We start from the raw sequence: 115,343 nt of genomic DNA, 5'->3' as shown, positions 1-115,343 counted from the left end.
CCAAAATGCCCCATCAGCTGAGTGGTGGTGAACAGCAGCGTGTGGTAATCGCCCGTGCGCTGATCAATGAGCCCCAGATCCTATTTGCTGATGAGCCCACAGGAAATCTCGACCCAGAGGTCTCTGACGGCATCATGAAGCTCTTCCTCGAGATCAACAAAAGCGGCACCTCAGTGGTGATGGCCACGCACAACCATCACCTTCTTCAAAAATTTCCTGCGCGTGTGATTAAATGTGAGGGTGGCAAAATCAAAGACTCTACCAAAGAGAACTTCGAGCTCACAGGCCTGTTCTGAGGAATCACCTGAGCCGCAGGTCCCCATAGCTCGACTTCACAATGATCTTTTTATTAGGATCACCCCCACCTATTCTCGCTTTGTATTCACTTCTGTGATCTTCTTTTACCCTGTAATAGGTTTCCATGTTTGAAATACTGGAATTCATATTGGAAAAGCTAAACTCAGCCTCCAGGTCAGCTTTCAATCCTTCTTCCAGACGGATGTTGATCGTACTAAACTTTCCAAAAAAAGACACTTTTGTGAAATCCTTACTCAGACTCTTGATTTCGAACTCCGACACGTAGTTGGCTTCCATATACAGACTCTTGAGCAATCGTTCTATTTTGAATCCGGAGAACTGCACATCAGAGTCCACTACCCCTACAGTGCCCAGGGTCACAGCGCCATACTTACTCTCAATCTCCAATTCATCTACATCACCGATCTCCACATCCGAAAACTGTTGTTCCATCTCTATGCTAGTGGCGTTCCCCATATCCAGCTCAGAATATTTCACCTCGATGTGAGACTTGCCCGTGTTACCAAGAAATCCCTTCCCAAACGAGAGCTCAAGTTCCAGATACCCCTGAATGTCTTCCGCCTTCAGGTTTCCATAGCTCAGGTCCAGGTCGACATCACCAGTCCGGTTACCCAGATAGATATCTCCAAATTTGTTGGTCACAGCCACTTTATTGCCAGCCGGGAGGTTTACAGTGTAGTCTATCCTGAATGACTCATCTCCTTTTGCATTCATATTGCCATCCATGGCTGTGACAAATGAGATGAGACTTCCCTTGGTCACAATCTGAATACTGATCCTGTCCAGCATCTTCTGTGCACGTTCCTCACTTTTCCCATTGGCAGTGATCTCCACCACCACTTTGAGTTTCTTCTGGTCCCAGGTGTTTACATGCACATCTCCGAATTGATTGGTCGCTTCAAAAGCGGTCTTTTCGGTGACGTCATATGACTTCTCTATCACTTGCTTCTTCTCCTCCAGCACACCTGAATACCCGTAATAGGTGCACAGTAACAACAACGCCATTAGCTCAAATTTCAATTTGGGATACATTCTCATTTTCTTGGTCTTTTAGTTCTTTCAAAATTCTTAGTTGCTGATCCAGAATATCTATTCTCAGCTTCAGGTTGTTAATCATGGCATCTGACAGCATCACACTGGCATTCTGAGCGGTATAGGTTTCTTTTAGCTCAGCATACCGATCATCCAACCGCTGTATTTCCAGAAGGAAATTTCTACGCAGTTCGGAATCGGATAATTCAGCGAGCTGGGATTTTCGCTGGGCAATCATGGAGGTATAATAGTCCTCCACCAAGGCAAATTCCGCAAGCTCATCCCCAGGCTCAAGTATAGCACCTCCATCAGACTGATGCCGGTCTACAATCAGGTAAACTGTGGAAATAAGAAAGCAGATCGCTGCCACCTTCCACCATCCCACCCAGATACCAGGGCGCCGTTGTTTTCTGGAAATTTCGCTCCACACCTGGGGTGAGGGTTCCTCCTGATCAAAAGCGGCCCTATTTTCTGAAATGAATCTTTCTAACTGATCATCCATGGCTTACCTCCTTTTCTAATAGTGATCTCAATTTATCTTTCGCTCTTTTATATTGGGTTTTGGATGTAGACTCGGAAATCCCCAATATCTCACTAATCTCCTTGTGGTCGTACCCTTCGAATAAATAGAGCGACAACACACTTCTGAATCCTGTGGGCAGCTCCATCACTGCCATTCTTACCCGATCCACGTCGATGGTCGCGGGTGTATCGTTGTTCTGAACTTCATACTGGTGCTCATCCACTACCTCCTCCATCATCAGGGCCTCTCTGGCGTTTTTCTTCAGGGCCGAGAGGGCCTTGTTCACCACTATTCTCTTCAGCCAGGCTCCGAATGAAGCTTCGGCTCTGTAAGAAGCAATGTGTTTAAATGCACTCAAAAAGGACTCCTGCAGCACATCCTCCGCTTCCTCTCTGGCCCCACATATTCTAAATGCAGTATTAAACATCGCCTTTGAGTAGAGCCTGTACAGTTCATACTGCGCAGCCTCATCTCCATGACGGCATCTCTCTATGATCTCAAAATGTAGGTTGACGGTTGAAGCTTCCAATCCCATTAAACAATTTTCGTACAAAGGACTTGAGTAAATTAATAAGGTTGCATCGCTACAAAAAAATATTCAAAAAGGTAAGTTTACGGTACGCTAAGCCGCCAGCTTCATAGTATATGCGAATAGTCTTTATCATCCTCCTTACATGTACCATGGCCAGGCTATTTGCCCAGGAAAGAAGTCTGGACACCCTGAATACTGCGGACACTGCCGTATACCATGATCAGGCACTTTATCAATATGGCCTTTATTTGGAACCGCTGATAGAAGTTACCCCGGGGCCCGAAGGCCCGTACGCCTGTGATCAAATCGGATTTGGGCTCTCCTATCGCAGGGTTTCTGGAGGTGTATTCCTCAGTACTTTCAAAGGGCACTATGAAAAGACTCTGGTTTTTCCCAACAGCTTTAAACTTGAATATATGTTTGGCGGAGGCTATCTAGGCATGCAGGTTTTACGTATAAATCAGTTCGAACTTGATATAAGACTCAACTATGGACATGGAGACATGATCTGGGAACGTACAGACTCCCGGGCAGATTTTTCCAGAGATGAGTTTGATTTGATCAAACCCGAAATCCAGATAAGTGGGGTACCTTTCAGGTATCTCAAACTTTTTATAACTTCTGGCTATCGGAAAATCTACAATCTTTCTCTGACTGGCACAGACTCAGGGGAATTTTCGGGGTTCACCGCTGGTTTCGGTTTAAAGGCAGGATACTTCAAATGAATAAATTCTACGTCTTAGGTATTTTTCTTGCACTTTCTGGATGCTATCTGGGAGATGACCTACCTAAGGATCAAAACATCTGGAAGTATAGCCAGCCGGCTGAGGTAGGCCTTGATGCTGATGCCTTGTATGCCCTCAATGAAGCATTGATAGCAGGAGACCATAACCTGGTCACCGGGCTAATCATCCTCAAAAATGATCAACTGGTTTTTGAAAATTACTACAACTTCTCTGCCCGTAATCAACTCAAGCCAATAGGTAAGTCTGCGTTCTCAATCATCGTATTGCTTTTGGATCAAATCCTTAAAGACGGATATATTCAAAGTCTGGATGATCCGATCTACTCATACCTGCCAGAATATGAAACGATCTTCTCTAACAGTCCCAAGAAGCGCGAAATCACCATCAGACACCTCCTGACACATAAGTCAGGCATCAGCTGGAATGAGCCTCATGTCAACATCCAAAGAGGCGATAGTGATTTTCAAAAAATGCGTAGTACAAGTGACTGGCCCGCATACATTCTTGGTAAATCACTGGAGGCAGACCCTGGTCTGAGATTTGTTATCAACACGGGCATGGGACTGGTCATTGCTAGAATTATTCAAAATGTACTGCCCACCGGCCAACTGGAAGAGTACATTAATACCCATCTGTTAGAGCCACTTAATATCACCGGCTACCAGTGGGAAACCTCCCCTGACGGCACCCTCAACTGCGCCAACGGACTCAAAATGACCACTCTGGATTTTGCGAAGATCGGTTACCTGGTCCTACAGGAGGGGCGCTGGGTGAATAAGCAGCGGCTGATAGATCGTGATTGGATACTAGAGGTCACCACCACCAAAGTCCAAACCTCATTGGACTACAGTGTGGGATATGGCTGGTGGATATTTACAGAAGACTTCCTTAACAGATACCTGTCTCAGGTGCGAAATACCTACTTTCTCTCTGGCGAAGCAGGCCAAAACCTGTACATCATACCCGACCAGCAAATGGTGGTCTGCGTGATGGCCGAAAATTATTATTACGGGTCGATATTTAATCCATCCCTTATTGTTTTACTCAAGTCCCTGGAGGCTGCCCAACACTCCTCTATCAACTAAATGAGCACTGAACCAAACGATCATCAGCTGTTTCTGGAAATAAAGGGCGGTAACCTCAAATCATACGAGGTAATCTTCAGGAGGTATTATGCCCCATTGGCGAGATTTGCAACCAGCATGGTCAGAAACGCTGACATTGGTGAAGAAATGGCTCAGGAGGTCTTTATGTACATCTGGGAAAAGCGCCAACAAATAGAGCTCAGAGGGGAGTTAAAATCTTACCTGTTCTCATCGGTCAAGAACAAGTGTTTGAATTACATCAAACTGGAGCTCCCAAGACAACAATCGATGACAGATCTGTCGGGAATTTCCGCAGCGAGTGAGTCAGTAATGTTTGTGGACGACACCCGACTTCTGAAAAAGAAAATCCAGTATGCGATAGATCAACTTCCTGAGAAATGCAGAAACATATTTGTGCTGAGTCGGTATGGCGGACTCACCTATCCTGAAATAGCCGAAGACCTGGAGATTTCAGTAAAGACCGTGGAAAATCAAATGAGCATAGCACTAAAAAAATTAAAGGAAACACTGAGTGACGAATTGAAAAATCACCGAATAAAATAAATATATTTCGCAACCTTAGGGGTGTACCCCCTATTCATTGCCTTACAACCAAATGTCCAACTGGATCCAAAAATATAATCAGGGAACCCCTTCCAAAGCTCAGAATTTGGAAGAGCAGGATGATTTCGATTTGTTCATGGAAATGAGTGAGTTTGATCAACCTGTGGATGTGGATGCGGCATGGAACAAGCTTCATACCCAACTCGTACCCAAAAGGTCCGTTACCCCATTGCTGTTGAGAATCGCCGCGGTTCTTGTGGTGCTGTTCGGATTGGGCTATGCAGTTACTCAAAATATTGACACCAAGGCCCCGGCAACTCTCTCGGAGGTAATTTCCTCGGACCAACTACAAGAAGTAGTGCTCCCTGACGGATCGGTTATCACATTGGCCAAAAACAGTCAAATTCAATATGACGAGACCAGCTTTCCTGAAAAAAGAGCTGTAAACCTTAAAGGTGAAGCCTATTTTGAAGTCACCAAAGGAAGCGTTCCTTTTATCATCACCTCTGCATCCGGCAAAGTGACCGTACTGGGCACTTCATTTAACCTGAACACTCGAAAAGGTCTGCAACTACTGGTGACCTCCGGCACCGTGAGAGTAGAAACCGAGCAAGACAAGAGAATGGTGTACAAAGGTCAGCAGGCCAGCGCTACCAATCAGGGAAGTATACGAGTGGCTACTGCCCCCAACATGAACCTCTTAGGCTGGAAAACCGGGCAGTTCAAGTTTGAAAACGAGCCGCTTGACCAGGTGCTCCCGCTACTCGAACGCTACTATCAGGTGAAAATAAGTACCAACAAATCCATCAGACAATGCAGAATAACTGCCGAGTTTGATGAAACTCCCCTTGAAAATGTGGTGGACATCATTTCCACCATCCTCAACGCTAAAAGTCACATCTCCGGAGATAACATCAAATTTTCCGGTAAGGGTTGTAATTAAGCTTTATTTTTGCGGCATTAAAGTCAATCGATCTTCGTAAAGATTCGTTTCAGAAATTAATGCCAAAATTTCTCCTAGCCTTTTTCGTTTTGATTTTTTCCCTGTTTTGCACGACGGGCACGGCTCAGGAAATCCTGAAGAGGCCCATTACATTGGCGACCTACAGCTACACCCTGGATTCTGCACTGCAAACCGCCAAAGCCCAGGGTTTTCCCATTGCCTATAGTAGTAGCAAGCTCCCAAATGCTCGATGCAATTTCAAAAGCAGCCAACTTCTTTATGAAGACTTCCTGAAAGCACTGAAAACTCAAACAGGAATTAATTATACCGTCAATGGCAATATTGTGGCTATTAGCTACGAAAAGCCAACAGTGGAACTTCAAACCATACGAGGAACCGTACGTGACCTGGAAAGCGGCGAGGCACTAATAGGCGCTGCTGTATACGAACCCGGCAGCCTGAACGGTGTGATTACCAATAGCTACGGCTACTTCTCACTTTCACTTTCCGCAGGTGAGCATGTGGTGAGAGTCAGCTTTATTGGATACGAAGACATTCTGGACACCATTGATCTGAGTAAAGGGCACATCCGAAATTTCATGCTGGCTCAAAAGGTGAATGAGCTCAATGAAATAACCATTTCTGCAATTGAGCCGGATTTTAACGTATCCAGCCTGATCCCGGGTATCAATACCCTCAACCTGAGTACAGAAGGGCAAATCCCCTACTTCCTGGGCGAAGTAGACGTGCTGCAGGGCGCCACACTGCTCCCCGGCATCAAAACGCTGGGGGAAGATGCCAACGGCCTGAACATACGTGGGGGCAGTACGGATCAAAACCTCATCCTTCTGGATGAAGCCACTGTATACAACCCAAACCACCTTTATGGGTTGATCTCGGTCTTCAATCCGGAAGCTGTGAATAATGTGGAGATCATGAAAGGGTTCATCCCGCCAAGCTATGGAGGCCGGGCGTCATCGGTGATCTCAGTTCATCAAAAAGAAGGAGACGATCAAAATTATCACTTCACTGGAGGTATCGGCTTAGTATCTGCCCGCTTCATCGCTGAGGGGCCCATCAAGAAAAAGCAAAGCTCATTTATCCTTTCGGGCAGGCAATCCATTTTCGATTTATCCCTGGATAATAATACAAGCACCAGCTTTCAGGATCTGAATGCCAAGATCAATCTCAAGTACAACAAAAAGAATACCTTCTACTTTTCGGGGTATTTCGGCAATGACCGGAATACCAACACTTTTGAGACGGTGAGAAACTGGGGCAACCGCAATTTCTCTCTCAGGTGGAATCATCTCTTTGGCCGTAGGGTATTTGCGAATTTTTCGGCCATTCTGAGTGAATACAATTACAAAATCACCCAGCCAAGAGAAGCTGCCAGTTTTATAGGAAAGTCCAGGATCATTGACTACACGGCTAAGTCCGATTGGGGGTATGTGATTACCCCAAAGCATGAACTCAAATTTGGTGGCAGCACCATATTTCACAGACTCAAACCCGGGGACCGAATTCCCTTTGATGAGCAAACCTCTTCATCCAATCCCCTTTATCTGGATTCAGAACATGGCGTGGAAAGTGCTATCTACCTGAGTCATGAAGCCACATTGGGGAAAAAGTTTTCTGCACTCTATGGTTTCAGGATTTCCTCCCTCCATTATTTAGGTGCTGGCACCATCTACCAATACGACCCGGAGCTTCCCAGAAGCAATGAGAGCATTACGGATACACTGACCTTCGGCGCTCTGGAAATCATGAAGTCCTACTACGGATGGGAGCCGCGGGCGTCAGTATCTTATCGCCTCAGTGAGCAAGCCAGCATCAAGGCCAGCTACACCAAATCTCTGCAATACCTCCACCTGATCTCCAGCACCATCACTCCCGCCCCAACGGATATCTGGAAACTAAGCGACTCTCACATCGCACCTACCACTTCCCATCACTATTCTCTAGGTATCTATCAGAACTTTAAAGACAATAAGTGGGAAACCTATGTGGATGGCTATTTCAAGCGGCTGGTCAATATGGTGCAATACAAGGATGGAGCAGACCTCCTCTTCAATCCCAATCCTGAAACCGAGCTGCTTACCGGAATGGGTAGAGCATATGGTATGGAATTTTTCCTTAAAAAGAATGAGGGCAAATTTACCGGATGGCTGAGCTACACCCTCTCCCGAAGTGAAATCAAAGTGGCTGGGCAATTTGATGAGGAAACCATCAACAACGGTCGATACTTTCCATCCAACTATGATAAAAAACACGATATCTCGCTGGTAGGTATCTATAAGTTTCTCCCCAGGCTCAGCGGATCTTTCAGCTTCAAATACAATTCTGGTAGACCTTTTACCCTGCCATTAGGCAAATACATTTATGAAGGCAACCTGATTCCTCATTTCGGTAATCGAAACCAGAGTCGTCTACCAGACTATCACCGACTGGACTTATCTGTAAAATGGCAGGGAAAACAATTCAAAGCAGACGGTACCCCAAAACGTTTCGAAGATTACTGGACCCTGGTGGTTTACAATGCTTATGGCAGGAACAATGTGTACTCCTATTTCTTCAAGGAAGATAAACAGTCGGGGGTGACCACCATTGAGCCTTACACCATTTTCGATTCGGTAATCCCGGCCATCACTTACAACTTTAAGTTTTGAAACACATTCTCACCATATCGCTCGCAATTATTCTACTGGCATGTGGCACAGATGACCTCCCTACCGCCTCGTCTTCTTTTCTGGTGGTGGAGGGCTGGCTGACAGACCAGGATACTCAACAATATGTCAGGCTTTCCAGGTCCCAGGAATTCCTCAGCAGTGAAGCCAATCGTTTTGTTTCGGATGCAGAAATACAGGTCAGAAGCAGCCGAAACGAACAGTTTACCTTTTCCCATCAATCGAATGGGCTATACCTCTCTGATATCCCGTTTGCAGGGCAGCCCTATAACTCCTATTGGATACGGATCAGTATGCCCAATGGCAGCATCGTTGAGTCAAATATGGAGATGATTCAGCCTGCCTCAGAGATCGACAGTCTCGCTTTCGACTTTTACCTGCGGCCGTCTGAAGAAGACCCTCAAATAGATGAAAAAGTGTACTATCCTATTGCGTTTGCGAAGGATGAAGGAAGCGCGAGAAATTATTACCGATGGAAATTGTACAAAAATGACACGCTTTTCTCCGATCCCGAATATTTAGTCCTCCTCAGTGACCGATTTTTTGATGGTAATGCTTACCAAAATGACTTCACTAATTTTGAATATCAGCTGGGTGATAAAATCACGGTGGAAAAACTGGAAATATCACAAAAAGCTTACGAATACCTGAGTCTTCTCAAGTCACAGACCACCACGTTGGGCACAGTATCCTCAGTGTCTCCAGCTCCCGTGAAGGGCAATCTGCACTATCTGAGTAGCACCACTCAGGTACTTGGCTACTATGGTGTAGCCTCGGTGAGACAGGACTCCTTAAGAATTAATTAATTTTTTTACACATTCTTTAGGGGTGGTCTATCAAATCATTGCCTTTCCTGTAATATGTTCAACAAATTGATCATTTTCTGTGCTACGCTAATACTCATGATAATGGGCATTACGCTTGTCAACAAGGCCAAAGAAGCCTCCAATGACCAATTTATTTATTACTGAGAAACCATGGGTGATAGAAAAAATAAAATTTCCAGAGGATTAAACAAGCTTCTTAATAGCAAAAAAACCAATGAGTTTTTTCAAAATGATGATGTATTCGTAGGGAATCCAAGCATGCGAAACAGTTATTTTGACTCATTTTATCAGGCACAACTTACCGAAATCGCTTATTCAGGCCAGTCTTCAAACTGAAGACTAGCCTTTAATAGCTTCTGAAGGCTTTACTCCAAATTTTTTCTCATACTGCTTGCCAAAGGCGGTTACGTTCTTCAGTCCAATGCTTCTCGCTGCTTCGGAGGCATTCTTCACTTTTCCCTTCCTGATCAAATATTCAGCGTATTTAAGCCTTACCTCTGAGACATATTCGAAAGGCGTAAGACCTGTAATCTTCTTCACCAGTCGGTACACCTGACGCTCACTTGCAGCCATGGCATCTGCCAGGTCGTAGACCGATAGGTTCTCGTCATCAATTTTCTCCATTACGATCTGCTCCAGCCGAGACAGGATATCTTTTTCTACAGTGTCCAGGTTTTGCTTGTCGGCCAGTCTGCCAAAAACATCCCCTTCTGAGTCCTCATAATTCTTCTTCTGTTGCAACAGATTACCAATTCTGAGCATTAACTCCTTCTTTTGAAAAGGTTTCTGCAGGTAATCATTAATGCCCTGATAGAGCACCTTCTCCTGATCGGAGTCCGAAATACGCGCAGAGACTACCAGAATGGGTATTTTGCTTAGCTCAGGGTTGGATTTAATGGACTCTATCAACTCAAAGCCATCCATCCAGGGCATCATCAGGTCTGAGATCATCAGATCCACTTCATTATGTTTGAGCAGTTCAAGTGCCTCTATACCATGGGCTGCCTCTATGATGTGGTAATCGTCTTCAAGAATTTGCCTGATGTGGTACCTGATTTCCGGGTGGTCATCCACAATAAGTATGGTTTCCATTTCCTCGGTCTTGGGCACACTGGCTCCGGCTCGTTCTTCTCTATCCAGATCGTCATAGAGGTGCTTGCGCTCAGACACGTAAGTAAATGTATGTGGAACCGTAAGGTGCTCAGACTCTGATACCACTTTGGGGAAACTCAACTTGAAGGACGTACCCAGCCCAAGGGTGCTCTCCACAGTGATTTTACCATTATGTAACTCTACCAGCTCTTTCACAAGTGCGAGACCTATCCCCAGCCCTTCCCTACTCCTGTATTCGTTATTTTTTGACTGATAAAACCGATCAAAAACATAAGGCAAACTCTCCTGAGCGATCCCCTCACCGGTATCGGTGATGTGAAGCAGGATGTTGTCCTGCTCCATAAAGGTCTCAATGGTAATCTTATCTCCACGTGAAGTATGTCTCACTGCATTGGAGACCAGGTTATAAAATATTTTCTCGAACTGTCGTGGGTCAATGAAGACTGTTTCTTCCTTTCGAATATTGTTCTTACAGGTGAGCTTTACGCCTTTGTACTCGGCTGTCCCCACAAACATTTCCGCCAACATCTCCAGGTAGGAGCCAAACCGAACCACTTCTTTTTTCAGGTTGATTTTACCCTCCTCCAGCTTGGTCAGGTCATTGATCTCATCGGTGAGGTAGAGAAGTCTCTTACAGTTTTTATAGCCTGTTTCAAGATTTTTGATGGCTCTGGAGCTGAGTACGACATCCTCGTCTTCACGCAGCATCTCCAGGTTGCCAATGATCAAACTCAATGGTGAGCGTAAGTCATGGGATACGTTCGCGAAAAATCGTGACTTAGCCTTGTCCAGTTCCATTAGTTTATCTGATTGCTGCTGTATGAGCTCCTTGTCACGGCTAATCTCGTCCCGCTGCTTACTGATTTCGTTGGATAGTTTCTTTTTCACCAGGTATCCCCTTACGGAAATGATGGTCATGGTGAGAAATAAGAGTATACCGATCACCGAAACAGTGATCATGATGCGCTGGGTACGGATCACCTGTTCGTTGAGTTCGCTTTGTTTTCGTAAAAACTCATTTTCTACCTCCTGCTGCTCCATTTCATACTGTCCCTTGAGTTGTTCGATCTTTCGAATATTCTCTTCACTGAACAGCTGCTGATTGAGCTCAGCATATTTCACATGACTTTCAAAGGCTCTTTCAAAATTATCCCCATTGGCATAAATCTTACTGAGGTTCTCCCAAACATTCTTCTCTTCAAACCTGGAGTTGATATCTCGTGTACTCTCAATAGCTTTGTAAGCATACCCTTCTGCTTTTTTTAATTCATTTCTCGAGAGATAAATCTTGGCAATGTTATTATAGACCACTGCTAGCATCCGTGGATTGTCCATTTCCTCCAGTCGCTGGATGAGGCTCAGATGATACTGCTCAGACTTGCGCAGGTCGCCTTGCAGCAAATAAACCTCAGCCAAGTCTATCTCTGACGCCAGTTGTCCATAAAGGTCTCCCTGCTCCTTTCTGATTTCAATGGCCTGCTTAAAATAGAGCTCAGCCTGTCCATACTCCGCTATCCCTTTATAAGACCTGCCGAGATTCAGAAAACAATAAGCCACCATACGCTTATCTGCCAGACTCTGAGCCTGGTCAAGTGCCTGAATGAAGTACTTAATGGCTCCATGAAAGTTGGTTTGATACAGGTAAAGATTACCCAAATTAATCAGTGAATAGCCCCGCTGCTCGCCATTCCCGGCCTCTTCCGACAGTTTGAGCGCCTCCAGGTATTTCTCAAAGGCCTTTGAAAAGTTACTTAAGTTTCGGTACGCCACGCCCACGTAGTTGATGGACTGTATCTCCTGATCCACATACCCATTTCTTCGAGCCAGCTTCAGTGCACTGTTGGCATGATAGAGTGCTGAATCCGGCCTGATATCTCTGTAACTCCAGGCCAGGGCATTATGAGCTTCTATTAGTTTCTCTGGTTCGGTTTCGTCTAGTTGATGGAGCAGGTGCCTCAGACTATCCTGCTCTCTTTCCTGAGAAAAGGTGCTTGTAAGTGTCAAAAAAGACAGCAGCAAAAAGCATAAATAATAACGGTATTTCATCATCTGGCTGGAGATTTACACCAAAATAAGTAAACTAGGTGACAGCTTCCTTATCTCCAGGACATTTTCGATGTAAGGACCCTTGCGACCCCAATAGGTGCGTGCTGAATCAGACCGGAACTTGCTTTGCGTAAGTCACAAAGAAATCCAATGATTCCGGGTTGCGCATGGCCCCAAGGTTGGCCGCCTTCTCCACCGGTTTACCCATAAGTATCTTCTTGACTGGTGCCTCCATTTTTTTACCACTGATGGTATACGGCAGGTCTCGCACCAAAACCACTGTGTCAGGAATGTGTCTGGGTGAGAAATCCGTTTTTAGTTGATGGCCGATCTGTTTGATCAATTGATCATCCAGCGCTTGTCCCTCTTTCAGCACCACAAACAAGGGCATGAAATGCCTGCCTCCATCCAACTCCAGATTGACAACCAGGCTATCCACGATTGTTTCAATCTTGCTCACTGACTGATAAATCTCTGCGGTACCAATACGTACGCCGTGCCTGTTGAGTGTGGCATCGGATCTTCCGTGAATTACCAGGGTATTGCGCTCTGTGATAGACAGCCAATCCCCATGTCGCCAAATACCAGGAAACATTTCGAAGTAGCTTTCGCGATAGCGCACCTTGTCTGGATCATTCCAGAAGTAAATAGGCATAGAAGGCATGGGGCTGGTAACTACCATTTCGCCAACCTCTCCCACCAAGGGCTTGCCTTCGTCATCAAAAGCATACATCGCGCATCCCAATGCCCGACGCTGTATCTCACCTTCGTACACAGGCTCAAGCGGACACCCTCCCACAAAAGCAGAGCAAACATCCGTGCCTCCGCTCATCGAACAGAGCCACAAATCCTTCTTTACCGCTTCGTAGACCCAATCGAAACCCTCGGGAGGCAGTGGAGATCCCGTGCTGCTAATTGAGCGAAGGGTTTTCAGGTCAAAATCCCTCCCCGGAGCAAGACCAGCTTTCATACAGGCCACAATATAGGGTGCGCTGGTACCAAAATGCTGAATCTGATGATCTTGCGCCATCTGCCACAACACACCAAGATCAGGGAATCCCGGACTTCCATCGTAAATTACGATGGTGGCCCCTACAAGCAGCGTAGCCTGCACAAAATTCCACATCATCCAACCTGTGGTGGTAAACCAGAAATAACGCTCACCAGGCTTCACATCATTGTGAAAACTCACATACTTCAGGTGCTCCAGCAAGGTGCCCCCATGAGAATGAGTAATCGCCTTGGGCTGGCCAGTGGTTCCCGAGGAATAAAGCACCCAAATAGGATCAGAAAAGTCCACAGGAGTGAAATCAAGTCCTTCAAACGGCGTGCGCACCACCTCAGCCCAGGAGACAGACTTTGTTAATAATTTTTCATTTTGCAGGTACGGAATCTCAACAATGGTTTCGAGGGTGGGTAACCTGTCTACAATTTCGCGGACCACGGCGCTCTTATCAAACTCCTTCCCGCCATACCGGTAGCCGTCCACGGTAATCAGTACTTTCGGAGTAATCTGCTGAAACCGATCCACCACGCTGCTAGGACCAAAGTCCGGTGAACAGCTGGACCAAATTACCCCCAGGGAACAAGCCGCTAAAAAGCCAACTGTTGCCTCCGGGCAATTAGGCAAAAAAGCCACTACCCGATCACCTTTCTCCACGCCCCTTGCCTTAAGGAATGAAGCCATTGCTGCCACCTGATCACGCAGTTCTCTCCATGAAATCTCCACCGTATTCCGACCCTCGGCTCTGAAAATGATGGCCGGATGCTGCTCATTTTGATTTCTAAAAATATGCTCGGCATAGTTCAAGGTGGCTCCATCAAACCATCGGGTATCTGGCATGAGGTCATCCGAGTGTACCGCTGTGTAAGGATGGTGACTGATCACCTTAAAATACTCATAGATCGATTGCCAAAACGCGCGTGTATCCGACACTGACCACTCCCAAAGTGCATCGTAGTTTGAAAAGGTTAATCCACGCTCATCATGTAGCCAGCTCATATAAGCAGCCAGATTACTATCAGCTTTTAAGCTATCGGATGGACTCCAGAGGATTTTGGGGTGTTTTGGGGTCATAATTGGGGTTATTTGGGGTTTTCTGAAGTCTCAAATTTACCTTTTAAAAAAGGTCTTGCCCAATTTATATAGGGTTAACCTATGGTTGCTTTATGAAATTTTCCTATTGGATTTAGTCTGTGAAAAAAGAATTCCAATTGATCGCGGATTAGGTTTTCTGATCCTGATCATCGGCATATATTTGCAGCCCTATTTAAAAAATAACCTCAAAAGAAATGAAGATCTGGTATTCGTGTAAAGTGAAACACAATAAGGAATTGGATGATGGAATGCTCAAGCAGGTAACTGATGCTTATCTGATGGATGCAGTTTCCTATACTGATGCCGAAAGTCGTATGTACGAAATATGCGAACGGGATATTTCAGGAGAATTCACAGTGACACAAATCACGAAAACCAACATAGCCGAAGTGATTCATCATGAGGACTCTGAAAAATGGTTCAAAAGCAAAGTAGTCTATGCCACTGTAGATGGAGATAGCGACAAAGAGGTGAAAATCAACACCTACCTGCTGGTGAGCGCAGATCATGTGAAGCAAGCGTATGAGCGTATTGAAGATCACCTAAACTCAATGCTGGTCCCCTATGACATTCCTTCTATCACCTTAACAAACATATTGGAAGTATACCCATACGATCCGGACGAAGAGAAGATCCCTTCCAACCTGAAGCCATTGTCTGAGGTGGAGTCTGACGAAGACTAACGTGATCTGAATTTTCTTTCCCAAAACTGAGCTTCTTGCTGATCGCTGATCTGCTTTTTGGTATCTGCTTTTTTCAGCAAGTCGCTCACTGTTCCTTTGGAGGTAAAGTGCCAATATCCACAATCATCGCATTGATATACGTCTATTGGCCCGCTCCCTTCTCTAAAAACGAATCTGCCGCGCGTTTCTATCAGTGCTTCTTCAGCCTGACTTTGGGTGTCGTATTGTCTTTTTCCTGTGACACACCCCATGGCTCTATGATTTATTCTTCTTCAAAATGATGGCGTGTGAAAACGTTGCTTGGGGTAATCCTGTACTCTGTGGAACCGCGATCTGTATAATGGATGATGCTCATGTCATCATGACCAAAAATATAAATATTCATCTCCACGCTGAGTTCCAGGTTATGGGTGAGCAGTCTTTTGAAAAGACCCCATGATTTCATAATTTTTTCCCGTTCCTCTTTGTCTAGTTCGTGCGTATTGAGCAGAATGCTATTGGTAGAGATATAGCTTTCATGAAGTTTCACTTCCACCTCTGCACTGGACTGCTTTCGCTCTGCCATCACCTGCTCATACATATGTTTGGTTAGCAGGTCATGATTTTCTGTAGCTAACAAACTGGCTTTTACGGAATCATCGGATATATCGTGGTAATAGTACTTCTCTTTGAGCCAGGTATCGCTCACTTCCAATACAGAAAATAGCAAGGTATCATAAATCATCAATGGATAAATATCCACAGGCACCATGAGCATAGTGAAATTCTGATGATCAGAAAAGTGCTTCACAAAGACATCAATGTCATGCCCGATACTGATATCCTTACGCCGAAGCTTTACCGAATCAGAATTGATGTGATGCCCTTGCTCGAGCAAATACTTCAAAAAGACCCTTGATTCAGTGAACTTATGGACAATATCTTCAATGTCATCTACATGGTTTTCCTTGATGTATTCCTCCATAGACTCGCCTACTTCTATTACATCCTGAGACTGACCAAACCGCTGGGCCATGGAGCTTACAGAGAAGAAAAGACCTATAGTTATCAGGCAAAGCCGAAACTTCATCATATTGTATCTGTTTGTCTGGAAATCAGCCTTGAAGTTAATTAAATAAGTTTAATTCTATAAAATCTTATAAAAGTTAAACTTCTAGCAATCAATAAGTTAACCCAATACCCTTTTTTAGGGTGATCGAAAAGAAATTTCCGCATGACTGATACAGGCTGCCTGTCCCAAGCTATTGGGAAACAGGAAAACCTGCTTGCTGCCAGCCCCTGTAGCCACCTTTTAGGTCATATATTTTTTGAAACCCCGATTCCTTGAGTTTCATACTGGCTTTGGCGCTTCTGCCACCTGCCGCACAATAGACCGCTACGGGCCTGGTCCTATCCAGTTGGCTTAGTTTGTTGTCAAACTCAGGATCGTAGATATCAATATGGCCTGCACCAGCAATCACTCCCTGAGCAACCTCCTCTGGCGTACGCACATCCAAAAGCTGTACACTCTCATCTTTTAGCAGTGTCACAAGTTCTTCATTGGTTACTGTCCGATACTCAGGGCTTTGAGCAGAGCTCTGACAGGAGCTTAGTAAGGCGATCAATAACAGGGTGGTGCCCAAATAAAACGCCAATTTGATGTTTCCCGGGGCTGTTAGGGTTATCGTTAAATTTTTCATTGTTGTATGGTTATTTTAAAAAAAGGTAATGTGTTAATAAGGATTAAACGCAGCCCATCGATCATTTTTCTTTAAAAAAGGAGAAATCATCTCACCGTCACTCATTCCTCCAGAATAAATACAGATTCTGTCCCCAAGTTTGGATCTCGAATCTTGAATCATCTGGCACGAACATTTTAAGCGGTGTTCTGCCAAGTGAAGGATGGTTATCAATCAAGTTTTCCTCCTCAATAAGGGCCGAAAGTATTTCTTTCGGCTCTTTATTTCATTAGTGAGGCAACTTATTTCTCACCAAACCATACGTGTAAGTGCCCAGAAGCGCAGAAGCGATGACCACCAGAATGACGCCTACTCCATTGCCCAACAGAATAAACATAGGCCCGGGGCAGGCTCCTGTCATGGCCCAACCCAACCCAAATATGATGCCCCCAAAAAGATATCGGGAAACACTCATCTGCTTGGGGTTGATTACTATGGGCAATCCATCAATGGTTTTGATGTTGAACCGCTTCATCATCTGGACAGAGATAATTCCTAAAATAACCGCTGAGCCAATCACTCCATACATGTGAAATGACTGGAATTTAAACATCTCATAAATCCTGTACCAGGAGATTACCTCTGATTTGGCCAGGGTGATCCCAAAGACGATGCCTACTATGATGTATCTGAATATTTTCATTTTCTACGATTATAAAGTGAATAGATAAGGGAGAACCAGGTAGGTCATAAAAAGCCCTCCGATGAAAAACCCTACCACAGCGATCAAAGACGGAAGTTGCAGATCGCTGAGGCCGCTAATGGCATGCCCCGAAGTACAGCCACCTGCATACCTGGTACCAAAGCCGATCAGGAATCCACCAACCACCAGAATAATAAAACCCCTCACTGTAGCCAGCGACTCCCAGCTAAAAATACTCAAGGGCACCAGTTGATCGCGGGGTGCCTCTATACCCAGCTCAGCCAGGTCAGCAAGTGTGGCAGCGGAGAGGGTAACCTCATCCGGAGTAGTGAGATACTGATGTGTGATCAGCCCGCCAAGCACCAACCCAAAAGCAAAAACCAAATTCCACAACTGACTTTTCCAGTTAAAGTCGAAAAATTCGCAGTTCTTCCCTGCACCCACAATGGAGCAAACTGTTCTCAGGTTGGCTGAAATCCCAAAGTTGTTTCCGAAAATGATCAACGTAAACATAACCAGCGCTATCAGAGGACCGGCCACATACCAGGGCCAGGGTTGACTAACGAAATCCAATATTTCTTTCATAAAATTCTATTTTCAATCACTCAAATTCCCACAAAACTATCTTAACCAGCTGCCCCCAAGGGTAACATTTGTTACATAGGCACCGAGATTTACCCTCATGGTAAACACATTGACCTCCTCAATATTTCAAGGTCTTTCCATAGAGGTTTATCTCGCTGGTCGCTACCTTTGAATCAAAAAAATGGATGTAGAAATTCTCTCCCGCATTCAGTTTGCGCTTACCATTTCCTTTCACTACATCTACCCCCCGGTGAGCATCGGGCTCGGGCTGATCATGGTCATCATGGAAGGCCTCTACCTCCGCACTAAGGATCCCGCTTATGAACAACTGGCCAGGTTTTGGACCAAGATCTTCGCACTTACCTTTGGCATTGGAGTAGCCACAGGTATCGTCATGGAGTTTGAGTTTGGCACTAACTGGGCTACCTACTCACGCTATGTGGGCGATATTTTTGGCAGCGCACTGGCCGCTGAAGGCATCTTTGCTTTTGCGCTCGAAAGCGGATTTCTCGGTATTCTCTTGTTCGGATGGAACAGGGTAAGTCCAGTCGTTCACTTCACAGCCACACTTGGCGTATGGCTTGGGTCAATGTTTTCGGCAGTATGGATCGTGGTGGCCAACTCGTGGCAGCAGACGCCGGGAGGGTACCACATCGTAGGCGAAGGCATGGAAGCCAGAGCTGAGATCACCGATTTTTGGGCCATGGTCTTCAATCCATCCAGTGTAGACCGGCTATCTCACGTATGGATCGGTTCATTTTTGGCTGGGGCATTTCTGGTCATGAGCGTACATGCCTACTATCTTCTAAAAAACAGACACATAGAAGTGTCCAAAAAAGCGTTCAAAATTGCACTTGTAGTGGGGGTTGTCGCCTCCTTGTCACAGCTTTTCACCGGGCACAGGTCTGCAGATGGAGTGGCCGTGAATCAACCTGTGAAATTGGCCGCCATGGAGGGCCACTTTGATAGTCTGGCTGCCGCGGATATGTACCTCCTCGGGTGGGTGGATAAGGAGAAACAGGAGGTTTCGGGAATCAAAATCCCCAATGGCCTTTCATTTTTGATTCACCAGGATTTCAATGCCAAAGTAAAGGGGATAAATGCTTTTCCTGAAGATGAAAGACCTGGACAAATCAATGCCGTGTTTCAGTTTTATCACCTGATGGTGGGGATCGGAATGGCGCTCATCGGGCTTTCCCTGCTGGGTTGCTTTCTTTGGTGGCGTGGAAAATTATTCGATCACCGATGGGTGCTCAAAGCCTTTGTGGTGGCCGTGCTCCTGCCTCAAATAGCCAATCAGGCGGGCTGGTTTGCTGCTGAGATGGGACGTCAACCGTGGGTAGTCTATGGTCTGCTTCGTACATCCGATGCGCTCTCGAAGGTGGTCACGGCTAACCAGGTGATCTTTTCACTGGTGCTGTTCTCATTGGTCTATTCACTGCTCTTTGCGCTTTTCATCTACCTGCTCAATAAAAAGATTCAACATGGCCCTCAGGATGGAGAAATGATCGATCAGCGGCCGCATCAGCGCGAAATTGTAGATGCGATTCAATCTTAAAATCACACATTATGGCAACTTTCATAGGCATAGAATATACAACGTGGTGGTTTCTGGTAGTAGGAGCTGTTTTCTCAGGATATGCCATTCTGGATGGCTTTGACCTGGGCGCCGGTGCCTGGCATCTCTTTTTTAAGGATGACAAGAGCCGAAGAACAGCGCTCAATGCCATCGGCCCGGTATGGGATGGCAACGAAGTGTGGCTGGTGATTGGTGGAGGTGCCTTGTTTGCCGGATTCCCGATCGTTTATGCCACCCTGCTTTCTGCCATGTACATTCCATTTATGCTCTTTTTGGTACTGATTATTTTCAGGGCCATTTCCATAGAGTTTCGAAGCAAAGAGCCCATGAAATGGTGGCAAAATATGTGGGACGGTGCTTACAGTTTTTCCAGCATCATGCTGGCCGTGCTCCTGGGTGTGGTATTGGGCAATGTGCTTCAGGGAATGCCAATAGGTCCCGATCTGGAATTTGATGGCGACTGGATTGCTTTTTTTAACCCTTACGCAGTAATGGTGGGCATCTGCACCCTGGCCCTCTTCATGATGCATGGAGCGATCTACCTCATCATGAAGACGGAAGGCAAACAATTTATCAAAATGACCCTGCATGTAAAGCAGGCTATTATTTTCTTTCTGGTGAGCTTCGGTATCACTACTCTCTATACCCTCATCTACTTTCCCCATCTTTCCGATCGGTTCAAAGGCGAACCAGTACTATTCATCGTGCCCTTGATTGCCTTCCTGAGTATTGCCAATATTCCGAGACTGATTAGCAAAAAACGCTACGGCAATGCATTCGCCTTTTCCTGCATCTCCATTGCTACACTGCTCATTGTGGTAGCCATTGAGCTATTTCCTGTGATTATTCTTTCCAATGAGAATCCTGCCAACAGTCTGACCATTCATAATGCCAGTGCTTCCGAAAAATCACTGGGAACCCTTCTGATCATAGCGGCCATAGGCACACCTTTGGTGGTGGCCTACACGACCTTCGTTTTTTGGACCTTCCGGGGAAAAGTAAAAATGGATGAGCTGAGTTATTAGTCTATTATTTTAAGTTCGGGAGTTGTCTCCTCTGATGAACTGTTGGCTTTCTCTTAAACCCTTCTTCATAGAAAAACAAAAAGGTGCTGACTTTAACAATCAGCACCTCTTCAATCAAACTATCTATTAGAACAATCAATCACTTCAAAGTAGAAGGACATACATAATTGGTAGTAGGTATATCCGTTTCGGAGATGGCCTTGAAGCCTCCGGCCACATCCACAATATTGTCAAATCCCCGGGATTTCAATATCGAAGCTGCAATCATAGATCGATAACCTCCCGCACAATGAATGTGGTATTGCTTCTTCTTGTCCACCTGATCCATGTTTTCACTGATAAAATCCAGTGGCAAGTTCATCGCATCTTCCACATGCTCAGCTTCAAATTCTGATGGCTTTCGCACATCCATGACATTCAGGCCACCTTCCTTATAAGCACTTGCGAATTGATGTGCAGGGATAGTAGTGACCTGCTCGGTATCTTTTCCAGCAGCTTTCCATGCTGCCATTCCTCCGCTCAGATAGCCCAGGGTATTATCATACCCAACTCTGGAAAGTCGTGTTACGATCTCCTCCTCACGGCCTTCAGGCGCTATGAATACAATGGGTTGTTCCAAATCAGGGATCAACGCTCCTACCCACGGCGCAAAACTGCCATCAATACCAATAAAGATGGAGTTGGGTACATGGTCAGCAGCAAACTCTCCGGGAGAGCGGGTATCCAAAACCAAAGCTCCTTCGTGATTAGCTACTGCCTCAAACGTCTCTACATCCAATGGCACATTTCCTTTTTCAAGGATCTCATCCATTCCTTTGGCACCAGATTTATTCATGGCCACGTTTTGCGCAAAGTACTGTGGTGGCGGCAGCAAACCATCTGTCACTTCTTTGATAAATTCCTCTTTGGTCATATCCGCCCTGAGTGCATAATTGGTTTTCTTCTGGTTGCCCAGCAGGTCGGTGGTTTCCTTGCTCATGTTTTTGCCACAGGCCGAGCCTGCTCCATGTGCCGGGTACACAATCACCTCATCGGGTAAGGTCATGATCTTGGTTCGTAGGCTATCATATAAATAACCAGCCAGGTCATCTTGAGTGAGTGTGCCTTTCTGAGCCAGATCGGGCCGTCCCACATCGCCAATGAAAAGTGTATCTCCACTGAAAATAGCATGTTCCTTCCCGGCCTCATCTATCAGTAGATAGGTGGTGCTCTCCATGGTATGTCCTGGAGTGTGCAATACTTTTATCTTGATTTTTCCAATCCGAAACAGCTCACCGTCAGTTGCTTCGTGAATGTCATACTCCGTTTTGGCATTGGGACCATATACAATAGTGGCACCGGTCTTAGCAGCCAGATCCACATGTCCCGACACAAAGTCAGCATGAAAGTGGGTCTCAAAAATATATTTGATCTTAGCTCCTTCCTTCTCGGCTTTCAGGATATAAGGCTCTGACTCTCTCAACGGATCGATGATCGCCGCTTCTCCATTACTTTCAATATAATAAGCTCCCTGAGCAAGGCATCCTGTATAAATCTGTTCTACCTTCATTGTTATTTTTAGGTTTTAATGCGAATTCTTTTACAAACTTACGAACTACCCCACGATCCTGATGTAACAATGGTTACACACCCAAAGTAGCTCTGTATACAACTCAATCCTGATGATATTGATTCATCATCTTTTTCCTGAAATAGAAATAGTTCCAAACTCCCAGAATCAAGACAATCAGGCTAATCCCTACAAGGATAAAGCCCAAAAAGCGGATTTTGTCCAAAAAATCAACCTTGATCACGGCAATCCCCGATACCACCAGATAAAGACTGGTCCTAACGAAAGCCAATAACGTCCGTTGATTGGCCAGCTTGGTTCGATCCAGGACCAGGTGATCTCTGAGTATCATTTCCCGTTCCTTCATGTCTTAGTCTTTTAAGTCCGACTGCAGCGCATAATCTTTGTAGTCCCCCTGCTTGTGGGTAGTGGCAAATTTCACTGCCTCGTTCAGATCAAAAAACACATTTTCCTTATGTAGAACCTCATTCAAGCCTGTCCTTTTCATAGTATCCCTCACTGGGCCAATCAGGTCACAAATCAGAAACTCTATCTTTTTTTCATGCAAAAAGTCCAACAAATCCTTCAGCCCGCTGGTGGCCGTGGCGTCCAGATAGCTGAGCGGGCCAGCATCTAATATAAGCGTTTCTATCCGACCCTGGGCATCGTCTACGGCATTCTCAATATACTCCTTAAAATACTGAATATTGATGAAAGTAAGCGGCGCATCCAGGCGCAAAATGAGGACGTGCTCCCACTGCTCCAGGTCCTTGAATCGTTTGATATTTCTAAACTCGTGATGTCCCCGCACCCTGCCCAGTCTGGCGATATGCGGATATGCCGACCTGTACAAAAGCACCAGGATAGACAATACGATACCGCTGACGATGCCAGGCACCATACTAAAATTGAGGGTGATCAAAAAGGTAGCAATCAGGAGGGCAAATTCTACCCGACTGTCTTTCCACAGTCGCCGGGCATAGGTCCAATCGATCAATCCGGCTACCGCCACCATAATCACCGAAGCAAGAATGGCTTTGGGCAGGAAATAAAACAGTGGCGTGAGAAAGATGAGGGTGAGCGAAACCACTACTGCACTGATCACAGACGAAAGTGGTGTATGTGCCCCGGACTGGTAGTTGACTGCCGATCGGGAAAAACCACCAGTCACCGGAAAAGACTGAAACAGCGACCCTATTAAGTTAGCCGCCCCCAGCGCCACCAGTTCCTGATTGGGCTGTACTTTGTAATTTCGTTTTTTGGCTTCTATGGCTTTGGCCACAGAAAAGGCCTCCATAAAGGCTACCACGGAGATGGTGAGTGCCAGCGGAATGAGTTCACCCAGCTGACCCAAAGAGAGGTCTGGTAGTTTGAAGGAGGGCAAACCATCGGGTATGGTTTTTACTATGCTCACACCGGCAGACTCCAGCTGCATAAAATAGACCAAGGCCGTACCGAATATCACCGCAATCAAGGCTCCGGGAATACTGGAATGAATCCGCTTCACTCCTTTGATGATGACAATCCCCACAATCCCTATGGCCAGCGTCATCAAATGTGTCTGGTTGATACTTTGCACAGCATCCCAGAGGATTTCATGTACCTTATTACTTTTCACCAGATCTACCCCCATGAGGTATTTCAACTGATTGAGGCCGATGATGAGCGCCGCAGCGGAGGTAAACCCACTGATCACTGGCTTTGAAAGAAGGTTGGTGATGAATCCCAGGCGCAGTACACCCAGCAATAACTGGAAGGCCCCCATAAAAAACGCCAAAAGAATGGCAAACCCAATGTAGGCATCAGTACCCTCCGTGGCCAGCACTGATACCCCGGCCGCTACCAGCAGTGAGTCCATGGCCACAGGAGCCACGGAAAGCTGCCGCGAAGTACCAAATAGAGCATAGATGAGCTGAGGAACGATGGAGGCATACAAGCCATAAACAGGGGGCAGTCCCGCAATCAGCGCATAAGCCATCCCCTGAGGAATCAGCATAATCCCAACCGTGAGACCGGCAAACAAGTCGCCATTCAGCTGAGTCTTTTTATACTGAGGCAGCCAGCTCGTGATGGGCAGTATCTGGTGTATCAATTTCATTGCTTACCTTTTTGAAGCCCCAAAAGTATCAAACTCCCTAACCCTCCGGTGTAACAATTGTCACACTCCAAGTTACATGATTTCTATACGGTTCCGGTATTGCTCTATCTTCCCTTCACGCTCCAGCTGCTTCAGGAGCCGCGAGACCACCACCCGGGAAGTATTCAGTTCATTGGCGATTTGCTCATGGGTCTTGTTGATCACAAAGGTTCCTGAAGCCTGTTTCTTGTCAAGTAGGTATTTATAAAGTCTTTGATCCATTTTCAGAAAGACCACACTGTCGATGGTGTTCAGCATCTCATCGAAACGGGTTTGATATGCATCGAAGACAAACTTCCTGAATGACTTGTACTTCACCACCCAGCTGTCTATGTACGTCATAGGGATCATCCAAAGCACAGAATCCTCCTCTGCCACCACATGAAAGGCCTTCTTTTTGCCTTCTATACAGCAGGTAATGGACATGGCGCAGGTCTCCCCACCCTCCAGGAAGTAGAGAAAAACTTCGCCTCCCGTCTGGTCCTGACGCATTACCTTCAGCAAACCTTCCAGTACGATGGGCATTTCATTGCCTGTACTATCAGGGCCTATGACCACCCCACCTGCCTTCACTTTCTTCAATCGTCCTATCGATAAAATCTCTTCGGCCAATTGAGGCTCTATCTCTGATCTGCCAAGAATCTGATGTACCAGATCTTCTGTCTCGTTGCTCATTGTGATTTCACTTATTTATTCTCGAGGGCTTTCAACCGCTTTTCTATTTCCATCAGCTTGTGTATGATGATGATATGGGTCTTTTTAGCATCTATACCCACCACGCTCTCAGCACTGGTGATCATTTGCTCTATTTCGGCGTAGGCCTCCTTCGGAATCAGTTCGTTTTCCATTGTCTTTAGTGTTTCCCTAAAGGTAAAAAATCTGCCGGGGATCAGTCAGGCTTTTTATCGCCCGGACTGGTCACTTTACCAGAAAACCCATGGGTATTTTGCCCTATAAAGTCGGCAGGAAACTCCTCCACACCAGGAAAGCCCAGCTGGATATCGCGCCCATCGTGGGGAATGTAGTCGGTACCAAAGAGATAATCCCAAACACTCAGCGTCAATCCAAAATTAACGCCTAATCGACGTTCTGCAGGCAGGTGGTAAGCATGGTGCCAGATGTGCATCTGTGGATTATTGAAAATATACTTCAAAGGTCCGAGGTTCAGTTTGAAATTGGAATGGTTGAAATGACCTACGGCCAGGGTGAAAATGTGGATGATAAAAAAATCGCGTAAACCAATCCCGATAAGTGCCAACGGGATGTACTCAATGGTGCGATACACCACGTTTTCCATCCAGTGATATCGCAGGTGGGCAGCAAAACCCATCTCAGCCACACTATGGTGCACCTTGTGAAACTCCCACAGCCTTGGGCTCGCATGCAGCAAACGGTGGATCCACCACTGCACAAAATCGCGTACCACAAAGCCGAGCAACAGATGGGCCCATATCGGCCAACTCATCACTTCAAAAGCCACCAGATTGGTAATACCCAGCAGTCCCAGCAGGTCATTGAAGAGGTGTACCACCACATTGGAGGCGGCATTGTAGATGATGAGGGAAAACAGAAAGAAATTGAAAAACATGTAGAAGAAGTCCAACCAGAAATCCTTCCGAAACTTTGCCTGATCTACACGCCAGGGCTTCAAGAGTTCCAGTGCAAAGAAAAATGCAGACACTCCCAGCAACCAGTAGAAGTAATTGTGCCAGGTGGGGTGTGTGATTTCTTGCCAAAGGTAGCCGGCATAACCCGCATAGCCGTTTCGTATTTCTGTAATAATTGATTCCATTGATGCTTATGACTTCTTTGACTGATCGATAAAGATACGCAAACCCACCACCCGAGGATGGTAACAAAAGTTACAAAAGAAAGGTCTACCCTCTTTGGGGTATTTTTCGCAAATCCGGAATGGCTGATGATAAAATCAGTTGTTTCGGAGGAACTGTTGCTTTGTCAGCCTGAGCTCCGTCGAAGGGTAAGACAAAGCAGATGAGATCACACTACCCAGGAATGGCGGCTCAAGATCCCGGTAATCATTTTCGAAATGAGATTCATAAGACTGACCGATTTCTGAGAAAAGACCCATCTCAGAAATGAACCTATTGCTAATTCACTCAGGTTAATCTAAATTCATCACATGAGGCAATTTCATCTGTATCAGCTTTGGTTTCTGGTGCCGGGTCTGGGACTAGTCTGGTTGGGCTACTACCTACCCGCCAGCTATATTTATCAACAGCTTTATTGGGTGGAGACAGAAGCGGTCATCACTGGATACCGGCTGGATACCACCGCCACGCCCATTAATTATTACCTCATGGACTATACCGACTCGCTAGGCACTGTCTACCATGTAGAAGTGGATGTGGAAAACACGATCACCGAAGGCCGCGATGCAGACCATGCCCGCCTCTACTACGACCCTGCCGATCCGGCTAACTTTGCGCTCGTCAATCATGCTCGTTACCTGGTGGTCCTTTTTTTACCGCTTGGCTTACTGAGCCTCTATTTTGGGTGGCCCAAGCGGGAGTAGTTGGGCTGTTGTGGGTGCAGAAGAGAAAAGTTCATAAACCCAAACCTCTGGCTGGATGACGCCATCAAAAGAACTGATAACCCTACCTACAAATATCTTCACAGGAAATTTCAATGAAGTTTGACTTCTATGTTTATTCCCCTATTTTGGGGATTATCTTGGCGCCTACTTGTATCAGGAGCCAAATCCAGAAAAACCTAGAGAGGTTATCTCAAAACTTGCACGAAAAAATGAATTCAAAAACACCCATATTCCTGACATTAGCGGCCACATTTTTGTCCTTCACAACCAGCTTTGGTCAAAAGAACTCACAGTCGGGAGAATTCAATCCAAAAAATGACCTGCTTTTAGTTCAATTTGATTGTAAAACGGATGTAGATGACCTCCACACGGTGGCGGCCCTTGCCACTTTACTGACAGACAGCAATTACTCCACCTTAAATTATCATGCCATTGCTGGCACATATGGTATTCAGGAGGGGTTGTATGTCCCACCAAATGACTTATTTCAGCTGGCTTTTGGAAACAATTGGACAGACGCGCACAATAAAAGTGAAGCTGCAGTAGAAAAAGTGAAGCTCATCGTGCAAGCAACACTCAATCGGCAGGGCGATATATGGATTGCAGAGGCAGGTCAATCGGATTTCACCGCGCTACTTATCAAAGCCATTCAAAAGGATTTACCTCAAATAAAGACAGCACAGCGTATCCATGTGGTTCAGCATAGCGATTGGAATGAAAACTCCACCAGTCCAGAGCGTCTTCAATTTGTCAAGGAAAACGCTCATTATCAGAAAATACCAGATGGTAATGCTGTAGGTAATGGCACACCCGGATTTCGTGATCCTGAGTTTACCAGCTGGAAGGAAGAAATCAAAGATCCTAACCTGTTTAAAATATGGCAGCTTTCCACAGACTTGTCAAATCAATACAACGGAAAGGATGGGAGATACAATAATGAGGCAGTTGCTGCTGGTGGATTGGACTTCTCTGACCTCTCTGAGGTCTGTTGGATTTTGGGGCTGCAAGACATCAGGGATACAGAACACTTCTTCAGGTTGTATGCCGATTAGGTTTGATCGATGCTAACACTTAGTAATGATGCTGGAATAGCTCTCCTGTCGTACCATCTTCGAAACACCTGCCAGACCTTTATCACTCTTCATTTGATCAAGGTTTTATAACTTTCCATTTCAGATAAACAACCTGGAAGAAATATGAAACAAGTATCCCGATTTTTAGTCGTTGCCTTGGTGATCAGCCTATTCGGCTGTGGACCCCAAAAACAAGCGCAAAGCACCGACGAAGCACCCAATGAAATCATGAAAGCTAAACTAGAGGACTATAAGAAAGTCCGGCTCACGGCTGACCTCACAGCGCTGAGCGAAAAGGAAAAAAAGATGATCCCCAAGCTGATAGAAGCGGCCCAGATCATGGATGGCCTCTTTTGGTATGAAGCCTATGGTCAGAAGGATTCTCTCCTCAGCACCATTGAGGATGAAGCCACTAGAGCTTATGTAAAGATCAACTACGGCCCCTGGGATCGACTGGACAACAACAAGCCATTCATCGACGGGGTGGGCACCAAACCTCCGGGAGCCAACTTCTACCCTACTGACATGACCAAAGAGGAGTTTGAAGCCGCAGACCTGGAAGGCAAAGCCAGCCTTTACACCTTTATCAGAAGAGATGAAAACGGGCAACTCATTGCCATTCCGTACTACGAAATGTTTAGCGAGGAAGTACAGCGAGTGTCTGCTCTGCTGCTGGAATGTGCTGACCTGGCAGAGGATTCCGGCCTTAAGGCCTACCTCAAACACCGGGCAGAAGCGTTGCTTACTGATGACTATCAGCCGTCTGATATGGCCTGGATGGACATGAAAACAAACGGCATTGACATAGTGATTGGCCCCATCGAAAACTATGAGGATGCCCTGTACAATTATAAAGCTGCACACGAGGCTTACGTACTCATCAAAGACAGGACATGGAGCGACCGACTCTCAAAATATGCGGCTTTTCTGCCGGAGCTTCAGCGCGGACTTCCGGTACCGGATGCATACAAAGCTGAAGAACCAGGTAGTGATGCCGACCTCAACGCCTATGATGTGGTCTACTACGCCGGTGACTGTAACTCCGGCTCTAAGACCATCGCTATCAACCTCCCCAACGATGAGCAGGTACAACTAGCCAAAGGCTCCAGAAGACTCCAACTCAAAAACGCCATGCGTGCCAAATTCGACGAGATCCTGCTACCCATTTCTAAAGTGTTGATCACACCAGACCAGCAGCAATACATCACGTTCGATGCCTTCTTTGCCAACACCATGTTTCATGAAGTGGCACACGGGCTGGGCATCAAAAACACCATCAATGGAAAAGGTACAGTGCGCGCTGCCTTGCAGGAGCACGGATCAGCACTGGAAGAGGGTAAAGCAGATATACTCGGCCTTTACATGATCACCCAACTTCACGAGAAAGGCGAGTTGGAAGGACAGATAGAAGATTACTACACCACTTTCATGGCCGGGATTTTCCGTTCGGTGAGATTTGGAGCGGCCAGTGCTCATGGCAAAGCCAACATGATCCGTTTCAATTTTTTCAATGAATATGGTGCATTCGCTCAAAATGAAGACGGCACCTATCGTGTGGATTTCGCCAAAATGAAAGAAGCCATGGACGCACTCTCTGAGCTTATTCTTACCCTGCAGGGTAATGGAGACTATGCAGGAGTAGATGCCCTTGTGAAAGAAAAAGGAACCATCGGTGCTGCGTTGCAGGCCGACCTTTCCAAACTGGAAGCTCAGGACATTCCCGTGGACATTGTTTTTGAACAGGGTGTAGAGGTATTAGGACTCTAAAAATTCAGTAAAAAAAAAGAGGGGTTGAAAAATGAGGTAATCCTCCATTTTTCAACCCCTTTTTATTTGGTAATAGTAAAGATTGCTACTTCATAAATTTTTGTTTCATCCAAAAGCCATTCGACTTCAGCTCCAAAAGATATATGCCCCCCGATAGCTGACTTATATCTATCGAATGCTCAAAAGAAGCCTGATGAATCAATTGGCGCCCGGCCATATCGGTGATGGTAGCCGACACCAACCCCTCGAAAAATGTGAGCTTGTTTATTAAAATTTTATCACCACATCAATACTACATCACCACATCAATCGGGTAGGAAATAAACTTCACATTCATCATCACAATCTGGGTCAGGGTCGCTTAGATGCCATTTCATATACATCAGTCACCCACTGTGAAACAACCAATGGAAATGCAGCCAAACAGGAGTCTGTTAATACCATTTAATTGCTTTATCTTCGTCGAATAATTAAATAATACATCATTTTGAAATTTTCAGAATTAAATCTGGATCCAAAACTCCTCGAAGGAATTGAGGCCATTGGATTTGAAAACACCACTCCTGTTCAGGAGGCTACCATCCCCAAAATATTAGAAGGAAAAGACCTCATTGCCGCGGCGCAGACCGGGACCGGAAAAACCGCTGCCTTCCTCCTGCCCATCATTCACAAGATCCTTACAGAGGCCAAAGACGATGGGCACATCAAAGCACTCGTGATCGTTCCTACGCGTGAGCTTGCCGTGCAGATAGATCAGCAACTGGAAGGACTCTCCTACTACACTTCTGTGAGTTCACTCGCTGTGTATGGTGGTGGTGACGGTCAGTCTTTTGATCGGGAAAAGAAAGCACTTTCGGAGGGTGCCGATATCATCATTGGTACACCGGGAAGGCTGATTGCGCACCTGAACATGAACTATGTGAAGGTATCACAGCTGGACTACCTCATCCTGGATGAGGCCGACCGGATGCTGGATATGGGGTTCAACGAGGACATCACCAAGATCATTGGTTACCTGCCTAAAGAAAGGCAGACCCTGCTGTTTTCTGCTACCATGCCTACGAAGATCAGACAGCTGGCCAAAAATATCCTCAAAGACCCTGAAGAAATAAGCATTGCCATCTCGAAGCCCAATGAGAAGATTGTGCAGGCGGCATTCATCGTGTACGATGGTCAGAAAATAGAATTGGTCAAGCATATCTTAAAACCAGACTGGCTCAGAAGTGTAATCGTATTTTGCTCTACCAAAGACAACACCAAGAGACTCACCAAAGAACTCAAAAAAGCCAACCTTTCAGTGGAGGAAATCCACTCGGACCTGGAGCAGAAATCCCGTGAGCAGGTACTCAACCAGTTCAAAAGCCGAAAACTCAAAATACTGGTCGCCACGGACATCCTTTCAAGGGGTATCGATGTAGAGGACATAGACATAGTGATCAACTATGACGTGCCCAACGACGGTGAGGACTACATCCACCGCATAGGACGGACAGCCAGGGCTGCATCCACGGGTGCAGCATTCACTTTTGTGAATGAAAAAGAGCAGTCCAAATTCCAATCCATCGAACAGCTATTGGGCAAACCTGTGCCTAAGGCCAAAATCCCGCCGCACATTGGCGAAGGACCATCCTATAGCCCAAAACCTTACCGGGGCGGTGGTGGACGTGGAGGCGGCGGCCGAAAAGGGGGCGGGAAAAAGAGATAATTCCAACTTCACTTTATGGAGGATTCTAACGGAGCTTTGTTATTTTTAATTGGAAATTCCATTGAACTTAACAGCGCTCCGAAATGATCTTTAATACGTCCATGCCCACGCCGTTGAGGCCCTATTTTGCCGCGGAACTCGAGGCTTATCGCCAGCAACACCAGATGAATAACCTTCAGAGTGCCTGGAGACACCTCGAAAGGGCTCATGTCATTGGGCAGGCCTATCCCTATGCACATAGTCTGGTTCACTGGAAAATGCTGTTATTTGGTATCCAGATCAAAAGCACCAAAGAGGTCATCGGGCAGATTCCACGCCTGCTGATAGGTGGAGTCAAATCTTTTGTTGGTAAAATCCCCGTAGGCAACACGGGTGGATCAAATATCCCTCCGCTTCGCTCCCTTCCTATTGAGCCGGAAATTCAGGATATCTTCGCTCAGTGTGGCCTTCCTACCCCCTCCTGATGAAAGACCTTTTTTCATCCGGTTCAGATCGCTATGCGATGTTTCGTCCGACTTATCCTGATAGTCTGTATGAATTCATCAGCACTCAGGCGACACATCATAACTGTGCATGGGATTGTGCAACCGGCAATGGTCAGGTGGCCCGACACCTGACGGGGCACTTTAAGGAAGTACAAGCTACCGACATCAGCGCTGCTCAGCTGTCCGAAGCATACCCGCACCCAAATATTCACTACTCCGTCCAGCCTGCAGAGCAAACGACCTTTCCCGATCAGCATTTTGACCTGATCACCATAGGCCAGGCCATTCACTGGTTTGACTTTGATCGTTTCTATCTGGAGGCGAACAGGACTTTAAAAACCAACGGTATCATTGCCGTAATTGGGTATGGCTTACACTCCGTTTCTCCGGATATTGACCCGATCATTCGCCAGTTCTACTATGAAGTGATTGGACCTTACTGGGATCCGGAGCGGAAATACCTCGACGAAAAGTACCAGACCATTCCATTTCCATTCAAAGAAATAGCCACACCAGCCTTCGAGTGTGTATTCACCTGGTCAAGAGCCCATTTTCTGGGCTACCTCAGAACCTGGTCTGCAGTGAAAAAATTCATTGATCAAAATGGATCTGATCCGGTAGATGATCTGGACAAGGCCATTGAGCCTCTCTGGGGAACAGAGCAAAAGATCACCTTCCCTATATTCCTGCGGTTGGGTCGGAAGATGATTTGACCCTCAATAAAGCGCTTCCCCGAAGAGATCCATCCTTCAGGGAAAGCACTTGATGTCATCACTGCACGTAGGCATCGATGGTCTGGATGGTACCATCTTCATTGTAAGTAAGCTCGGTCATTTTGATGCTTCTCAGGAAAGTACGGCCCCCTGAAAGGCTACTGTCATGATAAAAAAGGTACCACTTACCCTGAAACTCCACGATAGAATGGTGGTTAGTCCAGCCCAGCACAGGCTTGAGCACCAAACCCTGATAGGTGAACGGCCCATAGGGATTATCTCCAATGGCATATGCAATATTGTGGGTATCTCCGGTGGAGTAGGAAAAGTAATACTTACCGTTATACTTGTGTACCCAGGCAGCTTCAAAAAACCTTTGCTCATTATTGCCTTCTAAAAACAGATTTCCCTCTGCATCCAGAATTTGCACATCCCGTGGGGCTTCCGCAAAGCTCTTCATATCATCAGCCAGCCTGGCAATCTTTGGCAATAGCGCAGGCTCATCCTTGCCGGGAAGTTCCCCCTCAGGATCGTAAGTGCCTGTGCGCCATTTTTGAAGCTGACCACCCCAGATTCCTCCAAAGTACATGTAAAAGGTCCCATCTTCATCCTGAAATACCGCAGGATCTATGCTAAAGCTACCCTCAATTGGAGCAGGCTCTGCCTGAAATGGCCCTGTAGGAGTATCGCTCACAGCAACACCAATCGCGAATACATCATTCTTATCTTTCACGGGAAAGTACAGATAATACTTACCATCCTTAGAGGCAGCATCCGGCGCCCACATTTGCCTGCCAGCCCAGGGCACATCCTTGATATCCAGCGCTACACCATTATCTATTACAGGGCCATCCACAGACTCCATGGAGTACACATGATAATCTTTCATATCAAAATGGCTTCCCAAGTCGTCTTCCGGAATTCCGGATTCGATATCGTGCGATGGGTAAATGTAGATTTTGCCATCAAATACATGCGCCGAAGGGTCAGCGGTATAAAGGTCGGTAACCAATGGCTCAGAAATACCTACTGGCAAAGCAGTTGTGTCGGAAAGCGCAGCATCACTGGTGGTATTCTTTTCCTTTACCGGCTGACAGCCCATCACCAAAAGGGTTCCTCCGAGGATATAAATGGCAGAATTCAAAGTACTGTTCAACATGATTTTTTAATTACTCGTTAACGTTGACGGTAAGTTTAGGTAATCAACCCGATACCTGTTATCATCGCCCGTCATTCATAGCCAAAAGGGCCCCTATCCTGAACAAAACGTACCCCTTCAGCATGGTTGTAGATGAATTAAACGTTATCTTAGAGCAATTTTAAGCGACTGCATTATGACTCGTGTATCGTCGATTTTTCAAAGGCATCAATTGCCCGTACTGCTCTTTTTTACTGCACTTTGTTTTCCCTGGTGGGTAACGGCCCAGAAAAAAGAACCTACACCAAGATCACTTGCTGTGGTCAGAACCGATGGAAAGCAGCAACGACTGGTATTGATCCCAAAGTCAATGAAAATAGGCCTCTCTTCCGGAAAAAAGTATCGGGAGGTTTCCCCAGTTATTCTCAGCGACAGCACTCTGATCATAGAAAAGGATACGATATTAATTCATGAAATACTTTTCATTACCGCCTCGGTGAAAAGGCCCTGGCCTGTGAAAGCCGCGGGTATACTCATATCAGGCGCTGGAGCCCTACCTGCTACCGCCGGATTAATCTACCTTCCTTTTGCCGTCACTTATCAAGAATACCTTTCCCCATCCTCAGCCTACGCCATGATGGCTGTGGGCATGGGCATGGGTGTGACAGGATACCTGGTGGGTGGTCTCAAAAGAAAATTTTCTTTGCAAAAAAAATGGACACTGGAGGTTATCAATGAATGAAAAGGGAAGCGATCGTTTTTTGTCACGAGCAAATTTTCCGAACTTCGTCCCGGGTTAACCAGTTCATTCAATATGCCAAAAGAAAGAATCGTCAATATTGGGCTCGTACAAAACGCCTGTAGCGGAGATCGGGATCAAAATCTCCAAAAAGCCATCAAGGGAATAGAAGATGCGGCTGCCAAAGGAGCACAGATCGTGTGCCTGCAGGAGCTGTTCGGGTCACTCTATTTCTGCGATGTGGAAGACTATGACAACTTCAACCTGGCAGAAGCCATACCTGGCCCCACCACGGATATCTTTTGTGCCCTCGCCAAGCGCCTGGGGGTGGTCATTGTAGCCTCTCTTTTTGAGAAAAGAGCACAAGGCCTTTATCACAACACAGCTGCCGTCATAGACGCAGATGGCACTTATCTGGGCAAATACAGGAAAATGCACATTCCCGATGATCCGGGTTATTTTGAAAAATTCTATTTCACCCCCGGCGACCTGGGGTTCAAGGTGTTTGAAACCAAATTTGCTAAAATAGGCGTACTGATCTGCTGGGACCAGTGGTACCCGGAAGCCGCCCGAATCACGGCGCTCATGGGTGCCGAGATGCTCTTCTACCCTACGGCTATCGGCTGGCATAACAGCCAGGATGAGCGCACCAATCAGGAGCAGCACAATGCCTGGCAGACCATCCAGCAGTCGCATGCGGTGGCCAATGGCATCCCGGTGATCGGGGTAAACCGCACCGGTGTGGAGGGCGACATGCAGTTTTGGGGTGGATCTTATGTTACCAACGCCTTTGGCTGGCTCGAATACAAAGCCCCACATCTGGAAGAAGTCACAGAAGTGGTTCCCATAGACATGAATCGCTCCGATAGCTATCGCATTCATTGGCCATTCCTGAGGGATCGCCGGATCGATGCTTACTCTCCTATTGAAAAGCGATTTATAGACGAATGATGGCATCAACTCCCCGCGAACAGGGATTCCGCTTTCCTGCAGAGTGGTACCCACACCGAGCTACCTGGCTGAGCTGGCCGCACAACGAAAACTCATGGCCCGGCAAGATCAAAACGATCTACCAGCCTTACTGTGAGTTTATTAAAGCAGTAGCCACTGGCGAACAGGTGTGCATCAATGTGGCAAATGATAAAATGGAAAAACAAGCGCGTACATACCTCACTGAGGTGGGCGCTGACCTGAGCAACATCGCTTTCTACCACCATCCGACCAATGACGCCTGGTGTCGTGATCATGGGCCGGCTTTCGTCATCAAAGAAGGTGAAAAAGCGGTGATCAACTGGGGGTACAATGCCTGGGGTGAAAAATATCCTCCTTATGATCTGGACAATCAAATTCCCGGATTGGTAGCCGGAAAGCTGGGACTCGAAACTTTTAACCCGGGCATTGTCATGGAAGGTGGCTCTGTAGATTTTAACAATCAGGGCATCATCCTCACCACTACGGCTTGTCTCCTCAACAAAAACAGAAACCCCCACCTGAATCAAAGCCAAATAGAGACTTATCTGAAGGATTACTACGGGGCTCGCGAAATCTGGTGGATTGGTGACGGCATAGTAGGTGATGATACCGATGGCCATGTGGACGATATCACACGGTTTGTCAATGACAACACTGTGGTAACTGTGGTAGAGCCCAACACGGCAGATGAGAACCATGCACCACTTCAGGAAAACCTGGAGCTACTCAAAACTTTCAAAATGCCGGATGGCTCCCCTCTCAACGTGGTGGAACTGCCCATGCCTAAACCTGTGGTTTATGAAGATCAGCGTTTGCCGGCCTCTTACGCCAACTTCTACATTGCCAATAGTTGTGTAGTGGTGCCCACCTATCGCGATCAGAAGAATGATCCTTTGGCGCTTGAAATTCTGAAGACCGTCTTTACCGATCGGGAGGTGATCGGCATAGACTCCACTGATATCGTTTGGGGCCTAGGAAGCTTCCATTGCCTCAGTCAGCAGGAGCCTTTGGTTTAACTAATCACTGTAAATACCCGCTTGTCAGTTTTTCAGGTGGGTATTTCACCTTTTTTGACCTTCAACCCTTCATGGGCGTATAACAGAAAATTCATCATCCAAACCAGGAGGTGAATTGCTTTTACCAACGAGAAGACCATGAGAGTAATTATCCTTTTCCTAGCCATCCACACACTGGTGGCCTGCAGCAACCCTAAGAAAGCAGGACCTCAAACCACTGAAACAGACACCGCCGCTCCGGCGATTAGCTGGCTTGAAGACTGGCTATCTGCTTGGGAGCTCATCTCCACAGAGGTACTCCAATTACCAGTGGCTGCCGCCCCCACCATGCTTTTCTACGATCAAAAGTATGTTTACACCACCTCTCAGGTAAGCGCTCCAGATGGAGTATCATTTAATGGACCCTCTTTTTTTGGGACGAAGTTGGATTGGTGGATGCAGGAACACCATGACACCCTGACCATTCCCGATGGCCAGCGCGTACCTGTCCAGCTTATGACTTTTGCCGCCCCATCTTCTTCCCCCGGCTCGGCACCCTTTTTCGTGATGGCCGCACCCGATTTCTGGAAAACTGCTGGTATAGACAGTGAGGAGGTTGGGTTAGAAAAAATGCTGACAGGTGTATTTCTTCATGAATTTTCTCACGCCAGGCAAATGAATGGATTAGGTGAACGGGTCTCCTTTCTGGAGCAAAATGGCAACTTCCGATATGAGGTCAGCGATGATCTCATTCAGGAGTATTTTTCTGGTGACTCCAGCTATGTGAGTGCCTTCAAAAAGGAAGTGGAGCTTTTTTATCAAGCGGCAAATGCCAGAAATACCACAGATAGACTGAAATTATCAAGACAGGCATTGGACATGTACGACCAACGCCAGAAGTTCATGAGTTCGTTAGATTCCACATTGGTGGAGCTGGATGATATTTTTCTCACCATGGAAGGCACTGGACAATACATGATTGTGAGCTGGCTCACACATCCCCGCTGTAAAGGAGGGAGTGTGGATCTGAAAATGGCCATCAAAGCCACCAGAAGGCAGAAAACCTGGTGGTCACAAGATGAAGGCCTGGCACTTTCTCTGCTCTACCAGCAGTTAAGTAAACAGCCTGATTGGGCACCGTTTTACACTTCACATCCGGTCACCCTTATCGAATCAATAAGAAATGAGCTAAACCAAATTGCGGTAGAATAATCTTAATTTCATTTCTGTAAATCAATATTCAAGAGAACATTCTTATCTTTGCCCACATAATCCTAAATCTGGACCTTAATAGTGTGATTAACTAATTTCTTTCAACTGTAAAACAGCCTGTCACCAAGTGGCACCGGGCTGATTTTTCCATTTTTTATCGAAAGAAATCATGCTTGTCTTACAAAACATCTCCTATTTACACCCCAACAATGATCTGCTATTTGATGGCATCCATCTTGCTGTTAACCGACAGGAAAAAGTAGCTTTAATCGGTAACAATGGCGCCGGAAAATCAACCCTTCTGAAACTCATCGCACATGAACTGGAGCCATCGGAAGGGCAGCTCAAAACAGAAGCACCTCCTTACTATGTTCCACAGATTTTTGGCCAGTACAATCATCTAACCATTGCCGAAGCCTTGCGGGTAGATGAAAAGCTCAAGGCCCTACATGAAATTCTGAATGGCAACACCGCAGATTCCAATTTTGAAAAACTTGCCGACGACTGGACCCTGGAAGAACGATGTATGGAAGCCCTCAGTCATTGGCAACTTCCACACCTGGATTTGACACAAAAGATGGAGACTTTAAGTGGTGGACAAAAAACCAAAGTCCTGCTGGCCGGAATCTTCATTCATCAACCAGAACTCGTGCTCCTGGATGAGCCCAGCAATCACCTGGACATGTCCGGGCGGAAATTGCTCTATGAATTCATTGAATCCACTAACTGCACGCTGGTGGTGGTGAGTCACGACCGGACGTTATTGAACCTTTTGGATGCTACCTACGAGCTCAACGCACGTGGAATAATGGTCTATGGTGGAAATTATGACTTCTATGCCAAGCAAAAACAGATAGAACGTGATGCCCTCGATCAGGACATTCACGGGAAAGAAAAGGCATTGCGCAAAGCCAAAGAGAAAGAGCGCGAAACCCTGGAACGCAAGGAGAAATCTGATGCCAGAGGAAAAAAGAAACAGGAAAAAGCAGGAGTTGCCCGCATCATGATGAATACCATGAAAAATAATGCGGAGAAAAGTACTTCCAAGGCAAAGAGTATCCACGCAGAAAAAATTGGTGGAATAGCTGAGCAACTCCATGAATTGCGCTCGCAGCAGTTTGACATTGGTCAGATGAAATTCGGGTTGAATGATTCGGCCCTTCACATTGGAAAAGTCTTACTCACGGCTGAAAACATCAATTTCAGTTACCAAACTCAATGGCTTTGGAATGAAAGTCTGAGCATTCAGATCACCAGCGGTGAACGAATAGCACTGAAAGGTGCCAATGGCTCAGGGAAAACCACTTTAATCAAACTCATTTTGGGATGGCTGGCCCCGCAGCAGGGAACAATCCGAATAGCTAGAAATCATTCTGTCTACATTGATCAGGACTACTCGCTGATAGACAATGCGCTGAGTGTGTACGAGCAGGCTCAGCAATCAAACACCTCGGCCCTACTGGAGCACGAAATTAAGATCAGACTCAACAGGTTTCTGTTCACCCGTGAAGACTGGGACAACCCGTGCATGGCGCTGAGCGGGGGAGAACGCATGCGACTGATGCTTTGCTGCATGACCATCAACAGTCAGTCACCAGATCTCATCATCCTGGATGAGCCCACCAACAACCTGGACATTCAAAACATAGAAATATTAACGGCTGCCATCAATGTGTATCAGGGGACACTGATCGTAGTGTCTCATGATGAAAGTTTCTTAACCCAAATCAATGTGGAGAGAACAATACATCTGTGATAACAATCGAGGTTTGGCATCAGTAGGTGTTTGGATTGCGAGATACTATCTATATCTTCAACCCTTAGACTTAGAGTAAAAAAAATGGCCAATAAAAAAGTTTCAGTTGCCTATGTTATGGCTACACTGATCGCTGTTATTTTCACCTGGATACTTCATGAATTTGCACATTGGCTAACCAGCGAGTCCTTCGGTCACGAAACCATCATGAGACTAAATGGAACGTCTCCTATAGATGGCAAAAGCGTAACAGATTGGCAAAAAACACTCATTTCAGCTTCCGGTCCACTCATCACCTTGATACAAGCACTGACCATCTTCGTAGTGCTCAAATCTGATAATTGGAACAAAAACCTGTATCCATTTTTATTCACTGCCTTTTATATGCGCCTGATGGCTGGGATCATGAATTTCATCAACCCCAACGACGAGGGCCGAATCAGTGCCTTCCTCGGAATAGGAACGTTCACACTACCTATCATCATAACCGGGATTCTCTTTTTTCTGGTCTATAAAATCTCAAAAAAACATCACCTGGGTTGGAAATTCCAGCTTGCCACTACTTTAATCGTGATGACTTTCAGCTCGATTTTGATCCTTTCCGATCAGTTTTTTGGCATAAGAATACTGTAAATCCTGAGGTCATATCCGTGTAAGCTTCCGGGTCTGAAGTTCAAGCTCAGGACATTTTCGCATTGGCTTTATGGTCACTTTTGTCATAACTTGCATGCCGTGACAAAACCCTAACTATCGAGTGGAGTATCTCATTGTAGCAGGCATAGTGCTCTCGGTACTTCTCCTGACCGTAACCCTTAGCAAGAAAAACAAACAGACACCTGACAAGCACCTGATCCTCTATCTTGGTTTTGCTACTTTCTGGCAGGCATACTTCTATCTGGAGACCTTAAGCTTTCTCCAGGCCAGCCCTTTCATGCTACTGGGCAAAGGACTCTACCTGCTCAATGCCCCGTTGTTTTTTGCTTATGTATACGTGCTTACCACCTCCAGGAGGTTAACGCCGAAACTAAGTGCAATACTCTTTTCGCCATTTGCAGCTTACGTCATTCACTTCATGTATTTCCATTTCCTCGTGTTTGATCAGGCTGACTTGTCCATCAAAAGTGGGCTATTGTTCATCGACGGGCAGCTGGCCTTATCGTGGCTGTTTTTTGTCATTCTTTTCCTGCTCATCGAGCCTGTGTTCCTTGTCTGGTTTTACTTCTTACTGAAAAAATACAAACAAAGGCTCCTGCAATCGGAGTCCGATCTGAGCCGCATTCGGTTGAGGTGGCTATACTTACTCTTCTACCTTTGTCTGATCATTTCACTCTTTCTCATACCCGCTAGCATGCTTTCGCTCGGAGGTGGGTTGGTTTCTACTGACCTGCTCCCAATCATGATGCAAGGCGCCACGGTGCTATTCCTATTCATAGTAGGGTACTATGGCTTCCGACAAACTACTGTTTTTGCTAATCCGGCATTGGATCTGACAACTGAGGATCAAATGAAAAACGGCTCTTACCAACGATCGGGGTTATCTGACGGTCAGGCTGCCATCTATCACGCTCAACTCCTCACGCTGATGGAAGAAAAGAAGCCCTATCTGAATGGTGAATTGAAAGCTTCCGAACTCGCACAAATGCTGGACATCTCTGTTAATCACCTTTCTCAGGTGCTTAATAACATTCAGCAGCAAAACTTTTTCGACTTTGTGAATGGCTACAGAATAAAAGAGGTCATCAAAAAGATGGAAGCCCCCAAAAACAGTCACCTCACCTTACTGGCTATGGCATTGGACTCAGGATTCAACTCCAAGACCTCATTCAATACGGTATTCAAAAAAATGACCCACCAAACTCCTTCGGCCTTTTACAAATCCCTCACTTCCAGCCTTCAGGAAAAAGGATAAAAGAGGTTCGAACCTATAGGTTGGGGCGCTGACGACCCCTTCACTCCTTATGCTTGCATCATTTTTCACTCAAAAATAACAATGATGAAAGTAGTAAGTATCTTCTTTTCCTTGGTGCTCCTGATGACTTGCAATGATGGCACCACTGACCGCTCCGGGGTAGACACCCAGCTTTATTTAGGTGATGGCGATCATCAACCGCTGATCGTTGCCTTTGGTGGTGGTGATGGGGGCAACGGGTGGACGAGCGACCGGGTAAAGGATAAACGTGAGCAGCTCATTGCTAAAGGATACGCCTTTTTGGCTGTTGGTTACTTTGGCACCGCCCAGTCACCCGGTACACTGGATCGGATCTCCCTGGATGCCATCCATGACGCCATCCTCTCAGTTGCTAACCACCGCAAAATAGACCGCAATAAAATTGCCCTGCTGGGTGTATCCAAAGGTGCAGAATTGGCGCTGCTTTTGGCCAGCCATTTCGAGGATATCTCATGTGTGGTGGCTATGGCTCCCAGTCACTGTGTATTTCCGGCACATACATTTATGGCGTCCACTTCTTCATGGACCTATCAGGGCGAGGAAGTTCCTTTTGTCCCTATGACCTGGGGAGCGGTCCCAGCGGCGATACAACATGACCTTTTATCTGCTTTCAGCATTATGCTGAAGGATACGGAGGCCGTTGAAAAAGCCGCGATCAGGGTAGAGGATATCAAAGGCTCCATTTTCTTACTCTCCGCCAAAAACGATGAACAGTGGCCCTCTACTCCGATGAGCCTTGCCGCTATAGAGCGACTGGCCAAAAACAACTTTCCCTACCCCTACCATCACGTAGCCATTGATGGTGGACACTTCGAGGTGTTCGACCATTTTGATAGCGTCTATCATTTTCTGGATCAGAATTTTCCAGCCGACTTGTAGGGCCCTCCCCTTTTAAGATTAAAGCTATTTCGTCCTGAATGAACTATCTGCACCTGCTATTTGTAGTTTTCACTGATATGAAAAAAACGTTTGGCAATATTCCCCTTTCGGTACTCGATTTAGCGGTGATTTTGGAAGGAAATACCCCGGCAGATTCTTTTAGATACAGCATGCGCCTGGCGCAAAAGACCGAGGCCCTTGGCTACCTCAGGTATTGGTTTGCAGAGCATCACAACATGGCCAGTATAGCCAGTGCGGCCACCTCCGTACTCATTGGCCATATTGCGGGAGGTACTTCTACCATTCGGGTAGGGTCAGGAGGAATCATGCTGCCCAATCACTCACCGCTCGTTATTGCCGAGCAGTTTGGCACCCTGGCATCTCTTTATCCCGGTAGAATAGACCTGGGCCTGGGGAGAGCACCTGGCTCAGATCAGGCCACTGCCCGGGCGTTGCAGCGAGACCCCACAGCCGCCTATCGGTTTCCTGATACCGTACAGGAGTTGCAGCAGTACCTTTCTGCGGACAACAAAAACGCTGCTGTCAGAGCCATTCCCGGCGAAGGCATTGACATCCCCATCTGGATTCTCGGCTCGAGTACAGACAGTGCCCACCTTGCGGCCAACCTCGGATTACCTTATGCTTTTGCCAGTCATTTTGCACCTCAGCAACTTCATGATGCTTTTAGAATTTATCATCAGGAGTTTACCCCTTCGGCTCAGCTCAGCGCACCCTACACCATGGCCTGTGTGAATGTGACTGCCGCAGATACCCTGAAAGAAGCCCAACTGATTGCCACCTCCATGCAGAAAATCTTTTTGGGTATCCTCACCAACGACCGAAAGCCCCTTCAGCCACCGGATGCATCTTTTGTGCTCAGCCAGGAAATCGCCCAGGTGATGAAACAGTTTCTGACTTATTCATTTGTGGGTGGCCCGGAAGAAATTCGTACTGGCATCAGCAAGTTTGTGGACGACACACAAGTGGATGAGCTGATGGTAGTCTCACATATCTATGACCTGGAAGCCAGGCTTCGGTCTTATGAAATCCTAAAAGAATTACATCTGGCCGCAAATTGAGTAAAACGCTGATAATGGGTTAAATTTGTCAGCCTATATGAACAACAACGACATTTTAAGACGGATCCGGTTTACTTTCGATTTTAGTGATTCGCAGATGATCTCCATTTTTGCAGCTGCAGATACGGAAGTGACCCGTGCTCAGATCAGTGATTGGTTGAAAAAAGAGGACGATCCCGATTTTAAGCAGCTTTATGATAAAGAACTGGCCATTTTCCTAAATGGGTTCATCAATAAAAAGCGTGGCAAAAAAGAAGGCGAGCAACCAAAACCCGAGAAAAGCCTGAATAACAACATGATCTTCAGGAAGCTGAAGATCGCTCTCAACATGAAAGATGAAGACATCCTGGAGGTCTTCTCGCTGGCAGAGCTTAAAGTCAGTAAGCACGAAATCAGTGCCATTTTCAGAAAACCCACACAAAGTCAGTACCGCCTCTGTAAGGATCAGTTTCTTAGAAATTTTCTTCATGGCCTTCAGATCAAGCACAGACCGCAGGACACCAAAGCTTCCTGATTACTAGTGTTGCTGATCTGATTATCGGAGAATCATTACATAATCTATATTATCGGGTTATTATATGATATTTGTAAATATCGGGTTTATAACCGATATTACATCTTCAACACATTAGCCATGATCACTGGAGTTATTACAGGGGACATCATCAACTCACGCAAAGCCGAAAGCACCGAATGGCTCACGGCCCTCAAAAGCGCCCTGAATCGATACGGCACCACGCCAAAAACATGGGAAATCTACAGAGGAGACAGTTTTCAGCTGGAAGTGCCAGCCGAGGAAGCACTCTTTGCCGCACTGTACATCAAAGCATGTCTCAGACAATACAAGGACTTAGATGCCCGCATGGCGATCGGATTAGGTGAAAAGACACATTCGGCCAGCAGGCTCTCAGAGTCCAATGGCAGTGCCTTCCGTCACTCCGGTGAGTGTTTTGACTCATTGAAGAAAAGCACACTGGCCCTGAGAAGTGAATGGCCGGAACTTGATCAGGAAGTGAATGCCTACCTTAGTCTGGCCCTGCTCACTATAGAACGATGGCCTGCCAACGCTTCCTCCATCATCAAAATAGCCATGGAAAATCCGCAACTCACTCAAACCGAGCTTGCCAAAAAGCTGGGCAAGAGCCAAAGTACCATCAGTGAAAGCCTCAAAAGAGCGGGGTTTGATGAAATCATGCAAATGGAAAAGCAATACCGAAACCTGATCGCCAACCGATGATTACACTCAGTCTACAACTCCTACTTGCCCATATCATTGGGGACTTTCTACTCCAACCAGCCAGCTGGGTGGCACATAAAACACAAAAGAAACACCGCTCACCATACCTCTACTGGCACACGCTTGTACACGCCATGGTGCTCGCCGTTCTTCTCCGGTTTGACCATCAATACCTCCTGGGATTTCTCACGATTGTATGCTCTCACCTGGCCATTGACCTCACCAAGCTCAGTCTCCACCAGCGCTTCAATGAAAGAATACTATTCTTCGCTGATCAAATAGCCCATGTGACGGTCATTATGCTGGTGGTGAATTACTATGAACCACTCAATATTCCTGCTGAAGCGGTTTTCCAACCAAAAGTGCTTCTGCTTATCATCGGGGTTCTCATCGTGACGGTAGTTTCTTCCATCATCATGCGGGTGATCATCACCAAGTGGGCGCTGGAAGAAGATGCCTATGAAGACTCGCTGCCCCATGCCGGTCAATACATCGGAATGCTGGAGCGGCTATTTGTGTTTGGTTTCATCATCCTCCAGCAATGGGAAGTCATCGGTTTTTTGCTTGCCGCAAAGTCTGTATTCCGCTTTGGCGACCTCTCCAAATCAAAGGACCGGAAGCTCACAGAATACATCCTCATCGGTACCCTGCTGAGCTTCGGGCTCGCCATTGTCACAGGGCTGGCCTACAATCACCTGATTTCACTCATTGTGTAATCATTCCTGACCTTGAGATTTGGTGAAATTTGACCTACAAACCGCACGCGCACATGGTGAGTCCTCTGAGGTTGCCGGACCACATCAACAGGAAGTATTCTAACAAATCACCGGATTTATTGACAAATACTCCTGAAACATGAGATATCTTTGCTGAAATTACAACCAGGTGGAGCTAAAAGTAAAACAGCGAATAGCACTCAGTACTTATTTCTTTCTTTCAGGATTCGGCTTTGCCACCTGGACCTCTCGCATCCCCACCATCAAAGAAGCCCTGGGGCTCAATGAAGCAGAGCTGGGCTCTATCCTACTAGTGATGCCTTTAAGTTCACTGCTCGGACTGCCCCTTTCCGGATTTCTGGTATCAAGATACGCTACCAGAGGGCCCATGTTTGCGGCTTTCCTCTGCTATGCAGTCTCGCTGTTCTCCATCAGTTTTGTGGACAGTACGGCCTATCTGGTGGTGACCATATTTCTGGTGGCTTTCTTCATGCGAATCATCAATGTCTCCATGAATACTCAGGCCATCACCCTTCAGAAGTCTTACGACAAAAAAATCAACGGGTCTTTCCATGCCCTCTGGAGCATGGGGGGAATTACCGGGGTAGGCTTCACTACACTCATGATCTATGGAGATGTGAGTATGCCCATTCATTTTCTTGTTTTCACACTCATAGCCATCCCGGCAGGATATGTGGCGTTTCGTCATGTGCTCAGAAATGACCGTGCCACCACCGGCAATAAACTCATTCTGCGCAATCCAGATCCTTATATCATGGCCTTGGGCGTGCTCATCCTTTTTGCGGCCATCTGCGAAGGAGGCATGTTTGACTGGAGTGGCATCTACTTCCGCGAAGTGGTGCATGCAGAGGTCTTCACTTTTGGTTTCCTCCTCTTTATGATCTGTATGACCCTCTCCCGATTCACTTCCGACTGGGTAATCCATTGGATCGGCATCCAAAAGACCTTTGTCGTTTGTGCGCTATTCATTGCCAGTGGTATTGGTGTAGCCGTGGTGTTCCCCAGCTTTTATCCGGCGCTGATTGGTTTTTCGCTGATCGGTTTCGGAGCTGCCCCCATCATCCCCATGGCTTTGCTTCAAGCAGGAGAATCCAAAAAATATTCCCCCGGCATTGCCGTGGCCATCATCTCCACTTACTCCACCTCAGGCATGCTCATAGGGCCACCCATCATTGGTTACCTGGCCCATGCCTTCACCCTGCGGTACGCCTTCCTCTTCCTGCTCGTCATGGGGCTGGGGATGATCCCCGTTTCCCGGTTTTTCTTTAAAATTAAAGCTAAGGGCTCTGGAGTGGTTGGTTGATCTCTGGGGGCCAGGGTGATTCTTATTTGGTTTGAGAAAATGGCAGTTTTCACTATCAGAAGAATCAAAAATCAACATTTCGTTCTCAGATTTTTTTTCCACAAACGGCTAAAAAATAGCTCAACGAAAATAATTCTGCAACATAAGGCTCTTCATGACATCATTGGCGAGTCAAAGACATTTACTTTTACCCCAACTCCATAATATACAAACGATACAATGAATAGAACAATCATAACCTTCCTGACATTAGCAATACTCTCCTGTAAAACGAAGGAAACAACTGAAATCATCGTTATTGGTACTCTACATCAACCTGAAGCCAATTTTAACTCAGAAATCCTCTTCAAGATACTGGAAGAAGTAAAGCCCGACTTCATATTGTTAGAATTAGATTCTAACAAATTCACTGCTGATTTCAGGCTGAAGGAAGCGAAAGAAAATGAGCTTTTAGCATCCAAAAAGTACCAGGAGTATTACCCTGACACACAGTTGAGACCGTACGAATTTGAAGACCGAAATCAGTATAGAATAGACAAAGGAATGCGGCCTACAGATGGCTTGACCCTCCGATTGGTCGACAGCTTATATCACGTAGGTTTATTAACCACAGCAGAAACTGAAATTTTCAAAACTTACAAGGAGACTTTGGAACCGTTAAAAATCCTAGCCGCTAAATCTCCTGAAAATTTCAACAACCCAACCACAGACAGTCTTTGCGAAAGACGCCAATATTACCAATATGAGATGATTCCAAAAATCACTAATGTACGAGACGAGTTTGACAGCAGGTTTTTGATAAAACCAAATGGTGAAAGAATCAGCTACCGCGATGGTTATCAGCTTTGGGCTGATTTTTGGGATTTAAGAAACCAGACCATGGCAAAAAACATTATGGTCATTTCTGAGCAGAGTGAAGGAAAAAAGATCGTTGTACTGTGTGGATTTATGCACAGATACTATATTCTTAGTGAATTAAAGCAGCTCACTCATGGAACCGACATTACCTTAAATGAGTATTACGAATTATAAAAATGATTCGCAGGTGCTGTGAACCAGAGGCGTACATTGCCTATGAACCTTCAAAAAAGAAGAGTCACTATCTTGCCTGAGTTAACAACAGACTGAAATGGTATCACCTGAAGATTTTCAAAAAATGGCGCTGGAATTTCCCGAAACGGAAGAGCTCCCGCATTTCGAAAAGACCTCCTTTCGGGTGAATAAGAAAATATTCGCTACCCTGGACCTCACACACCTGCAAGCCAGCCTCAAACTCTCCATTGCTGAGCAGGACATTTTTTCGCTCGGTCAGGCTGGGGTCATTTATCCTGTGCCGAACAAATGGGGCAAACAGGGTTGGACGATCGTAGTGCTCAGAAAAATAGACAAGACCCTCCTGCGGGCCGTTTTGACCTCCGCCTACTGCCAGGTAGCTCCGGCACGGCTTTCAAAGGGCATTACCCGCCCATGACCAGTGGGATCACTTTTTTCTACCCCACTTGCTGCGCCTCCATGCTGCTACCAGAAAGGCTACACCAGCGATGGTGATTCCGTAAAAAATCAGTTTTTGTGAAAGCGAAGGCTCAGCAGTACCTGCTGTTTCCTGCGCCCAGGCCGGCAACGTCAATGCAATAACGCTCATCAGTGAAAGTAGGAATTTTTTCATGTCTCTAAGGTAATGGAGTGATTAGAATCGATCAAGGGCCACTTTGTAAGTAGGATCCTCCATCACATTCACATCGATGAGGTCATCGGCATTTTGCAGGAGCTGCCTGCAATCTGGGCTAAGGTGCTTCAAATGAACCTTCTTCCCTACTTTCAGGTATCGCTCAGTGAGCTTATTCAGTGCTTCTATGGCCGACATGTCCACCACGCGGCTTTCCTGAAAATCAATAATCACCTCATCCGGGTCATTCTGGATGTCAAATTTTTCATTGAAAGCGATCACCGAACCAAAAAAGAGCGGTCCATAAATCTCATAGTGTTTCACTCCATTTTCGTCAATGCTTTTCCTCGCTCTGATGCGCTTGGCATTGTCCCAGGCAAAAACAAGCGCTGAAATGATCACACCTACGATCACCGCCAAAGCCAGGTTGTGAAGGAAAACAGTGACCAAAGTCACCATCACCATCACGAAAATATCGGACTTGGGCATCTTATTAAAGGTCCGAAGACTGGCCCACTCAAACGTACCAATAGAGACCATGATCATCAGGCCGGTAAGCGCCGCGATCGGCAACTGCTCGATAAGACCAGCCCCAAACATGATAAACACCAACAGCAACACAGAGGCCACGATTCCGGAGAGTCTGGCCCTTGCTCCATTGGAGATGTTAATCAGACTCTGACCAATCATGGCACATCCGCCCATTCCCGAAAACACGCCTGAGAGGATATTGGCGGTACCCTGAGCCACCGCTTCTTTATTACCCCTACCCCGGGTGTCAGTGATTTCATCTACTATATTCAGCGTAAGCAAACTCTCGATCAAACCCACTCCGGCTACAATGGCCGCATAGGGAAAGATGACCACAAGGGTCTCCCAGGTAAACGGCACTGCCGGTAAATGAAACGGTGGAAATCCACCCGAAATGGAAGCAATATCACCCACTGTTTTGGTATCCACACCAAAGGCCACCACGATCCCAAACACACTTAAAATAGCCACCAGAGAAGCAGGCAGGGCTTTGCTGAGTTTGGGCAATCCCCAAATGATCACCATGGTTAACAAGACCAGACCGAGCATCATATACAATTGCTCACCACCAAACCAATTCCCTGAAGAGTCTTTGAAAGAGTCCAGCTGCGACATGAAGATGATGACCGCCAGTCCATTCACAAAGCCGAAAATCACAGGATGAGGTACCAGCCTCATGAGCTTGCCAAGCCTGAGCACCCCTGCAGTCACCTGAATAAGGCCCGCTAATATGACCGTAGCAAAAACATACTCCACCCCATGGGATTGCACCAAAGCCACAATAACCACTGCCACCGCACCTGTGGCGCCGGAGATCATTCCGGGTCGTCCGCCGAGAATGGACGTGATCAATCCCATCACAAAAGCCGCATAGAGGCCCGTGAGCGGCGATAACCCTGCGATCAGTGCAAAGGCCACAGCCTCAGGCACCAGGGCCAGTGCTACCGTAAGTCCGGATAGGATTTCCGTGCGATAGTTGACTTTCTGGCTCAGGTCAAAAAGATTGAAATACTTTTTCATCGTCTGAATGGTGTAGTTTAGTGATAGCTGATACAGCTACCCATGGAATTTAAACAAGTAATTGCAAAATAGCTTCCTGTGGGGTGTTTGGCCTGGTTTGGCCGGCAGAAGCCTTCTGTCTTTTGCGGGTGCAAAAAGAATGCTTTTTTTCATGAAAACATACCAAAGCCGGGATTAAAACCGATCAGGCTCCCCTTCTGGTAATGCAGGCCAGGTATTGATCATTTTCGTCTGTCATCAGAATTTCAAGCTCCATTCCTACAGCGGCTACCTTTTCGGCGAGCGTCTGCTGATCCACATAGAGCCAATCAAACCAATCACCCTTGGTTTCCTGAAATTCATACCGGTATCGCACCTCTCCATAATAGCCAGCGGGTTTGGGTGTGCCGTCCTCATACAGATAGCTGATATCAGAAGAGTCTACGAGTATCTGACCACCGGGACTCAGCAGTTTTTCACAGGTTTGCAGAAATACCTCCACCTGCCCCAAAGTACCGGCCAGGCCCAGACCATTCATGAGGATCAGTACGGTATCATATTGGCCCTGGTGCTTCCTGAAGTCCTCAAACAGGACATTCCGAACCCCCGAACGGCGCATCACATCCACACACCCGGGAGAGTTTTCAAGAGCAAACACGTCAAAGCCCCGGGACTGAAGTACCAGCGAATGAGCCCCTGCACCCGCTCCCAGGTCGAGCACGCGCCCTTTACTTTCTATCAGGGCCAGGTGCTCAAGGGTAGTAAAATCCTCTTCTTCTCTAAAAAATACTTCTACCGGCATTTCATCCGGGTCACCGTATGAATTGTGAAGGATAAGTGTGGCTTCATCGTTTCCTTTGTAATAGTCGAGGATCGCCTTTCCGTGAAGATCTTTCAAGTGCTGCGGGGTTTGTGTACACCGCGAAGTTAGGTAGTCTTCTTTTGAAATGTCTACATAGCTGTGATGGTAAACTCCACCCTCCTGTTTCGCTGGCGACCTTCTTCTGTGTCGTTGGTAGCCAGAGGTTTCGCTTCTCCATAGCCTTTGGAGATCAAACGACCACCCGCAATGCTTTTTCCGCTCAGATAATCCAGCACAGCCTGGGCCCTGCTTTGGGACAGTGCCTGATTGGCGGCATCAGAACCCACATTATCAGTATGTCCTGAGATTTCAATTTTCATTCCTTCATACTTTTCCAGCAGGGTCACCAGACGATCCAGGTCCGGAAATGAAGTTTCCCGCAAGGTAGCCTTGCCAAAATCGAAGAAAATGTTGTTGATCAAAACCGTTTGCCCCACCTCGATGGGTGCCAGGTACAGGTTTCTTTCAATTTCCTGATACTCCTCAGACTGCTCAATGTTGATGTTGTCACTCACGGTAACGAAGTTTTGTTTGGAAGCCAGAAAGCTGTAGGACTTACCAGAAGTCAATACGATTTTATAGGAGCCATCAGCGGCCAAAGAAGTGGCGCGGCCTATCTCCTTATTGGTTCCCAGATCTCCGTACTGAATCTCCGCAGCCAGAGGCTCGTTGGTTTTAGCATTGAGCACTTTACCATAGACCAGTGTCACAGCCTTGGGCTTGGCTGCCTCTGGTATTTTAATCCTGTAAATGTCCAGGTCACCTTCGTAATAGGATTCAGAAACCACATAAGCGAATGCGCCGTTGGCAGGTATGGTGTAATAGGCATCCCAGTTGGGCGTGTTGATCTGTGGGCCCATGTTCTGAGGCTCCGACCAGTTGAGCCATGTATCATCCAGCCTGCGGGTCATGAAAATATCATTGCTCCCAAAGCCCGGGTGGCCCTTGGTGGAAAAGTAAAGGGTGATGTCATCTGCAGCCAGAAAGGGGCTCGCCTCACTTGCCGGGGTATTGATCACATCGCCGAGGTTGACATGCTCCGACCAGGTACTGTCCTCCTGCAGAAACGATACGTAGATATCTTTTGATCCCCGGCTGTCTTTTCGCTCCACGGTGGAAAGCATTACTTTTCTGGAAGACGACAAGCAGCTCTCTGTGTAGTCATTGTCATTGTAGTAATTTTCCACAGTCACATCCCTGGGTACTTCCCAGCCGGAGGGCGTGAGGTTAGTGTAAGAAAAACCACTGGTATTGGAACTGCCATCAGCATGGTAGGTATTGCCAATCAAAAGTCCATTGTTATCAGCGGTGGTACTGATCACAAAATTATGACCGGCATTGTTGATCGGTGTACCCATATTTTGGGCCATTTGCCATTTACCATCGACCATTTTGGAGTACCAAACATCCGAGCGGTCTCTGCGGGTATTATTACCCGGGTGATCATCTCTGGAGAAATACAGGGTAAGTCCATCAGCCGAAATGACAGGTGATTTTTCCGTGTAGGGAGAGTTCACCTCGGTACCCAGAGGCTCCTTCACTATTTGCAAGGTGTCCGTGCCCGGCACCAGGTTAATGTTGCGATAATCCTGCCTGATCTCAATGAAATCAAACTCTACCTTCATCTCATCATACAGCACAAACCCGGACTTAGGTCCTCTGATGTCCATCTCGGCTGCTGGCATGGAATACACCTGATAGCCATTGACATAAAAAGTAAGGGCACTCCCCTTTCGCTCTACTTTGAGTGAGTTGATTTCATTCATCTTGCTCACCTTATCAGTTTTGGTCCATTCGGTTACAGCCTTATAGCTACCTCCGTCATAACCAGCCACTCGAAAGTGACCATTGGAGGTTACGATAAAGAAATTTGCATTGTTAGCATCTGCTGTCGCGAATAGCAATCCATAGCCATTATTGTCCACACCACTCACCTGTTTGGCCTCTGCCTCAATCACGAAATCACGCTCATACTCCGTATAGAGCTCCTTGAAAAACAGCCACCCCCCACTCTCGGTCTTTTTAGAAATAACATATTTTCCATCCTGCAGGTAGCTCACGTATTCTGTTTTGGTAGCCACAGTCCATTGATTTCTATTGTCTCTAAAGTCGTCTCTGAATACTGTCTTTTGTGCAATGGCAGTAAAAAACATCAGGTAAAGGAGGGCAAAAAGCAGCTTTTTCATGTCAAATTCATTTGGATTCGATGTAAAGCTATAAACCCATCCTACCCATAGGAATACCGTGAACACGGTATTCTGAAAAAACAGAACAAAAAAATCACTCAATACGTAGACAACTACATATTTTATTTCTAGATTTATGTAGACAACTACCTAACTAAGACAATGAAAGATTTTGCACTGGAACTGGGGTGTTTGGGTTTTACCATGAGGCTGAAAAGGCTGAGTGATGCCCTGATGCACGACGGGCGAAAAATGTATAAGGAATTGGGTGTGGACATTGAGCCCAACTGGTATGTGGTCTTCAGGCTGCTGAAAAGAGAAGGAGAAATGTCGGTGATGGAAATCGCTGAGAAAATAAAGCTCGCGCACCCATCGGTAATCACACTGACTAATAAGATGATGAAGGCAGGCTACCTGTCCTCAGCTCAATGCACAGATGACAACCGGCGCAGGTTGCTTACCCTCACACAGAAAGCTCATGATCAGCTCCCCCGCCTGGAGCAAATCTGGAATGCCGGAGAGCGTGGGGTCATCAAGGCCCTGGAAGGGACTGATTTTATGGAGATGTTTGCTCTCATAGAAGCCCGCTTCGGGGAAAAAGGATTTAAAGACAGAACGATAGATGAATTAAACAAACCAACCTTATGAATGCACTTTCGAATACCGTGTCGGTGCAGCTGCTGGAATTCCAGGAGCAATACGCATCTGATTTTGCCCGGCTAAACTACGAATGGCTGGAGACCTATTTTACCGTGGAGCCCCATGACCGTGAAATGCTCGATGCCCCCAATGAGTACATCATTCAGTCCGGAGGACGCATATTCTTTGCAAAGGTAGAAGATGAGATCGTGGGTACGGTAGCCCTTATTGTGGAAACCCCAGACACTTTTGAACTCGCCAAGATGGGCGTTACACCAAAATACAAAGGTCTCAAAATTGGTAAAATGCTCATGCAACATGCCATTTCCGAGGCCAGAAAAGCTGGTATGGAACGGCTGGTGCTGGAATCAAACACCAAACTTACCGCTGCGCTGAATTTATACATCAACTCTGGTTTTAAGGTAGCACCGCTTAATGAGTGCTCACCCTATGCCCGCTGCAACATCCGAATGGAGCTCACCTTATGATTGCCGATGTACTAGGATATCTGGCTCTTGGGTTAGGCATTTTCGCGATGGCCAATAAACATATGCTTTGGTTGAGAATAGCCCACGGACTCTCCGCCGGCTGTTATCTGAGCTATGGGCTTATGATTTCGGCCACTCCCATTGTGGTGGCTGGCATCTTGTTTCTGATCATTCACAGTTACCACCTTACCCGAATGTTTCTCGATAGAAAAGCAACACTTTAACTATGTCACAACAAGCACTCTCCCACCGGTTTCTCATCATACTGGCCTTTCTCTGCATTTATGTGATTTGGGGCACTACCTACCTGGCCATCGTGGTTGGGCTGGAGGGCTTTCCCCCTTTTCTGATGGCTTCCATTCGCTTTTTGGTAGCGGGATTGATGCTGGTGGGTTACAGTCTTTTCAAAGGAGAAGGATTTCCGAAGAAGTCTTCGCTCGTCAAGAATGCTTTCATCGGACTGGTGGTACTGGCAGGTGGTCAGGGACTGCTCATCTGGTCAGAACAGCACATTGCCTCCGGTTATGCGTCTGTATTGGTGGCTACCCTTCCTATCTGGTTTGTGGTGATGGACAAAAAACACTGGAAGCTTTACTTTTCTAACCCCTACATTCTGAGTGGGGTGGCCCTGGGATTTGCGGGAATCATTATTCTATTTCGTGACAAGCTCAGCGAACCCCTCCCAGCAGCACAAATTCACCTGCAGTTGGTGGCTTCTGTAGCAGTACTCTTTGGCGGAATGTGCTGGGTGATGGGTACTTTGTACCACCGATCGCGCCCTGCACCTGGCACCCTCTACCAAAATCTGGGTTGGCAACTGCTCTGCGGGGCGGTGATCTGCCTACTGATCAGTCTGTCGATGAATGAACTGGATACCTTCGCCTGGTCACAAACCAACCTCACCTCCTGGAGTGCAGTACTCTATTTATCCGTGGCAGGTTCCATCATGGCGTATATTGCTTACACCTGGCTGCTCAACGAAATGCCCTCCGCTATTGTCGGCACCTATGCTTACATCAACCCGGTGGTGGCAGTATTTCTGGGCTGGCTGCTGGTCGGCGAGGTGATCACCACTCCCCAGATGGTGGGAATGCTCATCATTTTGGTGAGTGCTGTACTCATCAATCTGAATAGAGGGAAAATCAAACCTGTGGCAAAAGCTAAGGCATAGGAATATAGGTATCATCACCTGGCACTTTCGGATATTTTTTGTTCTTCCAGTCAGTTTTGAACTGCTCCAATCTTTCTTTACTGGAAGACACCCAGTTCCAATAGATATAGCGCTCCTCAGGGAAAGGAGCTCCTCCAAAAAGGAAAATATGAGTTCCCGCCTCCATGCTTAGTGAGCATGCACCATCGGTCTTTGAAACCAACATGTGCCCACGATCCACCTTATGCTCACAGGCCTGAACAGTGCCCTCTACTACACAGATACCAATTTCACCTTGTAGCTGATTTCCTATTTCCAGCTGATACCGCTCTGTAGCCACCACCTCTACCATGAATAGTTCTGAATGCACCGGCAATGGAGATTTTCGGCCATAGCCTTCCCCTGCTACCAGGGTAAACCGAGTGCCTCCATCCTCCCACTTAGGCAGGTCTGCTTTATCCAGGTGATGAAACTCCGGAGCCATCTCCTCCAGCTCCTTTGGTAAGGCCACCCAGATCTGATAACCATGTAGTGTATGTGACTTCCCATCGCGAAGGTCCTTGGGAGTGCGCTCCGTATGTGTGACACCCTTACCCCCTACCATCCAATTGACAGAGCCTGGTACGATGCGCTGCTGGCTCCCGATGCTATCTGCGTGCATAATCTCACCCTCCAGCAGAAAAGTAAGGGTGGATAGTCCGGCATGGGGGTGCTGGTCTATGTCCATGTAGTGCCCCGGACCAATCTGGCTCGGCCCCATGTGATCAATAAAGATAAAAGGCCCCACCATTCTCTTTTTCCGAAATGGAAGTAATCTTCCTACCAAAAAGTCACCGATATCGCGGCTCCTTTCCTCTATAATCAAATCAGCATTTGACATTTTTTTTAATAAAGTTACGCCTCAAAAACTTATCAGGAAACCGAACTAGCGATTCATTAAGGCCCTGAAATGAAAAATTTCTGACCTCAAACGCAACTTATTTTTCGCAAATCGTTTATTTGATCTACAATAGTTAATTAAATATCCGTATAATGAATGACTCTAGTATCGGTAGCCTTGAAGAAACCATCCTTTTGATTGTATTGGTGATGCAGGAGGATGTGTATGGAGTCTCGGTGGTGGAAGAGTACGAAAAGCGCACCGGAAAAACCATCTCCATACCAGCCATACATACTGTATTGAGCCGTTTGGAAAAAAAGGGATTTGTGTCCTCTCAGATGGGTGGTGCCACCTCCGAGCGGGGCGGCCGAAAAAAACGCATTTTCGAAATCACCAGGACTGGTTATAAAATCCTCGCCGAACTGAAGGCCACCAGAGATGAACTATGGGAAATGGCACCTCAATTCAATACCATATGAACCAAGCCACCTCACCGCCCAAACTGGCCGACCGCTTTCTGAAATGGTATTGTCACGAGGATCTGCTTGATGAGATCCAGGGCGATCTGTATGAGCAATTCCATAAAAACCTAAAGACCAAAGGTCTGACCACCGCCAAAAGAAAATTCACGCTAGATGTCATTCGTTTTTTTCGTCCCTCAAGTTTCAAATCAACTCAACTGAGTATGAACACACAAATTATTGCCAACTACATCAAAGTAGCCTTTCGAGTCTTCAAAAAAGAAAAGGCCTACACCTTCACCAATGTATTCGGACTGGCTTTGGGCATCACCTGCAGTCTGTTTATTTATCTGTGGGTCAATGATGAACTCAAGTACAACCAATGGCCTGCCCATGTAGATGACATACACTATGTGCTGGTCAACCAAATAGAGTCATCAGGAACCATACATACCTGGAGAACTACACCTCAGCCACTGCGGGAAGTCTTACAGGATAAGTATCCGGCTATAGAAAAAGCCGCGATTACCAATTGGGGGGCCACCTTGATTCTTAAAAAAGGCCGGGAACATGTGACGCTTTCCGGTCATTACGGCTCTCCAGAACTTTTTGAAATTTTCTCAATCCCATTTATTCAAGGTGACCATCAGTTGCTCTATAAGCAGCCTGAATCCATTGTGATCAACGAGTCCTCTGCAGCCCGCTATTTTGGGGATGACTGGCGCTCAAAAAACCTGATAGGACAAAGTATTACTGATAAGAACAACCGCACTTTTACCCTAGCGGGGATCTTCGAAAACATTCCAAAACATTCTACACTCAAGTTTGATTTCATTATTCCCTTTGATTACTACGTGCTCATAAACCCTTCTCAGAAACACTGGGGAAACTATAACCACAACATGTACGTGAAGCTGGCTCCGGGGTATTCTACGGCCTCAGCCAACGACAACATTCTGAATGCCATTTCCGAAAACCGACCAGACCAGGAGGAAACAGCTCCGCTCATTCTACAGCCCTTTTCAAGTCTATACCTTTACAACAAATATGAGCAAGGTCAGCTTTCAGGAGGCAGAATTGACTATGTACGACTATTAAGCATCTCGGCTATCCTTATTCTGATATTAGCAGGTGTAAACTTCATGAACCTCACCACTGCCAAGTCTGCTAAACGCTCCAGGGAAACTGGTATCAGAAAGGTCATGGGAGCGGTGAAATCCTCACTGCGAGCTCAGTTTCTCACTGAAGCAATACTGATCACACTGTTGGCTTTCATTCTCTCTGCATTCTTCACCATGGGCCTCCTTCCATACTTCAATGTACTGGCAGGCAAGGAAATAGGTGCTGACTTCTTCACACCATCTTTCATCCTGGCTTCCCTCGGACTTATTCTTTCCATCGGGTTCATTTCAGGCTTGTATCCGGCCATTTACATGGCGTCCCTGCACCCCATTCTGTCACTCAAGGGAATCATGCGGGCAGATCGATCCAATGCGCTTTTCAGAAAAGGACTGGTGGTGTTCCAATTTGTCATTACAATCGTCATGATTTTTGGGTCAATTACCATTTACAAACAACTCCAATATGTATTTAGCAAAAACCTGGGGCTAGACCGAGAGAATGTTATTAAAATGGGCTTTGGCGATCTCAATCCACAGACATTTGAGATCTATAAAGAAAGGCTCTTGCAAATGCCCGGCATCAAGGCGGTGGCAGCCTCAGATGGAGATCCGACGAATATAGGAAGTTCCACTTCTGACCCTTACTGGACTGGGAGGGATGAGCATACCGATGTTTACTTCAACATCCTGGGTGTCAATCCAGATTTCATACCGCTGATGTCTATTCAACTAAAGGAAGGTAGAAATTTTGACCGCAACATTGCCAGTGACTCCAACAACTACCTGATCAATGAGGTCTCTGCTAACATTATGGGTTTTGATAATCCTATAGGACAGGATCTGGAGTTTTGGGGACAGAAAGGAAAAATCATTGGTGTGACGAAAAACTTTCACATCCAGTCTCTACACGCTCCCTACAAGCCCCTGATCATTCGCATGGATCCTGAGCCTTCCCTTATGTTGATCAAGACCAAAAGCAATATGACTCAGGAGGCCATCGCCTCCATGGAAACACTTCATAAGGAGTTTCAGCCGGATAGGACTTTTGATTTTACCTTTATGGACAAGGCCTATAATGAGCGATATAAAAGTGAACTTCTGGTCAGTCAGCTTACTCTCTACTTTACCATAGTGGCGATCGTCATTTCCTGCCTGGGTTTACTCAGCCTGGTATCGTTCAATACAGAGGTCAAAACGAAGGAAATAGGTATCAGAAAGGTAATGGGCGCCTCAACGGCAAGCATCCTCTCCCTCATTGGCAAAGAGTTTCTTATGCTTGTCTTCATCGCCATTGCACTGGCATCTCCACTGGCCTATTTTATCATGCAGGATTGGCTGAATCAGTTTGCTTTTAGGATTGACCTTGACTTGTCACTCTTCTTAATGGCAGGCATGAGCGGATTGTTGCTCACTATCCTTACCATTGGGCACCACACTCTTCAAGCGGCCTTGAGAAATCCAGCCGATTCTCTAAGAGATGAATAGAAGGCAATGATGGATTCTGTTCTCTACAAAGTCAACGCGTAAGGCACATGTGAGAAAATTTGGGGAGACTTTGTGGAGACCAGAATCCGTTGCTTCATAATGTTCACGTCGGTGGAGGACAACTCGCCCCTCCTTGATCTGGTTTCGGTGGGATGATAACTTCAAGTCATTACGGTCACCATCCATCTTTAATGTGATCTCTCTGCAGGAATTCCGCTTGATCCTATACAATCTCCCAACAGATAAAGTTGGCTTGATCCCAAGAATTCCCTTTCTGTAATGGTCTGAATAAAACTCACCTGAAAATAAAAAACCCACATCGTTATCGATGTGGGTCTCCATGAAGTGTGTGCTCACCCATGCCTATTGATGATCTTTCCACGGCTTGTAATTTTTATAAGCCGGTCCTTTAAGTTTATCCTTTGTTGTTAAGTCAAGTTTTACCAGTTCTCCGGTTTTTCGCTCAAGAGGTCGGACGTTTTTAGCGGCCGGTCCCTGTAGGCTTTCACCTTTCACTAAATACACAGTGCTGGCAGGCTTAGGGTCAAGCCATGGCTTTCTGTTTTTAGCTTCGGGTCCTTTCAAATCCCCAGAACCTTGAGCCATTGTGCTCATAACAATCAAAAAACAGAATACGGTCAATGCTGCTAGTTTTTTCATGGTTCCTCTTTTTGGTTTCGTTTACACAAATAAACGGCCCCTGAGGCTCTAGGCATTTCCTGATAAAATGGTAAAATCCCATCCGTATTTATACGGATGTTTTTAGATGAGCTTCAATTTTACCGCCTTTTTGATCAGTTCTGCGGTGTTCTGTACATCCAGCTTCTTCATCATATTCACCCGATGGGTCTCTACCGTACGGGAACTCACAAAGAGCTCCTCGGCTATTTCTTTGGTGGTTTTGCCATTGGAGACGAGCTGTAGCACTTGCGTTTCACGTTCAGAGAGTCGCTGTGTATTGTCTCCTTCCAGCGATATATTACCCACCATAAGTTGAGAGATTTCACTATTGAAATACTTCTTCCCTTTACTTACGGTGAGGATGGCTTCACTGAGCTCTTCCTTATCTGCGTTTTTCAGCAGGTAACCAAAAGCGCCGCTTCTCACAGCCTTCACTACGTACTGCCCATCGGCGTGCATGGTAAGTACGATAAACTTCACGTCGGGAAATCGCTTCCGACTTTCCCTTATGATGGACAACCCATCCGCGCCGGGCATGGTAATATCCATGAGCACTACTTCTGGAAGTGCCTGATCAAAAAACGAATACATACTCTCTGCAGAGTCTGCTTCTCCTTCAATGGAAATAAGATCATCCTCGGCAAAGAGTGACCTCACTCCTTCTCTGAAAAGCTGATGATCATCAACTACGATAACGCTAATTTTACTCATACAAGAGGGATTTCTACTTCTATTACGGAACCTTTACTATCCGAAGTAAGCTCAAAAATACCATTTTCTACGTTTATACGCTCCCTCATGTTTCTTAGTCCATTGCCCAGGGTCACATTTTCAGGGTCAAAACCCTGCCCATTGTCCTGTATGTAGAGACTCACCCGATCGGTAAATTCTGTCAAAGAAATATTCAGAACCGATGCCCGGGCATGTTTCAACACATTGTTTACTGCCTCCTGAGCCACCCGATAAAGCGCGATAGAAATATTGGTAGGGATGCTGATTTTTACATTCGGATCATACTGATAATGCACCTGCAACCGATCCTGGCCGATCTGTTTCACGAGGTTTCGGATGGCCTCCCCAGCCCCAAAATCTCTCAGCACACTTGGCATCAGGTTATTAGAAATCTTTCTCATTTCGCCCAATGTCTCATCAAAGAGTCGCATGAGTTCCCTTTTCTCGTCCATCTGTATGGTACTTGATTCCACTTTGATCTTCAGGATGGTGAGCATAGGCCCCAATCCGTCATGCAGCTCCTGCGATAATCGTTGTCTCTCTTTTTCCTCTCCACTAATCAAAGAACGCTGGTTTTCCAATTTCAGCCGTTTCTCACTCACCTGATAGGCCTGCAATCGTTCCTTCATGCCCATGAGGGCCGCCCCCAGCTTGTCCTCTGAACTCAGGAGGTCGTATCTGGCCTCAAAATTTCCTGACCCAATCTCATTTGCAAAAACCACCGTCTGCTTCAACGCCGCGATGAGGCGCTCAAGCGCGCTAAACATCTGGCCAATCTCATCTTCACGCTTCACCACATCAAAAGTAGACTCAAAGATACCTTTGGACATTTTGCGTAGTTGCTCTTCGGTGATCAACACCGGCTTCACCAGTTGGCGGGAGAGCTCGTAGGAAACGATAAACACGAAAATGAGGATAATACCCAATACGATAATGAGATTGGTGCGAAGGCTTTTTAAGGGGAACAGTGCCTCCTGCTCATCAATCTCTGAAAGAATCACCCAGGTGAGATTAGAAACGTCTAATCGCTCGTAGGCACTAAAAACTGTCACTCCACGATAATCACTAATGAGTCCGTACCCCTCTTCCCCATCCAGTGCATTGATCACTCCCTGGCTCTTCACTACAATATCGGTGGGTCTTCTTTCAGGAAAAAACCTGGAACTTGATCTCATGGTCATATCCTCGCCAACCAGATATGATTCTCCCGTTTCTCCCAGACCCGTTCGCTCCATGAGGATTGACTGAATATTTGGGCGGAAAATACCAAACCTGACTCTGTTGGCTTCTTTCTTGAATAAGCCCAGGGTGATTTGTCCTTTTGGGTCATGAGGTGTGAGGTCCTGAATAACCACCGATCCGATAACCTCTGGAAAGAGTAGCGGATAGACTGATATCACTGTATCCTGACTGATGAACCCCTCAGCGATCAAAACGCCCGCATTGTCTGGCTGCTCTGCGAAAGCCTGATTGGATAAAAAATCAAATACCAGGGCTTCTATGCGCTGCCTCACCTGAGACACCTTGAGCTGCTTGACTGAGGACAGCTGTAAGAATACTCTCTCTTTCAGAGCTTCCTTGAACTGTATGTAATACAGCGCCGATAACAGTGAGATCACTGCCAGTGCGAAGAGAATCATCACCAAAGCAAGCTTGTTACGGATTTTAAGATCCACAAATTTCATTGCTCTGGGGGCTCCGGATTAAACAAGGAATTTTTCGGCTGCTGCTCCTTTAAATGAAGCTCTGGGCTTCAAATTTAGTGTCTGAAACATGGCTTTGTCCTGATCCACTTCAGGGTTGGGGGTGGTCAGCAACTCATCGCCCGCAAAAATGGAATTAGCTCCTGCCAGGAAGCAAAGGGCCTGCTCCTCCACAGACATCCGCACTCTGCCAGCAGACAACCTGACCATGGCCTTTGGCATAATGATCCGTGCCGTAGCAATCATCCTCACCATGTCCCACACAGATACTTTCTCCTGATCCTCCAATGGCGTGCCTGGTACAGGCACCAACGCATTCACAGGAACAGACTCAGGGTGCTCACTCATGGTAGCCAGAGTATGGAGCATTCCTATTCGGTCTTCATTGGCCTCTCCCAGCCCTATGATACCTCCTGAGCAGACAGATATCTCGGCTTTTCTCACATTATCTATCGTCTCCAACCTGTCATCGTAAGTGCGGGTGGAAATGATCTCTTCGTAATGCTCCTCAGAGGTGTCCAGGTTATGATTGTAAGCATATAGGCCGGCATCCTTTAGTTTTTGCGCCTGAGTTTCTGTGAGCATCCCCAATGTACAACACACTTCCATTCCCAGAGAATTCACCCCGGAAACCATCTCAATCACTTTATCAAAATCTCGGTTATCACGTACCTCACGCCATGCAGCTCCCATGCAGAATCGGGTACTTCCGCTCTCCTGGGCTTTTTTGGCTTTTTCCATCACAAAATCCACATCAAGAAGCTTATGCACTTTCACGTCTGTATGATAGCGGGCAGCCTGAGGGCAATAAGCACAGTCCTCAGGACAACCTCCGGTTTTGATTGAGAGCAAGGTACAAACCTGCACCTCGGAAGGGTCATTGTGTTGGCGGTGCACCGTTGCAGCCTCGTAGATCAGCTCCAGTACAGGCTTATCAAATATTGCTTTTATCTCTTCTTTGGTCCAGTCGTTGCGTATTTCCATTGTTTAATTTTTCTGGGTGGGAAGTTAGTCAGGTTTAAATATTCACCAAAATTCGATTTTACTTAATCTCCAGATTGCCGGGCAGGCGCACCTGTATGCCGTTCATTCTTTGCAAAGATTCGATCTGCTGAAGATAAGGAGTAAATACCTTCTCCTGACCGGCGAAAATCTTCACCTCTGCCTCACTAAGATCAGTCAGCATTTTTTCTAAAAGCGGTTTTTGTCTGGGGTAAAAGCTCAGGCGATAATCGCCCATGATCCCGGCCTTTTCAGCGGCTATTTTTACTGCCGTATCAAAGGAGCCCAGTACATCGACCAGACCTCTCTCCTTGGCTTGGGTACCACTCCATACGCGACCTCCGGCATGTTTCATCAGCTCCTCTACCGGCATCTGTCTACCTTGCGCAGCTTTGGTTACAAAGGTACGGTATCCCTCTTCTACCTGATTTTGAATAATTGATCGCTCATATTCTGTAAGTGATCTGGTCACTGTCATGAGGTCCGAAAACTCGCCAGTGGATACGCTCTCATTGGTGATGCCCAGCTTGTTCTCCAGAAAGTCACCAAAGTTGAAAAGTAATCCAAAAATCCCAATGGATCCGGTGATGGTATTGGGCTGAGCCACGATGGTATCGCAGGGCATGGCGATGAAATATCCTCCGGAAGCGGCCACATCTGACATAGAGGCAATGATGGGCTTTTTGCCTTTGGTAAGCATGATTTCTCTCCAAATGATATCTGAGGCTGTCAGGCTGCCACCGGGAGAATTCACCCTCAGGACTATCGCTTTGACAGAACTGCTCTCCCGTGCTTTTCTAATCTCCTTAGCAAACTGATCACTACCCACAGCGTCATCCACCTCGCCCATCACAATATCGCCATTGGCCACGATCACAGCGATCTTATTGCTGGACAGACTGCTGGCGGAAGTGGTCTTCATATATTTATCAAAGGTGATCAGCGTAAGGTCTTCACCAGACCCTAGTCCTACTTCCGATTTAAGTAAGTCAACCATCTCATCTTCATACGCCACTTTACTCACCAAGCCTACCCGCGCCGCATCTTCTGGTAAGCGCACCTTCATTTGATCTGAAATCTCCTTCAGGGCATCCACTGAGATGCCACGGGTAGCAGAAACATTTTGCAAATAGGTATCATGCACAGATGTGATCAATTCGGTCAACTGGCGCCTGTTTTCTTCACTCATAGACTTGCGAATGAATGGCTCCACAAAGCTCTTGTATTCTCCAACTCTGAAAATCTCCGGCTCTATCTCCAGTTTATCAAAAAGTCCTTTGAAAAAGGTAACTCCGGCCGTCAACCCGTTGAACTCCAACGACCCTTGAGGATTCAGGTATATGGAGTCAGCTACTGACACGAGGTAATAGTCCCCTTCGCTGATGTATTCTCCGTAAGCATGTACAAACTTCCCTGAACTTTTAAAGTCGATGATGGCATCTCTGATCTCCTGCAGCGAGGAATAACCAGCCGAAAGGAATTGAGGCTCGATGTAAATGCCGCGAATACGATCGTCATACGCCGCAGCATCAATGGCTGCCAGGAGGTCTAATAAGCTGATGGGTGCTGGTCCGCCCCCAAGAAGCTCCTGCAATGGGTCATCCACAGCTTTTTCTACCACCACCCCGGACAGGTTCAGGTGTAATACCGAGTTGTCCTCTACATGGGGTATGGATTCTGAAGAAGCAGCGATACTGCCCAAAAGAAAAATCAATAGGAAACAAAAAATAAAAAGGCCCACGATAGTGGCCAATAGATTGCGCAGAAATGCCATGTTATATTTTTAAATACTATTATTTTACAAATCTAATTATCCAGCCAAATAAAGACGGTTGAAGTTCGAAATTGTTTAATTGCTTTGATGAAAGGGATTTTTCTACTTTTAGGCTCCAATCTGGGTGATCGGATGCAAAACATGCAACGGGCCAAAGATATATTGGCCGCACATGAAATCAACATCAGCGACTTTTCGGCCGTGTATGAGTCTGCCCCCTGGGGGGATGAAAATCAAGGTTGGTTTTTAAACATGGTTTTAAAGATTGACACCATTCATGATCCCGAAAGCCTGCTCCAGTCCTGTCTGGATACAGAGATACAGATGGGAAGGACGAGGCTCAAGAAATGGGGCGAGCGAATCATTGATGTTGATATTCTATACTATCATGACGTTGTAATAGAAAGTCCTCACCTGAGGATACCACATCCCGGCATTGCCATGCGGCGCTTTACCCTGATGCCACTGGTAGAACTGGCGCCACATGAAATACACCCGGTGCTCAAACTACCCCAGAAACAACTACTCGAAATCTGTCCCGACATGCTGGAGTGTCACAAGACTGATCTGTACCTGCATATATGACCTGGATAGAAGCATTGATTTTGTTGGGCGTAGGCCTGTTTACAGGTGTGATCAATACCTTGGCAGGGGGCGGTTCACTCATCACCCTTCCACTCTTCATCTTCATGGGACTGCCCTCGAGTGAGGCCAACGCGACCAACAGAATTGGCGTGTTTTTACAAAGTCTTGTGGCGGTGGGTGGCTTCAAAAGTAAAGGTGTGTCCGTATTTCCCTATGCCTTCTATGTGAGTATCACCGCCGTAATTGGCTGTATCATTGGGGCTTATTTTGCCATTGATATTAAGGGCCCGCTTTTCAATAAAATACTGGCTGTGGTGATGGTTATAGTGATCATCCTAACGGTACTGAAACCCTATCTGGCTCACAAGGGTACCTTGGAGATCTTCACTCCTCGAAGAAAGCTCCTGACCATCGTACTTTTCTTTTTTGTGGGCCTATATGGCGGATTCATCCAGGCGGGAGTGGGTTTTCTGATCATCGCCACCCTCACAGGAGTTCATGGATTCAATATGGCCAAGACCAACAGCATCAAGTCCTTTGTGATCGTATGCTACACGCTGGTAGCCCTGGGCATCTTCTGGTGGGAAGATCAGATCAGATGGGACTATGGGCTTACCCTGGCTGCTGGCAACTCCGCTGGGGGATGGATCGCCAGTCGCTGGTCAGTGGGTAAAGATGACAAGTGGATTCGACTTATATTAATAGTGACTGTAGTGGGTCTGGCAATCAAGCTGTGGTTTTTCAGTTGAAACATCCGAATTCAAATCCACAGTATTTCTATCAAACTTTTCAGTATCCTATCTGAAAACGTCTAAATTCACGGTTTTATTCAACTATGGGTGTAGTCATCAGACAGAGTTTTTGGGGGTCAGTATTTGCATACGTCGGGGTAGTAATCGGATACCTCAACGCCCTTTATCTCCGACCCAAATATTTGGATCCTGAGCAAATTGGGCTACTTAATATTGTAGTGAATAATGCACTTTTGATTGCCCCTTTTATTTGCCTTGGAATGCCCTCTACCCTGGTCAAATACTATCCCCACGTAGAAAAAGATGAAGCCAGGAGAAGATCATTTTTAAGTAACCAGATTTATCTGATCTTATTTGCTAACATTCTCGGAGCACTACTATTTTTCATTTTCACCGATGACATTAAGTCCGTCTTTGAAAAGAAATCCGCGGCATACAACGAGTACATTTTCCTGAGTCTGATGATTCTGGTCAGCCAGACATTTTTCATTCAACTGCAATCATACAGCAGGGTGGTTTTGGATATCGTTGTTCCTGCCATCTTAAAGGATATTTATCTCAGAATTGGCTATGCCTTGCTCATTTGCCTATATGCTGCCAACTTGATTGATTTTGGTGATACGGTCAAAGGCCTGACGCTCGTTTACATATCAGCTACCATAATAGAAGCAATGCATGTTCTTATTAATCAGAACTTCAAAATGAGTTTGTTCTCATGGACAAGCATGAAAAAATGGATAGCAGAAACCTGGAATTACTCCATATACAATCTCGCCGCCTCTGCAGGAAACTCTATATATACCAATATTAGCTTTCTTTTGATTACTACATTGATTGGACTTGAGTCAAATGGGATATTCACCACCTGCTTTTACATTGGGATTATCATAGAACTACCCAATAGAGCAGTGCTGATGATTACAGCACCGGTAGTATCCAGGGAGTTCAAAAATAAAAATTACGTAGAAATCGAGAATCTATACCAGAGAAGCTCACTTACCTTGGGATGCATTGGATTTCTATTCCTGATTGGCATAGTATGTAACATCGAGGACCTATTCCTGATGATCCCAAATGGGAAGGTATTCTCTCAGGGCCTGTATGTGGTAATGGCCATAAGTTTTGCCAAAGTTTTTGATATGCTCTTTGGGCTGAATGGGAACATACTGGCTTATTCTGAGCATTACAGGGTGAATGTTTACTTCCTCCTGTTGTCCGTTGCTGTTCTCTGTATTCTGAACCTTACATTGTTGCCAACGATAGGGATCAATGGTGCCGGGATTGCCTTTCTGGTATCCACAATTCTCTTTAATTTGCTAAAGCATTATTATATCGTCAGGCACTTAAAGATTTCCTTGTTTACAAAAAACCACATCTGGCTCCTTCTAATTGGCTTTGGCACAATGCTCCTCTTCTATTTTGTATCGATCTGGGAGAGTCCAGTATTGAACATCGTGGGGAAATCTGCTTTAATTAGTACGTTTTATGGAATACTCATTTACAAATTCAATATTTCCAGGGACATTAACTCATTTGTTAAATCCATCTTTAAGAAATACCTAAATATCAAAATCTGATATGACAAATAACCTTAAAAGATCAATTCTTACCCACGGAGCTATCATTCTGGGATTTTTCATCGTAACGGTCATCGTTTACGCTCCATTTTTCTTCGAAAGCAAACAATTGGCTCAACATGATATTCTGCAAGGCCTGGGCAGTAATTATCAGCTCAAAGAATACAGAGCTGAGACTGGAGAAGAGGCCCTTTGGAATAACGCAATGTTTAGTGGGATGCCAGCCTATCTCACTAGTGTCCAGTTTCCAGGAGACATCCTCACCTATGTTTATCAGATTTTCAAACTTGGCCTTCCCAACCCGGAGGGAATTACACTGGTTTGCTTTATTTGCTCGTATATTATGCTCCTGTCCTTCGGTGTGCGGCCTTGGGTTGCTTTTGCAGGGGCCATTGCCTTTGGTCTCAATGGGTTCAATATCATTAGTCTCACTGCTGGTCACAATTCCAAAATTGCAGCTCTGGCATTCGCTCCATTGGTGCTTGCTGGAATACACCTTGCCTTTACCAGAAAAAAATACTTAGGTATAGGACTTACTTCTCTGGGATTGGCCATGCAGATTTATATGAACCACCCACAAATCACTTACTATTTACTCATTACAGTGTTGGTTTATGGTGTATTCCAGCTCTATTACTTCTGGAAAGACCACCAAATAAAATCTCTGCTCCTCACCCTTGCCGGGCTGATATTGGCTGCAAGCATCGCCGTTGGTGCCAATTCAGGAAAACTTTGGACCGTTTACGAATACAGTAAATACAGCATCAGAGGAAAGTCAGAACTCAAAGATGAAAGCAAAGAATCTTCTGGTTTGGATAAAGAGTATGCTTTTCGTTACAGCAACGGAATTCTGGAGCCCTTATTCCTCTTTATCCCTAATATCTATGGTGGTTCATCTAGTCAAGAGCTCAGTACACAATCGGCAACTGCTGGTGCCCTGCGACAAGCAGGATACAACGGGCAGCAACTAAGAGATCAACTCAAAGCCATGCCCACCTATTGGGGTGACCAACCATTGACTGCTCCATACTATGCCGGAGCGCTCTCATTTTTCCTATTCGTACTGGGTATTTTCGTTTTGGATCGGAGAACCAAAACATGGTTGATTGTGGTAGCACTCATCGGAATTGTACTTAGTTGGGGTAGCAACTTCACCTTGCTGAATGATCTCCTCTTTGATCACTTCCCGATGTACAACAAATTCAGGTCGGTTACCTTCGCGATTTGCATGACCCTCCTGTCCATTAATTTAATGGGTTTTATGGCTCTGGAAAGGGTGTTGACCGGAATGTCCGATAAAGCTTTCAGGAAAAAATTTCTTTGGTCAGTTGCTATTTGCGGGGGTACAGCTCTTTTACTTGTGATAGCAGCAGGTGCATTGAGTTACCGAGGCAGTATAGATGCTCGCTTGCCAGAATGGCTGATAGATGCCCTCAGAAGCGATCGGGAATCACTTTTGAGGTCTGATGCCCTAAAGGCTCTCTTTTTTATACTGGCATTTTCGGGGCTTATATGGGCCTATTGGAAAAATTCACTCAAATCCGTACTGATCATTTCAGGGATCATATTACTACTCTTTGTGGACATCTTCAGCCTTACAAAGCGTTTTCTCAACAAGGATTCTTTTGAGAACAGACCTGTAAAAACATACTTTAAGCCTACCGAAGCTGATCTTTATATTAGGAGCATAGCAACTTCTGGTGAGCGTGTGCTCAACCTTCAGAACCCATTCAATGAGGCCAGAACCTCTTACCATCATGAATCCATTGGAGGGTACCATGGAGCCAAAATGCGCAGATATCAAGACCTCATAAGTGCATGTATTCAGGCCGAAATGTCGGAAACCATCAATGTTCTGCAATCCGGAGGTTCCCAGTTGCCCAATACTCCGGTACTCAACATGCTCAACACACGGTTTTTTCTGGCTGGATCTTCAAAAAATGCAGTCATTTCAAATTCAAGATCACTAGGCAATGGGTGGATCGTCTCCAACTTAAAGGAAGTGGCGTCGGCAGATGAAGAACTTTCTGAGGTGTGTGGCATCAACCCATCCCGAACTGCAGTCATTGATGGCTCCAAATTTTCTCCGCCAAATCTAATAGCCGGAGCTACCGGAACGGTGAAATTGCTAAGCAGAACACCGAATGAAATCAAATATACTACTCAGACCTCTGGTAAAAGTCTTGCTGTGTTCAGTGAAATATATTATCCAAAGGGGTGGAAGGCCTACATCGATGATCAGGAAGCCGAAATTCTCAGGGTTAATTACATCCTCAGAGCACTTCCCCTGGAAAAAGGAACGCATGAAATCAGGTTTGTTTTCGAACCGACAAGTTATTACGCCGGAAACACATTAACTATTGTGGGCGAGGTATTGGTTTTCCTTCTTTTTATAGGAGGGATTTGGATGGAGCGACGTAAATCATCTCTCTGATCTATCCGGCTTATTTTTCCAAACCTCGTCTTAATTAAATTATTGCAATGATCAAAAAAATCATACAATCGATTGATAGAATCAGCCATTTCGTGTTTTTCAATGCCACCAATTCTCGAAAAACCTTCTATGAATTAGATCAGATCAGTTACAGAGAAAGTGCTCAAATAATCCACCAACAAGGTGCTGGTGCCGTGCTTCTGGATCGCAAAGATAAATTCTGGACACACGCGCTGAGTCATATCCCGATGAAGGGTGTTTTGTTAGAGTTTGGTGTCTTTAGAGGAGATTCAATCAACTTTTTTAGTGAAGTCCTTTTAGAAAAAAAGGATCAACGTAAGATTTATGGATTTGACTCATTTGAAGGATTATCTGAGGACTGGTCAGGTACATCTATGGTAAAATCAACATTTGATTTGAAAGGAAATTTACCGAGAGTCAATGATAACGTGGTGCTTATCAAAGGCTGGATTGATAAAACCTTACCACCCTTTATTGAAAACAATGGGCTACAAGCTGACAAAATAGCCTTCATGCACATTGATATGGATACCTATAGTCCCACAAAGGTTATTTTCGAACAAACTGTAGAGTATCTTCAGCCGGGAAGTATTATTGTTTTTGATGAATTACTTGGCTATCCGGGCTGGAGAGACAATGAATATAAAGCCCTCATGGAATGTATCGATCCCAGATGGACATATCAATTTATTTCATTTTGCGAACCAAGATCTAAAGACAGAAACACAAGCAAATACATTCGAGCTGCGATTCGCATTCTAGAGAAAAAATAATTTAGAGTATCGGAACCACATCAAATCAAGCAAATTTCGGGATCACCGTCTTGACATTCCCTCAAGAAAAAGTTGAGAGGCTCGTCGCTCTATAACCTCCATATCCATCAGAAAATGATCAGACGCATCCACCTGCCCTGCATCAGCTGCTATCTTATCCATAGCCATGCAGAGGTCGGAGGAGTCCTTTGCGTAAAAAAACTGCTCAGTATTTATCAGTTCTTCGTATAGATCGTACCCATTTGGGTGTACTATAATACTCTTAACACCAAAATTCAAAGCTTCTATGCATACAGAAGACCAGTTGGTGAGGTGCAAATGAACATGCTCGATTATCTGATAAAGAGGCAATTTGGATGATTCGTGAATCTCAACGTTGCTCACCTTCAAATCAGCCAGCGACTTGAGGACTTTGGCGTTTCCAATCTTTTGAGCAGGGTGAAGTCTAAAAAGCCATAAAACATCCTTTTGGGTCTGAATCTCATCCAACACAAAATCCGGGATGGGGATTTCCATATCCTGCTGAAGGGAAAAAAGCACCACCGTACTATAAGAATCAAGAAGCTTGCGATATTGAGGAGATTCCCTTTCTGCCTTATTTTTCTTCCAGTTGATCAGCCAGTGATTTCCAAGCACCACTGGTTGATGTTGCTGCAAATTGTTTCTTCCCTTTTCAATGTTGAGTTTTGAACTTTCGCCCCAATTCCAAAAAAAGTCGGGAACCATGCGGTATCCGTTATTTGGCACTTGGCCCCAATGTGCATACATCAGGTGGTAAACACCCTGTTTTCCATGCTGTATATCTATGGTCGGAATCGCCAGAGATTTAGCCGCATTCAAATACGCAAAATTTACATTGTGGTAATAGCATACAAACGCAACTAAAGTTGGGTTTGCCCTTTTCAAAATAGCCTTCGCACTCTGCTCTGAAGCTAAAATAAAGCACACCGATTTGATCAAAAGACTTTTAATGGCAAGGCCACTTCTTGATTCGATTTCATCAGTTGCCTCAATTGAAGCAAGGTATTTTGTAAATCTCTTCTGATGCCTGAGGTATTTCACCGGATTAGCAAACAACCTGAGATCCAGGAAATTCATAGGAAAAAAGCCTTCTACATCAGAAACCCTCTTTCCATTTGAAACTTTAGTGGCAGACCAACCAAAGCGATTAGCCATGAACTCATATACCGGATCTGCTACTCTATCATACAGCTTATCCTCTCTCCTATCAGCATGACCAGAAGTACTCGTAAAAATCATCAGATCCCTTTTTCTTAGGGATCTGAATGTTTTAAAAGAATGAAAAAAAGAGGAAAAGTTAAGCTTAAGAGATGGTTGTTTCTTTTTTTTTGAAGCCAGCCGCCTTTGATTGACCAAAAAAGAATCCCTGAGGCTACTGCGCATTAGAGGCCATAGTTCTATACCACCATACACCCAGTCATTTACCGGATGCCTGTGTTCAATATCTACAACGATCTCATATAACTCCTTTTCGCCAACGCTCATTTGCTAAAAAACCAATCATTGGGAAACAACCTCGTCAACCGGCAGTGATTCAATCAATCTTTTTACATCCATAGCCTCCTCTGCTCCTAACTCCATCAACGGCATCCTTTCATATCGGTGAATCACGCCCAGGGCCTCCATGGCCGCTTTGATGGTCAAATGCCAACCATATTTCTTCACCCCTTTTTCAAAAAAGGGAACTTCAATCTCATTGATAATTCTCATGTAAGCCTCCTTGTTTCCGGCTTGATAATATTCCCAAAACTTGGACGCCAGACGAGGATCAAATACCCCTATGCCGTTGAGCCATGACTGACACCCCACCTCGGCAAACTGCAGCCATTGCCGCTTACCTCCTCCGGAGATAATAATAGCCGCTCTATCCTTTATTTTTTCTATCACCTGCTTGGAGAAAGCATCATCCTTGGCATCTTCCTTCACTGCAATCACATTGGGAATATCAACCACACGATCCAGTAGAGAAATTGGCCAATTAACAACAGGACCGCCATACCCATTCAAAAAGGGCATTTCATGCACCAATATGCCAATATCTACCGCATCGGCAATCATCTTGTAATGCCTGTAAATCTGCTCTTCTGAGTAAAATTTCTCCCTATTGATAATAGAAATCAAATCAGCCCCAATCTCCTGTGCATGACGAGCAAATTCGATGGATATCTTCGTAGAGCAGTGAAGGGGATCCGCCACAATCATGATGTTGTTAGAGTCGATGGCTTTCACTTTTTGAGTAACAAAACTATTGAGGAGCCTTATTTCCTCCCATGACAACTCACTGAATCTACTATTGTATCCCATCACATAGAAAATTCGTCCACCCCCATCGTATATTCTCTGAAGGGAATTTTCCAAAGACAGAAAATCTATCTCCTCGTTTTTCAGAAAAGGGGTCATTACAGAGTACACAGGCCCCTGTATTCTATTCTTCAAATCAATCAGTTTGTTGTTCATTTCTTTACTATAAAAAAGTTTGTTTAATCATTATCACGTCTCAAAATCACTTTGAAATCATCCTTGGATTTATTTCAATCCTTCAGTGAGAGGTGATTTTTTCTGAGGAGGTATTCTGCCCATTCAAAATCCAACTCATAATCTATATCTACGGAGTGCAATTTATCTATATAATATCCTTTCACCCGGCCATCGAAAAAATTTGCTTTTTGTCTGAATTTATCGAGCCATGCAATATAAAAACCACCATTGACTCTATATATTTTCTCAAAATCCTGAGATCGCGTCTGCCCGGTCACCAGTGGTGAAGGACTTAAAACAGCTTCAGGGTTGATCAAATTCTCATCATTCATCGACAGAGTGAGCTGAACCGGATCAGACATATCAGTAATACTTACCACGGAATAATCTTCCCTCGTCAATAAGGCAAACCCTTCCTTTATATGCCTGGCCGTCCGAAACGGACAAGTAGGTAAGAACAACCCAATGGTATCAAAGGTATTCTTTACTTCATCACGCTCAGCAATATCCTTGATCAAATCGATGACTTTCCGCTTATCTGTGGCCATCTCAGCCTCCCGCTTTTGAGGGGTCACACCTTTTACGTTACCCGCAATACCCAGAATATCATCGTCATCTGAAGACAATATGACCGTATCAAATACTCCTGAATCAACTACCGCCTCCAGCGTATACTGAACCAATGGCTTCCCATTGAGCAACCTCAGATTTTTTTTAAGTAATCTTTTCGACCCTCCACGGGCAGGAATAATAGCCAAATTTTTCATCATGATCGGATATAAACACTTGTCTTTTCAATTTTCTCAGCGAACTCAAAACCTATTTCCTCCAAATACCGATGATACTTTTCTGTATCAAGATGCTCCATAATATTAGGGTGAAACTCGATGATCAAAAGCCGCAAACCTTTCAAAAACTCAAGATTCTCTTCTATCAAAGTATATTCTGCTCCTTCTATATCCATGAGAAGAACATTAAACTTCAACCCATATTTGGCCTGTAAGCTTTCAAAGCCCACACCTTTTACCTGAACCTCTCTGGACAACACCAGCTTTGGATTATGCACCTTCTTTTGCAATGATCCAGATATAGCAATATTATAGGTGTAAAAAGTTTCGAACGCCTGATTAGAAATGAGTGCGTTTTCAAGTGAAAAGTGGCAGTGATTATTTGCTCTGTTTTTTTCTATTTCCGTTATCAGGTCTGGATTAGCCTCAACCACCACATGATTCTCGGGATGGTCCAACATTTTATTAGAAATACAGGAAACAACCCCAATACAAGCTCCAAGTTCGATGATCGAATCTCCAGGGTCTAAATATTTTTTCATCAAAGCGATTTCCGGACTCTCGTAAGTCTTGAAAAGAAATCGAGAGTAATACCCACTTGGAAATAGATTTTCTGACAAGTTAAACTCACAACCTCCAGCACGAAATACCCGCACAAAGTTCAAAAAAAACCAACCTGCCGGCCGATTGTAGTTCATAAATTTGTTAAGCCCCAGCCTAACCACTTTCGATAATTTGTTCATACCCCTCAGTTGATCAAATGCTCAAGCCGTTCGAGCGCTATCCAAAATCCTTCACCCCTATTTTCATGACCCTGCCATATTTCCGGAATGAATGAAGCGTTGGGATTTAACCTGTTAATCACTTCTCCAACGGCATGATAATCCACCTCGCCCTCTCCAATCTGCAATCCTTCACCTCCGGTATTTTCAGAATCAGCAAAATGCATATGGGCAGTATAAGGCACCACTTCTTCTAAAAATTGATGAAAAGACCACTTGTAGTGGGTACACGCCAGCTTAGAATGAGAAGTATCCAAACAAATTCGCATATCATTCCGCTGACAGAAATCGGCGATTTCTCCAGCCGAAACAAACAAATTATGATACTGCTGTCCACCAAAATGCCAGGGAAATGGAGGCATGGTTTGAGGGATCAATTCAACTCCTTCTGTATCCAACTCTTTCAGGCTAGCCTCCAGGATCCTCATTCGTTTGATACGCTCCTGTTCAGTCAGAAACCCCTGACTTGTAAATCCCCCTACATTAGTAACGATTAAGGGTTTTACCGACCGCTTAAAATATGGTCGTAATTGCTTGGTGACCTCTATTACCCTCTGTAATTCTTCGATAGACCTCTGCCTGTATGTCTCGTCCAAAGAACAAAGGTCAAGGGTGTGATCACCTTCAAATAATTCAGGGCTATGAACTACAAAATCCAAATCCAGTTGTTCGTCAACGAACTGCCGAATATCCACCTCCAAATCTTTATAACTCAGGTGGAATTCAACCAGGTCTGCATTTGTCCCTTCTATAATCTCTTTGAAATCATGATATCTTACTGGGATGCCCCAAGGACGATTGAACTTATATGACCTCTTCACTACCTCTTCCTCTTCGATATCACTGGGATAAAAAAAGTCATATTGATTAAAATCGTGCTTTGCTCTCTTACCTACTAGGGCATTGAGATAATTGGGTTGCAATCCTCTTCCCGGACTTTTCACTTCAACCATATGTTCCTCAATCAACTCTCCTTTTTTGAGGGGTTGGTTGATGATCAAACTCTTGGCTAGATTGACCCTATTGATCATCTCTCCCTGAGAAATCTTTCTCACCTCCCTCGCTCCGAGACTTTCCTCCACCTCCCTGATTCCCTTCACCATCTCTGCAAACTCCTTTGGGAGCAAGCTTGCCTTATGGTCGCTACCTTCCATTGTGCGGTCAAGGGTAATGTGTCGCTCAATTACCTGGGCTCCGAGGGCCACGGCGGCAATAGAAACATGAATACCACGCTCATGGCCAGAATATCCAACCGGACAATTTACGATCTCTTTCAGCTGGTGAAGATAATTGAGGTTAATATCTCCAAATGGCGCGGGGTAAGTGGAATTACAGTGCAGCATCACGTGCGGCACACCAAGGCTTTGAAGTAGATTTTCGGTTTCGATAATCTCACTTTCAATACTCATACCTGTAGAACAGATAATAGGCACTCCTGTCAGGGCCAATTGGCGTAGTAAACCGTGATTAGTCAAATCCGCAGAAGCAACTTTGTATGCCGGCATGCCATATTCTTCCAATGCATTCAGACTTTCTGTGTCCCAGGGTGTGCACAAGGGTAATATTCCTTTCAGCTTGCAGTAATCAAACACCTCAAACAGCTGCTCGTTTGATAATTGAAATTTAGAAAGCAAGTCTAAAGTATACTGAGATCCCAGATTTTCCTTTATATCATCTGCCTTTCCGGCATTAGCATAGAGCGAATTCAGGTTTCGCATCTGAAACTTAGCACAACTGGCCCCAGCTGATGCCGCAGCATCTACCAACTGTTTGGCTAGAGAGATGTCACCATTATGGTTGTTTCCTATCTCGGCTATCACAAAGCTAGGGTGGCCCTTACCAATGTGATGACTACCTATTTCGATACCCTCCGCAGGGTGGTCTTTCCGCACCACTCCGAGTAACTGCTTGCTTTCATTGAGTAAAGGCAAGAAGTTTACTTCCTTCAAAAGTTCCTGAAATCTGGACGGATGATCAGTATCCCGAACAAATTTAAATTTAGAATTGGCGATACTGGAAATGGGCTGCCCAAGGTCTGGCATGTCATTTTCTACCAGCCACCTCAAAATGTCTCCATTGGTAGCTACTCCCATCACAATATCACGCTCTGACACCACGATAAGGATCCTACCCTTCTGCTCGTTAATTTTTTTTAGAGAGTTATGAATAGTCTCTTCCTGATAAATAATGTACTTATAAATATTCCTATCTATGATCATCTCTACTATTTAGTCATCCCACCTCAGAAAGAGGTGTCTATTTCGATCTACGAGGGCCGAAATTAAATATTTCAAATTAGATTCTTTGGTTTCTCAGGCTTTTCGATGAGCTGAGCATCACCAAATTACTCTTCCCTCAATCGTGTCCATTCACAATATCTCCGTGATCTGATCGTATCAACACCGCTCAACGAAGAAAAGATTTGAGCTTACGTTTCAGGTGCTCAAATGGTCCTGTGGTGTCACCCATCCTATCCTGCTCCGCTGTCCGACTATGACCTCTCATTACATATCGTTCTCCTTTGGTAATGTTCCCGGCTTTGTGAAACACTTCTGTGGAAAAAATGATAAGGGTTCCCGCCCTTCCCTCAATAGGTATCACATCCTCTTCACTCACGGGCAATTCTCTGGTTAACTCCCGGTTTTTATAACTCAGTTTTCCTTGATGCTTCTGTCTTAGTTTATGTGTCACCTTATGAGATCCTGGCACACAGCTAAATGCCCCATTTTCAGCCGTGGTATCATTGAGGTAAATAAAATACTTGAGTGTAGGCTTAACATCAAAGTGTAAATCACTTGCAACATGCTTACTACCCAGCACATCTTTCACCACAAAGATCTCTTCATTTAAGCCAGCCTCTTTACTCCAATATTTATCCGTGATCTCTCTCATGAATTGCGAACCAAAAACTTCCTCCGTTTTTTTGAATCTCTCCGTATCCATCTCCAAACGCTTTACCCGGGTGGCTACTCCCTCAGAATAGGGAGTATTCTTTTTGTACGGTGTATCCTCCGTTTCGGTAAACTCATAAAATTCTTTAAACAGTTTTTCCACATCATCAGCTCCCAGATAATTCGGAATCACCACCAAGCCAAACTCCTCAAGTTTAGCAACCACCTGATCAATACTTAAATCAGCTACTGTAAAATGTTCTTGATTCATCATAGTTCATTCTTTTTCACTCCCATCCCGTGGGAGTTGGTAATTGAAGTCCCGTAAGGGGTTTCTGAGCATAAATAGTCATATTCTTAGGCCTTCCAACATTCTGCCCCAAAAGAGCCCTTTTAAAATACCAAAGTGATAAATCAGGAATTCCGAAAGTCTGATAATCGAACCCTGCATGAAAGGCTGCTGCCCGATACTCGCAAGACCTGAAAAAAATATCTGACCTATCACCATTCCTGACCTCAGTCAGCCCTTTAAAATTATCTACCTTGTTCTGCCGTTTGGTATAAAAGGAATTCATGGTATCGTCCACCATATATGGCTCCTGTGCGATCAACCACCCTCCAGGTTTCAAAGCTTTCTGAATCTCCATAAATGTCCTATACAAATTGCTAGAGTGGTGAATTGCCCCCATCACAATGACATAGTCATAATAATTCTCCAGTTGAATGTTATTAAAACTCCCATGAATGAGCGTCGATTTTTCAGTGTTCACCCCAACTACGTCAAAAACCTTTGGTATTAATTGATTGATGGCCGCTGAATTAATCTCCATCGTATGCATTTCACTTAATTGAGCATAATATTTGGACAACATATAGGCCGAACACCAACCATCTCCGGCACCAAGCTCAAGTACCTTTCCGTTTAACGGCTTGCCAATCTTTCTCAACGCCTTCTCCAGTGATCTGGCTCTCATCCGTCGCTTGGAGTTCTTCAGAATCTTAGCTTTCGTCAATTCCTGGCTTGCCAAATGACTATGATAAATCTCATGTACTTCAATCTCTTTCCCCTTTAGCAAAGTGTCTTTACCAGGGTTCCAGTCCAATATTTTCATTTACAATGTTTTAGGGTTTAGATATGGATAGAGTTTGTCCTTCATTTGACCCATGAAAAAATACTTCAAATTGATCCATTAGCCAATTGTATTGACTTGATTACAAATATATTTAACCTCCTGCTCACTTAGCTCTGGATATAATGGAAGTGAAATAATTTCTTTACTCAAAAGGGTGGCCGCTGGAAATTGTTCCTGGTGATACCCCTTGTATAAATATGACTTTATATAGGGTAATGGAACCGGATAGTGGATACCATAACCAATCCCCAGCTCATCAAAAAGTTTCATCAGTTTCACTCGATGCTTGCTTCGGATGACATAAAGATGAAAGGCATGATAAAAATTGGTAGTGCTCATTGGCCGGACGATTCCCTCCCCTAGATAGGCATCATACCAATTGGCAATAAGATTTCTCTTTTGGACCCATTGGTCAAGATAGTTCAATTTTATGGTGAGAATGGCCGCTTGCAAAGTGTCCAGCCTGCTTGTTCTTCCTATCAGGTCATGATCATGCTTTTTCAACTGTCCATGGTTGGCAATCCGTCGCATTTTCTCAGCAAGGAGTGTATCATTGGTGATGATGGCTCCTGCATCCCCATAAGCACCCAGGTTTTTAGTAGGATAAAAGCTAAAAGTTGATACTTCACCAAAAGTGCCAACTGACCTGCCCTTCAATTTCGCACCATGAGCCTGAGCGCAATCCTCAATTACCTTCAAATGATACTTTTTCGCAATGGGGAGAATCTCATCCATGCGGGCAGGTAATCCATATAAGTGAACCGCGATAATGGCCCTGGTATTTTCATTAACCGCTCCTTCAATCAGGTAAGGGTCAATAGTATGCTCTCTATCGATAACATCTACAAACACAGGCTCTGCACCTACATTATTCACTGCTTCAGCTGTGGAAACCCAACTATTCGCTGGCACCAACACTTCATCACCCTTCCCTATTCCCAGCGCTTTAAGAGCAACTTCTAAAGCGTCGGTCCCATTTGCACAAGAAACACAATGTTCAGCTCCCAAGAACTTTGAAAACGCGTTTTCAAAATCCAAAACAGGAACTCCCCCCATAAAAAGACCCGTTGAAAGAACCTTCTGAATTTCAGCGTCTACTTCATGCTTAATTTGACTGTACTGCCCCTTGAGATCAAAAAATGGAATTTTCATGTTTCTGTACCCATTTGTGTTTCTAGCAGCTGTATCAGTTTCCGAGCCTGATTGGTTCTTGAGTACAGACTTATCAGTTTTATGTAATCCTCCTTATTGCTCTCAATGCCAGATCTAACTGTTCTTAAAAATTCCTTAATCTCATTGAACGAATAGTGCGACAGAAACACACCAATTTGTCTGTTCGAAAATAGCTCACTTAAATCACTGGGCACCTCTCCTAAACCCAAAATAGGTCTGCCAGCCACTAGATATTCAAAAAACTTTGCCGGAATAAGAAATTTGGAGTTTTCTGACTTGTTCTGTAGGAGAAGGAGGAGGTCACATTCTGTGTATTCCTCAAAAAGACTTCCATGGGGTAAATACCCCATGAATTTTATGTTTTCGGCAAATTTATAGCCTTGCAACTCATCGCTCACGCTCTCGCTGATAATCCCACCAATCCTAATTTCAAGGGAATTCAAAAAGGTAGAATCCTCTTCGCACAACTCTTCTAATGCCTGCCAGAAAACCTTCGGGTTCCTCACCTCATTCAGCATACCAAAGTAACCAATAACAAATTTACCCGCCAAAGAAGTCGGTTTCCCGAGGTAATCATAGGTTTCATTTATTCCATTGGTGATCACCTCGGCAGTTATATTATGTTTTTTAAACATCAGGTTTGCAGTACCTGAGGAAGTCACAAGGATCTTATTGGCCCGCCTCAAGACCTTGTTTTCCAACCATCTATGGAAGAACTTTGCTAATCTTCCAACTTTCAGTTTGTCCAGTAGATCCCAATCAGACCAGGGATCTCTAAAATCTGCCAGCCATTGGACTTGAGGTAAGCCAGTCTTTATACCGAGTCCAATAAGATGCATGGAATGGGGCGGGCCTGTAGTAATAATTGTTTCTATCTCTTTTTCCAGAATCACCTTTTTTAAAAACCTTACCGAAGGTCGTACCCAAAAAAGCCGGGGATCCGGTATAAATAGATTGCCGCGTATCCAAATGATTAACTGCTCCTTCCACGATTTGTCAGATTTCTCCAGAGCAGAACCCTGTTTTATGGCATTTCGATTTCTATTTCCTGTGAGTTGATGTAAAAGAGTGAAGGGCTCCCAAATCTTTCTTCTTATTACAGAAATATTCTTGCAGTCTTCTAAGAGACTCTCATCACGAATATCAAATTGTGCATTTTCCGGGGTATAAACAATTGGCTCCCAACCCATTTCCTTTAGGTTCCTGGCAAAATGCAGCCAGCGCTGTACTCCCACTCCCCCGCTTGGTGGCCAATAATATGTAACGATCAAAATACGTCTATTCCTCATCTAGTGGCATTTTGCATTAATAGAGACTAATTCCATTTTATACCTTTCTTATTTTCATTAATATTGGGCCCCGAAAGCAAATAAACAATATAGCCCCCTAATTTTTTAAATTGATTTAGAATATGAAAAGTATTGGTGTTTTTACATCAGGAGGTGACGCGCCAGGCATGAATGCCTGTATCCGATCTGTGGTGAGAACAGGGCTATATCTTGGTCTGGATGTCTATGGTATCAAATATGGATACAATGGCATGATAGACGGTGACATTTACAAAATGAAGTCATACTCGGTGAGCAATATTGTTCAGCGAGGGGGTACCATCCTGAAGTCTGCCAGGTCTAAAGACTTTATGACCAAGGAAGGTCGTGCAAAGGCTTATGAGCAACTGAAAAAAAGAGGAATAGAGGGCCTGGTGGCTATTGGTGGTGACGGTACATTCACCGGAGCCAACATCTTCTACGAAGAATATGGGATTCCCATCGTGGGAGCACCAGGCACCATAGACAATGATCTTTATGGCTCCGATTACACGATCGGATTTGATACAGCGGTGAATACTGCTCTAGATGCCATTGATAAAATACGTGATACAGCAAACTCACACGATCGGGTGTTCTTTATAGAAGTAATGGGCCGACACAGTGGGTATATCGCCATCCAAAGTGGAATAGGCGGTGGAGCTGAACTGGTGATGGTGCCAGAAACCTCCACTACAATCGGGGACGTAATTCAAACATTGAAGGAAGGGCGCGACAATCAAAAAACTTCTTCCATCGTAGTGGTGGCCGAAGGCGGCGAGCAAGGTGATGCACTGGAAGTGGCCGCCAAAGTAGCCAAAGAGCTGCCTGACCTGGACATCAGAGTTTCCACTCTCGGTCACATCCAAAGAGGTGGATCTCCCACATCTTATGATCGTATCCTTTCATCCAGACTGGGTATGGCTGCTGTGGAAGGACTGGTAAATGGCGAAAAGAATGTGATGGTAGGTGTGGTCAATGACAAAATTGCCTATACGAGCTTCAAGCTTGCCATCTCCAAAGCCAAACCCATCAACCCGGAGTTGATGCGACTGGTAGACATTTTAAGCATTTAAAGAATCTGCTATCAGCCGAATGATTCGTTCCGATTCGTTCGGCTGATACCATTTTATTTCCTCATCCTTTCTGAACCAGGTAAGCTGACGCTTCGCGTACCTTCTGCTGTTTCGTTTCAGCAACCGCACAGCCTCCTCCCGATCATATTTTCCGTCCAGGTAATTGAATATTTCCGTATAGCCCACTGTCTGTAGTGCATTATGATCCTTGTAAGGAAACAAGGCCTTAGCTTCCTCAAAAAGACCCGCATCTATCATCAGATCCATGCGCTTATTGATTCGGTCAAAAAGAATTTCACGATCCATGTTCAAGCCAAATTTCAGGTTCACAAAATTCCTATTGCTCACCGCCTTGCCCTTTCTGAAAGAGGTGAAGGTTTCACCCGAAGAACGGATGACCTCCAATGCCCGGATCACGCGCTGATGATTCTGTTGGTCTACCAGACCGAAATACTCAGGATCTTTCTCTTTCAATTCCTTCAGCATCGGCTCCAGTCCCTCCTCCTCAAACCACCTGTTCAGGCTCGCTCTCAGGTCCAGATCCACTGCGGGCATCTCATCAAATCCGTCCCAAATGGCTTTGAAAAACAACCCGGAACCGCCCACCAACACTACCACATCGTGGCGTTGAAACAACTCATCCAATAATACAAGTGCCTCTTTCTCATACATCCCCACACTGTAGTGGCTTTTGATAGAATGTGAATTGATAAAGTGATGTTTTACCTGGGCCAGTTCCTCCTTATCCGGTTTGGCCGTACCAATATTCATTTCTCGATAAAACTGTCTGGAATCTGCTGACACAATTTGTGTATTGAAATATTTGGCAATCTCAATGGCCAAAGCAGTCTTACCTACCGCCGTTGGCCCCACTACCGATACCAGTATGTTTTTTTTCAAATTCATTTCGATCCCGAAAGTAGCATTAATTGGCTAATTTTATAGAAATGGATCTGGCCGAACAAGACATCAAATCACTCAAGGAAGAAGTAAAATCGCTTCAAGAAAGGCTTGAAAAAGCCCATGAGGACTATTATGGCCTGGTTGAAAAAACCAATTTCCACCTTAAGGAACTCTTTGATTCATCCAATGATCTCATACAGATATTCAAACCCAATGGCGAATTTAGGTTTGTCAACGAAGCCTGGAGAAACAAGCTTGGATACAGAGAGGATGAAATATTTGACCTGAAATTTGTGGAAGTGGTGCACCCCGACCACCGCAAGCAAACCCTCCATAATCTCCTCAAAATCACAGCCGGTAGTCGCCTAGAACGATTCGAAACCGTACTGAAGACCAAGTATGGAAAGAATATCTACGTCATTGGTAAGCTCACCTGTGTTTTTGAAAATGACGAACCTGCCGAGTTCCGATGTGTCTTTTTTGATATTACAGAACGCTTCCGTGCAGAGCGAGCTCAGAGTCTTTACTACAAAATTGCCAACATCACCATCTCCCAAAACAGCCCGGAGGACTTCTATGGCAAAATATTTCAAGAGCTCAATGACATACTGAAAGTAAGAAACTTTAGTGTGGCGCTGAAGCAGGGTAAAACCTACCAGTATGCCTACTGGGTAAATGGAGATGAAGAAAAAACGGGAGTCAAATTCAAAAAAGATGTAGAGAAGCTACTGGCCGACTATACCTTCGAACGAGGCAAGCCCATGATCATCTACAGTGATGGGATAGAAAAAATCGCCAAACAGAAAAAAGTCAAACTCCAGGATAAGCTTCCAAATATATGGCTGGGTGTGCTGATACAGCTGGATAGCAGGCCCATAGGTGTGCTCTCGGTTTTTTCCTACCAGGACCAATCCGCCTACAACCACAAAGACCTGGAGCTATTGGATTTTATCTCGGGTCAGATCACCCTCTCCATGGAGCGCAAGCTCAACACGGAAAAGATTCAGAATCAGGGTGCGCGAATCAACGCCATTTTTGAAAGTAGTACCCACCAGATCTGGTCATTGGATTCTGAGCTCAGGTTCACCTCTTTCAACCAGAACTATGCCGAAGCCTTCGAGGCCTATTATGGCCATGAACCCAAAATAGGTATGAGCCTGAAAGACCAGGACCCACATACCATGTCTCATAAAGCCTCCGATTTTTGGCAAAAAAAATACGAGCACGTTTTCAAGGGAAACACCCTCAATTTTCAAACGAGCCAAAAAACCCTGGATGGACAAAAAGTGTGGCGTGACGTCTTCCTCAACCCCATTTTCCTGCCAGATGGGAGCATTCATGAGATTTCGGCCATAGCCAACGACATCACCGAGAAAAAGCTATCAGAAACAGCCCTGATGGAGAGCGAAGAAAAGTTCAGAAACATTTTCGAATCCTTTCAGGATATCTATTTCCGCTGCAATATGGACGGGATCATATCCCTGGTGAGTCCGTCAGTGAAGCGAGTCCTTGGTTTCTACCAGGAAGAGGTGGTCGGTAAAAAAATTACCGACTATTTCATTTCCAAATCCAAACTTTCGGACCTCTTCAAGGAGCTGTATAAAGACAAGCAAGTTCAGAACTACGAAGGTGTAGTAGTGACCAAAGAAGGCAATGAAATTCAGTTTTTGAGCAACGTAAGATTAATCAAGCGTAGAAAAAACAAATATGAAATAGAAGGTGTAGCACGTGACTTCACCCGACTGAAAGAGACCAACAGACAGCTGCGAGAAGCCAAAGAACTGGCCGAGCGCTCCCTGCAAATCAAAGAACGATTTCTAGCCAATATGAGTCACGAAATCAGAACCCCTATGAACGGTATCATAGGCATGATAGACCTCATCGGGTCCACCCAGCTAGATAAGGAGCAGTCAGAATACATCCGTACCATCAAAAAATCTTCAGACAGCCTGCTTCACATCCTCAATGACATCCTGGACCTCTCCAAGATAGAAGCGGGAAAAATGAAGCTCAGACTTCAGCCCGTACGTCTGATAGACACTTTCGAGAAAGTCTATGAACTATACTCCCAGCAGGCACACCTGAGCAATAACACACTGTATTATCACCTGGACGATCAGCTGCCGGAGTACATTATGGCCGACGAGACGCGCCTCACTCAGGTGCTTTCCAATCTGACCTCCAATGCCATCAAGTTTTCTCCCAAAAAGGGAAATATCAACCTGAGTATACGTGTGCTAAACCGTCAGGACAACTGCTACCGATTCAAGGTTTTCATTAAAGACTCAGGGATCGGGATTTACCAGAATGATATCGAAAAACTGTTTCAGAATTTTAGCCAGATAGATAGCTCCAGCAGCAAAAATTACTCAGGCACAGGCCTTGGGCTGGCCATCTCCAAGGAGCTGGTCAAATCAATGGGTGGAGAAATCGGCGTGGCCTCCACCCCTGGCTTGGGAAGTACCTTTTGGTTTACTTTTGAGGCCTACTCGATCAGCGCTGATGAGATCTCCGAAAAGACTGAAGAGAGTGTCTTTGTCAAACAGTTCACTGATTCGAGCCCCAGGATTCTTTTGGTGGACGACAATCAGATCAACAGAAATGTGGCCAAAAGTATCCTGCTCAAGTCGGGATGCGAGGTAGTGGAAGTTAGCAGCGGTCAGGAAGCGATCAAGGAAGTAAAAAAGAAGAAATTTGACCTGATTTTTATGGACATACAGATGCCTGACATGGATGGAGTGCAGGCTACTGCCAAAATCAAAAAGCTTAAACTGGATCACAGACCGCCTATAGTAGCCATGACCGCCTATTCCATGGAAGAGGATCGGGTGAAGTTTCTCAAGAAAGGATTGGACGATTACATCGCCAAGCCAATAAAAGCCAATAGTTTAATTGAAAAAGTCAAAACTTGGTTGCATTTTGAGCCAAAATCAGTAAGTTCTGAAGTTTTTAATGAAAGCGCTGAAGAGCTCGTCATCAACCAAAACACACTCAACCACCTTTATAAGTACGGAGGCCGCGAACTGATCGAAAGTGTACTGAGTGATTTTGACGAGGAAGCTACAGCGCAAGTGGCTAGTGTTACAGATTTTGCCGGCAAGAAAGAGTACGAATCTATGCGCAGGGAACTACATACCTTAAAAGGTAATGCTGGCACCTTGGGCATTGAACGTCTGGCAGCCGTGGCCAAAGAGATGGAGAAAAAACTTAAAAGTAAGGACTATAAATACATGAATAAGCAGCTCGGTGAATTGAAAAAATGTCTTACTGAATTTAAAGAGAGTTACGCTAATTTTTTAACCACCTGAACCCTACCCTAATGATTAAGAAAATATTAGTTGCAGAGGATAGTTCTGTGATACAGAATCTCACCAAGAAGATTCTTTCCCTGCAGAATTATGAAATCAGTGCTGTAAAGGATGGCCGAAAGGTAATTGACAAACTGGAGTCCGAAACCTTCGATCTTATCCTTATGGACATACACATGCCTGTAATGGACGGTATGGAGTGTGCACGGGAAATCCGTAAAATGAAAAACAAAAATGCTGACGTGCCCATCATAGCCATCACAGGCAATGCCAATAACTATAGCCTGGATGACTTTAAAGAAGCGGGAATCAATGGTTATCTTCCAAAACCATTAAATTACGACACCCTGGTGGAAACAGTAAAAGGCTACATGGTAGATGGAAATTAAATACACAAAACATTTTTTAAACAGGCTGGAGGATATCTTCTCCGAAACAGATTACATGCTCAGGTATGAGAAGGGAAATTTTCAGTCGGGTTATTGTATCCTGAAGGACACTCGGATTGCCATCGTGAATAAATACTACTCACTGGATGGGAAAATTAATAGCCTTCTCGAAATTCTCAAACAAATAGACATCAACTCGAAAGACCTGAGCGAGAAAAACCGAAAACTCTTTCAGGAAATCAATCAAACACAACTTTCATTTTGATCATTACTTTTTTAGGTACCGGCACCTCCCAGGGTGTGCCCGTCATAGCCTGTGATTGCGAAGTTTGCACCTCCATTGATTTTCGTGACAAACGTACACGAGCGTCCATTCATATAGAAGTAGACGGACTCAGTCTGGTAGTAGATACTGGCCCTGACTTCAGAACTCAAATACTCAGGGAACGCGTCAAAAGGTTGGATGCTGTCTTGTATACCCATGCGCACAAGGATCACACAGCTGGCATGGATGACATTCGCAGCTTCAATTTCAGGCAGCAAATGGATATGCCCGTATATGCTTCCTCTGAGGTAATCACCCAGCTCAAAAAAGAATTTTCATACGTCTTTGCCGAGCAGAAATATCCTGGTGTGCCTCAGGTCAAAATTCATGAAATCAACAACGATCCCTTCAATATTCACGGGGTAACGGTCAATCCCATCCAGGTGATGCACTATCAGCTGCCGGTATTTGGATTCAGAATCGGCGACTTCACCTACATCACCGATGCAAACGCCATACCGGAGGCTGAAAAGGAAAAAATCAAAGGCTCCAAAATACTGGTGCTGAATGCACTGCAAAAAAAGGCGCATATCAGCCATTTCACACTGGCAGAAGCCATTGCCATGGCGGAAGAGCTAGGTGCTGAACAGACCTACTTTACACACATGAGCCACTCCATGGGTAAACACCGCGATGTAGAGCTGGAGCTTCCTGAAGGCATTGACTTTGCCTTCGACGGCCTTAAGGTCACCTTGTGATACCAGATCATCGTCAGGATCATGCATCTTTGTCCTCATGTTTCACAATTACTTTTTTCTCAAGAGACTTGCCAGTGATCTGCATAACCTCCTGGTTGGTTATGAGCTGCAGGAATGCTTCTCTCAAAGCAAAGACGAGCTCATTCTGGGCTTTGCGCAGGAAGCCCAAGAAGTATACATCAGGGCGAATCTCAATCCCCAAATTTGCCTTCTTCAGATTACCAGCGACTTCAAAAGAGCCAAAAAAAACAGCATCGATCTTTTCGCCAGGTTGAGAGGTAAAAAGGTCTCATCGGTGCGGGTCTATCCGTTTGAAAGGTCCTTTGCCATCGATTTTGAGAATGGGTACTACCTGATTTTCAAAATGCACGCCAGCCGCTCTAATGTACTACTGGCACAAAATCATGAGACCCTCAAACTCTTCAGAAACAACTTACCCGGAGACAAAGAACTGATACCAGCGGAATTAAAAAAAGACCCGAAGCTTGATTTTGAAAGGTTTGAAGCCCTCATGGGCGATCCAAAAGCCTACATTCCAGCCCTGGGAAAAGAGGTGTACCAGTCGCTAATGGAGCTTGGGTATGAGCAAAAAAACATCCTCGAAAAATGGGAGCTCATGACTCACACCCTGAATCTGCTCGAAGGCAACCCCATCAGGATTTATCAAAACAATGGAACGCCTGTTCTTTCTTTATTGGAACAGAACCTTCCGATTCTGCTGGAGACCAGAGAAACCATAGCAGCCTGCACCAGGTTCTATGAGGAGTATACCCGCTCATATTATCTCCATTCGGAAAAACACGCTGCGGTGCGCCCTTTGGAGGACACCATCAAGAAGACCAAAAGCTACCTCATCAAAACCCGTGAAAAGCTGGAAGCCATCAAAGAGAGACGTGGCTACGAGGAAATTGCCAATATTCTCATGGCCAACCTTCATCAGATTCCAAAAGGAAGCTCATCGGTCGTACTCCATGATTTTTATGCAGATACAGAGATCACCATCAAGCTCAATCCGGAATGGACACCTCAGAAAAACGCTGAAAATCTCTACCGGAAATCCAAAAATCAGCAACTGGAGATCAACAAACTGGAGGAGAACCTGAGAATTCGCCAGGCACAATTGGACACCCTGGAGAAGAAAGTGGCTGAGCTTGGCGAAGCTGAAAACATAAAGACCATACGCAATCTGCAACCCACGCAAAAGAAAAGGGAAAAGCAGGAAGAGGTACTCCCCTATCACGAATACAACTTCGAGGGGTACCACATCATGGTGGGAAAGCACGCCAAAGCCAACGATGAGCTTACCCTGAAGGTCGCCAACAAGGATGACCTGTGGCTTCATGCCAAAGATGTAGCTGGCTCACATGTAGTGATCAGACATCAGGCCGGTAAGAATATTCCCAAGACCGTACTGGAACGTGCCGCTCAACTGGCCGCCTGGTTTTCCAAGCGTAAAACGGATAGTCTTTGCCCCGTTATCTATACACCCAAAAAGCATGTAAGAAAACGCAAAGGCACAGCCCCCGGGGCTATGGTGGTAGAAAAAGAGCAAATCCTCATGGTGGAACCTAAAAATTTCTAAAATAAATCAGGTGTGTGCGTGTTCTTATTGTTCCTATCTTAGATTTATGAGAACGCTCCTTGTTTCCCTTGTTCTTTGTGTGCTGTCCACAGTGGCCTATTCACAAACAGAAATAGCCCACTGCAACCGATCATCCGGTATGGATGTGGAGGCATCCGATCCTGTGTCGGATCATTTTGATATGAAATACCTGTGGCTTGATCTCGCAGCTGACAATCTCTCTACCAGCATTTCAGGTTCATCCACCTTGCTCGTGGAAATCATCCAGGAAGAACCCAATGAGTTTATACTGGAACTGATCGATGAACTGGATGTGCTCAAGGTGACTGTAGATGGGAAGGAAGTAAACTTCACCCATCATCAGGACCTCCTATACATATCCCGCCCAGCAAGTGTGCATACGGGTGATCTTGTTTCGATTTCAGTAACCTATGAGGGCACCCCCAACCCTGCCTCCGCCGGTATTTTCTCTGGCATAAACAACGCACAGTCCAAGGCCTGGGGCAATCAAATCACCTGGACCCTCTCCGAACCATTCAACGCCAAAACCTGGTGGCCAGCCAAGCAGGACCTTAATGATAAAATAGACTCAGTGAGTGTACACATCACCGTTCCCAACCACCTCAAAGTGGGTTCCAACGGGACACTAACCAGAAGCCTTAGCCTGATTGATGGAAAAACACGTCATGAATGGAAATCTACCTATCCCATGGCTTACTATCTGGTGGCCTTTACTGTGGGCGAGTATGTAGAATATAATAATTACGCCAAACCCACCGCGCTCTCCGGTGACTCCATTTTCATCCAAAACTACCTATACAACAACCCGGAGACCCTGCCCTACTACAAGGACGAACTTGACATGATACCTGAAATGATGGAGCTTTTCTCTGAGCTTTTTGGACTCTATCCCTTTCATCAGGAAAAATATGGCCATGTCATGGCCCCATTCAGTGGAGGTATGGAGCATCAAACCATGAGTTCAATGGGTATTTTCACTTTTGGATTGGACGCACATGAGCTTGGACACCAGTGGTTTGGTGATCATGTGACCTGTGTTACCTGGAATGACATCTGGATCAATGAAGGCTTTGCGCGATATTGCGAATACATCGCTGCTGAAAAACTGCTCTCGGTCAAAAATGCCCGGGCCATCATGGAGGATGATATGCTCAGTGTGACAGGTACGGACACCGGTTCTGTCTATATCCCTCTGGATGAGAAACTGACCGATTCGAGAATTTTTCAATACAGACTTACCTATCTGAAAGGTGGGCTGCTGATCAACATGATTCGGGAGCTGGTCGATGATGATGCGCTCTTTTTTAGAACCTTGCGCATCTATCTTCAGGAATATGGTGGTCGATCTGCGTCTGGAGAAGATTTCAGAGCGGTACTGGAGCGAGAGACCAAAATGGACTTTGGTTCCTTTTTTCAGCAATGGTATTACGGTGGAGGATTCCCCGTTTTTGATATCACCTGGACCAAATTGGCGGGAGACACCCTGGGTATAAGCATTCATCAGTCCACAACGGACGATGTGCCCTTTTTCTCCACCCCTTTGGAGTTTCAAATTACTTTTAAAAGTGGGCAGGTCAAACGGTTATTACTTCGCCCTGAGGAGAACACCCAATTCTTCAAAGTGCCAGCCAGTGGCCAGGTAAAGACTTTGACATTTGATCCTGATAAGTGGCTGATTAAAAAAGTGAACTCCTTCCATCAGGTGGATGAAAATGGAAATATTATTTTGAGCGCCAGCTACCAATCTCCAGAGGAGTTAATCGTATTTCCTAACCCTGCCACCACTGAGATCCACCTGAATCGAAAAATCAACTCCATCAAAATATATGATACCACCGGACGCAGCATCCTGCTGATTCAGCTCAATCACCAGGTGCAAACGATCGACATTAGTGAGCTCAATCCGGGTTTATACTTCTTTCAGGCAACAGATGATTCACAGCTCTGGAATGGAAAGTTTTTGAAGGAGTGAGTAAAATTAAATTTGTTTCCTTTATAATACCCTCGTCAGAAGGCGTATTCAAGCCCAAACACAAGCCTTCTACTCTTAATAGACAGTGTTGATAAGTTGGAATAACCATTGCCAAAATCAACACGACCAAATGCACCAAAGCTCCCATAGTGATATTTAAGTTTTGTGTAAAAGCCTTGTTCCTGATTTCTAATATCGTCGGATTCAAACACATCTTCCTTTTTGTCTACAGTGAGCGTTCCATTGCTGTCATATCGTTTCAAATCTTCCTTGGAGGACGTCTTCCCGAAATTAGTTAAGACTCCAGCTCCAATTAGGAGCTCAGACTTTTCTGAAAATGAAGCAACTTTTAACCCCACACCTAAAGCAACCCGAAGGTAATTGGCATCCACTGTATATTCGATTTCATCAGTATAGGTTTCGGCTTGCTGATAATAATCTCCTCTAAGACTTAATTTCTGTACGCCCATTTCCGCATCAAAGCTGAATTTACCTTGAGTTCGGGGAACCACAAAACGTCCAAAAAGCCCAAAGTACACCGAGGATGTATTTTCGAAATCGCCCCGCTGAATTGAATTTCCTCCTGCGAAAGATCCGTCATACTTCACCATTGTATTTGTAAGCCCAATAGACAGACCCACATCAGACTCAGATTTCTCCTTCACAATTTGATATGTCGGTACCCTATTCGAACACTCGTAATAGGCGAGGAATGATCTTGAAATACTTCTCAAATCATATTGAGCCCGACGAAGCAGGTCTTGGTTGCTACATGACTCAAAGAAGAAAGACATCTGGAGTTTATACCGCTCGTTTTTGAGAATGGTGTTCGGCATTGGTTCATCCACTTTGAACTTATAAAACTCGAGTTCTGCCGGTTTTTCGTTTGCACGTTGCACAAAAAAATGAGATTTACTCTTCACATCTTTCAATACTAATAAACTCAAATCATCCTTATATATATACCTTAGAAAAGCCCTTACCTCGCTGTACTTTATTTCTGGATCATAAGACAAATGCTCATCCTTAATTGGAAGATTGACGATGGTCCCGGAGTAAGACTTATAATACTCATTATTGACAAAAAACTCACTGATATCGTCTACCCCATATGTAGTCGTTCCGGTTTCAACCTTTACGCTCACTCGATCCGGGCTTTTGTCCCAATTTTCATAATTGATTTGAACTTCTTCTTTCTCTCCTCCTTTCTTTACGATCCATCCATCCATCCAATTTTTCTGACCAAATGTATGGGTGGAGAAAAGTACAATTAAAGCCCCAGCTAAAAATCCTCTTTGATATATATTGCGCATGCTATTGAGTTATCTATCATGCGAATATATCTTCTTTTTCTATTTCTCATCATCCAGTTCTGCGGAAATGCTCAGGGCGACTTTGTGGAAACCAAAAATGGTCATTACCTGGAAGGGTACGTTCTGCATAAGGCTGAAACACGTTTTGGAATAAAATATAAAGCCCGAGAGGATGATCAATGGGAAATCATTGAGACAGAAAACCTCACCTCGTTCTCCATGAGAGGTGATACTTATCTGGTGTTAAATCATCCAGTCGACAACCTCCCTTTATACTTCAAAATACTTGCGGAAGGAGAATGGACTCTGCTTCAGGAGGTCAAAGAAAAGGCGCTATTTATAAAAATGCCCGAAACATTTCAGGAGATCAATCCTGATAATTTCAAATCACTTGTTACTCAGTACACGACCGGCTATCCAGAAGAAGAAATCAAAAAACTTGAGTTTTCGAAAAGCTCTTTGACAAAACTCACCAAAGCACAAAATACTCATTCACAATTTGTTAGAAGGAGAGAAATAGGGTTTTCATTGGCACTATCAGCCTCTGAAGCATCCTTTGGGCAAGGAATATATGATGGGAACTTCAAGCGATTTTCCGAACGAGCTGTTGGGTGGCGTGCTGGTTTCAACATGGAATCTTATCTTTTCAACAGCAACAGCTTTTCTATAGACAACCTACTTACCATTGGGTCTATCACATATGATTACCAACAGACCACTGGAGACCTGTATCATCCGAACACCAGACCTGACATCTATGTGAGAAGAAAAGAAGGCAGTGTGAAAATGACCGATATGAATGTTCAAAGCGTGGCCAAGCTCTATCACGCAGCACCCAGGTTTAATCCATTTATACAAGCCGGGATCTCTATGACATGCTTCGTGAATAAAAAAGCGCAAACAAACTTTAGCTATCAAAGCCCTGATCGTCAATGGTCTGAGACAAGAACAGAAAGCTTACAAGCAAGCAGTATTTTATTAAACCATGTCCTAGGTTTTGGGTTCAAAGTTTATGGAAAGGATGGAAACTCCATAAATCTCTCTTATGACCGAACTCAATCGTTCTCCTCTGAACGTATTACGGTCAGCACAAGTAGTATTTCCTTAATACTTAAGTATTAGTTAGTAGATGGCTCCAGAATCGCTTTTCCTGTGCCGTATGCTGGCTTTTTCACTTCGTCTACCTGATTTGGCAAAATAATTCTGAACATAGAACCACTACCCTCCGTGCTTTCAACCTTGATACTTCCATGGTGGAGTTTGATGAAATCGTGTGATACAATGAGACCAAGCCCTGTGCCCGCTTCATCCCGTGTTCCTCTGCTTACGTGCTCCCGGTCCATCTTAAATAATGAAGCTACCTGCTCACTGGTCATACCAACACCCGAATCGTGAACTTCTAATATAGCTAAGTGCCCCGCGGAGTAAGCCTTGATTTTGATCACTGAGTGATCATGACTGAATTTGATGGCATTAGAAACGATATTTCGAAGCACAGTGGAAAGCATGTCCCTGTCTCCAACGAGTTCCATGCCATCAGCTATTTCACTTTTCAGTAAGATTTGTTTGGCTTCACTCATGACCTCCAAATGGTCCGTGACATGAGTCACCAACATGGCTACGTCTATTCTCCTTACATCCAAAGTCCTGGCCCCGGTGTTGACCATAGACCAGCGCAGCAAATTATCCAGTAAGTTCAAACTCTGTTTAGCTGCATCACGGAGTCCGGCGAGAAACCTCATCTTCTCCTCCGGACTGATCCTATTGTGCTGGGACTCACTCATCATGGTCACAATGGAGGAAAGTGGACCTCTCAGGTCATGACCAATGATCGAAAAGAGTTTATCCTTGGTCCCAACCACTCGTTGCAGTTCCCTGTTCTGCTCTTCCAGCATCACCTTGTGTGACTCCACCTCAGCATTAGAAGCATTTAAATCAACATTTAACTTGCGATAGTGTAAGAGACGGTAAACAGAGAAACCTACAAAAGCAATCAGCAATAAATACCAGCCATAAAGGAGTATCGCCATATTAAACCTTTGCTCGTCTTGCTCCACAGCAGCAGTGCCTATTTTAAATTTCAAACCATACAGCTCCACCTCTGAATATAGAAAGGCACCTTCCGAAATTTCAAAATTCTTATAAAATCCAGGATCTTGTCTGGTATGATACGAAACCGAGCCGTCATAAATTCTTTCCCGGTCAAAATCAACATTGTCACCTACTGAGAAATGATGTGCGTAGGACTCTGTGGACTGGGCTTTATATATAGGATTAATCAGGGTTTTAAAATCTACGATCGCTGCAACGTATCCCAAGACCTTTTCATCTCTTACCACGCTAAAGGTGGCAGGTATACCGATCATCCCCTCTACCATGTTGATTGGAGCAAGTAAATAAATAGATTCCTCTCTCATTACTGCATCCAACTTTTCGATTTCAGATTCGCTCCTAATATCCCTCACAGATGTTCCTATAAGTCTTCCTGGATCATCCTCATACTGACTAAATGAATACCTGAAAACATGACTTGTGTCTACAAATGAAAAGATAATTGGCGCGGTATAGTTAAGATCCTTCAACTGGTAAGCCAGAAACTCCTTTAATTCCTGCTGGGTTGGCATGGTTCTATTGGAAACCATATACGATCTCACTCCAGACATGAGTGTCACAAAACCCTTCATCGACTCCTGAAAGGTAATCAAGGTTTGCTGGTGTCGGTTTTCAAGGTGAAACTGACGAATTTCAGCTTCCTTTTTCACAATACGTGATTGGATAACCGGAAGAAAAACACTTCCAAAAACAAGAATAATTCCCAGGAAAAGCAGTTGGCCGTTCATCCCAGAAACAAAAAAAATCATGCGCTTTGCCATAGATACGGCAAAACTCATGATTTTCTTACGTTAGAATTTTAATACTCGCTGAGTGGCTCCATAATCACGATGAGTGGAACCCCTGCCTCTCTACTCTACCTGAGTCACCCGCATCATATTCGTATGACCCTTCCAATGAAGTGGCATACTGGCTGTATTGATAAAGAAATCACCTTTTTCAAGATATCCTTCCTTCACAAGTTCTTTTTCTATTTCCACCAGGGTCTCATCAATCCCATAAGTCTTATCGTAGAAAAAGCCTGTCACTCCCCATACAAGGTTCATCTGACGAAGCAGGTGTTTCTGATTGGTAAACAGGAAAATATTAGCCTTAGGTCTGTGCATGGACAGTCGATACCCTGTATATCCACTTTTGGTCATTCCCACAATGGCCTTAGCGCCTACCTGGTCACTCAATCGACAGGCTGATCTTACAAGCAAGTCATTGTGTCGGGTGGTGGACTCTGTATCTTCTTCCTCGTATTTGGAGTAAATCGTCCTGGAATCGGACTCTATCGCCACGATGGTCTTGGCCATTTGCTGTACAGCCTGCACGGGAAACTTACCTGAGGCTGACTCAGCGGAGAGCATGAGTGCATCTGCTCCGTCAAACACCGCATTGGCCACATCGTTGGTTTCGGCCCTTGTTGGTCGAGGGTTTTCTATCATACTCTCCATCATCTGGGTAGCAATGATCACCGGCTTACCAGCTCTATTGCACAGTCGTACCATGCGTTTCTGCAACAACGGTACATTTTCGGAAGGAACCTCCACACCCAGATCACCACGGGCCACCATCACTCCATCTGTTTCTCTGATGATTTCTTCCAGATTCGTAATGGCTTCCGGCTTTTCCACCTTGGCGATCACTTTGGTATTGACACCCGCCGCTACCAGTCTTTTCTTTATTTCTATAATATCACTGGCCTTTCTCACAAAAGAGAGAGCCACCCACTCCAGGTTAAACTGGAAACCAAATTCCAGATCCTCAATGTCCTTCTCAGTCATCGAAGGAGCCGACACGTTGGAGTTAGGAAGGTTAATCCCCTTTCGCGACTTGAGGAGTTCACCATGAACCACCTCGGTGATCACCTCATCACCAGAAACCTTAATAGTCTTTAATTCAATATTGCCATCATCAATCAAAATAGCATCTCCGGGCTTCACATCATTCACTATACCTTCGTAAACGGTACTCACTTTCTCGCTCGTACCCAGCATGTCCTTGGTAGTGATGATCAACTGCTGACCCGGCGCTATGGGCACACCATCATTTTCTACCTGCCCTACTCTGATTTTCGGGCCTTGCAAATCCTGAAGCAGAGCTACATTGGCACCAAGCTCATCATTCAGTTCACGCACCATTTCTATGGTTTTCTGATGATCGGCATGCGTACCATGCGAAAAATTCAATCTAAATACATTAGCACCCGCTTTGATCAGCTCAGCCAACGTTTCTTTGTTGCGGCTGGCAGGCCCAATGGTGGCTACTATTTTGGTTTTTTTGAAAAGGGATTTTTTCATGCGTATAATATCGGTTGTAAATTCACTCTTAAATCGACCGCAAGTAAATGAATATTTTGATCATGTTGAATTCAACATAGCTATTCAGTATTTCTTTATCAGAAAACCAAATTATCTTTCATTTTTATCTTACTCACGTCTATCGTCAGACAATAGTCTATCACGGGGATGGTTTTGACCTTCAAAAGTAACTCATTCGCCCAGTTTTCATCCGTTTGACTGGACAACTTCAGCAAAAAATCAAATTGTTGCAGTTCCTGAACGAGAAATTGATTGGTCTGAATATTGGTGGCTACTAGCTTATTTTTCAATAGATACACTTTCCTGAATTCCGTCTCCTCCATCAGTACCGAAACGCGGATTTGTCTGTTTTCCGCAAAATCAATCTTAACATCTTCATCTTTTACCAGATGAAACTCATTTAATTGGTTCAAATGCCAGGCTAATTGATACTCTTTAGCTGATGACACGATCCCTATCAATTCAAAATCAGTTGGATACTGGGTAGTTAGCCGACTCTTCTTCATCCCTGTGGCTTAATGAAGCGCTAAATTACCCAAATACCTTCTGGGATACCATTTCTCAAGGGTTTAATTTGTTTTGATTTTAATGGTTAGAATGTATTTCTTTGCATCGGATTTTAACTAAATATTATAAAAATGTCAGAAATAGCACAAAAGGTAAAGTCAATAATCATTGACAAATTAGGTGTTGAAGAATCAGAAGTAACTACTGAGGCCAGCTTCACCAACGATCTGGGAGCTGATTCTTTGGATACTGTGGAGCTAATCATGGAATTTGAAAAAGAATTTAACATTTCTATCCCGGACGATCAGGCAGAAAATATTGCTACTGTTGGCCAGGCCATCTCATACTTGGAAGAAAACGTAAAATAATCTGAGATTCAGTTTATGGAATTAAAAAGAGTCGTAGTTACAGGAATCGGTGCGGTAACACCGTTAGGAAACAATAAAAATGATTATTGGGATGCACTTGCTAAGGGTGTTAGCGGTGCCGCTCCTATAACTCGATTCGATTCAGAAAAATTTCGCACCAAATTCGCCTGTGAGGTGAAAGGTTTTGATCCATTGGACTTCCTGGACAGAAAAGAAGCCCGAAAAATGGATCCTAACAGTCACTATGGTATGGTAGCCGGAGACGAGGCTATTGTGGACTCTGGATTGGATCTGGAAAAAACCAATAAAGACCGAATCGGTGTGATATGGGGAAGCGGAATTGGTGGTTTCACCACCTTCCAGGACGAAGTGGTTAGCTATGCAAAGGGTGACGGCACCCCGAGATTCAACCCCTTCTTTGTTCCCAAAATGATTCTGGATATTACCCCCGGACTTTTGTCAATCAAGTACGGGTTTAGAGGACCTAACTTTGCCACAGTATCGGCTTGTGCATCCTCTAACAATGCATTGTCTGATGCTTATAATTACATCCGGCTGGGAAAGGCTAATGTCATTCTCACCGGAGGCTCCGAAGCAGCGGTGATTGAAACCGGAATTGGTGGTTTCAATGCACTCAAGGCGCTTTCTGAAAGAAATGACGACCCCACCACTGCTTCACGGCCATACGACAAAGACCGTGACGGCTTTGTGCTCGGCGAAGGTGCCGGGGCACTGATGCTCGAAGATTTGGATCATGCAAAGGCGCGTGGAGCCAAAATATATGCCGAAGTACTCGGTGTGGGCATGTCTGCTGACGCCTATCACATCACTGCACCACACCCCGATGGGGATGGTATTGTGCTCGTGATGAACGAGGCACTTGCAGATGCCAACATTAAGCCCACAGAAGTAGACTACATCAATACTCACGGCACATCTACCCCACTGGGAGACGCCGGAGAAGTAAAGGCCATCCAAAAGGTATTTGGAGAGCACGCATACAATATGAACATCAGTAGTACCAAGTCCATGACTGGACATCTTTTAGGTGCTGCCGGGGCCATTGAAAGTATCGCCTCTATCATGGCTTTGGAGTTGGGTATCATACCTCCAACTATTAATCATTTCACGGATGACCCTGAAATAGACCCTAAATTGAACCTTACATTCAACACCGCCCAAAAACGGGATGTGAATGTGGTGGTGAGCAATACATTTGGTTTTGGTGGTCACAACGCTTCTGTTATTTTCGGTAAATACAGCGGGTAGTGCCCTCAATATTCAGGAAATCTCACGGGTTCATCAAATATCTTTTCTCCGGACCAGATAAAGAGCTATACAGGAATTACAAGATCGTCACAGGCCGCAGGCCTAACAATCTTTCCCTGTATGAAAGGGCCACGCGACACTCCAGTGCCGCCGAGCTCAACTCCAAAGGACTGAAGGATTCCTACGAGCGACTGGAGTACCTGGGAGACGCTATTTTGGGCATGGTGGTGGCCGAAATGCTATTTAAGCGATTTCCTTTCAAGGAAGAGGGCTTCCTCACTGAACTGCGCTCTAAAATTGTCAACCGTGAATCGCTCAATAACCTGTCGAAAAAGATTGGATTGAAGGGGCTTGTGAAGTATCACAAAAACAAAGGGAGTAGCATCTCCCACAAGTCCGTCTATGGTGATTCACTGGAAGCACTGATAGGTGCCATCTATATCGACCAGGGTTTTAGATTCAGTAAAAAATTCATTGAAAACAAATTAATTCAGCCCCATTTCGACTTTGAAGAGCTGGCCAGTACCACTACCAACTATAAGAGTAAAATCATCGAATGGTCACAAAGAGAAAACAAAACCATTCGTTTTGAGATTCTTAAGTCAAACGAAGATGCTCGCGATAGGCAGTTTGTGGCCCAGGTGATTGTGGATGAAGAACCACTGGGCAAAGGGTTTGGTTTTAGCAAAAAGAAAGCAGAACAAGACGCAGCTCAGAGGTCTTTGCAACAACTAAAGATAGAATAGTGGGAAGAACTATTAAAATAGGCGGTGCCTGCCTCAACCAGATCCCCATGGACTGGTCAAACAATCTGCAGAATATTAAGCAATCCATTGCTCAGGCCCGCTCTGAAGGCATAGAGATTCTCTGCCTGCCCGAACTTTCCATCACCGGATATGGCTGTGAAGACATGTTTCTCAGCGAATGGCTACCGGAAAAAGCCCTCCTCAAACTTCAGGAAATTGTTCCTCACACTCAGGATATAGCGGTCGCTGTAGGCCTGCCTATCAGGTACCACGAGCGAGTTTTCAACACCACCTGCTTCATTGCCAACCAGAAAATACTGGGAGTCTACGCCAAGCAAAAACTGGCCAATGATGGCGTACATTATGAGCCCCGCTGGTTCACTCCCTGGGAATCAGGAAAAATCACAGACCTGCAGATCGGTCAGGAAGCTTATCCTTTCGGGCACCTCACGATAGATTATCTCGGTATCAAAATAGGCTTTGAAATTTGCGAAGATGCCTGGAGAAAGGACCGTCCGGCCTGTCACCTCATCAATGAAGAGGTAGACTTGCTGCTCAACCCATCGGCCAGTCATTTTGCTTTTGCTAAAGCAGATTTCAGGGAACATCTGGTTATCAGTAGCTCGGAAACCTTTCATTGTACCTATTTGTATACCAATCTCCTCGGAAATGAATCCGGGCGGATGATTTACGACGGTGATATCCTCATTGCCCAGGAGGGCGTACTAAAAGGAAAAAACACCCGGCTTTCATTCAAAAACTTCAACACCCTGGGGTGCACGATTGATTTTGATCAGCCGGAGCTCAGTGAGGAAAACATTCTGCCGGACGCCAATGGAAGACATGAAGAGTTTACCAAGGCCGCTTCACTGGCCCTTTTCGATTATTTGAGAAAAAGCAAAAGCAAGGGATTTGTACTTTCGCTCAGTGGCGGAGCTGATTCAAGCAGTATTGCTGTATTGGTGGCTCAGGCTGTAAAAAATGGGCTCTCTGAACTTGGTTTTGAGGAATTCGCAAAAAAACTGAACCTCGACCTGAAGCCTTCTGACGATCCTAAGGAAATAGTTAAGCAACTTTTTTACACTGCCTACCAGGGTACCAAAAACTCATCGGAGGACACACTGTCCTCCGCCAAAGGTCTTGCTGAAAGTATTGGTGCCCGGTTCTTTCACTGGACCATCGATGAGGAAGTGTCGGCCTATACCCGATCCATAGAGACGGTACTGGAACGCTCACTTGACTGGTCTACAGATGACATTGCGCTTCAAAACATTCAGGCCAGGGCCCGATCCCCGATTATCTGGATGCTTGCTAATATCAAGAAATGTTTGCTCCTGTCTACTTCCAATAGAAGTGAGGGCGATGTGGGCTATGCCACTATGGATGGTGATACCAGCGGAAGTATTTCACCCATTGCGGCTGTTGACAAGAACTTTATACTCAGCTGGCTGGTGTATGCTGAAAAAGAACTGGGCTACACAGGACTACATAAGGTGAACACCCTCTCACCCACTGCGGAGCTTCGCCCTCAGGATCGGCATCAAACAGACGAAGACGACCTGATGCCCTATGCTGTATTGGTAGATATAGAAGAAAAAGCCATCAGGGACAGAAAATCACCCCTGGAGGTATACGCCAGACTCAAGGGACAATGGCCAGATCACGTATTGTTAAAACAGTGGATCACTAAGTTTTTCAGACTCTGGTCGATCAATCAGTGGAAGCGGGAGCGAATAGCGCCAAGTTTTCACCTGGATGATTTCAATGTGGATCCCAGAACGTGGTGCAGGTTTCCCATTTTATCGAGTGGCTTTGATGAGGAGCTGAAAGAATTGCAGCAGGCCCCTTAAGGCACCGGATCATACCCGCTTCCTCCCCAGGGGTGGCATTTTGAGATTCGGCGAATGGCCAGCCAGATTCCTTTGAAAACACCATGCTTCATAATGGCATCTTTGGCGTAATTGGAACAGGTGGGTGAATAACGGCAGGTGCTTGGAAAAAGTGGTGAGATACTGTATTGATAAAACAGCACCGGGAGAATAAAAAGCTTTCTGATTACGTTTTTCACCTATCAAAAGTAGTCACCATATTTGGCGCAAACAATTATATTCGCTCAGTTTGCAGACTGCACTAAATGAAACACACTTCCGGCTTGTTTTAGCCGGTATAAAGTAGGAACGTGAGGAAAGAACTATTGAAACTATATCTATTGCTGCTGGTGGCCTTTTGGGGAGGTTCAATGGCCTTTGGACAATCAGAAAAGGGGAACAGAAAGCAAGCAACCAGGCAAGACACACTCGACTCCAGACTGATACAGGTGCACAAAATTTTCATTCTTGGCAATGAAAAAACCAAAGATTACATCATTACCCGTGAGCTTAGGGTGCAGGAGGGGGAATATGTACCGGCGGGCAGCCTGGACGAATTGGTGGAAACTTCTCGAAACAACGTGTACAACACGAACCTCTTCTACTCTGTCACCATAGAAAAACTAGTATTGGACTCTTCCACAGTGGATTTACTTATCAAAGTAGAAGAACGATGGTACATCTGGCCTTCTCCCGTGTTCAGGTTGGCTGATCGAAACTTCAATGACTGGTGGTACAATCGCAACCATGATCCTAGCCGGGTGAAATATGGATTGAAACTGGACATCTACAATTTCCGTGGGCGAAAAGAAAGCCTTCGTTTCATCGGACTGACAGGCTTCGAAAAGCGGTTGATCTTCCAGTATTCCATTCCCTATATAGATAAAAGTCAAAAACACGGCCTCACCTTTGGTGGTGGGTACCTGAACAACAAGAAGCTACCCTACAAAACCACCGATCATTTTACCGTCTTCACAGACTCTTCTACTGCGGAGCGCATCAACCGGGAGGCTACATCGGGATATATCGTATATACCTACAGGCCTTCGTTTTACAACTACCACTACCTGATGCTACAGGGGTACTCCATGAACATATCGGATACCATTGCGGCACTTAACCCCAACTACTTCGGTGATGGAACGACCAGCCAGCAGGTACTTGGACTATCCTATTCCTTCTCTCAGGATAAACGAAACAACAAAAACTATCCACTCACCGGTCATAAAACCCTGGCGATGATCGAAAAACTAGGTCTTGGGATATTCCAAGACGTGGATATATGGCGGCTCACTGCCAATCACTACCACTATTTTGACATGGGATCTGGTTTTTATGGAAACGTAAGTATCGGCGGACAGCTCACGACAAGCGATAATGTCCCGTACTTCAACTATACCCAGTTTGGCCTGGACAATTACTATGTGCGTGGCTATGAACTGGATGTGATTGAAGGTCCACAGAATTTCCTCACTAAGAATACTTTGAAAAAGCTAATTTTCAGTACTCAGGCCAACTTGGGTCAGGCCATGCCCCTGAAGAAGTTCAGGAAAATTCCGTTTGCCTTTTACGCCAAAATGTTCGGTGATGCCGGATGGGTAAATAACTACCCGGGGTACTACCAGAGTGACGTTCTCACAAACAGGCTACTATATGGCGTGGGGCTAGGACTTGACATAGTGACCTTGTATGACATCACCTTCCGCTTTGAGTACTCTTACAATGCCCAGGGCGAGCGTAACTTCTTTATCAACTTTCAGTCGGAGCTCTAGCATCGTCTAATGAAAATTTCTCCATTTTTTTCGCTTGCCTGACTTATTGTAAAAATACCACTGACCAACTCTCTGTCCTTGCTCATAGTGACCTTCGTAGGTTGGATTTCCACCCTCGTCAAAGAACTTCCATAATCCGGATTCCAGACCATTGGTATAAAACCCTTCGTCACGCACCTGGCCATTCTCATAGTAGCTGAGCCAAAGCCCATGTGGTAAGCCCTCCCGGTAGCTACCCTCCTGCCTCAACCGTCCATTGGCGTGATAAAACTGCCATAAGCCATAGTACAGTCCAGCCTCATACATACCATGCCGCTCCAATAGGCCATCAGGATAGTAGTAAAAGGCAGAATCCTGAAGGAGATCATTCACCCAAAACTCTCTGGATTCCAATGTCCCGCTAAACCCAAAAAACAACTGTTCCCCATCCAGGGCACCCTCCCGATATGAAAGACGGGAATTGAGTGAACCATCAGGGTAATAATATATCCAAACACCCTGCTGCTGCCCATTGACCAGCCGACCCACAGACCTGATCGCTCCTGAATCATAGTAGAGTGTATCCTGAGCGGAAACCAGTAAAAAGCCAAAAAGGCCACAAAAAGAAGAAAAAATATATCGAATCATAACAGGTCATTAATATAGCACCATTGACTTAATAAGTGGAATAACCTACTTTGCAATATGCGTTGGATACTGCTCTTTCTATTGCTTACCCCCTGCCTGCTCTCTGCCCAGGATGGAAACTACGCGCTGGGTGCCAGAAATGGCGCTATGGCGGGCACTTCCCTCACCTTCACCGATGGATGGGCGGCCTTCAATAACCCGGGAGCTTTGGGCGGCCTGGAGGCCTCTACAGCCATGATCACCTATCAAAACAGATATAACATCGAGGGCTTCCATGTACTGGGAGGTGGACTTGTCTACCATCATTCGCTCGTCAATACTGCCATCAAATACTACAAGTTTGGTGATGACCTTTTCAACCAGCAAGTGATAGGACTGGTGCTGGCCAACAGGATTCAGATGGTCAGTCTGGGAGCTGGAATAAACATTATTCAGACACACGCCGAAGGCCTCAGTACCAGACGGGTAGCAGCGCTGGAAATGGGCGGTACAGCAGAAATCACCAGGCAAATCATCTTTGGGGCGCATATCTTCAATTTCAAGCATGGCACTATGCATCCTACCACCATGAAAGCAGGGCTCTCCTTCCGACCAAAGGACTTTCTGATGATTAATACCGAAGTAGAAAAACAACTGGACAGTCGGGAGAAATTCAAAGCCGGATTGGAGTATGCCATTATTAAAAACGTACTTATCCGAACAGGACTGAACGTGCAGGGAAATGACCTCAGCAACAGCCAGGTTCGGGCCACCTTCGGTTTTGGCTTCCAACCTAAGAATTTCCTTTTTGACTATGCCTTCTCCAATGAAAACCTTGGAGCTATCCACGAAATATCATTGGCCTATCAACTCGAAAAACCTTGAAGGAAGTACTCATCATAGGTCTGATAGGTCTCACGCTGTTTACTCAGGCTCAGGTAAGGTCCGAGATTGACCTGGAAGATTTCGCAGAAAGACGCTTTCAAATACAGGACGATGACATCAACTATGAAGACCTGTACGAATCGCTTCTCCTCTACTACACCAACCCCATTAACCTGAATAGAGCCACAAGGGCCGACCTGGCCTCATTGTCCATACTCAGTCCCATTCAACTCAATGCATTTTTCAACTACATCGACAAACGGGGTAAGCTGATCTCACTCTACGAACTGCAGGCCATACCCGAACTGGATATGGCCACTATCAGGGATCTGCTACCCTTTGTTACCGTCACCGAAACTGCCGACGGAAGACCGCTGCCTCAGCGAATACTTACAGAAGAAAACAACTACCTCCTCCTGAGGTATAGCCGCACCCTCGAAACCGAAGAAGGCTACCGGCGGGAGGATGGCTCCGGGTATCAGGGAGATCAAAACACCTTGTATGGAAGGTTTCGCGTGAGCCATCCTGATGATTTCAGCCTGGGTATCACCTTTGAAAAAGATGCCGGAGAAGCATTTGCGGTCAATCCTGACCAAAAGCAGTATGGGTTTGATTTTTACTCTTTTCATTTTCTTCTGGAAAACAAAGGCCGGATGAAAACGCTGGCCATTGGAGACTATCAGATGCAGTTTGGTCAGGGGTTGGTACTAGGCTCAGGGTTTGGAGCCGGCAAAGGCGCCGAGACCGTAAATACCATCAAACGAAGCACCGTGGGGATCAGACCCTATTCCTCTGTATTGGAATCTGGCTATTTCAGAGGAGCCGCCACCACGCTTTCCTTCGGACAGCTGGAAGCCACAGTATTTGGGTCCACCCTGCTGCAAGACGGCAACCTGCGTACAGACAGCACCTATTCCAATTTTGAAGAATTTGTGAACAGCATTCAGGCAACCGGATTTCACCGTACCCAAAACGAACTGGGGGGTAAAAACACGTTGCGCGAAATATCGACTGGCTTTGCGCTTGATTACACCATGGGGCCTGGACTGAGCATCGGGGCCACAGGCCTTTTGTCCACGTTCTCCAGGCCCTTGCATAAGAAACCCAACAACTACAATCAGTATGAATTTACCGGAGATCAAAACCTCCTAGGGAGCCTATACGCCAGCTACAACTGGCAGAATTTTATCTTTTTCAGCGAAGTAGCCCGATCACAGTCCGGTGGTATTGGGGCTGTAGGCGGCCTACTGGCCTCACTCACACCAAAACTCGACTTCAGCTGGATGGTCCGAAATTATGACAAAAACTATCACTCTTTCTATGGCAACGCCTTCAGCGAAAGCTCTAGAAATATCAACGAAACCGGTGTGTACTGGGGGCTCATGTACAAACCTTCACGAAAGTATCAGTTAGCTGCCTATTTTGATAAGTTTTCCTTCCCCTGGTTAAAATTCAGGGTAGATGCCCCATCTGAGGGGTATGAATACCTGGGCAGATTCACCTACAAGCCCGCTCGCTCCGTGCAGATGTACGCACAGTTTCGTCAGGAAAATAAAGAACTTTCCATTTCATCCGAAGATGGCAACCTCAGCCAGCTCACCCAGACCATCAAACAGAGTTACATTTTCAACATAGACTATGCCATAGGACGAACGTTTAGCTTCAAATCAAGGGTGCAGGGGTCTAATTATGAACAGGAAAATATCAAAACCCACGGAATCGCACTCGTGCAGGACGTGAACCTCGCCTTTTGGAAAATGAAACTCTCAAGCCGCTTTGCCCTGTTCGAAACAGAAGACTTTAATAACCGACAATACCTCTACGAGCGCAACGTGCTTTACGCCTTTAGCATTCCTGCCTACAACGGCACAGGATTCAGATCCTACCTACTGCTGCAGTATACAGCCAGTAAATCTCTCAGCTTCTGGGCACGCTACGCCCGATTTGAATACCCCGATCAGGACGCTGTGGGCTCAGGACTACAGGAAGTGGCTGGCAGCACCCGATCAGAACTAAGGCTGATGATCAGGTATAAATTCCGCAATTAGAATTGATAAAAATCACAAAAAAGCGCCCTGAGCAGATAAAAATAAGTCATATCTCTTTAGATGAATTTATATGTAACTACATTTAATGTATATGCGTATATATAGACAGTTACCATAAAATTTGCGATATGATACTAGAAGCTAAAGAAGCCAAAACACAATACGATATATTAAGAGAAATCAAGGACAGATGGAGTCCAAGGGCATTTGCACCGGAGCCCATCGACACTAAGACTCTCAACACTTTGTTTGAAGCCATGCGGTGGGCATCGTCCAGCATGAACGAGCAACCCTGGCGGGTAATATACGCTCACAAGGGAGAAGAGGCACACACAAAAATTGTTGACGCCTTGATGCCTGGAAATCAGATTTGGGCTGAGCAGGCCCCAGTACTGATGGTGAACCTGGTTAAAAAAACCTACACCCGCAACGGAGCGCCCAATAAGTCTGCCCACCACGATTTAGGCTTGGCCATTGGCAACCTCGCCTTACAAGCCACTGCGGAAGGTATTGGGTTGCATCAAATGGGAGGATTTCATAAGACACAACTGGAAGAGCTATTTGATTTACCAGAAGATTATGAGGCGGTGACGGTCATTGCGCTGGGCTACTTCGGTGACCCTGATCAGCTCCCTGAAGCACTCAGAAACAGGGAATTGGAAGAAAGAAACAGAATGCCCATTGATGAATTTGTTCATCACGGGCAGTTTTCAAGATAAATAGAAAGGAAAAAGATGAATACCATTAAACACACCTCTGAAAGCAGAGGTACCGCCCACTTCGGTTGGCTGCAAAGCAGACACACTTTTAGCTTTGGGCGGTATTACAACCCTGAGCGTGTGAACTTCGGGGCCCTTAGGGTGCTGAATGATGACATAGTAACGGCCGGCATGGGATTCGGTGCCCATCCTCATGACAACATGGAAATCGTGTCGATTCCACTTTCGGGTGATCTGGAGCATAAAGACAGCACTGGCAATACCGAGGTGATCCGGACAGGAGATGTGCAGATCATGAGTGCCGGACATGGACTGACGCACTCGGAATACAACCACTCCAAGTCTAATGAGGTGAATTTTCTGCAGATTTGGGTGCTGCCCAAAGAAAGGGATATCGAACCTCGCTATCAGCAAATTACCTTTTCGCCAGAAGGTCGCAAAAACCAATGGCAAACGGTAGTGGCCCCAGACAATGATCAGGTGCTTTGGATCAACCAGGACAGCTGGTTTTCGCTGGCTGATTTGGATGCCAGAATGGAGCTCGCCTATGCCCTGAAAAAAGAGGGTAATGGAGTTTATGTCTTTGTAATAGAGGGGGAAGTAACGGTAAATGGTGAGGAACTGAAGAAGCGGGATGCACTGGGAATCACGGGTGCTGAGGTGATAAACTTCTCAGCAACTAAAGATGCAAGACTGCTTCTGATAGAAGTACCGATGATCGAGAGCCCCTTTTAATGACATCATTTTCAAATAAGAATGCAAAAGCCCGGGTCAAGTGACCCGAGCTTTTTGCTTATTATTTCTTACTTCAATGTTATTTATTCACCTGAGCCGCTATCCAGTCTCCCACTTCCGAGGTAGACTTTGCAGCTTCCTTAGAAATGTCCTCAGTTACAAAATTGGCCTCCAAAGATGCATTAACAGCATCTCTCACCGCCTGCCCTTCCTCCAGCAGGTTCAGAGCATCCAGTAGCATAGCTGCAGACAAAATGGTGGCGACAGGGTTGGCAATGTTCTTACCTGCAGCCTGTGGATATGAGCCATGGATGGGTTCGAATACAGACGTATGCAACCCTACAGAAGCTGAAGGGAGTAGCCCGAGCGATCCGGTGATCACGCTGGCCTCATCGGAAAGGATATCTCCGAACATGTTTTCAGTCACCATCACATCAAATTTCTTTGGCCACTGGATCAGTTGCATAGCCGCATTGTCTACAAACATGTAGTCGGTCTCTATTTCTGGATAGTCCTTCTCCATTTTCTGCGCTATTTCCCTCCACAAACGTGAAGTACAAAGCACATTAGCCTTATCCACTACCGTCAGACGCTTGTTTCTTTTGCCAGCATACTCATAAGCCAGCTTTAGGATTCGCTCGATCTCTTCTGTGGTATACACACAATTGTCGAATGCAGAAGTAAGGTCTTCAGACCTCCCTTTGTCACCAAAGTAAATACCTCCGGTCAACTCTCTCACCACCACAAAATCGGCACCTTCCACCCGATCATTCTTCAGAGGGCTCTTGTCAATCAAAGAAGGAAAAGTAGCCACCGGACGAATATTGGCATATAGGCCTAACTTCTTCCTCATTTTGAGCAATCCTTGTTCCGGACGCACTTTTGCTTTAGGGTCATTATCGTACTTAGGATCACCTATGGCTCCAAAAAGCACTGCATCTGCATTCATACAGATCTCATGGGTAGAGTCAGGATAGGGTTCACCAACCAGATCAATGGCTGAAGCCCCTGTGGGGGCAAATTCAAAATCGAAAGAATGGCCATACTTTTCGCCCACTGCTTTCATCACTTTGATAGCCTGATCTACAATTTCCGGCCCTATGCCGTCTCCCGGAAGGGTTGCAATTTTAAAGTTCATTGATCCTCAATTATGATTTTTAATAATGTTTAGCATTTTCACGGTCGCCTTGATAGCGGCAACTGTCTGGTCGGGGTCCAAGCCCCTGGTTTTAAAAGTCTTGCCGTTAGCCCAGGTGATAGTAGTGATCACAAGTGCGTCGGTCTCCCCTCCAGGCGGTATTTGCACTTCATAGTCCACCAATCGGGGAAGGGACTCCCCTAAGTCCTTATAAATTCGTTTAAGCGAATTCATGAATGCATCATACTGTCCATCTCCTGAAGCAGTCTTTTCGAAGGTTTTTCCTCCTATTTCTATGCACAAGGTCGCTACTGACCTCAGGCCCTGAGCCACCGAGAGCGAGTAATTTTTGATCTGTACATGCTGCTCGATCTTCTCACTACGCAGTACATCATTGATGATGAAAGGAAGGTCTTCTTTGGTGATCGCCTCTTTCTTGTCTCCCAGTTCAATGATCTTTTCAGTGATCTTTTTAGTTTCTTCCTTGCTCAGCTCTATGCCCAGTTCTTCAAGATTCTTTTTGATATTGGCCTTGCCCGACATTTTACCCAGCGCATAAGAGTAATGGCGGCCAAAGCGTTCAGGATTCAAGCTGTTGTGATACAGGTTATCCTTGCTATCTCCATCGGCATGTATGCCACTGGTCTGTGTAAATACAAACTCCCCTACCAAAGGCTTATTCGCAGGGATGCGGATACCTGAAAATGACTCTACAATCTTAGATACCTTATAGAGTTTTGTTTCGTCGATGTTCATCTCCCCATGGAGATGATCCTTCACAATACCAATCACACTGGACAGAGGCACATTGCCTGCTCTTTCACCAAGGCCGTTGAGGGTGGTATGAATACCCGTGATCCCTGCCTCCAGAGCCGAATACACATTGGCAGTGGAAAGGTCATAGTCGTTATGAGCATGAAAATCGAAGCGAGCCTGGGGAAATTTGGCAGTCATTTGACCACAAAACGTGGCTGATTCCTTGTGATTGAGGATCCCCAGCGTATCTGGCAACATAATGTGGCTTACAGGTAGCTTCAGCAGCCCCTCCACCATCTGATCTACATAGTCGGGAGAAGTCCGCATTCCGTTAGACCAGTCCTCCAGATATACATTCACCGTCAGGCCTTGCTCATGAGCATAACCTATCGTCTGGGCAATGTCCGCGAGGTGCTCCTCCACAGTTTTTCTAAGCTGACTTTCGCAGTGTTTGCGTGAGCCTTTGCAAAGTAAATTGATCACCCGTCCCCCTGACTCTTTGATCCAGTCTACGGAGATGGTATGATCCACAAAACCCAAAATCTCGATGCGATCGAGGTAGCCGTTTTGAGCCGCCCAGTCCAGTATCTTCTTTGCGCCCTTGAATTCTCCTTCTGAAACCCTCGCAGAGGCCACCTCCAAACGGTCCACGCGTAGCTCTTCCAACAGAAGCTGCGCGATCGTCAGCTTCTCACTGTCGGTAAAGGACACACCAGAGGTCTGCTCTCCATCCCTTAATGTTGTATCGAGAATTTCTACTTTCAAAATGTAATTATTTGAGGCGAAGGTACTTCAGAGTACCCTCACCTGTACGAAATTTAAAGGGGAAGCTTCTCTGCAAAGGATTTGATCTCATCCTTCATGCTCTGCAAGTAATCAATATCATCAAACCCGTTGAGCATATTGCCCTTTTTGTAGCTATTGATATCGAAGCTCTCCTGCTCACCAGTAGCCACTATGGTCACGGTCTGCTCAGGAAGACTCACTTCAAACTCTGCTTTGGGATCTGCTTCTATGGCTTTGAATATTTTATCCAGAAACTCTGCGCTCACCTGTGCGGGGAGTACACCAATGTTGAGGCAATTGTTTTTGAAAATGTCTGCGAAAAAACTGGAAATCACACATCTGAACCCATAATCATATACAGCCCAGGCGGCGTGCTCTCGTGAAGAACCTGACCCGAAGTTTTTGCCCCCTACCAATATCTTGCCTCCGTAGAGGGGATTGTTGAGGATAAAATCCTGCTTAGGCGTGTTATCTGAGTTGTATCTCCAGTCACGAAACAGGTTATCACCAAATCCGTCGCGGGTAGTGGCTTTCAAAAACCTCGCTGGAATGATCTGATCCGTATCCACGTTTTCAATCGGCAATGGAACCGCCGTAGTTTTTAATATTTCAAATTTGTCGTATGCCATCTTTATTTGCTTTTGGCTATTGGCTCACGGCCTTTAGCTCATGGTACTCCTTTTTAACTTTTTACTCAAAAAAACTATGTGCTTATTGAGCTTATTAATTTGTTTAAACTTCTTCTCAGAACACTCACTTTTTCGGTGATCATTTCTGAATCGTTTTTGTTGATGTAACCTAACCCGGTGCTCAAAATGAGAAAATACTCAACCTCGCTTGCCGACCCGTTTGCGATATAAAGGAATCTCTTAAAATCCTTATCGCTCTCTCGGCCGCAACCCTCAGCAATATTGGCTGGAATCGATGAAGAGGCTCTTCTTAGTTGATTCGTTAAACCGAATCGTTCAGAATCGGGAAAACTGGCAGTTAGTTCGTAAATGACCAAAGTGACTTCATGTCCCAACTCCCACACTTTGTACTTCCGAAAATCTCTCATCAAGAGGCCAATAGCTAAAGGCTAACCGCTAATTAAGCGTACTCCTCCTCCATCAACTCCCTTGGGTCAGTCACAACGCCGGTTACGGCACTGGCAGCAGCCACCAACGGGCTGGCCAAAAGTGTCCTTGATCCCGGGCCCTGTCTTCCTTCAAAATTTCTATTGGAAGTGCTTACAGCCAACTTTCCGGCAGGCACCTTATCGTCATTCATGGCCAGACATGCTGAACACCCCGGTTCTCTCAATGAAAATCCGGCTTCCTCTATTATGGCCAATAGTCCCTCTTCTCTGATGGCAGCCTCTACTTTGTGCGAACCAGGAACCAACCAGGCCGTCACGTGATCTGCCTTCTTTCTGCCTTTCACCAAAGAGGCAAATGCCCTGAAATCCTCTATGCGTCCATTCGTACAGCTACCCACAAAGACATAGTCAATCTTTTTGCCCATCATTGACTCACCTTCGTTGAAGCCCATGTAGGTCAATGATTTCTTGTAGGTGGATACTCCGCCTTCCAACGACTCTGCCACAGGAATGTGATTGCTGATACCCATGCCCATACCCGGGTTGGTACCATAGGTGATCATAGGCTCTATTTTGGATCCATCAAAGGTCAACTCTTTATCAAACTCCGCATCCGCATCCGTTTTCAACGTTTTCCAATACTCCATGGCACGATCCCAGTCGGCACCCTGAGGCGTGAACTCACGGCCTTTAATGTACTCAAATGTCTTTTCGTCCGGAGCTATCATACCTCCACGAGCGCCCATCTCGATGCTCAGATTACATACCGTCATGCGACCTTCCATCGTCATATTTTCAAACACTTCTCCGGCATACTCCACAAAATAGCCAGTAGCACCTGAAGTGGTGAGCTGAGAGATGATGAACAGCGCCACATCCTTTGGGGTCACTCCGTACTGAAGCTTACCGGTGATGTTGATCCGCATTTTCTTTGGCTTGGGCTGCATGATACACTGTGTAGCCAATACCATCTCTACTTCTGAGGTACCAATCCCAAAAGCAATGGCCCCAAAAGCTCCGTGTGTAGAGGTATGAGAGTCTCCACAAACAATGGTTGCTCCAGGTTGAGTGATGCCGTACTCGGGACCTACCACATGTACGATCCCATTTTTCTCATGACCCAGTCCCCAGTGAGAGATTCCATGCTCTTTTGCATTTTCTTCCAGGGCTTTAAGCTGGTTGGCAGAAAGGGGATCCTGTACTGGTAAATGTTGATTGATGGTAGGTGTGTTATGATCTGCAGTGGCAAATGTACGATTGGGATAGAGTACACCGGATCCCCGGTTTTTCAATCCCAGAAAAGCAACCGGACTGGTCACTTCATGAACCATATGTCTATCGATGAAAAATACGTCTGGTCCGCCCTCTATCTTTCGCACCACGTGTGAATCCCATACTTTATCAAACAGCGTCTTACCCATTTTTTATTTTGCGTTTATACAATTTCAATACTCAAATATTCTAAAAAAGTGATTTAACTCTTTCAAAATAGGGTGGCAAAACTAAGGAATAGAATTGGGAAAAGCCTTTAATAAAGACCAACAAATTAGAAAATAAGTACGATGCCTAACATCAGAATCTGAATGAAATCAGATGCATAGCATAGGGTTGAGGGCTCAGGAGTCGACATAAAAAGACCGTCTTCAAAAAAAGGAAAATCTCCCTTCTTTCAAAACGGCCTTTTGATTTGGAACTTTATCAATGATTACCTCGGTGATACCACAAAGTCACCTTGCATCACGCCCCAGTGTCCGGGGAAACTACAGATGAATTTGTAATAACCGGCCTTTGGCGCCTGAAAGCTGATACTCACCTCCTCGCCACCTCCTATGATGGGTGTATTGGCAATCACCCACTCGAGTTTATCCTGTGGAATATAACCTGTCTTGGGAGCCGTGGTAGCAGCCGCACCAAAGACTGCCGGATCCGAACCAGCTGCCAGAAGCACCCAATTATGTCCCATAGACTCCTTGGGCATTTTACCTGTATGTTTAAAATTCAGCGTCACCACCTGTCCTTCAGTTACTTTGAGTTGGTCTGTGCTGAATTGCATGTTGTCGTTGGCGGAAATTTCCAACGTCACAGAATCTACCACCACCTCTGCAGGTACCTCCGCCACCGCGGTATCGGTACTCTCAGCAGACTGTTTTTGAGAGCCCCCTCCACAGGCGTAAATCAGCGCCGAACCAGCCAAAAGGCATACGTATAATCTAGATTTTTTCATGAATGTAAGTTTGATTGTCTAAGCGGGAATAAA

109 protein-coding genes (1 of these 109 cut by a window edge) are annotated in these 115,343 nt (G+C 45.5%); 59 read left to right on the top strand and 50 right to left on the bottom strand.

Annotated elements, in window-relative coordinates:
- On the top strand, positions 1-296 hold the final stretch of the coding sequence (locus GV030_RS01155) for a cell division ATP-binding protein FtsE (RefSeq protein WP_159578976.1). It extends 415 nt beyond the left edge of the window; only the last 296 of its 711 coding nucleotides appear in the window; the start codon falls outside the window, past its left edge; its stop codon occupies positions 294-296.
- 4 nt (positions 297-300) lie between these two features.
- Here the strand turns inward: GV030_RS01155 and GV030_RS01150 are convergent, their stop codons facing one another.
- From GV030_RS01150 to GV030_RS01140, 3 genes are read right to left on the bottom strand one after another with little or no spacing between them, the layout of a single operon-like run.
- Entirely contained in the window at positions 301-1,323 is a 1,023-nt protein-coding gene (locus tag GV030_RS01150; protein ID WP_159578974.1) for a hypothetical protein, read from the bottom strand.
- 4 nt (positions 1,324-1,327) lie between these two features.
- Positions 1,328-1,852, bottom strand: a complete 525-nt coding sequence (locus tag GV030_RS01145; RefSeq protein WP_159578972.1) for a hypothetical protein — start codon at positions 1,850-1,852, stop codon at positions 1,328-1,330.
- Positions 1,845-2,408, bottom strand: a complete 564-nt coding sequence (locus GV030_RS01140; protein WP_159578970.1) for an RNA polymerase sigma factor — start codon at positions 2,406-2,408, stop codon at positions 1,845-1,847. The genes GV030_RS01145 and GV030_RS01140 overlap by 8 nt, the downstream gene beginning before the upstream one ends.
- A 110-nt stretch (positions 2,409-2,518) precedes the next feature.
- On the opposite strand from GV030_RS01140, the gene GV030_RS01135 reads away from it, so the two are divergent.
- From GV030_RS01135 to GV030_RS01110, 6 genes are read left to right on the top strand one after another with little or no spacing between them, the layout of a single operon-like run.
- Complete coding sequence (locus tag GV030_RS01135; protein ID WP_159578968.1) at positions 2,519-3,130, top strand: hypothetical protein; 612 nt, start codon at positions 2,519-2,521, stop codon at positions 3,128-3,130.
- Positions 3,127-4,236: a serine hydrolase gene (locus GV030_RS01130; RefSeq protein WP_159578966.1), complete on the top strand. Its 1,110-nt coding sequence runs from the start codon at positions 3,127-3,129 to the stop codon at positions 4,234-4,236. The genes GV030_RS01135 and GV030_RS01130 overlap by 4 nt, the downstream gene beginning before the upstream one ends.
- On the top strand, positions 4,237-4,800 hold the full coding sequence (locus GV030_RS01125) for an RNA polymerase sigma-70 factor (RefSeq protein WP_159578964.1): 564 nt from the start codon (positions 4,237-4,239) through the stop codon (positions 4,798-4,800).
- Positions 4,801-4,852: 52 nt separating this feature from the next.
- Positions 4,853-5,743, top strand: a complete 891-nt coding sequence (locus GV030_RS01120; RefSeq protein ID WP_159578962.1) for a FecR family protein — start codon at positions 4,853-4,855, stop codon at positions 5,741-5,743.
- 59 nt (positions 5,744-5,802) lie between these two features.
- Complete coding sequence (locus GV030_RS01115) at positions 5,803-8,412, top strand: TonB-dependent receptor (RefSeq protein ID WP_159578959.1); 2,610 nt, start codon at positions 5,803-5,805, stop codon at positions 8,410-8,412.
- Positions 8,409-9,236 carry a DUF4249 domain-containing protein gene (locus GV030_RS01110; RefSeq protein WP_159578957.1) on the top strand — a complete coding sequence of 276 codons (828 nt, stop codon included), beginning with the start codon at positions 8,409-8,411 and terminating at the stop codon, positions 9,234-9,236. The genes GV030_RS01115 and GV030_RS01110 overlap by 4 nt, the downstream gene beginning before the upstream one ends.
- 360 nt (positions 9,237-9,596) lie before the next feature.
- On the opposite strand, the gene GV030_RS01105 is transcribed toward GV030_RS01110, so the two are convergent.
- Positions 9,597-12,419: a response regulator gene (locus tag GV030_RS01105; RefSeq protein ID WP_159578955.1), complete on the bottom strand. Its 2,823-nt coding sequence runs from the start codon at positions 12,417-12,419 to the stop codon at positions 9,597-9,599.
- Positions 12,420-12,525: 106 nt separating this feature from the next.
- The gene (locus GV030_RS01100) at positions 12,526-14,493 is read right to left on the bottom strand and encodes an acetoacetate--CoA ligase (RefSeq protein WP_159578952.1); all 1,968 of its coding nucleotides are present in this window, start codon (positions 14,491-14,493) and stop codon (positions 12,526-12,528) included.
- Between the two features lie 215 nt (positions 14,494-14,708).
- Here GV030_RS01100 and GV030_RS01095 point away from each other — a divergent pair, with 215 nt between their 5' ends.
- The gene (locus GV030_RS01095; RefSeq protein WP_159578951.1) at positions 14,709-15,197 is read left to right on the top strand and encodes a DUF4494 domain-containing protein; all 489 of its coding nucleotides are present in this window, start codon (positions 14,709-14,711) and stop codon (positions 15,195-15,197) included.
- Here GV030_RS01095 and GV030_RS01090 read toward each other — a convergent pair.
- The 5 genes from GV030_RS01090 to GV030_RS01070 form a co-directional block, all read right to left on the bottom strand.
- Positions 15,194-15,448 carry a hypothetical protein gene (locus tag GV030_RS01090; protein ID WP_159578949.1) on the bottom strand — a complete coding sequence of 85 codons (255 nt, stop codon included), beginning with the start codon at positions 15,446-15,448 and terminating at the stop codon, positions 15,194-15,196. The two genes, GV030_RS01095 and GV030_RS01090, sit on opposite strands and share 4 nt — an antisense overlap.
- 11 nt (positions 15,449-15,459) lie before the next feature.
- Positions 15,460-16,269, bottom strand: a complete 810-nt coding sequence (locus GV030_RS01085) for a hypothetical protein (protein ID WP_159578948.1) — start codon at positions 16,267-16,269, stop codon at positions 15,460-15,462.
- A 169-nt stretch (positions 16,270-16,438) separates the two neighbouring features.
- On the bottom strand, positions 16,439-16,876 hold the full coding sequence (locus GV030_RS01080; RefSeq protein ID WP_159578946.1) for a rhodanese-like domain-containing protein: 438 nt from the start codon (positions 16,874-16,876) through the stop codon (positions 16,439-16,441).
- Positions 16,877-17,144: 268 nt separating this feature from the next.
- The gene (locus GV030_RS01075) at positions 17,145-17,558 is read right to left on the bottom strand and encodes a DUF6691 family protein (RefSeq protein ID WP_159578944.1); all 414 of its coding nucleotides are present in this window, start codon (positions 17,556-17,558) and stop codon (positions 17,145-17,147) included.
- A 9-nt stretch (positions 17,559-17,567) separates the two neighbouring features.
- Positions 17,568-18,143, bottom strand: a complete 576-nt coding sequence (locus tag GV030_RS01070; RefSeq protein WP_159578943.1) for a YeeE/YedE family protein — start codon at positions 18,141-18,143, stop codon at positions 17,568-17,570.
- A gap of 181 nt (positions 18,144-18,324) precedes the next feature.
- Between GV030_RS01070 and GV030_RS01065 the strand changes: the two genes are divergently transcribed.
- Positions 18,325-19,701, top strand: coding sequence for a cytochrome ubiquinol oxidase subunit I (locus GV030_RS01065; protein WP_159578942.1), 1,377 nt, complete (start codon positions 18,325-18,327; stop codon positions 19,699-19,701).
- Positions 19,702-19,712: 11 nt separating this feature from the next.
- The gene (gene cydB / locus GV030_RS01060; protein ID WP_159578940.1) at positions 19,713-20,747 is read left to right on the top strand and encodes a cytochrome d ubiquinol oxidase subunit II; all 1,035 of its coding nucleotides are present in this window, start codon (positions 19,713-19,715) and stop codon (positions 20,745-20,747) included.
- Positions 20,748-20,886: 139 nt separating this feature from the next.
- Here cydB and GV030_RS01055 read toward each other — a convergent pair whose 3' ends face one another.
- From GV030_RS01055 to GV030_RS01030, 6 genes are all read right to left on the bottom strand, one after another.
- Positions 20,887-22,296, bottom strand: coding sequence for a rhodanese-like domain-containing protein (locus GV030_RS01055; protein WP_159578938.1), 1,410 nt, complete (start codon positions 22,294-22,296; stop codon positions 20,887-20,889).
- A gap of 103 nt (positions 22,297-22,399) precedes the next feature.
- On the bottom strand, positions 22,400-22,663 hold the full coding sequence (locus GV030_RS01050) for a DUF202 domain-containing protein (RefSeq protein ID WP_159578935.1): 264 nt from the start codon (positions 22,661-22,663) through the stop codon (positions 22,400-22,402).
- A gap of 3 nt (positions 22,664-22,666) precedes the next feature.
- Entirely contained in the window at positions 22,667-24,394 is a 1,728-nt protein-coding gene (locus tag GV030_RS01045) for a SulP family inorganic anion transporter (protein WP_255465028.1), read from the bottom strand.
- A 72-nt stretch (positions 24,395-24,466) separates the two neighbouring features.
- Positions 24,467-25,108 carry a Crp/Fnr family transcriptional regulator gene (locus GV030_RS01040; RefSeq protein WP_159578933.1) on the bottom strand — a complete coding sequence of 214 codons (642 nt, stop codon included), beginning with the start codon at positions 25,106-25,108 and terminating at the stop codon, positions 24,467-24,469.
- An 11-nt stretch (positions 25,109-25,119) separates the two neighbouring features.
- Positions 25,120-25,281 (bottom strand): hypothetical protein, encoded by a 162-nt coding sequence (locus GV030_RS01035; protein WP_159578930.1) that lies wholly within the window; start codon positions 25,279-25,281, stop codon positions 25,120-25,122.
- A 41-nt stretch (positions 25,282-25,322) separates the two neighbouring features.
- A complete protein-coding gene (locus tag GV030_RS01030; RefSeq protein WP_159578928.1) occupies positions 25,323-26,225 on the bottom strand; it encodes a sterol desaturase family protein in 903 nt (300 codons plus the stop codon).
- 348 nt (positions 26,226-26,573) lie between these two features.
- On the opposite strand from GV030_RS01030, the gene GV030_RS01025 reads away from it, so the two are divergent.
- The 3 genes from GV030_RS01025 (at position 26,574) to GV030_RS01015 (ending at position 29,827) form a co-directional block, all read left to right on the top strand.
- The gene (locus GV030_RS01025; RefSeq protein WP_159578914.1) at positions 26,574-26,966 is read left to right on the top strand and encodes a DUF3592 domain-containing protein; all 393 of its coding nucleotides are present in this window, start codon (positions 26,574-26,576) and stop codon (positions 26,964-26,966) included.
- 230 nt (positions 26,967-27,196) lie between these two features.
- The gene (locus GV030_RS01020) at positions 27,197-28,039 is read left to right on the top strand and encodes a hypothetical protein (protein WP_159578912.1); all 843 of its coding nucleotides are present in this window, start codon (positions 27,197-27,199) and stop codon (positions 28,037-28,039) included.
- Between the two features lie 144 nt (positions 28,040-28,183).
- A complete protein-coding gene (locus GV030_RS01015) occupies positions 28,184-29,827 on the top strand; it encodes a Zn-dependent hydrolase (protein ID WP_159578910.1) in 1,644 nt (547 codons plus the stop codon).
- 85 nt (positions 29,828-29,912) lie between these two features.
- Here the strand turns inward: GV030_RS01015 and GV030_RS21660 are convergent, their stop codons facing one another.
- The gene (locus tag GV030_RS21660) at positions 29,913-30,065 is read right to left on the bottom strand and encodes a T9SS type A sorting domain-containing protein (RefSeq protein WP_159578908.1); all 153 of its coding nucleotides are present in this window, start codon (positions 30,063-30,065) and stop codon (positions 29,913-29,915) included.
- Positions 30,066-30,314: 249 nt separating this feature from the next.
- Here GV030_RS21660 and GV030_RS01005 point away from each other — a divergent pair, with 249 nt between their 5' ends.
- The 3 genes from GV030_RS01005 to GV030_RS00995 all read left to right on the top strand — a co-directional run bounded on the left by GV030_RS01005 (position 30,315) and on the right by GV030_RS00995 (position 32,730).
- Positions 30,315-31,532: a DEAD/DEAH box helicase gene (locus GV030_RS01005; protein WP_159578906.1), complete on the top strand. Its 1,218-nt coding sequence runs from the start codon at positions 30,315-30,317 to the stop codon at positions 31,530-31,532.
- 83 nt (positions 31,533-31,615) lie between these two features.
- A complete protein-coding gene (locus GV030_RS01000; protein ID WP_159578904.1) occupies positions 31,616-31,996 on the top strand; it encodes a DUF3703 domain-containing protein in 381 nt (126 codons plus the stop codon).
- Complete coding sequence (locus tag GV030_RS00995) at positions 31,996-32,730, top strand: class I SAM-dependent methyltransferase (RefSeq protein ID WP_159578902.1); 735 nt, start codon at positions 31,996-31,998, stop codon at positions 32,728-32,730. The genes GV030_RS01000 and GV030_RS00995 overlap by 1 nt, the downstream gene beginning before the upstream one ends.
- A gap of 58 nt (positions 32,731-32,788) precedes the next feature.
- Here GV030_RS00995 and GV030_RS00990 read toward each other — a convergent pair whose 3' ends face one another.
- Positions 32,789-33,889, bottom strand: coding sequence for a glycoside hydrolase family 43 protein (locus GV030_RS00990; RefSeq protein ID WP_159578900.1), 1,101 nt, complete (start codon positions 33,887-33,889; stop codon positions 32,789-32,791).
- A gap of 175 nt (positions 33,890-34,064) precedes the next feature.
- Here GV030_RS00990 and GV030_RS00985 point away from each other — a divergent pair, with 175 nt between their 5' ends.
- The 15 genes from GV030_RS00985 (at position 34,065) to GV030_RS00915 (ending at position 48,196) form a co-directional block, all read left to right on the top strand.
- Positions 34,065-34,610, top strand: a complete 546-nt coding sequence (locus GV030_RS00985) for a hypothetical protein (protein WP_159578898.1) — start codon at positions 34,065-34,067, stop codon at positions 34,608-34,610.
- Positions 34,611-34,682: 72 nt separating this feature from the next.
- Complete coding sequence (locus GV030_RS00980; RefSeq protein WP_159578896.1) at positions 34,683-35,558, top strand: carbon-nitrogen hydrolase; 876 nt, start codon at positions 34,683-34,685, stop codon at positions 35,556-35,558.
- On the top strand, positions 35,555-36,595 hold the full coding sequence (locus GV030_RS00975) for an agmatine/peptidylarginine deiminase (RefSeq protein WP_159578894.1): 1,041 nt from the start codon (positions 35,555-35,557) through the stop codon (positions 36,593-36,595). The genes GV030_RS00980 and GV030_RS00975 overlap by 4 nt, the downstream gene beginning before the upstream one ends.
- Before the next feature lie 138 nt (positions 36,596-36,733).
- On the top strand, positions 36,734-37,786 hold the full coding sequence (locus GV030_RS00970) for a hypothetical protein (RefSeq protein ID WP_159578892.1): 1,053 nt from the start codon (positions 36,734-36,736) through the stop codon (positions 37,784-37,786).
- A 169-nt stretch (positions 37,787-37,955) separates the two neighbouring features.
- Complete coding sequence (gene abc-f, locus GV030_RS00965; protein WP_159578890.1) at positions 37,956-39,542, top strand: ribosomal protection-like ABC-F family protein; 1,587 nt, start codon at positions 37,956-37,958, stop codon at positions 39,540-39,542.
- Positions 39,543-39,626: 84 nt separating this feature from the next.
- Positions 39,627-40,175: a hypothetical protein gene (locus tag GV030_RS00960; RefSeq protein ID WP_159578888.1), complete on the top strand. Its 549-nt coding sequence runs from the start codon at positions 39,627-39,629 to the stop codon at positions 40,173-40,175.
- A 121-nt stretch (positions 40,176-40,296) separates the two neighbouring features.
- Positions 40,297-41,451, top strand: coding sequence for a helix-turn-helix domain-containing protein (locus tag GV030_RS00955; protein ID WP_159578886.1), 1,155 nt, complete (start codon positions 40,297-40,299; stop codon positions 41,449-41,451).
- Positions 41,452-41,532: 81 nt separating this feature from the next.
- On the top strand, positions 41,533-42,369 hold the full coding sequence (locus GV030_RS00950) for an acyl-CoA thioester hydrolase/BAAT C-terminal domain-containing protein (RefSeq protein ID WP_159578884.1): 837 nt from the start codon (positions 41,533-41,535) through the stop codon (positions 42,367-42,369).
- Positions 42,370-42,446: 77 nt separating this feature from the next.
- Positions 42,447-43,448, top strand: a complete 1,002-nt coding sequence (locus GV030_RS00945) for an LLM class flavin-dependent oxidoreductase (RefSeq protein ID WP_159578882.1) — start codon at positions 42,447-42,449, stop codon at positions 43,446-43,448.
- A gap of 37 nt (positions 43,449-43,485) precedes the next feature.
- Positions 43,486-43,962 carry a DUF1456 family protein gene (locus GV030_RS00940; RefSeq protein WP_159578881.1) on the top strand — a complete coding sequence of 159 codons (477 nt, stop codon included), beginning with the start codon at positions 43,486-43,488 and terminating at the stop codon, positions 43,960-43,962.
- Positions 43,963-44,082: 120 nt separating this feature from the next.
- Entirely contained in the window at positions 44,083-44,685 is a 603-nt protein-coding gene (locus GV030_RS00935) for a SatD family protein (protein WP_255465027.1), read from the top strand.
- Complete coding sequence (locus GV030_RS00930) at positions 44,682-45,401, top strand: DUF3307 domain-containing protein (RefSeq protein ID WP_159578879.1); 720 nt, start codon at positions 44,682-44,684, stop codon at positions 45,399-45,401. The genes GV030_RS00935 and GV030_RS00930 overlap by 4 nt, the downstream gene beginning before the upstream one ends.
- A 169-nt stretch (positions 45,402-45,570) precedes the next feature.
- Positions 45,571-46,725 (top strand): MFS transporter, encoded by a 1,155-nt coding sequence (locus tag GV030_RS00925; protein ID WP_159578877.1) that lies wholly within the window; start codon positions 45,571-45,573, stop codon positions 46,723-46,725.
- 219 nt (positions 46,726-46,944) lie between these two features.
- Positions 46,945-47,757 (top strand): hypothetical protein, encoded by an 813-nt coding sequence (locus GV030_RS00920; protein ID WP_159578875.1) that lies wholly within the window; start codon positions 46,945-46,947, stop codon positions 47,755-47,757.
- A gap of 97 nt (positions 47,758-47,854) precedes the next feature.
- A complete protein-coding gene (locus tag GV030_RS00915) occupies positions 47,855-48,196 on the top strand; it encodes an MmcQ/YjbR family DNA-binding protein (protein WP_159578873.1) in 342 nt (113 codons plus the stop codon).
- A 9-nt stretch (positions 48,197-48,205) separates the two neighbouring features.
- On the opposite strand, the gene GV030_RS00910 is transcribed toward GV030_RS00915, so the two are convergent.
- The 4 genes from GV030_RS00910 to GV030_RS00895 form a co-directional block, all read right to left on the bottom strand.
- Positions 48,206-48,391: a hypothetical protein gene (locus GV030_RS00910; protein ID WP_159578871.1), complete on the bottom strand. Its 186-nt coding sequence runs from the start codon at positions 48,389-48,391 to the stop codon at positions 48,206-48,208.
- Between the two features lie 21 nt (positions 48,392-48,412).
- Entirely contained in the window at positions 48,413-49,942 is a 1,530-nt protein-coding gene (locus GV030_RS00905) for a SulP family inorganic anion transporter (RefSeq protein ID WP_159578869.1), read from the bottom strand.
- 184 nt (positions 49,943-50,126) lie between these two features.
- Positions 50,127-50,819, bottom strand: a complete 693-nt coding sequence (locus tag GV030_RS00900) for a bifunctional 2-polyprenyl-6-hydroxyphenol methylase/3-demethylubiquinol 3-O-methyltransferase UbiG (RefSeq protein WP_159578867.1) — start codon at positions 50,817-50,819, stop codon at positions 50,127-50,129.
- A 53-nt stretch (positions 50,820-50,872) separates the two neighbouring features.
- Positions 50,873-52,969: an OmpA family protein gene (locus tag GV030_RS00895; protein ID WP_159578865.1), complete on the bottom strand. Its 2,097-nt coding sequence runs from the start codon at positions 52,967-52,969 to the stop codon at positions 50,873-50,875.
- Between the two features lie 162 nt (positions 52,970-53,131).
- Between GV030_RS00895 and GV030_RS00890 the strand changes: the two genes are divergently transcribed.
- From GV030_RS00890 to GV030_RS00875, 4 genes are read left to right on the top strand one after another with little or no spacing between them, the layout of a single operon-like run.
- The gene (locus GV030_RS00890; RefSeq protein WP_159578863.1) at positions 53,132-53,617 is read left to right on the top strand and encodes a MarR family winged helix-turn-helix transcriptional regulator; all 486 of its coding nucleotides are present in this window, start codon (positions 53,132-53,134) and stop codon (positions 53,615-53,617) included.
- A complete protein-coding gene (locus tag GV030_RS00885) occupies positions 53,614-54,096 on the top strand; it encodes a GNAT family N-acetyltransferase (RefSeq protein WP_159578861.1) in 483 nt (160 codons plus the stop codon). The genes GV030_RS00890 and GV030_RS00885 overlap by 4 nt, the downstream gene beginning before the upstream one ends.
- Positions 54,093-54,320, top strand: coding sequence for a hypothetical protein (locus GV030_RS00880; RefSeq protein ID WP_159578859.1), 228 nt, complete (start codon positions 54,093-54,095; stop codon positions 54,318-54,320). Before GV030_RS00885 ends, GV030_RS00880 begins: the two co-directional genes overlap by 4 nt.
- Positions 54,321-54,322: 2 nt before the next feature.
- Positions 54,323-55,267: an EamA family transporter gene (locus GV030_RS00875; RefSeq protein WP_159578857.1), complete on the top strand. Its 945-nt coding sequence runs from the start codon at positions 54,323-54,325 to the stop codon at positions 55,265-55,267.
- Here the strand turns inward: GV030_RS00875 and GV030_RS00870 are convergent.
- The gene (locus tag GV030_RS00870; protein WP_159578855.1) at positions 55,257-56,126 is read right to left on the bottom strand and encodes a pirin family protein; all 870 of its coding nucleotides are present in this window, start codon (positions 56,124-56,126) and stop codon (positions 55,257-55,259) included. The genes GV030_RS00875 and GV030_RS00870 overlap by 11 nt on opposite strands.
- Positions 56,127-56,278: 152 nt before the next feature.
- Here GV030_RS00870 and GV030_RS00865 point away from each other — a divergent pair, with 152 nt between their 5' ends.
- Positions 56,279-56,605 (top strand): PadR family transcriptional regulator, encoded by a 327-nt coding sequence (locus GV030_RS00865; protein ID WP_159578853.1) that lies wholly within the window; start codon positions 56,279-56,281, stop codon positions 56,603-56,605.
- The gene (locus tag GV030_RS00860; RefSeq protein WP_159578851.1) at positions 56,602-59,193 is read left to right on the top strand and encodes an ABC transporter permease; all 2,592 of its coding nucleotides are present in this window, start codon (positions 56,602-56,604) and stop codon (positions 59,191-59,193) included. The genes GV030_RS00865 and GV030_RS00860 overlap by 4 nt, the downstream gene beginning before the upstream one ends.
- 363 nt (positions 59,194-59,556) lie before the next feature.
- Here GV030_RS00860 and GV030_RS00855 read toward each other — a convergent pair whose 3' ends face one another.
- From GV030_RS00855 to sppA, 5 genes are all read right to left on the bottom strand, one after another.
- A complete protein-coding gene (locus GV030_RS00855; protein WP_159578849.1) occupies positions 59,557-59,853 on the bottom strand; it encodes a hypothetical protein in 297 nt (98 codons plus the stop codon).
- Positions 59,854-59,955: 102 nt separating this feature from the next.
- Positions 59,956-60,585: a response regulator transcription factor gene (locus GV030_RS00850; protein ID WP_159578847.1), complete on the bottom strand. Its 630-nt coding sequence runs from the start codon at positions 60,583-60,585 to the stop codon at positions 59,956-59,958.
- The gene (locus GV030_RS00845) at positions 60,582-62,282 is read right to left on the bottom strand and encodes a histidine kinase (RefSeq protein WP_159578845.1); all 1,701 of its coding nucleotides are present in this window, start codon (positions 62,280-62,282) and stop codon (positions 60,582-60,584) included. The genes GV030_RS00850 and GV030_RS00845 overlap by 4 nt, the downstream gene beginning before the upstream one ends.
- A gap of 27 nt (positions 62,283-62,309) precedes the next feature.
- A complete protein-coding gene (bioB, locus tag GV030_RS00840; protein WP_159578843.1) occupies positions 62,310-63,293 on the bottom strand; it encodes a biotin synthase BioB in 984 nt (327 codons plus the stop codon).
- A 58-nt stretch (positions 63,294-63,351) separates the two neighbouring features.
- A complete protein-coding gene (gene sppA, locus GV030_RS00835) occupies positions 63,352-65,085 on the bottom strand; it encodes a signal peptide peptidase SppA (protein ID WP_159578841.1) in 1,734 nt (577 codons plus the stop codon).
- Between the two features lie 87 nt (positions 65,086-65,172).
- On the opposite strand from sppA, the gene folK reads away from it, so the two are divergent.
- The 5 genes from folK (at position 65,173) to GV030_RS00810 (ending at position 71,227) form a co-directional block, all read left to right on the top strand.
- Positions 65,173-65,670 carry a 2-amino-4-hydroxy-6-hydroxymethyldihydropteridine diphosphokinase gene (folK, locus tag GV030_RS00830; RefSeq protein WP_159578839.1) on the top strand — a complete coding sequence of 166 codons (498 nt, stop codon included), beginning with the start codon at positions 65,173-65,175 and terminating at the stop codon, positions 65,668-65,670.
- Positions 65,667-66,419, top strand: a complete 753-nt coding sequence (locus GV030_RS00825) for a sulfite exporter TauE/SafE family protein (protein WP_159578837.1) — start codon at positions 65,667-65,669, stop codon at positions 66,417-66,419. The genes folK and GV030_RS00825 overlap by 4 nt, the downstream gene beginning before the upstream one ends.
- Before the next feature lie 86 nt (positions 66,420-66,505).
- Positions 66,506-67,999: a lipopolysaccharide biosynthesis protein gene (locus GV030_RS00820; RefSeq protein ID WP_159578835.1), complete on the top strand. Its 1,494-nt coding sequence runs from the start codon at positions 66,506-66,508 to the stop codon at positions 67,997-67,999.
- Position 68,000: 1 nt separating this feature from the next.
- Complete coding sequence (locus tag GV030_RS00815; RefSeq protein ID WP_159578833.1) at positions 68,001-70,433, top strand: YfhO family protein; 2,433 nt, start codon at positions 68,001-68,003, stop codon at positions 70,431-70,433.
- Positions 70,434-70,480: 47 nt separating this feature from the next.
- On the top strand, positions 70,481-71,227 hold the full coding sequence (locus tag GV030_RS00810) for a class I SAM-dependent methyltransferase (protein ID WP_159578831.1): 747 nt from the start codon (positions 70,481-70,483) through the stop codon (positions 71,225-71,227).
- 42 nt (positions 71,228-71,269) lie between these two features.
- Here the strand turns inward: GV030_RS00810 and GV030_RS00805 are convergent, their stop codons facing one another.
- The 9 genes from GV030_RS00805 to GV030_RS00765 form a co-directional block, all read right to left on the bottom strand.
- On the bottom strand, positions 71,270-72,487 hold the full coding sequence (locus GV030_RS00805) for a hypothetical protein (RefSeq protein ID WP_159578829.1): 1,218 nt from the start codon (positions 72,485-72,487) through the stop codon (positions 71,270-71,272).
- 261 nt (positions 72,488-72,748) lie between these two features.
- Positions 72,749-73,705, bottom strand: a complete 957-nt coding sequence (locus GV030_RS00800) for a dihydrodipicolinate synthase family protein (protein ID WP_159578827.1) — start codon at positions 73,703-73,705, stop codon at positions 72,749-72,751.
- 74 nt (positions 73,706-73,779) lie between these two features.
- On the bottom strand, positions 73,780-74,496 hold the full coding sequence (locus tag GV030_RS00795) for a cytidylyltransferase domain-containing protein (RefSeq protein WP_159578825.1): 717 nt from the start codon (positions 74,494-74,496) through the stop codon (positions 73,780-73,782).
- A complete protein-coding gene (locus GV030_RS00790) occupies positions 74,493-75,257 on the bottom strand; it encodes an FkbM family methyltransferase (protein WP_159578823.1) in 765 nt (254 codons plus the stop codon). Before GV030_RS00790 ends, GV030_RS00795 begins: the two co-directional genes overlap by 4 nt.
- 5 nt (positions 75,258-75,262) lie before the next feature.
- Positions 75,263-77,515 carry an N-acetylneuraminate synthase family protein gene (locus GV030_RS00785; protein WP_159578821.1) on the bottom strand — a complete coding sequence of 751 codons (2,253 nt, stop codon included), beginning with the start codon at positions 77,513-77,515 and terminating at the stop codon, positions 75,263-75,265.
- A 187-nt stretch (positions 77,516-77,702) separates the two neighbouring features.
- Entirely contained in the window at positions 77,703-78,461 is a 759-nt protein-coding gene (locus GV030_RS00780) for a phytanoyl-CoA dioxygenase family protein (RefSeq protein ID WP_159578819.1), read from the bottom strand.
- A 13-nt stretch (positions 78,462-78,474) separates the two neighbouring features.
- Positions 78,475-79,299 carry a class I SAM-dependent methyltransferase gene (locus GV030_RS00775; RefSeq protein WP_159578817.1) on the bottom strand — a complete coding sequence of 275 codons (825 nt, stop codon included), beginning with the start codon at positions 79,297-79,299 and terminating at the stop codon, positions 78,475-78,477.
- Positions 79,300-79,377: 78 nt separating this feature from the next.
- Positions 79,378-80,472 carry a DegT/DnrJ/EryC1/StrS aminotransferase family protein gene (locus GV030_RS00770; RefSeq protein WP_159578815.1) on the bottom strand — a complete coding sequence of 365 codons (1,095 nt, stop codon included), beginning with the start codon at positions 80,470-80,472 and terminating at the stop codon, positions 79,378-79,380.
- The gene (locus GV030_RS00765; protein ID WP_159578813.1) at positions 80,469-81,683 is read right to left on the bottom strand and encodes a glycosyl transferase family 1; all 1,215 of its coding nucleotides are present in this window, start codon (positions 81,681-81,683) and stop codon (positions 80,469-80,471) included. Before GV030_RS00765 ends, GV030_RS00770 begins: the two co-directional genes overlap by 4 nt.
- Positions 81,684-81,904: 221 nt before the next feature.
- On the opposite strand from GV030_RS00765, the gene pfkA reads away from it, so the two are divergent.
- Positions 81,905-82,876, top strand: coding sequence for a 6-phosphofructokinase (gene pfkA / locus GV030_RS00760; RefSeq protein ID WP_159578811.1), 972 nt, complete (start codon positions 81,905-81,907; stop codon positions 82,874-82,876).
- Here pfkA and miaA read toward each other — a convergent pair.
- Entirely contained in the window at positions 82,865-83,782 is a 918-nt protein-coding gene (gene miaA, locus GV030_RS00755) for a tRNA (adenosine(37)-N6)-dimethylallyltransferase MiaA (protein ID WP_159578809.1), read from the bottom strand. The genes pfkA and miaA overlap by 12 nt on opposite strands.
- Before the next feature lie 23 nt (positions 83,783-83,805).
- Between miaA and GV030_RS00750 the strand changes: the two genes are divergently transcribed.
- From GV030_RS00750 to GV030_RS00725, 6 genes are read left to right on the top strand one after another with little or no spacing between them, the layout of a single operon-like run.
- On the top strand, positions 83,806-87,087 hold the full coding sequence (locus tag GV030_RS00750; protein WP_159578807.1) for a PAS domain S-box protein: 3,282 nt from the start codon (positions 83,806-83,808) through the stop codon (positions 87,085-87,087).
- An 11-nt stretch (positions 87,088-87,098) separates the two neighbouring features.
- Entirely contained in the window at positions 87,099-87,476 is a 378-nt protein-coding gene (locus tag GV030_RS00745; protein WP_159578805.1) for a response regulator, read from the top strand.
- The gene (locus GV030_RS00740; protein ID WP_159578803.1) at positions 87,466-87,741 is read left to right on the top strand and encodes a hypothetical protein; all 276 of its coding nucleotides are present in this window, start codon (positions 87,466-87,468) and stop codon (positions 87,739-87,741) included. The genes GV030_RS00745 and GV030_RS00740 overlap by 11 nt, the downstream gene beginning before the upstream one ends.
- On the top strand, positions 87,738-88,499 hold the full coding sequence (locus GV030_RS00735) for an MBL fold metallo-hydrolase (protein ID WP_159578801.1): 762 nt from the start codon (positions 87,738-87,740) through the stop codon (positions 88,497-88,499). Before GV030_RS00740 ends, GV030_RS00735 begins: the two co-directional genes overlap by 4 nt.
- A 37-nt stretch (positions 88,500-88,536) precedes the next feature.
- Entirely contained in the window at positions 88,537-90,081 is a 1,545-nt protein-coding gene (locus GV030_RS00730) for an NFACT RNA binding domain-containing protein (protein WP_159578798.1), read from the top strand.
- A gap of 46 nt (positions 90,082-90,127) precedes the next feature.
- On the top strand, positions 90,128-92,074 hold the full coding sequence (locus GV030_RS00725; RefSeq protein ID WP_159578796.1) for a M1 family aminopeptidase: 1,947 nt from the start codon (positions 90,128-90,130) through the stop codon (positions 92,072-92,074).
- A 35-nt stretch (positions 92,075-92,109) separates the two neighbouring features.
- Here the strand turns inward: GV030_RS00725 and GV030_RS00720 are convergent, their stop codons facing one another.
- A complete protein-coding gene (locus GV030_RS00720; protein WP_159578794.1) occupies positions 92,110-93,387 on the bottom strand; it encodes a hypothetical protein in 1,278 nt (425 codons plus the stop codon).
- An 18-nt stretch (positions 93,388-93,405) separates the two neighbouring features.
- Here GV030_RS00720 and GV030_RS00715 point away from each other — a divergent pair, with 18 nt between their 5' ends.
- Positions 93,406-94,509 carry a hypothetical protein gene (locus tag GV030_RS00715; protein WP_159578792.1) on the top strand — a complete coding sequence of 368 codons (1,104 nt, stop codon included), beginning with the start codon at positions 93,406-93,408 and terminating at the stop codon, positions 94,507-94,509.
- On the opposite strand, the gene GV030_RS00710 is transcribed toward GV030_RS00715, so the two are convergent.
- The 3 genes from GV030_RS00710 to GV030_RS00700 all read right to left on the bottom strand — a co-directional run bounded on the left by GV030_RS00710 (position 94,506) and on the right by GV030_RS00700 (position 98,311).
- Positions 94,506-96,278 (bottom strand): HAMP domain-containing sensor histidine kinase, encoded by a 1,773-nt coding sequence (locus GV030_RS00710; protein ID WP_159578790.1) that lies wholly within the window; start codon positions 96,276-96,278, stop codon positions 94,506-94,508. The two genes, GV030_RS00715 and GV030_RS00710, sit on opposite strands and share 4 nt — an antisense overlap.
- 72 nt (positions 96,279-96,350) lie before the next feature.
- Positions 96,351-97,784: a pyruvate kinase gene (pyk, locus tag GV030_RS00705; protein ID WP_159578788.1), complete on the bottom strand. Its 1,434-nt coding sequence runs from the start codon at positions 97,782-97,784 to the stop codon at positions 96,351-96,353.
- A gap of 98 nt (positions 97,785-97,882) precedes the next feature.
- Entirely contained in the window at positions 97,883-98,311 is a 429-nt protein-coding gene (locus GV030_RS00700) for an IPExxxVDY family protein (protein ID WP_159578786.1), read from the bottom strand.
- 132 nt (positions 98,312-98,443) lie between these two features.
- On the opposite strand from GV030_RS00700, the gene GV030_RS00695 reads away from it, so the two are divergent.
- Genes GV030_RS00695 through GV030_RS00680 form a run of 4 tightly spaced genes read left to right on the top strand, consistent with a single transcriptional unit; the run spans position 98,444 to position 102,545 of the window.
- Entirely contained in the window at positions 98,444-98,680 is a 237-nt protein-coding gene (locus GV030_RS00695) for an acyl carrier protein (protein WP_115868928.1), read from the top strand.
- 15 nt (positions 98,681-98,695) lie between these two features.
- Positions 98,696-99,949, top strand: a complete 1,254-nt coding sequence (gene fabF / locus GV030_RS00690) for a beta-ketoacyl-ACP synthase II (RefSeq protein WP_159578784.1) — start codon at positions 98,696-98,698, stop codon at positions 99,947-99,949.
- Positions 99,949-100,695, top strand: a complete 747-nt coding sequence (gene rnc, locus GV030_RS00685; protein WP_255465026.1) for a ribonuclease III — start codon at positions 99,949-99,951, stop codon at positions 100,693-100,695. Before fabF ends, rnc begins: the two co-directional genes overlap by 1 nt.
- Positions 100,695-102,545 carry a nitrilase-related carbon-nitrogen hydrolase gene (locus GV030_RS00680; protein ID WP_370519050.1) on the top strand — a complete coding sequence of 617 codons (1,851 nt, stop codon included), beginning with the start codon at positions 100,695-100,697 and terminating at the stop codon, positions 102,543-102,545. The genes rnc and GV030_RS00680 overlap by 1 nt, the downstream gene beginning before the upstream one ends.
- Here GV030_RS00680 and yidD read toward each other — a convergent pair.
- Positions 102,542-102,763, bottom strand: a complete 222-nt coding sequence (gene yidD / locus GV030_RS00675; protein ID WP_159578782.1) for a membrane protein insertion efficiency factor YidD — start codon at positions 102,761-102,763, stop codon at positions 102,542-102,544. The two genes, GV030_RS00680 and yidD, sit on opposite strands and share 4 nt — an antisense overlap.
- A gap of 111 nt (positions 102,764-102,874) precedes the next feature.
- Here yidD and GV030_RS00670 point away from each other — a divergent pair, with 111 nt between their 5' ends.
- Positions 102,875-104,335, top strand: coding sequence for a POTRA domain-containing protein (locus GV030_RS00670; RefSeq protein WP_159578780.1), 1,461 nt, complete (start codon positions 102,875-102,877; stop codon positions 104,333-104,335).
- Between the two features lie 6 nt (positions 104,336-104,341).
- Here GV030_RS00670 and GV030_RS00665 read toward each other — a convergent pair whose 3' ends face one another.
- Complete coding sequence (locus tag GV030_RS00665; RefSeq protein WP_159578778.1) at positions 104,342-104,962, bottom strand: toxin-antitoxin system YwqK family antitoxin; 621 nt, start codon at positions 104,960-104,962, stop codon at positions 104,342-104,344.
- Positions 104,963-105,019: 57 nt separating this feature from the next.
- On the opposite strand from GV030_RS00665, the gene GV030_RS00660 reads away from it, so the two are divergent.
- From GV030_RS00660 to GV030_RS00645, 4 genes are all read left to right on the top strand, one after another.
- Entirely contained in the window at positions 105,020-105,826 is an 807-nt protein-coding gene (locus tag GV030_RS00660; protein ID WP_159578776.1) for a hypothetical protein, read from the top strand.
- Positions 105,823-107,874: a helix-hairpin-helix domain-containing protein gene (locus GV030_RS00655; RefSeq protein ID WP_159578774.1), complete on the top strand. Its 2,052-nt coding sequence runs from the start codon at positions 105,823-105,825 to the stop codon at positions 107,872-107,874. The genes GV030_RS00660 and GV030_RS00655 overlap by 4 nt, the downstream gene beginning before the upstream one ends.
- Before the next feature lie 128 nt (positions 107,875-108,002).
- On the top strand, positions 108,003-108,593 hold the full coding sequence (locus GV030_RS00650; protein WP_159578772.1) for a nitroreductase family protein: 591 nt from the start codon (positions 108,003-108,005) through the stop codon (positions 108,591-108,593).
- A 15-nt stretch (positions 108,594-108,608) separates the two neighbouring features.
- Complete coding sequence (locus GV030_RS00645; RefSeq protein WP_159578770.1) at positions 108,609-109,328, top strand: pirin family protein; 720 nt, start codon at positions 108,609-108,611, stop codon at positions 109,326-109,328.
- Between the two features lie 79 nt (positions 109,329-109,407).
- Here the strand turns inward: GV030_RS00645 and leuB are convergent, their stop codons facing one another.
- The 6 genes from leuB to azu all read right to left on the bottom strand — a co-directional run bounded on the left by leuB (position 109,408) and on the right by azu (position 115,310).
- Positions 109,408-110,466, bottom strand: coding sequence for a 3-isopropylmalate dehydrogenase (leuB, locus tag GV030_RS00640; RefSeq protein ID WP_159578768.1), 1,059 nt, complete (start codon positions 110,464-110,466; stop codon positions 109,408-109,410).
- A gap of 6 nt (positions 110,467-110,472) precedes the next feature.
- Positions 110,473-111,987: an alpha-isopropylmalate synthase regulatory domain-containing protein gene (locus GV030_RS00635; RefSeq protein WP_221413264.1), complete on the bottom strand. Its 1,515-nt coding sequence runs from the start codon at positions 111,985-111,987 to the stop codon at positions 110,473-110,475.
- Between the two features lie 53 nt (positions 111,988-112,040).
- The gene (gene leuD / locus GV030_RS00630; protein ID WP_159578766.1) at positions 112,041-112,637 is read right to left on the bottom strand and encodes a 3-isopropylmalate dehydratase small subunit; all 597 of its coding nucleotides are present in this window, start codon (positions 112,635-112,637) and stop codon (positions 112,041-112,043) included.
- Positions 112,638-112,711: 74 nt separating this feature from the next.
- Complete coding sequence (locus tag GV030_RS00625; RefSeq protein WP_159578764.1) at positions 112,712-113,065, bottom strand: four helix bundle protein; 354 nt, start codon at positions 113,063-113,065, stop codon at positions 112,712-112,714.
- 32 nt (positions 113,066-113,097) lie between these two features.
- A complete protein-coding gene (leuC, locus tag GV030_RS00620) occupies positions 113,098-114,507 on the bottom strand; it encodes a 3-isopropylmalate dehydratase large subunit (RefSeq protein WP_159578762.1) in 1,410 nt (469 codons plus the stop codon).
- Between the two features lie 284 nt (positions 114,508-114,791).
- A complete protein-coding gene (gene azu, locus GV030_RS00615) occupies positions 114,792-115,310 on the bottom strand; it encodes an azurin (RefSeq protein WP_159578760.1) in 519 nt (172 codons plus the stop codon).
- Positions 115,311-115,343: the final 33 nt, after the last annotated feature.

This window comes from Marinoscillum sp. 108 (assembly GCF_902506655.1).
In the GTDB taxonomy this organism is placed as follows: Bacteria; Bacteroidota; Bacteroidia; order Cytophagales; family Cyclobacteriaceae; genus Marinoscillum; species Marinoscillum luteum.
Note: the sequence above shows the minus strand (reverse complement) of the source record. Positions and strands in the feature narration are given on the sequence as shown.

Bases quoted from the DNA above. Each gene is read 5' to 3' on its own strand.
- GV030_RS01150 (WP_159578974.1), bottom strand. From the start codon at position 1,323: ATGGCGTTGTTGTTACTGTGCACCTATTACGGGTATTCAGGTGTGCTG.
- GV030_RS01145 (WP_159578972.1), bottom strand. From the start codon at position 1,852: ATGGATGATCAGTTAGAAAGATTCATTTCAGAAAATAGGGCCGCTTTT.
- GV030_RS01140 (WP_159578970.1), bottom strand. From the start codon at position 2,408: ATGGGATTGGAAGCTTCAACCGTCAACCTACATTTTGAGATCATAGAG.
- GV030_RS01135 (WP_159578968.1), top strand. From the start codon at position 2,519: ATGCGAATAGTCTTTATCATCCTCCTTACATGTACCATGGCCAGGCTA.
- GV030_RS01130 (WP_159578966.1), top strand. From the start codon at position 3,127: ATGAATAAATTCTACGTCTTAGGTATTTTTCTTGCACTTTCTGGATGC.
- GV030_RS01125 (WP_159578964.1), top strand. From the start codon at position 4,237: ATGAGCACTGAACCAAACGATCATCAGCTGTTTCTGGAAATAAAGGGC.
- GV030_RS01120 (WP_159578962.1), top strand. From the start codon at position 4,853: ATGTCCAACTGGATCCAAAAATATAATCAGGGAACCCCTTCCAAAGCT.
- GV030_RS01115 (WP_159578959.1), top strand. From the start codon at position 5,803: ATGCCAAAATTTCTCCTAGCCTTTTTCGTTTTGATTTTTTCCCTGTTT.
- GV030_RS01105 (WP_159578955.1), bottom strand. From the start codon at position 12,419: ATGATGAAATACCGTTATTATTTATGCTTTTTGCTGCTGTCTTTTTTG.
- GV030_RS01100 (WP_159578952.1), bottom strand. From the start codon at position 14,493: ATGACCCCAAAACACCCCAAAATCCTCTGGAGTCCATCCGATAGCTTA.
- GV030_RS01095 (WP_159578951.1), top strand. From the start codon at position 14,709: ATGAAGATCTGGTATTCGTGTAAAGTGAAACACAATAAGGAATTGGAT.
- GV030_RS01090 (WP_159578949.1), bottom strand. From the start codon at position 15,448: ATGGGGTGTGTCACAGGAAAAAGACAATACGACACCCAAAGTCAGGCT.
- GV030_RS01085 (WP_159578948.1), bottom strand. From the start codon at position 16,269: ATGATGAAGTTTCGGCTTTGCCTGATAACTATAGGTCTTTTCTTCTCT.
- GV030_RS01080 (WP_159578946.1), bottom strand. From the start codon at position 16,876: ATGAAAAATTTAACGATAACCCTAACAGCCCCGGGAAACATCAAATTG.
- GV030_RS01075 (WP_159578944.1), bottom strand. From the start codon at position 17,558: ATGAAAATATTCAGATACATCATAGTAGGCATCGTCTTTGGGATCACC.
- GV030_RS01070 (WP_159578943.1), bottom strand. From the start codon at position 18,143: ATGAAAGAAATATTGGATTTCGTTAGTCAACCCTGGCCCTGGTATGTG.
- GV030_RS01065 (WP_159578942.1), top strand. From the start codon at position 18,325: ATGGATGTAGAAATTCTCTCCCGCATTCAGTTTGCGCTTACCATTTCC.
- cydB (WP_159578940.1), top strand. From the start codon at position 19,713: ATGGCAACTTTCATAGGCATAGAATATACAACGTGGTGGTTTCTGGTA.
- GV030_RS01055 (WP_159578938.1), bottom strand. From the start codon at position 22,296: ATGAAGGTAGAACAGATTTATACAGGATGCCTTGCTCAGGGAGCTTAT.
- GV030_RS01050 (WP_159578935.1), bottom strand. From the start codon at position 22,663: ATGAAGGAACGGGAAATGATACTCAGAGATCACCTGGTCCTGGATCGA.
- GV030_RS01045 (WP_255465028.1), bottom strand. From the start codon at position 24,394: ATGAAATTGATACACCAGATACTGCCCATCACGAGCTGGCTGCCTCAG.
- GV030_RS01040 (WP_159578933.1), bottom strand. From the start codon at position 25,108: ATGAGCAACGAGACAGAAGATCTGGTACATCAGATTCTTGGCAGATCA.
- GV030_RS01035 (WP_159578930.1), bottom strand. From the start codon at position 25,281: ATGGAAAACGAACTGATTCCGAAGGAGGCCTACGCCGAAATAGAGCAA.
- GV030_RS01030 (WP_159578928.1), bottom strand. From the start codon at position 26,225: ATGGAATCAATTATTACAGAAATACGAAACGGCTATGCGGGTTATGCC.
- GV030_RS01025 (WP_159578914.1), top strand. From the start codon at position 26,574: ATGAGGCAATTTCATCTGTATCAGCTTTGGTTTCTGGTGCCGGGTCTG.
- GV030_RS01020 (WP_159578912.1), top strand. From the start codon at position 27,197: ATGAATTCAAAAACACCCATATTCCTGACATTAGCGGCCACATTTTTG.
- GV030_RS01015 (WP_159578910.1), top strand. From the start codon at position 28,184: ATGAAACAAGTATCCCGATTTTTAGTCGTTGCCTTGGTGATCAGCCTA.
- GV030_RS01000 (WP_159578904.1), top strand. From the start codon at position 31,616: ATGATCTTTAATACGTCCATGCCCACGCCGTTGAGGCCCTATTTTGCC.
- GV030_RS00995 (WP_159578902.1), top strand. From the start codon at position 31,996: ATGAAAGACCTTTTTTCATCCGGTTCAGATCGCTATGCGATGTTTCGT.
- GV030_RS00990 (WP_159578900.1), bottom strand. From the start codon at position 33,889: ATGTTGAACAGTACTTTGAATTCTGCCATTTATATCCTCGGAGGAACC.
- GV030_RS00985 (WP_159578898.1), top strand. From the start codon at position 34,065: ATGACTCGTGTATCGTCGATTTTTCAAAGGCATCAATTGCCCGTACTG.
- GV030_RS00980 (WP_159578896.1), top strand. From the start codon at position 34,683: ATGCCAAAAGAAAGAATCGTCAATATTGGGCTCGTACAAAACGCCTGT.
- GV030_RS00975 (WP_159578894.1), top strand. From the start codon at position 35,555: ATGATGGCATCAACTCCCCGCGAACAGGGATTCCGCTTTCCTGCAGAG.
- GV030_RS00970 (WP_159578892.1), top strand. From the start codon at position 36,734: ATGAGAGTAATTATCCTTTTCCTAGCCATCCACACACTGGTGGCCTGC.
- abc-f (WP_159578890.1), top strand. From the start codon at position 37,956: ATGCTTGTCTTACAAAACATCTCCTATTTACACCCCAACAATGATCTG.
- GV030_RS00960 (WP_159578888.1), top strand. From the start codon at position 39,627: ATGGCCAATAAAAAAGTTTCAGTTGCCTATGTTATGGCTACACTGATC.
- GV030_RS00950 (WP_159578884.1), top strand. From the start codon at position 41,533: ATGATGAAAGTAGTAAGTATCTTCTTTTCCTTGGTGCTCCTGATGACT.
- GV030_RS00945 (WP_159578882.1), top strand. From the start codon at position 42,447: ATGAAAAAAACGTTTGGCAATATTCCCCTTTCGGTACTCGATTTAGCG.
- GV030_RS00940 (WP_159578881.1), top strand. From the start codon at position 43,486: ATGAACAACAACGACATTTTAAGACGGATCCGGTTTACTTTCGATTTT.
- GV030_RS00935 (WP_255465027.1), top strand. From the start codon at position 44,083: ATGATCACTGGAGTTATTACAGGGGACATCATCAACTCACGCAAAGCC.
- GV030_RS00930 (WP_159578879.1), top strand. From the start codon at position 44,682: ATGATTACACTCAGTCTACAACTCCTACTTGCCCATATCATTGGGGAC.
- GV030_RS00920 (WP_159578875.1), top strand. From the start codon at position 46,945: ATGAATAGAACAATCATAACCTTCCTGACATTAGCAATACTCTCCTGT.
- GV030_RS00915 (WP_159578873.1), top strand. From the start codon at position 47,855: ATGGTATCACCTGAAGATTTTCAAAAAATGGCGCTGGAATTTCCCGAA.
- GV030_RS00910 (WP_159578871.1), bottom strand. From the start codon at position 48,391: ATGAAAAAATTCCTACTTTCACTGATGAGCGTTATTGCATTGACGTTG.
- GV030_RS00905 (WP_159578869.1), bottom strand. From the start codon at position 49,942: ATGAAAAAGTATTTCAATCTTTTTGACCTGAGCCAGAAAGTCAACTAT.
- GV030_RS00895 (WP_159578865.1), bottom strand. From the start codon at position 52,969: ATGAAAAAGCTGCTTTTTGCCCTCCTTTACCTGATGTTTTTTACTGCC.
- GV030_RS00890 (WP_159578863.1), top strand. From the start codon at position 53,132: ATGAAAGATTTTGCACTGGAACTGGGGTGTTTGGGTTTTACCATGAGG.
- GV030_RS00885 (WP_159578861.1), top strand. From the start codon at position 53,614: ATGAATGCACTTTCGAATACCGTGTCGGTGCAGCTGCTGGAATTCCAG.
- GV030_RS00880 (WP_159578859.1), top strand. From the start codon at position 54,093: ATGATTGCCGATGTACTAGGATATCTGGCTCTTGGGTTAGGCATTTTC.
- GV030_RS00875 (WP_159578857.1), top strand. From the start codon at position 54,323: ATGTCACAACAAGCACTCTCCCACCGGTTTCTCATCATACTGGCCTTT.
- GV030_RS00870 (WP_159578855.1), bottom strand. From the start codon at position 56,126: ATGTCAAATGCTGATTTGATTATAGAGGAAAGGAGCCGCGATATCGGT.
- GV030_RS00865 (WP_159578853.1), top strand. From the start codon at position 56,279: ATGAATGACTCTAGTATCGGTAGCCTTGAAGAAACCATCCTTTTGATT.
- GV030_RS00860 (WP_159578851.1), top strand. From the start codon at position 56,602: ATGAACCAAGCCACCTCACCGCCCAAACTGGCCGACCGCTTTCTGAAA.
- GV030_RS00855 (WP_159578849.1), bottom strand. From the start codon at position 59,853: ATGAAAAAACTAGCAGCATTGACCGTATTCTGTTTTTTGATTGTTATG.
- GV030_RS00850 (WP_159578847.1), bottom strand. From the start codon at position 60,585: ATGAGTAAAATTAGCGTTATCGTAGTTGATGATCATCAGCTTTTCAGA.
- bioB (WP_159578843.1), bottom strand. From the start codon at position 63,293: ATGGAAATACGCAACGACTGGACCAAAGAAGAGATAAAAGCAATATTT.
- sppA (WP_159578841.1), bottom strand. From the start codon at position 65,085: ATGGCATTTCTGCGCAATCTATTGGCCACTATCGTGGGCCTTTTTATT.
- folK (WP_159578839.1), top strand. From the start codon at position 65,173: ATGAAAGGGATTTTTCTACTTTTAGGCTCCAATCTGGGTGATCGGATG.
- GV030_RS00825 (WP_159578837.1), top strand. From the start codon at position 65,667: ATGACCTGGATAGAAGCATTGATTTTGTTGGGCGTAGGCCTGTTTACA.
- GV030_RS00820 (WP_159578835.1), top strand. From the start codon at position 66,506: ATGGGTGTAGTCATCAGACAGAGTTTTTGGGGGTCAGTATTTGCATAC.
- GV030_RS00815 (WP_159578833.1), top strand. From the start codon at position 68,001: ATGACAAATAACCTTAAAAGATCAATTCTTACCCACGGAGCTATCATT.
- GV030_RS00810 (WP_159578831.1), top strand. From the start codon at position 70,481: ATGATCAAAAAAATCATACAATCGATTGATAGAATCAGCCATTTCGTG.
- GV030_RS00805 (WP_159578829.1), bottom strand. From the start codon at position 72,487: ATGATTTTTACGAGTACTTCTGGTCATGCTGATAGGAGAGAGGATAAG.
- GV030_RS00800 (WP_159578827.1), bottom strand. From the start codon at position 73,705: ATGAACAACAAACTGATTGATTTGAAGAATAGAATACAGGGGCCTGTG.
- GV030_RS00795 (WP_159578825.1), bottom strand. From the start codon at position 74,496: ATGATGAAAAATTTGGCTATTATTCCTGCCCGTGGAGGGTCGAAAAGA.
- GV030_RS00790 (WP_159578823.1), bottom strand. From the start codon at position 75,257: ATGAACAAATTATCGAAAGTGGTTAGGCTGGGGCTTAACAAATTTATG.
- GV030_RS00785 (WP_159578821.1), bottom strand. From the start codon at position 77,515: ATGATCATAGATAGGAATATTTATAAGTACATTATTTATCAGGAAGAG.
- GV030_RS00780 (WP_159578819.1), bottom strand. From the start codon at position 78,461: ATGATGAATCAAGAACATTTTACAGTAGCTGATTTAAGTATTGATCAG.
- GV030_RS00775 (WP_159578817.1), bottom strand. From the start codon at position 79,299: ATGAAAATATTGGACTGGAACCCTGGTAAAGACACTTTGCTAAAGGGG.
- GV030_RS00770 (WP_159578815.1), bottom strand. From the start codon at position 80,472: ATGAAAATTCCATTTTTTGATCTCAAGGGGCAGTACAGTCAAATTAAG.
- GV030_RS00765 (WP_159578813.1), bottom strand. From the start codon at position 81,683: ATGGGTTGGGAGCCAATTGTTTATACCCCGGAAAATGCACAATTTGAT.
- pfkA (WP_159578811.1), top strand. From the start codon at position 81,905: ATGAAAAGTATTGGTGTTTTTACATCAGGAGGTGACGCGCCAGGCATG.
- miaA (WP_159578809.1), bottom strand. From the start codon at position 83,782: ATGAATTTGAAAAAAAACATACTGGTATCGGTAGTGGGGCCAACGGCG.
- GV030_RS00745 (WP_159578805.1), top strand. From the start codon at position 87,099: ATGATTAAGAAAATATTAGTTGCAGAGGATAGTTCTGTGATACAGAAT.
- GV030_RS00740 (WP_159578803.1), top strand. From the start codon at position 87,466: ATGGAAATTAAATACACAAAACATTTTTTAAACAGGCTGGAGGATATC.
- GV030_RS00730 (WP_159578798.1), top strand. From the start codon at position 88,537: ATGTTTCACAATTACTTTTTTCTCAAGAGACTTGCCAGTGATCTGCAT.
- GV030_RS00725 (WP_159578796.1), top strand. From the start codon at position 90,128: ATGAGAACGCTCCTTGTTTCCCTTGTTCTTTGTGTGCTGTCCACAGTG.
- GV030_RS00720 (WP_159578794.1), bottom strand. From the start codon at position 93,387: ATGCGCAATATATATCAAAGAGGATTTTTAGCTGGGGCTTTAATTGTA.
- GV030_RS00715 (WP_159578792.1), top strand. From the start codon at position 93,406: ATGCGAATATATCTTCTTTTTCTATTTCTCATCATCCAGTTCTGCGGA.
- GV030_RS00710 (WP_159578790.1), bottom strand. From the start codon at position 96,278: ATGAGTTTTGCCGTATCTATGGCAAAGCGCATGATTTTTTTTGTTTCT.
- pyk (WP_159578788.1), bottom strand. From the start codon at position 97,784: ATGAAAAAATCCCTTTTCAAAAAAACCAAAATAGTAGCCACCATTGGG.
- GV030_RS00700 (WP_159578786.1), bottom strand. From the start codon at position 98,311: ATGAAGAAGAGTCGGCTAACTACCCAGTATCCAACTGATTTTGAATTG.
- GV030_RS00695 (WP_115868928.1), top strand. From the start codon at position 98,444: ATGTCAGAAATAGCACAAAAGGTAAAGTCAATAATCATTGACAAATTA.
- fabF (WP_159578784.1), top strand. From the start codon at position 98,696: ATGGAATTAAAAAGAGTCGTAGTTACAGGAATCGGTGCGGTAACACCG.
- GV030_RS00665 (WP_159578778.1), bottom strand. From the start codon at position 104,962: ATGATTCGATATATTTTTTCTTCTTTTTGTGGCCTTTTTGGCTTTTTA.
- GV030_RS00660 (WP_159578776.1), top strand. From the start codon at position 105,020: ATGCGTTGGATACTGCTCTTTCTATTGCTTACCCCCTGCCTGCTCTCT.
- GV030_RS00650 (WP_159578772.1), top strand. From the start codon at position 108,003: ATGATACTAGAAGCTAAAGAAGCCAAAACACAATACGATATATTAAGA.
- GV030_RS00645 (WP_159578770.1), top strand. From the start codon at position 108,609: ATGAATACCATTAAACACACCTCTGAAAGCAGAGGTACCGCCCACTTC.
- leuB (WP_159578768.1), bottom strand. From the start codon at position 110,466: ATGAACTTTAAAATTGCAACCCTTCCGGGAGACGGCATAGGGCCGGAA.
- leuD (WP_159578766.1), bottom strand. From the start codon at position 112,637: ATGGCATACGACAAATTTGAAATATTAAAAACTACGGCGGTTCCATTG.
- GV030_RS00625 (WP_159578764.1), bottom strand. From the start codon at position 113,065: ATGAGAGATTTTCGGAAGTACAAAGTGTGGGAGTTGGGACATGAAGTC.
- leuC (WP_159578762.1), bottom strand. From the start codon at position 114,507: ATGGGTAAGACGCTGTTTGATAAAGTATGGGATTCACACGTGGTGCGA.
- azu (WP_159578760.1), bottom strand. From the start codon at position 115,310: ATGAAAAAATCTAGATTATACGTATGCCTTTTGGCTGGTTCGGCGCTG.